Annotated in this window: 91 protein-coding genes and 2 pseudogenes (1 of these 93 cut by a window edge); 58 read left to right on the forward strand and 35 right to left on the reverse strand. The window is 55.1% G+C overall.

Features of this window, described 5'->3' with window-relative positions; all coding sequences use genetic code 11:
• Positions 1 to 587 precede the first annotated feature (587 nt).
• The 11 genes from AC3DKS_RS01475 (at position 588) to AC3DKS_RS01525 (ending at position 12,012) form a co-directional block, all read left to right on the forward strand.
• On the forward strand, positions 588 to 2,030 hold the full coding sequence (locus AC3DKS_RS01475; protein WP_272607206.1) for an MBOAT family O-acyltransferase: 1,443 nt from the start codon (positions 588 to 590) through the stop codon (positions 2,028 to 2,030).
• Positions 2,031 to 2,035: 5 nt separating this feature from the next.
• Entirely contained in the window at positions 2,036 to 2,998 is a 963-nt protein-coding gene (locus tag AC3DKS_RS01480; protein ID WP_272607207.1) for a hypothetical protein, read from the forward strand.
• Entirely contained in the window at positions 2,995 to 4,029 is a 1,035-nt protein-coding gene (locus AC3DKS_RS01485; protein ID WP_474731476.1) for a GNAT family N-acetyltransferase, read from the forward strand. Before AC3DKS_RS01480 ends, AC3DKS_RS01485 begins: the two co-directional genes overlap by 4 nt.
• Before the next feature lie 10 nt (positions 4,030 to 4,039).
• On the forward strand, positions 4,040 to 4,999 hold the full coding sequence (locus tag AC3DKS_RS01490; protein WP_272607209.1) for a GNAT family N-acetyltransferase: 960 nt from the start codon (positions 4,040 to 4,042) through the stop codon (positions 4,997 to 4,999).
• Positions 4,992 to 6,191, forward strand: coding sequence for a GNAT family N-acetyltransferase (locus AC3DKS_RS01495; protein ID WP_272607210.1), 1,200 nt, complete (start codon positions 4,992 to 4,994; stop codon positions 6,189 to 6,191). The genes AC3DKS_RS01490 and AC3DKS_RS01495 overlap by 8 nt, the downstream gene beginning before the upstream one ends.
• Before the next feature lie 12 nt (positions 6,192 to 6,203).
• Positions 6,204 to 7,364, forward strand: coding sequence for a GNAT family N-acetyltransferase (locus AC3DKS_RS01500; protein WP_272607211.1), 1,161 nt, complete (start codon positions 6,204 to 6,206; stop codon positions 7,362 to 7,364).
• 15 nt (positions 7,365 to 7,379) lie between these two features.
• The gene (locus tag AC3DKS_RS01505; RefSeq protein WP_272607212.1) at positions 7,380 to 8,585 is read left to right on the forward strand and encodes a GNAT family N-acetyltransferase; all 1,206 of its coding nucleotides are present in this window, start codon (positions 7,380 to 7,382) and stop codon (positions 8,583 to 8,585) included.
• 5 nt (positions 8,586 to 8,590) lie between these two features.
• Positions 8,591 to 9,751 (forward strand): GNAT family N-acetyltransferase, encoded by a 1,161-nt coding sequence (locus AC3DKS_RS01510; protein ID WP_272607213.1) that lies wholly within the window; start codon positions 8,591 to 8,593, stop codon positions 9,749 to 9,751.
• A 109-nt stretch (positions 9,752 to 9,860) separates the two neighbouring features.
• On the forward strand, positions 9,861 to 10,322 hold the full coding sequence (locus AC3DKS_RS01515) for a CBS domain-containing protein (protein ID WP_015754791.1): 462 nt from the start codon (positions 9,861 to 9,863) through the stop codon (positions 10,320 to 10,322).
• A 338-nt stretch (positions 10,323 to 10,660) separates the two neighbouring features.
• Positions 10,661 to 10,852: a cold-shock protein gene (locus AC3DKS_RS01520; RefSeq protein ID WP_015754793.1), complete on the forward strand. Its 192-nt coding sequence runs from the start codon at positions 10,661 to 10,663 to the stop codon at positions 10,850 to 10,852.
• 221 nt (positions 10,853 to 11,073) lie between these two features.
• Positions 11,074 to 12,012 carry a DUF4382 domain-containing protein gene (locus tag AC3DKS_RS01525; RefSeq protein ID WP_015754794.1) on the forward strand — a complete coding sequence of 313 codons (939 nt, stop codon included), beginning with the start codon at positions 11,074 to 11,076 and terminating at the stop codon, positions 12,010 to 12,012.
• A gap of 108 nt (positions 12,013 to 12,120) precedes the next feature.
• On the opposite strand, the gene AC3DKS_RS01530 is transcribed toward AC3DKS_RS01525, so the two are convergent.
• The 4 genes from AC3DKS_RS01530 to AC3DKS_RS01545 form a co-directional block, all read right to left on the reverse strand.
• Positions 12,121 to 12,561: a hypothetical protein gene (locus tag AC3DKS_RS01530; RefSeq protein ID WP_272607214.1), complete on the reverse strand. Its 441-nt coding sequence runs from the start codon at positions 12,559 to 12,561 to the stop codon at positions 12,121 to 12,123.
• A gap of 74 nt (positions 12,562 to 12,635) precedes the next feature.
• Positions 12,636 to 13,058: a response regulator gene (locus tag AC3DKS_RS01535; protein WP_272607215.1), complete on the reverse strand. Its 423-nt coding sequence runs from the start codon at positions 13,056 to 13,058 to the stop codon at positions 12,636 to 12,638.
• Positions 13,048 to 13,476, reverse strand: a complete 429-nt coding sequence (locus AC3DKS_RS01540; protein WP_272607216.1) for a DUF7793 family protein — start codon at positions 13,474 to 13,476, stop codon at positions 13,048 to 13,050. Before AC3DKS_RS01540 ends, AC3DKS_RS01535 begins: the two co-directional genes overlap by 11 nt.
• A gap of 235 nt (positions 13,477 to 13,711) precedes the next feature.
• Complete coding sequence (locus AC3DKS_RS01545; RefSeq protein ID WP_272607217.1) at positions 13,712 to 16,120, reverse strand: sigma 54-interacting transcriptional regulator; 2,409 nt, start codon at positions 16,118 to 16,120, stop codon at positions 13,712 to 13,714.
• Positions 16,121 to 16,454: 334 nt separating this feature from the next.
• Here AC3DKS_RS01545 and AC3DKS_RS01550 point away from each other — a divergent pair, with 334 nt between their 5' ends.
• Positions 16,455 to 17,957, forward strand: coding sequence for an acyl-CoA dehydrogenase family protein (locus tag AC3DKS_RS01550; protein ID WP_430930917.1), 1,503 nt, complete (start codon positions 16,455 to 16,457; stop codon positions 17,955 to 17,957).
• On the opposite strand, the gene AC3DKS_RS01555 is transcribed toward AC3DKS_RS01550, so the two are convergent.
• Complete coding sequence (locus AC3DKS_RS01555; protein WP_272607219.1) at positions 17,947 to 18,894, reverse strand: helix-turn-helix transcriptional regulator; 948 nt, start codon at positions 18,892 to 18,894, stop codon at positions 17,947 to 17,949. The genes AC3DKS_RS01550 and AC3DKS_RS01555 overlap by 11 nt on opposite strands.
• Before the next feature lie 138 nt (positions 18,895 to 19,032).
• Between AC3DKS_RS01555 and AC3DKS_RS01560 the strand changes: the two genes are divergently transcribed.
• Entirely contained in the window at positions 19,033 to 19,710 is a 678-nt protein-coding gene (locus tag AC3DKS_RS01560) for a hypothetical protein (RefSeq protein ID WP_015754802.1), read from the forward strand.
• A gap of 49 nt (positions 19,711 to 19,759) precedes the next feature.
• Here the strand turns inward: AC3DKS_RS01560 and AC3DKS_RS01565 are convergent, their stop codons facing one another.
• The 4 genes from AC3DKS_RS01565 to AC3DKS_RS01580 form a co-directional block, all read right to left on the reverse strand.
• Positions 19,760 to 21,883, reverse strand: a complete 2,124-nt coding sequence (locus AC3DKS_RS01565; protein ID WP_474731467.1) for a M28 family peptidase — start codon at positions 21,881 to 21,883, stop codon at positions 19,760 to 19,762.
• A 245-nt stretch (positions 21,884 to 22,128) separates the two neighbouring features.
• Complete coding sequence (locus tag AC3DKS_RS01570; RefSeq protein WP_272607221.1) at positions 22,129 to 22,650, reverse strand: hypothetical protein; 522 nt, start codon at positions 22,648 to 22,650, stop codon at positions 22,129 to 22,131.
• A 12-nt stretch (positions 22,651 to 22,662) separates the two neighbouring features.
• Positions 22,663 to 23,229 (reverse strand): porin family protein, encoded by a 567-nt coding sequence (locus tag AC3DKS_RS01575; protein ID WP_272607222.1) that lies wholly within the window; start codon positions 23,227 to 23,229, stop codon positions 22,663 to 22,665.
• A gap of 126 nt (positions 23,230 to 23,355) precedes the next feature.
• Complete coding sequence (locus AC3DKS_RS01580; RefSeq protein WP_272607223.1) at positions 23,356 to 26,181, reverse strand: tetratricopeptide repeat protein; 2,826 nt, start codon at positions 26,179 to 26,181, stop codon at positions 23,356 to 23,358.
• A gap of 469 nt (positions 26,182 to 26,650) precedes the next feature.
• On the opposite strand from AC3DKS_RS01580, the gene AC3DKS_RS01585 reads away from it, so the two are divergent.
• The 3 genes from AC3DKS_RS01585 (at position 26,651) to AC3DKS_RS01595 (ending at position 31,109) form a co-directional block, all read left to right on the forward strand.
• The gene (locus AC3DKS_RS01585; RefSeq protein WP_272607224.1) at positions 26,651 to 27,928 is read left to right on the forward strand and encodes a TolB family protein; all 1,278 of its coding nucleotides are present in this window, start codon (positions 26,651 to 26,653) and stop codon (positions 27,926 to 27,928) included.
• A 97-nt stretch (positions 27,929 to 28,025) separates the two neighbouring features.
• Positions 28,026 to 29,699, forward strand: coding sequence for a PorP/SprF family type IX secretion system membrane protein (locus AC3DKS_RS01590; protein WP_272607225.1), 1,674 nt, complete (start codon positions 28,026 to 28,028; stop codon positions 29,697 to 29,699).
• A 780-nt stretch (positions 29,700 to 30,479) separates the two neighbouring features.
• Complete coding sequence (locus AC3DKS_RS01595; protein WP_272607226.1) at positions 30,480 to 31,109, forward strand: response regulator transcription factor; 630 nt, start codon at positions 30,480 to 30,482, stop codon at positions 31,107 to 31,109.
• A 141-nt stretch (positions 31,110 to 31,250) separates the two neighbouring features.
• Here the strand turns inward: AC3DKS_RS01595 and AC3DKS_RS01600 are convergent, their stop codons facing one another.
• Complete coding sequence (locus tag AC3DKS_RS01600; protein ID WP_015754812.1) at positions 31,251 to 32,009, reverse strand: hypothetical protein; 759 nt, start codon at positions 32,007 to 32,009, stop codon at positions 31,251 to 31,253.
• A gap of 272 nt (positions 32,010 to 32,281) precedes the next feature.
• Here AC3DKS_RS01600 and AC3DKS_RS01605 point away from each other — a divergent pair, with 272 nt between their 5' ends.
• The 3 genes from AC3DKS_RS01605 to AC3DKS_RS01615 are packed head-to-tail and all read left to right on the forward strand — an operon-like array spanning position 32,282 to position 34,885.
• Complete coding sequence (locus AC3DKS_RS01605) at positions 32,282 to 33,037, forward strand: sulfite exporter TauE/SafE family protein (protein ID WP_272607227.1); 756 nt, start codon at positions 32,282 to 32,284, stop codon at positions 33,035 to 33,037.
• A complete protein-coding gene (locus tag AC3DKS_RS01610; RefSeq protein ID WP_272607228.1) occupies positions 33,037 to 33,684 on the forward strand; it encodes an NAD(P)H-dependent oxidoreductase in 648 nt (215 codons plus the stop codon). Before AC3DKS_RS01605 ends, AC3DKS_RS01610 begins: the two co-directional genes overlap by 1 nt.
• A 4-nt stretch (positions 33,685 to 33,688) precedes the next feature.
• On the forward strand, positions 33,689 to 34,885 hold the full coding sequence (locus AC3DKS_RS01615; protein ID WP_272607229.1) for a DegT/DnrJ/EryC1/StrS family aminotransferase: 1,197 nt from the start codon (positions 33,689 to 33,691) through the stop codon (positions 34,883 to 34,885).
• 51 nt (positions 34,886 to 34,936) lie between these two features.
• Here AC3DKS_RS01615 and ribB read toward each other — a convergent pair whose 3' ends face one another.
• The 7 genes from ribB to AC3DKS_RS01650 all read right to left on the reverse strand — a co-directional run bounded on the left by ribB (position 34,937) and on the right by AC3DKS_RS01650 (position 44,110).
• On the reverse strand, positions 34,937 to 36,067 hold the full coding sequence (gene ribB, locus AC3DKS_RS01620; RefSeq protein WP_015754817.1) for a 3,4-dihydroxy-2-butanone-4-phosphate synthase: 1,131 nt from the start codon (positions 36,065 to 36,067) through the stop codon (positions 34,937 to 34,939).
• 2 nt (positions 36,068 to 36,069) lie between these two features.
• Complete coding sequence (locus AC3DKS_RS01625; protein ID WP_272607230.1) at positions 36,070 to 37,749, reverse strand: LptF/LptG family permease; 1,680 nt, start codon at positions 37,747 to 37,749, stop codon at positions 36,070 to 36,072.
• Positions 37,750 to 37,753: 4 nt separating this feature from the next.
• Positions 37,754 to 38,401 carry an outer membrane lipoprotein periplasmic chaperone LolA1 gene (lolA1, locus tag AC3DKS_RS01630; RefSeq protein ID WP_015754819.1) on the reverse strand — a complete coding sequence of 216 codons (648 nt, stop codon included), beginning with the start codon at positions 38,399 to 38,401 and terminating at the stop codon, positions 37,754 to 37,756.
• Between the two features lie 5 nt (positions 38,402 to 38,406).
• A complete protein-coding gene (locus AC3DKS_RS01635) occupies positions 38,407 to 40,800 on the reverse strand; it encodes a DNA translocase FtsK (protein WP_272607231.1) in 2,394 nt (797 codons plus the stop codon).
• A 66-nt stretch (positions 40,801 to 40,866) separates the two neighbouring features.
• A complete protein-coding gene (locus AC3DKS_RS01640) occupies positions 40,867 to 41,232 on the reverse strand; it encodes a diacylglycerol kinase (RefSeq protein WP_272607232.1) in 366 nt (121 codons plus the stop codon).
• 8 nt (positions 41,233 to 41,240) lie between these two features.
• Positions 41,241 to 42,734 carry a Na+/H+ antiporter NhaC gene (gene nhaC / locus AC3DKS_RS01645; protein ID WP_015754822.1) on the reverse strand — a complete coding sequence of 498 codons (1,494 nt, stop codon included), beginning with the start codon at positions 42,732 to 42,734 and terminating at the stop codon, positions 41,241 to 41,243.
• Between the two features lie 152 nt (positions 42,735 to 42,886).
• Complete coding sequence (locus tag AC3DKS_RS01650) at positions 42,887 to 44,110, reverse strand: aminotransferase class I/II-fold pyridoxal phosphate-dependent enzyme (RefSeq protein ID WP_272607233.1); 1,224 nt, start codon at positions 44,108 to 44,110, stop codon at positions 42,887 to 42,889.
• Positions 44,111 to 44,261: 151 nt separating this feature from the next.
• On the opposite strand from AC3DKS_RS01650, the gene AC3DKS_RS01655 reads away from it, so the two are divergent.
• Together AC3DKS_RS01655 and lpdA are read left to right on the forward strand one after the other, a co-directional pair.
• Positions 44,262 to 44,720, forward strand: coding sequence for an Lrp/AsnC family transcriptional regulator (locus AC3DKS_RS01655; RefSeq protein WP_015754824.1), 459 nt, complete (start codon positions 44,262 to 44,264; stop codon positions 44,718 to 44,720).
• 81 nt (positions 44,721 to 44,801) lie between these two features.
• Complete coding sequence (gene lpdA, locus AC3DKS_RS01660; RefSeq protein WP_015754825.1) at positions 44,802 to 46,202, forward strand: dihydrolipoyl dehydrogenase; 1,401 nt, start codon at positions 44,802 to 44,804, stop codon at positions 46,200 to 46,202.
• Positions 46,203 to 46,249: 47 nt separating this feature from the next.
• On the opposite strand, the gene AC3DKS_RS01665 is transcribed toward lpdA, so the two are convergent.
• Complete coding sequence (locus AC3DKS_RS01665; RefSeq protein WP_015754826.1) at positions 46,250 to 47,437, reverse strand: acyltransferase family protein; 1,188 nt, start codon at positions 47,435 to 47,437, stop codon at positions 46,250 to 46,252.
• 122 nt (positions 47,438 to 47,559) lie between these two features.
• Here AC3DKS_RS01665 and AC3DKS_RS01670 point away from each other — a divergent pair, with 122 nt between their 5' ends.
• The 11 genes from AC3DKS_RS01670 (at position 47,560) to AC3DKS_RS01720 (ending at position 65,289) form a co-directional block, all read left to right on the forward strand.
• The gene (locus AC3DKS_RS01670) at positions 47,560 to 48,093 is read left to right on the forward strand and encodes an NADPH-dependent FMN reductase (protein ID WP_272607234.1); all 534 of its coding nucleotides are present in this window, start codon (positions 47,560 to 47,562) and stop codon (positions 48,091 to 48,093) included.
• A 4-nt stretch (positions 48,094 to 48,097) separates the two neighbouring features.
• Positions 48,098 to 49,393: an anthranilate synthase component I family protein gene (locus AC3DKS_RS01675; protein ID WP_272607235.1), complete on the forward strand. Its 1,296-nt coding sequence runs from the start codon at positions 48,098 to 48,100 to the stop codon at positions 49,391 to 49,393.
• A gap of 22 nt (positions 49,394 to 49,415) precedes the next feature.
• The gene (locus AC3DKS_RS01680; RefSeq protein WP_272607236.1) at positions 49,416 to 50,261 is read left to right on the forward strand and encodes an alpha/beta hydrolase; all 846 of its coding nucleotides are present in this window, start codon (positions 49,416 to 49,418) and stop codon (positions 50,259 to 50,261) included.
• A 23-nt stretch (positions 50,262 to 50,284) separates the two neighbouring features.
• The gene (gene tilS / locus AC3DKS_RS01685; RefSeq protein WP_272607237.1) at positions 50,285 to 51,604 is read left to right on the forward strand and encodes a tRNA lysidine(34) synthetase TilS; all 1,320 of its coding nucleotides are present in this window, start codon (positions 50,285 to 50,287) and stop codon (positions 51,602 to 51,604) included.
• The gene (locus AC3DKS_RS01690) at positions 51,583 to 53,586 is read left to right on the forward strand and encodes a protein-disulfide reductase DsbD family protein (protein WP_272607238.1); all 2,004 of its coding nucleotides are present in this window, start codon (positions 51,583 to 51,585) and stop codon (positions 53,584 to 53,586) included. The genes tilS and AC3DKS_RS01690 overlap by 22 nt, the downstream gene beginning before the upstream one ends.
• A 75-nt stretch (positions 53,587 to 53,661) precedes the next feature.
• Positions 53,662 to 56,073: a penicillin acylase family protein gene (locus AC3DKS_RS01695; protein WP_015754832.1), complete on the forward strand. Its 2,412-nt coding sequence runs from the start codon at positions 53,662 to 53,664 to the stop codon at positions 56,071 to 56,073.
• 72 nt (positions 56,074 to 56,145) lie between these two features.
• Entirely contained in the window at positions 56,146 to 58,968 is a 2,823-nt protein-coding gene (locus tag AC3DKS_RS01700) for a TonB-dependent receptor (RefSeq protein WP_272607239.1), read from the forward strand.
• Positions 58,969 to 59,027: 59 nt separating this feature from the next.
• Positions 59,028 to 60,410, forward strand: a complete 1,383-nt coding sequence (locus AC3DKS_RS01705) for a DUF4249 domain-containing protein (RefSeq protein ID WP_187289165.1) — start codon at positions 59,028 to 59,030, stop codon at positions 60,408 to 60,410.
• A 76-nt stretch (positions 60,411 to 60,486) separates the two neighbouring features.
• Positions 60,487 to 62,241, forward strand: coding sequence for a hypothetical protein (locus tag AC3DKS_RS01710; protein WP_015754835.1), 1,755 nt, complete (start codon positions 60,487 to 60,489; stop codon positions 62,239 to 62,241).
• 80 nt (positions 62,242 to 62,321) lie between these two features.
• Positions 62,322 to 63,860, forward strand: coding sequence for a YifB family Mg chelatase-like AAA ATPase (locus tag AC3DKS_RS01715; RefSeq protein ID WP_272607240.1), 1,539 nt, complete (start codon positions 62,322 to 62,324; stop codon positions 63,858 to 63,860).
• Positions 63,861 to 63,993: 133 nt separating this feature from the next.
• Entirely contained in the window at positions 63,994 to 65,289 is a 1,296-nt protein-coding gene (locus AC3DKS_RS01720; protein ID WP_272607241.1) for a serine hydrolase domain-containing protein, read from the forward strand.
• A gap of 235 nt (positions 65,290 to 65,524) precedes the next feature.
• On the opposite strand, the gene AC3DKS_RS01725 is transcribed toward AC3DKS_RS01720, so the two are convergent.
• The 3 genes from AC3DKS_RS01725 to AC3DKS_RS01735 form a co-directional block, all read right to left on the reverse strand.
• Positions 65,525 to 66,646, reverse strand: a complete 1,122-nt coding sequence (locus AC3DKS_RS01725) for a pyridoxal phosphate-dependent aminotransferase (RefSeq protein ID WP_272607243.1) — start codon at positions 66,644 to 66,646, stop codon at positions 65,525 to 65,527.
• A 262-nt stretch (positions 66,647 to 66,908) separates the two neighbouring features.
• Positions 66,909 to 67,205: a hypothetical protein gene (locus AC3DKS_RS01730; RefSeq protein ID WP_272607244.1), complete on the reverse strand. Its 297-nt coding sequence runs from the start codon at positions 67,203 to 67,205 to the stop codon at positions 66,909 to 66,911.
• A gap of 17 nt (positions 67,206 to 67,222) precedes the next feature.
• Positions 67,223 to 67,666, reverse strand: coding sequence for a hypothetical protein (locus AC3DKS_RS01735; RefSeq protein ID WP_015754840.1), 444 nt, complete (start codon positions 67,664 to 67,666; stop codon positions 67,223 to 67,225).
• A 210-nt stretch (positions 67,667 to 67,876) separates the two neighbouring features.
• On the opposite strand from AC3DKS_RS01735, the gene AC3DKS_RS01740 reads away from it, so the two are divergent.
• From AC3DKS_RS01740 to AC3DKS_RS01785, 10 genes are all read left to right on the forward strand, one after another.
• Positions 67,877 to 69,067: an Nramp family divalent metal transporter gene (locus AC3DKS_RS01740; protein ID WP_272607245.1), complete on the forward strand. Its 1,191-nt coding sequence runs from the start codon at positions 67,877 to 67,879 to the stop codon at positions 69,065 to 69,067.
• 2 nt (positions 69,068 to 69,069) lie between these two features.
• A complete protein-coding gene (gene pxpA / locus AC3DKS_RS01745; protein WP_272607246.1) occupies positions 69,070 to 69,813 on the forward strand; it encodes a 5-oxoprolinase subunit PxpA in 744 nt (247 codons plus the stop codon).
• On the forward strand, positions 69,810 to 70,550 hold the full coding sequence (pxpB, locus tag AC3DKS_RS01750) for a 5-oxoprolinase subunit PxpB (protein ID WP_272607247.1): 741 nt from the start codon (positions 69,810 to 69,812) through the stop codon (positions 70,548 to 70,550). Before pxpA ends, pxpB begins: the two co-directional genes overlap by 4 nt.
• Entirely contained in the window at positions 70,537 to 71,382 is an 846-nt protein-coding gene (locus AC3DKS_RS01755) for a 5-oxoprolinase subunit C family protein (protein WP_015754844.1), read from the forward strand. Before pxpB ends, AC3DKS_RS01755 begins: the two co-directional genes overlap by 14 nt.
• Before the next feature lie 234 nt (positions 71,383 to 71,616).
• Positions 71,617 to 73,293, forward strand: coding sequence for a dihydroxy-acid dehydratase (ilvD, locus tag AC3DKS_RS01760; protein ID WP_272607248.1), 1,677 nt, complete (start codon positions 71,617 to 71,619; stop codon positions 73,291 to 73,293).
• A gap of 22 nt (positions 73,294 to 73,315) precedes the next feature.
• Positions 73,316 to 75,049 carry a biosynthetic-type acetolactate synthase large subunit gene (gene ilvB, locus AC3DKS_RS01765; protein ID WP_015754846.1) on the forward strand — a complete coding sequence of 578 codons (1,734 nt, stop codon included), beginning with the start codon at positions 73,316 to 73,318 and terminating at the stop codon, positions 75,047 to 75,049.
• Between the two features lie 12 nt (positions 75,050 to 75,061).
• Positions 75,062 to 75,589: an acetolactate synthase small subunit gene (gene ilvN / locus AC3DKS_RS01770; protein ID WP_015754847.1), complete on the forward strand. Its 528-nt coding sequence runs from the start codon at positions 75,062 to 75,064 to the stop codon at positions 75,587 to 75,589.
• Between the two features lie 32 nt (positions 75,590 to 75,621).
• On the forward strand, positions 75,622 to 77,097 hold the full coding sequence (ilvC, locus tag AC3DKS_RS01775; protein ID WP_015754848.1) for a ketol-acid reductoisomerase: 1,476 nt from the start codon (positions 75,622 to 75,624) through the stop codon (positions 77,095 to 77,097).
• 13 nt (positions 77,098 to 77,110) lie between these two features.
• Positions 77,111 to 78,697 carry an NADP-dependent glyceraldehyde-3-phosphate dehydrogenase gene (locus tag AC3DKS_RS01780; RefSeq protein ID WP_272607249.1) on the forward strand — a complete coding sequence of 529 codons (1,587 nt, stop codon included), beginning with the start codon at positions 77,111 to 77,113 and terminating at the stop codon, positions 78,695 to 78,697.
• 44 nt (positions 78,698 to 78,741) lie between these two features.
• Positions 78,742 to 79,875, forward strand: coding sequence for an MFS transporter (locus AC3DKS_RS01785; protein WP_015754850.1), 1,134 nt, complete (start codon positions 78,742 to 78,744; stop codon positions 79,873 to 79,875).
• A 58-nt stretch (positions 79,876 to 79,933) separates the two neighbouring features.
• Here AC3DKS_RS01785 and AC3DKS_RS01790 read toward each other — a convergent pair whose 3' ends face one another.
• The 3 genes from AC3DKS_RS01790 to leuC form a co-directional block, all read right to left on the reverse strand.
• Positions 79,934 to 81,451, reverse strand: a complete 1,518-nt coding sequence (locus AC3DKS_RS01790) for an alpha-isopropylmalate synthase regulatory domain-containing protein (protein WP_015754851.1) — start codon at positions 81,449 to 81,451, stop codon at positions 79,934 to 79,936.
• A 29-nt stretch (positions 81,452 to 81,480) separates the two neighbouring features.
• Positions 81,481 to 82,077: a 3-isopropylmalate dehydratase small subunit gene (gene leuD, locus AC3DKS_RS01795; protein WP_015754852.1), complete on the reverse strand. Its 597-nt coding sequence runs from the start codon at positions 82,075 to 82,077 to the stop codon at positions 81,481 to 81,483.
• 68 nt (positions 82,078 to 82,145) lie between these two features.
• Positions 82,146 to 83,555, reverse strand: a complete 1,410-nt coding sequence (gene leuC / locus AC3DKS_RS01800; RefSeq protein ID WP_272607250.1) for a 3-isopropylmalate dehydratase large subunit — start codon at positions 83,553 to 83,555, stop codon at positions 82,146 to 82,148.
• A gap of 285 nt (positions 83,556 to 83,840) precedes the next feature.
• On the opposite strand from leuC, the gene AC3DKS_RS01805 reads away from it, so the two are divergent.
• Positions 83,841 to 84,974: a DUF2911 domain-containing protein gene (locus AC3DKS_RS01805; protein ID WP_272607251.1), complete on the forward strand. Its 1,134-nt coding sequence runs from the start codon at positions 83,841 to 83,843 to the stop codon at positions 84,972 to 84,974.
• 82 nt (positions 84,975 to 85,056) lie between these two features.
• On the opposite strand, the gene recG is transcribed toward AC3DKS_RS01805, so the two are convergent.
• Complete coding sequence (gene recG / locus AC3DKS_RS01810; protein WP_015754855.1) at positions 85,057 to 87,162, reverse strand: ATP-dependent DNA helicase RecG; 2,106 nt, start codon at positions 87,160 to 87,162, stop codon at positions 85,057 to 85,059.
• Between the two features lie 81 nt (positions 87,163 to 87,243).
• On the opposite strand from recG, the gene AC3DKS_RS01815 reads away from it, so the two are divergent.
• Complete coding sequence (locus tag AC3DKS_RS01815; protein ID WP_272607252.1) at positions 87,244 to 89,400, forward strand: M1 family metallopeptidase; 2,157 nt, start codon at positions 87,244 to 87,246, stop codon at positions 89,398 to 89,400.
• Positions 89,397 to 90,302 (forward strand): patatin-like phospholipase family protein, encoded by a 906-nt coding sequence (locus AC3DKS_RS01820; RefSeq protein ID WP_272607253.1) that lies wholly within the window; start codon positions 89,397 to 89,399, stop codon positions 90,300 to 90,302. The genes AC3DKS_RS01815 and AC3DKS_RS01820 overlap by 4 nt, the downstream gene beginning before the upstream one ends.
• Positions 90,303 to 90,331: 29 nt before the next feature.
• Here the strand turns inward: AC3DKS_RS01820 and AC3DKS_RS01825 are convergent, their stop codons facing one another.
• From AC3DKS_RS01825 to AC3DKS_RS01835, 3 genes are all read right to left on the reverse strand, one after another.
• Positions 90,332 to 90,850 carry a DUF7935 family protein gene (locus AC3DKS_RS01825; RefSeq protein ID WP_015754858.1) on the reverse strand — a complete coding sequence of 173 codons (519 nt, stop codon included), beginning with the start codon at positions 90,848 to 90,850 and terminating at the stop codon, positions 90,332 to 90,334.
• 69 nt (positions 90,851 to 90,919) lie between these two features.
• Positions 90,920 to 91,711, reverse strand: coding sequence for a coiled-coil domain-containing protein (locus AC3DKS_RS01830; protein WP_272607255.1), 792 nt, complete (start codon positions 91,709 to 91,711; stop codon positions 90,920 to 90,922).
• Between the two features lie 55 nt (positions 91,712 to 91,766).
• Positions 91,767 to 93,047: an amidohydrolase gene (locus AC3DKS_RS01835; RefSeq protein ID WP_272607257.1), complete on the reverse strand. Its 1,281-nt coding sequence runs from the start codon at positions 93,045 to 93,047 to the stop codon at positions 91,767 to 91,769.
• 162 nt (positions 93,048 to 93,209) lie between these two features.
• Here AC3DKS_RS01835 and AC3DKS_RS01840 point away from each other — a divergent pair, with 162 nt between their 5' ends.
• The 3 genes from AC3DKS_RS01840 (at position 93,210) to AC3DKS_RS01850 (ending at position 97,288) form a co-directional block, all read left to right on the forward strand.
• Positions 93,210 to 95,561 carry an ATP-dependent helicase gene (locus AC3DKS_RS01840; protein WP_238528066.1) on the forward strand — a complete coding sequence of 784 codons (2,352 nt, stop codon included), beginning with the start codon at positions 93,210 to 93,212 and terminating at the stop codon, positions 95,559 to 95,561.
• A gap of 120 nt (positions 95,562 to 95,681) precedes the next feature.
• Positions 95,682 to 96,596, forward strand: coding sequence for a glycoside hydrolase family 16 protein (locus AC3DKS_RS01845; RefSeq protein ID WP_272607259.1), 915 nt, complete (start codon positions 95,682 to 95,684; stop codon positions 96,594 to 96,596).
• Positions 96,597 to 96,664: 68 nt separating this feature from the next.
• A complete protein-coding gene (locus AC3DKS_RS01850; protein ID WP_015754863.1) occupies positions 96,665 to 97,288 on the forward strand; it encodes an L-threonylcarbamoyladenylate synthase in 624 nt (207 codons plus the stop codon).
• Positions 97,289 to 97,369: 81 nt separating this feature from the next.
• Here the strand turns inward: AC3DKS_RS01850 and AC3DKS_RS01855 are convergent, their stop codons facing one another.
• From AC3DKS_RS01855 to AC3DKS_RS01865, 3 genes are all read right to left on the reverse strand, one after another.
• The gene (locus AC3DKS_RS01855) at positions 97,370 to 98,233 is read right to left on the reverse strand and encodes an OmpA family protein (protein WP_015754864.1); all 864 of its coding nucleotides are present in this window, start codon (positions 98,231 to 98,233) and stop codon (positions 97,370 to 97,372) included.
• A gap of 95 nt (positions 98,234 to 98,328) precedes the next feature.
• On the reverse strand, positions 98,329 to 99,333 hold the full coding sequence (locus AC3DKS_RS01860; RefSeq protein ID WP_015754865.1) for a glycosyltransferase family 2 protein: 1,005 nt from the start codon (positions 99,331 to 99,333) through the stop codon (positions 98,329 to 98,331).
• 76 nt (positions 99,334 to 99,409) lie between these two features.
• A complete protein-coding gene (locus AC3DKS_RS01865; RefSeq protein ID WP_041327769.1) occupies positions 99,410 to 99,868 on the reverse strand; it encodes a type I restriction enzyme HsdR N-terminal domain-containing protein in 459 nt (152 codons plus the stop codon).
• Positions 99,869 to 99,894: 26 nt separating this feature from the next.
• Between AC3DKS_RS01865 and holA the strand changes: the two genes are divergently transcribed.
• On the forward strand, positions 99,895 to 100,899 hold the full coding sequence (gene holA, locus AC3DKS_RS01870; protein ID WP_015754867.1) for a DNA polymerase III subunit delta: 1,005 nt from the start codon (positions 99,895 to 99,897) through the stop codon (positions 100,897 to 100,899).
• On the opposite strand, the gene AC3DKS_RS01875 is transcribed toward holA, so the two are convergent.
• Together AC3DKS_RS01875 and AC3DKS_RS01880 are read right to left on the reverse strand one after the other, a co-directional pair.
• Complete coding sequence (locus AC3DKS_RS01875) at positions 100,900 to 101,280, reverse strand: DoxX family protein (protein ID WP_015754868.1); 381 nt, start codon at positions 101,278 to 101,280, stop codon at positions 100,900 to 100,902.
• Between the two features lie 35 nt (positions 101,281 to 101,315).
• Positions 101,316 to 103,571: an aminotransferase class III-fold pyridoxal phosphate-dependent enzyme gene (locus AC3DKS_RS01880; protein WP_272607260.1), complete on the reverse strand. Its 2,256-nt coding sequence runs from the start codon at positions 103,569 to 103,571 to the stop codon at positions 101,316 to 101,318.
• Positions 103,572 to 103,721: 150 nt separating this feature from the next.
• Between AC3DKS_RS01880 and AC3DKS_RS01885 the strand changes: the two genes are divergently transcribed.
• The 9 genes and pseudogenes from AC3DKS_RS01885 (at position 103,722) to AC3DKS_RS01925 (ending at position 110,578) form a co-directional block, all read left to right on the forward strand.
• Positions 103,722 to 106,499 (forward strand): M16 family metallopeptidase, encoded by a 2,778-nt coding sequence (locus tag AC3DKS_RS01885; RefSeq protein WP_272607261.1) that lies wholly within the window; start codon positions 103,722 to 103,724, stop codon positions 106,497 to 106,499.
• A gap of 163 nt (positions 106,500 to 106,662) precedes the next feature.
• Positions 106,663 to 106,752, forward strand: a pseudogene (locus AC3DKS_RS01890) (hypothetical protein); the annotation flags it as partial.
• Between the two features lie 33 nt (positions 106,753 to 106,785).
• Entirely contained in the window at positions 106,786 to 107,472 is a 687-nt protein-coding gene (locus tag AC3DKS_RS01895) for a hypothetical protein (RefSeq protein ID WP_430930918.1), read from the forward strand.
• A 2-nt stretch (positions 107,473 to 107,474) separates the two neighbouring features.
• Complete coding sequence (locus AC3DKS_RS01900) at positions 107,475 to 107,903, forward strand: hypothetical protein (RefSeq protein ID WP_272607262.1); 429 nt, start codon at positions 107,475 to 107,477, stop codon at positions 107,901 to 107,903.
• Positions 107,904 to 108,064: 161 nt separating this feature from the next.
• Positions 108,065 to 108,331: pseudogene (locus AC3DKS_RS01905) on the forward strand (RHS repeat-associated core domain-containing protein); the annotation flags it as partial.
• 81 nt (positions 108,332 to 108,412) lie between these two features.
• Complete coding sequence (locus AC3DKS_RS01910; RefSeq protein ID WP_272607263.1) at positions 108,413 to 109,021, forward strand: hypothetical protein; 609 nt, start codon at positions 108,413 to 108,415, stop codon at positions 109,019 to 109,021.
• A 2-nt stretch (positions 109,022 to 109,023) separates the two neighbouring features.
• Entirely contained in the window at positions 109,024 to 109,509 is a 486-nt protein-coding gene (locus tag AC3DKS_RS01915; protein ID WP_474731429.1) for a hypothetical protein, read from the forward strand.
• A gap of 557 nt (positions 109,510 to 110,066) precedes the next feature.
• Positions 110,067 to 110,291 carry a hypothetical protein gene (locus AC3DKS_RS01920; RefSeq protein WP_272607265.1) on the forward strand — a complete coding sequence of 75 codons (225 nt, stop codon included), beginning with the start codon at positions 110,067 to 110,069 and terminating at the stop codon, positions 110,289 to 110,291.
• Entirely contained in the window at positions 110,276 to 110,578 is a 303-nt protein-coding gene (locus AC3DKS_RS01925) for a type II toxin-antitoxin system RelE/ParE family toxin (protein WP_272607266.1), read from the forward strand. The genes AC3DKS_RS01920 and AC3DKS_RS01925 overlap by 16 nt, the downstream gene beginning before the upstream one ends.
• A gap of 607 nt (positions 110,579 to 111,185) precedes the next feature.
• Here AC3DKS_RS01925 and AC3DKS_RS01930 read toward each other — a convergent pair.
• The gene (locus AC3DKS_RS01930; RefSeq protein WP_272607267.1) at positions 111,186 to 113,597 is read right to left on the reverse strand and encodes an alpha-ketoacid dehydrogenase subunit alpha/beta; all 2,412 of its coding nucleotides are present in this window, start codon (positions 113,595 to 113,597) and stop codon (positions 111,186 to 111,188) included.
• 157 nt (positions 113,598 to 113,754) lie between these two features.
• A protein-coding gene (locus AC3DKS_RS01935; protein ID WP_272607268.1) for a gluzincin family metallopeptidase crosses the window boundary here: on the reverse strand, positions 113,755 to 115,343 show its 3' portion. 1,258 nt of this gene lie beyond the right edge of the window; only the last 1,589 of its 2,847 coding nucleotides appear in the window; its start codon lies off the right edge, out of view; it ends in the stop codon at positions 113,755 to 113,757.

Here is a 115,343-nt window from a genome sequence, read left to right on the forward strand (position 1 = left end):
TGCCGCCGCATCGCCTGGCCCCTCATTCCAAAGCCAAATCGTTGGCTTTGTCAATCGGTCCGGATCACGAGCGCAGCGAGTAATCCCTTCTCAGATGATTGAAACCCCACTTTTGTAAGGGGTTGGGAATGAAAAACCAGACTATGCGAACGCATAGTGGGTTTTTGGTATTGCAGGTCCTTTGCCGCCGCATCGCCTGGCCCCTCATTCCAAAGCCAAATCGTTGGCTTTGTCAATTGGTCCGGATCACGAGCGCAGCGAGTAATCCCGGCTAGGAAATCACCCATCCCGCCATTCCAACCGCATCGCCCGGCCCCGGTACACTCCGGTTTGTTTAAGCATTTCCAGCCGCTATTCCATCAAAACGATCCCTCAGCACCTCTTGGAGTTATTTGTATACAAGCGTCGACCAGCTGCATATATCATCGGCTATCAGGGCGCTGGAGGCCGAAACTTCAACAGCGTATTCCCGTTTCACGAGCCCGCTGACAGAAAATTCACCAATTATTTTGACCATTGAACAAAATAATAAGGCATTCCTGCGCGATACTAATATGTTTACCATTGATTTTTGACCAAAACGGGCCATGCTTTTCAACTCTTTTGAGTTTTTGCTTTTCCTGCCGGTAATGGTGGCCGGGTATTACCTGATCCCCTTTGCCTACCGCTGGCTTTGGCTTTTGCTGGGGAGTTATTTCTTCTACATGGCCCATGAGCCCTGGCTGGTCATCCTTTTGCTGATTTCCACGGTGGTGGACTATTTCTGCGCCCTGCAAATCGCCAGGACGGGCTCCTGGCGAAAGAAGATGTACCTGGTAATCAGTATACTGGTCAATGCGGGAATGCTGATCGCATTCAAATATTTGTCCTTTATCACGGAGAATATCCGGGAGATCCTGCATTTTTCCGGGGCGGGCTCCCCGGTTGAAGCCGAAACCGTCTCATATAGCATCGGGCAAATCCTCCTGCCTGTCGGGATCTCGTTCTACACGTTCCAGACCATGAGCTATACCATCGATGTGTATCGGGGCGCGACCAACCCCGAGAAGCACCTGGGTAAATTTGCCCTTTATGTGGCCTTCTTCCCGCAGTTGGTGGCCGGGCCAATCGAAAGAGCCTCCCGGCTGCTCCCGCAATTAAAAAAGCGCATCGGTCTGAATCTGGAGAACCTGAGGCAGGGCCTGGTGATGATGGCCTGGGGATTTTTCCTGAAAGTAGTGATCGCCGACCGGTTGGGAATCTATGTGGATGAAGCGTATTCGGATCCTGAAAACCACCACGGCCTTCCGCTTTTGGTGGCGGCATTTTTCTTTGGCTTCCAGATTTACTACGATTTTGCCGGTTACACCTCCATCGCCATCGGCGCGGCCAAAACCATGGGCATCGATCTGATGCAGAATTTCAACCGGCCATTCTTTTCCACGTCCTCCGCCCAATTCTGGAGGCGGTGGCATATTTCCTTTATGCGCTGGATGATGGATTACCTCTACCGGCCACTGGTCAAGAACCTGGGGTGGCCCCGTATTGCCGCCGTTCTCCTGGTCTTTTTCTTCAACGGCCTGTGGCACGGCGCCAGCTGGTCATTTGTGATGTGGAGTATGCTGAACGCGCTCTTCCTGGTGGTGGAATTAGGTACGGCCCGGTGGCGGACCCGGCTGTTCCGGTCCCTGGGATTGCCTCGCAAGGCCATCTCTGCTGCCGGCTACGTTGCCGTGATGGGCTATATGATGCTCACCCTGGTCTTTTTCCGGGCCCCTTCCCTGGAAGAAGCATTTATCTATTTCGGGCAAATGCTCCGGGTAACCAACTGGCATGTGAATATCCTGGGGAATTACTTTGAGTTCTTTTTGAGCTTTACGCTGATCCTCTTTGCGCAGACGGTGCATTTCTTTAAGGGAAACAGCCGGATCTACGAATTGATTGAGAACAAGCCGGTGTATCGGAGGTGGGGCATCTACCTGGGCTATATTCTGGTCATTACGCTCTTTGCGATTAACAGGCAGAATTCCTTTATCTATTTTCAATTCTAGGCAGCATGATCCGATTTCTTGGTAAGTTATTGCTATTCAGTTTTGTGTTGTCTGCAACATACCTGCTACTGGTCCATAAATTGTCGCAGGGTTATGTGGATATGTATTACCCCAAATTTACTCAACCGGGCGGAAGCCTGGTCCTCGGACTGTCCCGCGCAGACCAGGGCATCGACCCCTCCCTCCTCCGGGAGGAGCTCAGGCCGGCTGACTTTGCAGCCCCTTTTGTAAACTTCGCGTCCAACCAATCCTATTACGGGGAGGTCTACCTGAAGGCCATTCGGAAGAAGGTGCCCGCCAATGTGAAAAACGGGCTGTATATCCTGTCCGTGACGCCGGGATCATTTACCGCTCCCAAAAAGGCGGGAGATCGGGAGCTGGTCAAAATGGATGAGCACACCATCATGGGCAAGACCGGGAACTTCACAACCCAACCCAATTACGACTACATTATGAACTGCTACGGGCAGGCGCTCTACAACTCCCTGCACACGCTCACAGCCTGGGAAAACCTGACAACCCATGAAGACGGGTGGAATGAAGTCCGCATGCAAAGCGGGGAGCAGGAGATCACAAAAAAGGATATCGCTTTCTGGAAAGCCCAGAACCTCAGTTTTTACAACCGGAAAATCCGGACGGAAGCCGTCCGGGATCACAGAAAGGAATATCTGGAGAAAACCATCGAATACCTCAAAGGCCATGGGACTGTGCTCCTGGTGCGGCTACCGGCCGATCCGGATATCATCGAACTGGAAAACCAGACGTGGAACGGATTTGACGGGCACATGGATCGTATTGCCGGGCTGCATGGCATTCCCTATCTGAATTATTCGAAGGGTTTTGACGGGATGGAAACCTATGACGGCTCCCACCTGGCTTCTGAAAGCGCCAGGGAATTCACCCGGATGCTGGCCGCCGATATCCGGGAAATTGTGACAGATCAACAACTGGCAACAAAGACACCTTGAAATTTATTCCAAACATGTCGGTGAACACCAATCCGTTTTTGACGTCTACATACACCCATGTCTGGCTTTCCCATTTTCACAAGGGGGAGCAGGTATTTGATTTTGGGTTTATCAGGGGCCTGAAATTCGTCAAAAAGCCCGGGAAGCCCTTGTATGTCAATTGTTGCGGCCGGGATAGTAAAGCCATGGCATACCGGTTGGAAAACCACGGCGTGCAGCAACCCCGCCGGAAGGTGTTCCTGATTTACGATGTCCCTTCCAATTGGCCGTCACCAGAGGCCTCCGGCAAACTGCGTTTGAAAAAATCGAGGCAGTACCCGGGCTTCCTATGCAACCTGGAAAAATACGAAAGCCTGGACCAGTACATGGCCGCGCATCTGAGCGGGAAAACGCGGAATAAGTTCCGGAGATACCGCAGGAAACTCGAAGCGGATTTCGATATTTCCTACCAAACGCATACCGGGCCCATGGATCGGGCGGATTTTGATTTGCTTTTTGACCGCTTCCACGCGCTGCTCCGGAAGCGATTCGAGCAGAAACAAACGGTAAACAATAATCTTTTTGAACACGAATGGCGCTTTTACAAGGATGCCGCCTTTGCGATGCTGAACGACAACCATGCGGCCCTGTCGGTGGTTTATGACAAGGACCAACCCATTGCGTTTTCACTCTTGTTACTGAAGGGCCCCCACGCCTATGATACGCTTCGGACTTTTGACATTGCCTATGCCAGCTACCGGTTGGGGACGGTCAGCATAATGGCCCTACTGGAATGGTGTTTCAGGAACGGGATAGCTAAGCTGGATTTCGCCAAGGGATATTTTTCGTACAAAGCGCAATGGGCCAATGAGGCCTACCATTACGATTACCATATCCTGTACGATCCGCATTCGCTGTATTGCCGGTTGTGGGCGGGATATCTGAGTGCGTACTATTCCCTGAAGCAATGGCTCAGGGACCGGCGGGTGAATGAAAAGTTCCACCGGGTTGCGTTTGGAATGAAAAAAATAATTGCATTCGCATCTCCGTAATAATCCAAAAATGACCGGGACTGCAAGCACATATGGCGAATTAGGTAAGGCAAAGTTGGTTTTTGACCTCTATTTGCGCAGGTGTGTGGTTCCCCTATTCAACCCTTGCGTACGCAATACGCTGCTGGATGCGCAATGGCATTTCACCGCCAAACCGGATTCCGTGGCAGCAGACAGGGTAGTGGTAGTCAAAGACATTCCGGACTACCTGGCGTTGGAGGCAAATCCGGCCTGGGAGAAATTCAAACACCTCGAAGTTCGGCAATATGGCGGAATGCTCATTGCCCTAAACAGGTACAGGGACCTGGAAGATTACCTGAACAACCAACTCAGCAAACGGAACCGCAAGAATCTTCGGGCCAAGCTAAACAAGCTGAATCGGGATTACCCCATTTCCTTTGCCACGTATCACGGTGCCATCCCCCGGGAGGTACACAGACGGTTATTCAATGCATTCCGCCAGCTCCTGGCCCAGCGGTTTCAGCAGAAGGGAATGGCCAACCGGGATCTTGAACGATGGAGTTTTATCGAGGACACCAGCCTTCGGATGATCCGTTCCGGAGATGCTTCGCTCTTTGTGATTTTTTCAGCCAACCAGCCGATTGCCCTGACGCTTAACTTTCATGTCGGGTCGATGATCTATAGCCATATGCAGACCTACGACATTGCCTATTCCTCCTATAACCTGGGGGATATAGCCATGTTCAAGCAACTGGAGTGGTGTTATAACAACCAAATTGCAGCCTATGACTTCCTGATAGGGGAGTCTTATTATAAATCCAAATGGGCCGATTTCCCCTACCGATACGCCTATCGAATTTATTACCGGAAAGGAGATTGGTTCGGAATGGGAAAAGCGCGTCTGTTACAGCTCTTTTACCAGGTGAAACAGTTTCTGAGGGATCGCGGGATTGCCGGAAAAATAATTTCGAGAGACCGTTGGCGGTATAAAAGACAGCGCAATGATTAGAATTGATTTTATAGACGATTTCCTGGAGCATCGGGAGGCTTTGCCCTACATCGTGGGGTTGGAAAATGCGTTTACGGAATTGAAGGAGGAATTGCGGTGGGAGAAGAACCCGGGAAGCCGGGCAGGGGGCTATTTGCTTTCCGACCTGCCCGGATATTTCAGGCTTGAAACCCCTTCGGATATCCGGGTTGTGTCTATCGATTCCTATAAGGGGTCCTATATCCGGTTGTCCGATTATCGCGACTTTGACGAATATTACCGCCGCAAAGTCAGCAGCAAACGCCGCGCAACCCTCAAGAGCCACGAAAGGCGCCTGAGGCATTGTCTGCAGGTCCGGCATGAGATATTCTTCGGCTCCATTTCCAAGGCGGACTACGACGCGCTATTTGCCGCATTCCGGGAAATGCTGGAAAGGCGGTTCGACCAGAAGCAGGCGTACAATTCGGATCTCAGAAACTGGGAGCGGTACAGGGAATCCTTTTACCCGCTGATCCTGAAGAAGCAGGCGTGTATCTCGGTCCTATGGCACGAAGACCAGCCGATTAGCTTCAGTGTGAACCTGGTCCATTCCCAGGTGATTTACGGCTACCTGAAGTCCTTCGACACCGATTACTCCAGGTTTTCATTGGGATTCCTTGAGTTTAACCTGCTGCTGAAATGGGCATTTGATAACGGGATTAAGCTCTTCGATCTCCTCAAAGGGCAGTATGAATATAAAAACAAGCTCACCGACGGGGTATATTATTTCAAGCGAACCGTGATCTTTCCCAAAAAATCACTCCCCGGTGTATTGCGGGCCTGGTTTACCGCGATGCAGATTAAAACGGTTTATGCTGCTGTCCGGTTCCTCAAGCGTTTTGGCGTCCATGTTGTGGTCCATAAATTTATATCCTATAAGGAGAAAATCCTCAGCAGAAGCACCTCTAACCGGCACCGGGAGTCCTATGTCATCCGGCCTGTTGAACAGGATCGGAAACCCGCTGATCTCCTTCCGGCGGATCTCCTTCCGGCCGATCACCTTCCGGTGGAATCGTTGCATACAGACCACCGGTTCCTGCGCAAGCCTGTACTCGAATTCCTGTTCCGGAATAAGGAAAAATTTCGGGAGGTCACCATTAGCAGGATGAATGACGAGGGGCGTAACTTCCTGATAAAGGGAGAGAAAGCCTCCGCGATTATCACCTTTAATTAAATCCCAGGCCCGATGGAAAGAGAAATATTCCTGAAAGATTTCCTGGAACAAAAAGACCCCTGGTTTGCCACCCGGCCTGCCGACCGATCCCTCCTCAGGTTCGACGGGGCGCGTTTTAAAAGCAGGGGGGAAACCCTGCTCATCAGGGATATTCCCGGGTATTTCGAAATTGACCGGACAAGCCTTCCCGGGAAGGTCGCGCTTGCAACCGTCACCACCCACCAGGGGTTCTACGTAGATTTAGCCCGCTACGGCGATTCCGAAACGTATTTTCAGGAGGCGATCGGGTCCAGGAGCCGCTCCAACCTGAGAAGATACAGGAACCGGCTGGAAACCTGTTTTGACATTGCATACCGGGATTACTTCGGCGCTATTGAATTGGACGAGTACAACCGGCTTTTTGAGGTGTTGGAGGGGTTGCTGGTCCGGAGGTTCCGGGAGAAGGGGGAGGAGAACTATGAGTTGCAGCATCTGGGTCATTTCCAGGCCGTGCTGCGCGATATGATCCTCGATAAAAAGGCCCATCTGTTTGTGATCTATCACGGCCATAAGCCCATCAGTATCCGCATCAATATGTTCAGGGACAAGATGGCGTATTACATAATCAGCGGATACGACATCGACTATTCAAAATTTCACCTGGGTTTCATAGACATGGCCATGAGCATACAGTGGATGTTCGCGAATGGTTTTGACAGGTACGACCTGCTGAAAGGGTACGGATACTATAAGAAGAAATGGACCCGGGACAGCTATTTTTGCCGGGATTGCTATATCTATGATCGCTCCAGACCTGTCGCCTGGGGCGTAACCCGCATGTCCGTACTTAAGTCCCGCATCCGGTACGGGCTGTACCGCTGGCTGAAGAACCGCCCGGCCGGGAAGCTTGTGAAATCGCTTCGCAAGACAATTGCGGGGCCCCGAAATGCCGGAGGGGCCGCTTCCAGGGTAATCGAAGGGGGTCCGGCTGAAATCCAACCTGAGAAACTGGGCCGGGAAATCGATATTGAGAACCAGCCGGAATACCGGGTCTTGAGACAGCCGGTTTATCGCTTCTTGTTTTACTCCCGGGAAGCCTACAGAGATCTCCGGGTATACGCGCATAAAGAGCGGGACGATCTGTTTTTTATCCGGGGCAGAAATAAGAGCCAGACCCTAGTCGTTCAACACTAACCGACCCAGGCAACCATGGAAGTGTATAAATTCTTTTTGGATATCCTGTTCCGGGCCGATAGCCGGCAACGCTACTTTGACAGCGTGCTGAATACTTTTACCGGGGAAACCGTCTACGAGGAAGCCGCGAACCCGGAAGAGGCGCCGATGAGACAAGGCGCCACCTTTGTGGACGTGCCCGATTACCTTTCCCCTCGCTATACGGGGGGCGATAATTCCCTGCGAATCCTCAAAGTGCCCTTGTATGAAGGGTATCTGGTGGATCTCACCAGGTATGGGGATGTGGAGGACTACCTGAGGAACCACGTAGGGAAGGCGCGATACTCTCAACTCCGACGGTATAAAAAGCGACTGGATCTCTGTATTTCGCCCAGATACGTGGCCTATTACGGCGAAATGGACGAGCGGGAATACCGGTTTGTCTTTGAATGCCTCAGGGAGTTTACCGAAAAGCGGTTCCGGCAGAAGGAAGAGATCAACTACGAGCTTCCCTTCCTGGCGTATTACGAAGAAGTCATGTATCGGATGATCCTTGAAAAAAAGGCGCTGTTGTTTGTTATCTACGACGGCAAGAAACCGATCAATATCACCCTGAATTTTATTTTTGGCGACCTGATGCTGCACTGGAATAGCTGTTTTGACATCGACTACGGAGTATTCAACGTGGGCCATATCAATACCATGGAACATTTCCGCTGGTGTTTCAAAAACAATATTTGCGTATTCGATATGGGGCGCGGCAATTTCTGGCATAAGCAGCGGCTGATCAACCACACCTACCGCTACCAACAGCACATTGTCTGCAAGCGGACCTTCCTGTCGGTTTCCAGGGCTGTTCTTTATGCGGCCCGGCCCTATTTGAGGTATTACCTGATTCGCGGGCTGAAAAAGGTCAACGCTCAGAAACTGTACGGTTACTATGCAAAATACCGGTTCAGGAGCCGACAGCGGGACGGCCATTCCCCAGCAGTTTCCGAAAGTACAGAATATACATGGAGCGATGCAGCCGGGGCGGTGCCTCCGACGGAATGCCTTCGGGCCGTCTGCCCGGGGGAGGAGGGGTATGCCCGGCTCCGGGGTCCCTTCAACCAGTTCCTGCATCGGGAGAAAATTTCACAAACCGGGGTGCAGGTATTTGAGCAAGCAGGTTCCGAAGACAGTTTTATTATCCGTACCCCCGATAAAACCCTGCAATTATCCTTCAATCAAAAAATCGCTTAGGGATTATGGTCAGAACGCCAATCGGTTTGTTGCTAACGCTTTTCCGCGAATGCCGGATCCCGGATAAATTTTCCCATGTGGGGAAATTCGGGGAGGTGCCCATCGATGCCCAAAGCGAACTGGACCAACTCCCATGCCCGCCCGGGCAGGTGTGCTCCTTCAGGCTGGCGCCGGGCTACATGCAATTCCACCTGAAGGACCCCGGGGATACCCTGGTACGCATCCCGCAGCAAAACTGGGGCTATTCGATAGACCTGGAAGGCTGCGCCACGGCAGACGATTACCTGCAAAAACAATTCAAATCCAAATATCGAAGTATTATCCGGCGGTATGTAAAACGTTTGGATGCCTGTTTTAAGACGGAGTACGTAACCCATGGGGAAGACCTCGCCCCCGACCACTACGAGTCTCTTATGGAGGAGTTGAAAACCATGATAGACCGGAGGTTTGGCCAGCGGAAAGAATCGCACAAGGAAGAGAAAAACTGGAAGGACATCCTGGCGAATTCCCACGATTTAATCCGACGGAACAAGGCCTCCCTGTTTGTTATTTATGTGGACGGGGAACCGATTGAAATTTCGCTGAATTACCACTTCAACGGGATCCTGTTCAGTTGTATTTCCTCCTACGATATCGACTATTCCAAATTCGGCCTGGGCCATGTGGAAATCTACAAACAACTGGAATGGTGCCTCGCCAACGGGTTCCGCGTTTTTGAAATGGGTGTTGGCGGCATGGACTACAAAAGGCGGTGGAGCAATAACATCTACCAGTTTGAGCACCTGGTAATCTTCAAAAACGGCTGGCCCCAAAATGCAAAATCCCGTTTGGAGGTTGCGCGCATCCGGATCAGGGAATACCTGAAGTCGAAAAAGGTCAATGAAATCCCCCACCGACTGAAGAGCCGGTTTGCCACTTGGGGCCGGGGAGGGGATGCCGATAAAGGCCCCGACATCCGGGATGCAGACCCGGCCGGATGGGATGGGGATTGGCACCCGGTAGACTGGATTTCAGGCGAGCACGCGTACCTCCGGAGCCACGTCTTTGATTTCCTGTATTCCAGCGAGGAGCAGAAAAAGGATGTTGAGGTGTACGAATCGCGGGTGCATCCGGGACACTATGCAATCAGGGGGGCGAAAAAAGCCAGGGAACTCCGGTTTTCCTGATTCCGCTGAGTGAAATCTGTACGTGAAACACCGATCGCCCGAAAACACAATCGTGTTTAGTATCCTGAAATTCAGTATCTTTAATAGGGATTGGTAAAAAGCAGGAATTATGGGAATCAAGAGTTTTACAGGCCGGAGGGAAAAGCAACCCGAAGAAAAAGTGCCGCTGCGGGTGCGGGATTATATGACCCGCAACCTGATTACCTTCCACCCGGACCAGCACGTGGAAGAAGTCATCGATTTGTTGATCCGCCATAAAATATCCGGCGGCCCCGTGGTGAATGAAGACCGGGAACTCGTCGGGATCCTGTCGGAAGGCGACTGCATCAAGCACATCAGCGACAGTCGCTATTACAACATGCCCCCGGAACAGAACCGCGTTTCCAATTGCATGGTCCGGGATGTGGAGACTATTGACGGCAACCTGAATATTTTTGATGCCGCCAAAAAGTTTTTGGAGGCCAAAAGACGCCGTTTCCCGATTGTGGAAAATGGCAAGCTGGCGGGGCAGATATCCCAGAAGGACATCCTGAAGGCCACCGTGGCGCTGCGTTCGCAACGATGGAAGTAAGCCCGGGTGCCTTGCCCCGCACGGAAGAAGCAGGCCGGGAAAAATCAATTTTTCCACCCCGATGTTAAACCGACGATTATTCTTCGTACCTTCGCCCCATAATTATCAGGCATCTGCCTTAGCCTTTCTCTGACCCGGAATAGATTTTAATCCACTTCTCTCAGTTTACGTCTCTCAGCTGCCCCTTTTAATAATTATCGTGTAGTACGCGCCAAATGGAAACTCCATAGGAGTGCCTTCGGAAGCGGCCTGCACAACGAACATGAATACGATTACCGGGTATGCCATCAAAAACAACGGCCTGCCCATTACTTGAATAACAATTAACAATTACTACAATGCAAAAAGGAACAGTTAAGTTTTTTAACGAATCAAAAGGTTACGGCTTTATCACAGGAGTGGAAGGCAAAGATGTCTTTGTACACGCTTCAGGCCTCGAGGAGGAAATCCGCGAGAATGACGAAGTGTACTTCGAGGTTGAGCAGGGCCAGAAAGGCCCCAGCGCCGTTAACGTGCGCATCGCCGACTAACCGGAATATATTTACCGGACACCATACTACAGGGCCCCATCGGGGCCCTGTTTTTATTTCCGGCTTTTTGGAATACCCGTATGGCTGGATTTGGGCAGGAATGGTGCATTTCATCGAAAAAACGGTTATTCGGGTAGGGTATACCAGAGGTATCTTGTTATTTCAAGGCACAAATAGGTTCAGCAGGGGTCTCACCCGCTGACAACCAGAACCCTGAAATCATGAACATGCGATTTTTTACCCTGGCTGCGATCTTTCTGGCCGCCCTGACTTTTTCTTTTTGTACCGATAGCGACGACCCCGGTCTAAATGCCGATTCGGGTCGGCTCACCGTTCGCCTTACGGACGCCCCTTTTCCCTATGAACTGGTCGATGAAGCCAATGTGACCATTTTCAAAGTGGATGCGCGCCTGGCCGAAACGGATGAACCCGGTGATTCCCAAACCGGGGAGGCCGGTGAATCCCCGGCAGAGGAAATGGCAGGCCCCCCTTATATCACCCTTATGGAGGAAGAAGTCCAGGTCAATTTGCTGACCCTGGTCAACGGGGTTACCCGGGAACTCGCTGCTCTTGATGTTCCTGCGGGAACGTATGACCTGATTCGTGTTTACGTTAAGGGGGTCAATGTTGTCCTGACGGACGGGACGCAATACGACCTGAAAGTACCCAGCGGGGCTGAAACGGGAATCAAAGTATTTATCAGACCGGGCCTGGTGGTAACCGGCGGGCTGTCGTCCGACCTGTTGCTGGATTTTGACGTCAGCCGTTCTTTTATTGCCAAAGGAAATCCGGAAACACCAGCTGGGATCAATGGCTTTAATTTCAAGCCGGTTGTCAAAGCGAGCAATATGTCCGTTGCGGGGACCCTTACCGGGAAAGTCGGCACCCTGGAGGATGACGTTGTTGTGGGGTTGGAAGGGGCTCAATTGTCAATTTTTGCGGCGGATACGCTGAACACCACCGCTTTTTCCGACCCCGATGGACACTATGCGGTCATGGGCCTGGAAGCGGGTACCTATTCCGTGGTGGCCGAACTGGGGGGATATCTCGCCAGCGATACCGTGGAAGTACAAATAGACGCCGCAAATGTTAGCCGTCAGGATTTTGTGCTGGAACCTGAGACCGCCGAAGAGGAGACCACTACGGACGGGGGGAGTTGACTCCGCCGGCCACTCGAACTAAATTAAGGGGGCAGCGCACTGTTTTTATACCCGGACCGTAGGCGCCTTAACGCGCATGATGTTCCTGGTGAGAATGCCCGGCAGTGATTATTTGGCAGGGGTAGACGGCGTCGAAATCCGAGCTCCATCCACCCATTCCCCGTAAGTGACAGGCCTCAGGTATTCGATCAGCGCGACGATCATCTGATCTTCCCCGATATTTTGCAGGTCGTTGACCATTGCGGCACTCTCAATGGACCGGGTTACGGTTTCTCCCCGTTCAAAAATCAACAGGTCGATAGCCCCTTTGCAGGATCGCGTAATTGCCGTACCTCCTGTAAGGCAAACCAGCGTGAATTTATGCTGCAATACGCGGAAGGGGATCCGTTCATAGGGCTCCATGCCAAAGACCTTCAATCGCATGTGCGAGTCCTCGTGAAGGATGCAATCCTGACCTTCCACAAGTTGATTCAGCGAGTGGAGTTCATTCAGGTGGTCCGGGTTCCATCGGTCATAATATCCCTCCCGGTTTAATTCAATGCGCTTCATAAAAGTATTCTCAGTTTATTGTTAAGGTTCGGGGGAACAAGATCAACTATTTGTTTTTATATCGTTTGCTTTGGTCAATGGGGACCCGAGGATAAATCCTGCAGGATTTCCCTGATCCGCTCCACGGTGATCGGTTTTTGGATAAAACCCGCGCAATTCTCGGGGACATGATGACCCATCCGGTCGGAATACATGGCATGGGTCAAATAGGCTCTCTTTTTTTTATACAGCCCGCCTTTCAGACCATAGAGGGAGTTCAGGAATTCTGGTCCGCTCATTTGCGGCATGTTGATTTCCACCAATATCAGGTCCGGAACAAACCGGTATTCCGGGGAATCCGGTAGCACCTGTGTTTTTAAAAATTCGAAGGCCTTTTCCGTATCGAGGAATGTAAGGATCTCCGCCTGCCGGAACTCGCTATCCAGATTCCTCTGGGCGATATACAGGTCGATTTCGTTGTGGTCTACCAACAGGATTTGCATGGGGTCATCTTTCATTTGTACGGGATTTTTGGCTTGCGGCGGCTACCAGCGAATCGCAGAATCGTTTGGCGTCCGGCATGTTTGTACAGATGGCCGAGGGTGTTTTCCGGTGGATAAGACGCACGTATGACTGAACGAGCAGGCGGATGGACAGGGATTGCACCACATAGGCTTCCCCAAGTATCAGCGGAATGCGCTGGCACCTTGCAGAGAGTATCTTAGCCGTATCTGCCGACAACGTCCCCCGGGCTTGCCTGAGGTCAACGACCAACGGCATGGGTACCCCCCGGCATAGATCGTGGATGACCCGCAGGAATTGCTGATAGTTGCGGGCGGTGCATTGTGCGATCTTGCTAATGTCGTCAAACCGACAGTAAAGTACGCCTTCATGCGCCCAGAACGATACCTGGTTTGCGATAGTGGTTTTTTCCATTTAAAAGCTGCTGGCCCGGATTCGGGTTGCCGGCAATTGTTTGGGGGAAGCAGAATGCCGGTCCGTGCTGCCAAAGTCAGGACCAAGTAGTGTGCCAAAAAGAATTTGGAAACGTATAGTGAGTTTATAGACAAGGGGTTAGACCCTGGATAAAAACGGAAGGATCCGACAGGGAAGTGACGGTATTCCGTTACCGAAGAATCGTAAACAGGGAAAATCACGGCATACCGCGATACTACCCGGGTCTTTCTATACCCAGTTTTTGCATTCGGTCCCGCAGCGTACTCGGTCTCATGTCCAGGAGCTCTGCCGCCCCTCCCTGGCCGGTTATTTTCCAGTCGCACATATCGAGTACGTGCAGGATGTGGTTCCGCTGGACAGTTGTCAGGGACAGATTATTGTTGCGCAGGGGCATTTTTGATTTCTGGCTTTGCGATTCAAAGCCCGGGATAACCAACGTTTCTCCCTGGGATACAATGGTGGCCCGTTCCAGGAGGTTTTCGAGCTCCCGGATATTTCCCGGCCATTCGTATTGTTTGAGTTGAGACATCGCTTCCTCTGTAACAAAGGAAATATTCTTCCCGTACTTCCGGTTGAATTTATCCATAAAGTGCTCCACGAGTATCGGGATGTCTTCCTTGCGTTCCCGCAAGGGCGGCACCTCGATCGGGAAGACATTGATGCGGAAATACAGGTCCTCCCGGAAATCCCCCTTTTCCACTTCCTCCTTCAGGTACCGGTTGGTCGCAGCGATGATACGGACGTCCAGTTTCCGCACTTCCGTACCCCCGACCACCTCAATCTCTCCTTCCTGCAAAAACCGGAGGAGTTTTGGCTGCATCTCCAGGGGCAATTCACCGATTTCGTCTAAAAACAGGGTGCCTCCGTCTGCCAGCTCAAATTTCCCGACCTTATTGCTGACGGCCCCCGTAAAGGCCCCTTTTTTATGGCCGAATAATTCGCTTTCCAGCAATTCCCCGGGGATGGCTGCACAGTTTACCTTGATCATCGGTTTCCCGCTTCGCGGACTGATATTGTGGATGGCCCTGGCCAGCAATTCCTTGCCGGTGCCCGACTCCCCCTGGAGCAGGACTGTGGCATTAGTGGCGGCCACCTGTTCCACCTCTGTTAGCACCTGGCTGATGGCCTGGCTGCTATATACCATTTCCTGGTAGTTGAATGCCAGGTCCAGTTCATTCCGCAGGTACATATTTTCCTGTTCCAGCCTTTTCCTCAGCGCGTCCAGTTCCTTATTGGCTTTGGATAATTCCAGGTTGGCTTGCCTGATTTGTTCCTCGGCCTTTTTCCGTTCATTGCTTTCCACCATCAGCGACACAACATTGGCCATGGAGGAGGCAAATTCCAGATCCTCTGCTGTCCAGCTCCTGATCCCCGGCCCGACGTGCTCAAAACACAGGATGCCATAGGGCTGGTGCGCGCTGTAAACAAAAACGTCCATGAGGGATTTGATCCCGTTGGGCTTCAGGTAGCCCGGCCCGAAATCCGCAGTGGCCGGATCCTCCTGGGCATTGGGTACCAGGACGCTTTTCTGCTGCTCCAGCAGTTTGAAATAGTTTGGGCAATCCGCACGGGTAAGCCGGTCGCCCCGACGGTGTTGGCCCTCATTTTCGATATATAATGCCTCGCAGAGAATCTCGTTTCCGGAATTGGTGAACTTCCAGATACTGACGCGTTCCAGTTCCAGGGTCTGAGCCGCAAGCTTGGTTATCCGCCGGAAGGTTTCCTGCAGGTCATCCTGTGCCATCCCGGCCAATTTCAGGATGGCATCTTTTTTTATTTCCGACCTTCGGGCGCGATCTTCCAGGGCCTGTTCCGCCCGTTTGCGTTCTGTGATATCCCGGATAATGCCAATGAGGAAATGATTGCCGGCCTCATCGGTAAATCGCGATTTCTTGGTCGAGATAATCCGCGTATCCCCACCCCGGACCGTGAGTGTTTCCTCATTTACATTCTCAACCCCGGAATTCAGGACCTCCCTGTCTATTTTCAAAAAACTCTCGCGTTCCTCCGGACTGACGTCTTCGGCCAGTGTTTTTCCGATAATTTCCGATTTCTTGAGCCCGAAAGCTGCACAGAATGCATCATTGACAAGCAAAAGATGGCTTTCCTGGTCCTTCATAAAGATCGGGTCCCCGATATTGTCCAGAATTCGTTCCAGGTACTGCCTGCGGTAATGCAGGGTGGTAAAAAATCCAAAATGATTGTCTTTAAGGGGCGGCTCCGCACTCTTGAGTGTCAGGTCCTGCATAAGCCCGAGATGTGAAATCACTTTGCCTTCTGAATTTCGGATGGCAGAGGTGGAAATGGCCACCGAGAAGCGCTCCCCGTCCTTCCGGGTATGTATAGTGGCAAATTCCCCTTTGAAATCTTCGCCAAGGTTCTTTTTTAAGCCATCCCCGAATTCTTCATGGTATTCCGGGGGCCAGAACGGGTAGGGGATTCCAGATTCGAGCAGCTCCTTTTCTTCAAAACCCGTAATCCGGCAGAATGCTTTGTTGACCAGGACGATCCTCCCCGAGGTGTCCAGTACAATCAGGCCATCCACCAGGGATTCCAGAAAAGCCTCGGTGAACCCCAGGAGGTTTAACAATTCATTTCTCAGCGTGTCTTCGGGTATTTCCACAATCCAAAAAGTTGTCCGGGGACAACGTCTATTAAGAATTTATTTCAGTAATGCTTCCGGTCAATTACAATGATTGAAAACTCAATTTGATTACTGTTCTGGATATAGTGGATGTTTGGATACTGAAAATATACACAAATATTTAATATTCCTATGGGAGAAGTATTAAATAGCGGCCAGGATAACCCGATAGCGCATGAAAACCTCCGGGATAATTCTTCCGACAGCGGAAAAATGGAGATATTTGTAAAAACCCAGTCGGAAAACAGATATACCATAAACAACCGATCGTTATTCCTGGATTTTGTAAGTTAACCAGGGTCTTTTATGTATTATGATTATGCGAGAGAATTTCAATGACTTTATCACCCGGTTCAGTGAAGGCCTGAGCAATTTGTTCCACGACGACAACAATATCGACGCCCTCAGTCTGGAACGCGGATTGCCGGATGCCGTGTGGGATGACATTATGGGGATGCAGCCACTTTCGGTGGCCATACCGGAGGAATTCGGCGGGCGGGGACTGCACGTTTCCGAATGTCTGGGGGTATTGGCGGCTGCCTCCTATGAATCCCTGCCGCTGTCCCTCACATTCGGGATCAATATCGCCCTGTTCATGGAGCCCCTCGCCAAGTATGGCCACGAGGAGATCCAGAAAGGTATTTTTGATCGCTTCTTAAACGATAAAGCGATGGGCGGGTTGATGATCACGGAACCGGATTACGGCAGCGACGCCCTGAATATGCAAACGCAGTATACCGAGACCGAAAACGGCTATCGCATCAAGGGTAAGAAGCACTGGCAGGGCCTCACCGGGATGGCCGATTACTGGATCGTTGCTGCCCGGAAAGCAAACCCTTCCGGCGACTTAGCCCGGGACATCGATTTTTTTGTCACAGCGGAGAATATGCCCGGACAGCAGATCCAGGTGGAGAAGTACTTCAACAACCTGGGGTTGTACATGATTCCCTACGGCCTGAATACCCTGGACCTGGAAGTACCGGACAATCAAAGGCTCCAGGCGCCGCGCACCGGGATCAAGATGATGCTGGATATCCTGCACAGGAGCCGGCTGCAGTTCCCCGGAATGGCCATGGGCTTTATTCGGAGGATGCTGGACGAAGCATTGCAGCACACAGACCAGCGGATGGTTGCGGGTAAAAAACTCGCCGAGATGGACTCCGTGAGGTATCAGTTGTCTCGGATCCAGGCGGCTTACTCATTGTGTTCGGGCATGTGTGCCCGGAGTTCCGGGATGAGCGGTATCGATCAGGAACTCGCCACCCGGGGCATGGAGGCCAATGTGATGAAGGCCCTGGTGACCGACCTGATGCAGGAGTCCGCCCAGATTTGCGTACAGCTCAACGGGTCCGCCGGTTATAAACTCGACCATGTTGCCGGCCGGGGGATAGTCGACAGCCGGCCTTTCCAGATATTCGAAGGTTCCAATGAAATGCTTTACACCCAGATCGCCGAAGGGATGATCAAGGCCATGAAGAAGAGCAAGGACCTGCACCTGAAGCGGCACCTGGCCGGGGAGCCCCTCACCAGCCGCGTAGCCGACCAGTTTGGCGATTTATTCGATTTTCAAATAGGGGAGAACCTGCCGCAGCGCCAATTGGTGTCCCTGGGCCGGGTGATGGCCCGTGTAGCCTCCCTGCAATACGTGGAGGTGATGACGGAGGCTGGTTTCCGCTCCGACCTGTATGCGAATACCCGGAAGCACATGGAAGCGGACGTCCGCCAATTGCTCACGCGGCTGCGGACTTTGAACGACGCGGAACCGGTTGAAGGGTATCGGGAGTCTTCAGACTGGATGCAGTTTATTATCCATTGAGCAACTGTACGAGTTTTAACCGGCTGTTGATCCCTACTTTTGAGTAAATCCGGTGGGTGTGGTCCTTGACGGTTTGCAGGCTGATAAACAGCTCATCAGCAATCTGCCGGTTGGTCTTCCCTTCGCAAATCTTTTCAATAACATCCTGTTCCCTGGGGGTAATCCCATATGTTTCAATCAGGTGTTGCAGTTTCCCTTTGTGGGTGGTCTCCGGGAATACGGGCTGGAAAAGGCGGTCGGACACCCGGTAACTATACAAAAAGGGCAGGGCCGCTGAGAGGAAGTACACCAACAGGCCCGGGGCTGCCAGGAAGGATTCCCGGGTAATCAGTCCCAGCCCGACAATCCGCAGGATCAGGGCCAGGGCAACCCCCCAGGCAAAACGCATAGCATATCGGTTGGGTCGGCCGCCTGATTTTTTTCGCCTTAAAAGCAGGGCGCCAACCACAAAGGCCGTGCTAATAAAGTCCGGCCAAAGGGCAGCCCCTGCCAGAACGAGGGGCCACGCCGGGTCGGAGACATCTCCTGAAACTGCATTCAAATAGCCGAATATCCATACTACGGGCAGCATCAACCCGGCCATTGCGACCACCCCGATAGTGTGGCCGGGTACTTTTCGGGAACCGGCCAGGGCAAAACCCAGCGTACTGTACAGCAACCAGCCGACCCCGGCAAACGGCAGGGCCAGGAGCGGCAGCCAGCGGGCCGTATTGTTGACCGTTTCCGGCTGCATCCCGCCAAAAAGCATCAATTCCCTGAGGCCAAAAGGCCCCCAGAGCGCATAGAAGGCGTAGGCATAAAAGAAAACCAGGTAGTAGAAATACTTTTTGTGGAATTGTGAATCGTACGTTACGACGGTTTGACGGCCCATCCAGATGCAGCCCAGGGCAATGGCGGAGCAGAGGAGGAAAGCGAGGATGAACAGGATTCGGATCAAGGCTGGGCTTTATCGACCTAAAAGTATATAAAAAGCCCGGCGTACCAGGCCCTACTTCGGTAGTGTTTTAAGAATCACTACCAAAGTTGGATGTTTCAAACAGGCTGGTGGCCTATATTCGCTTCAAATCAGATATCCATGCAAACTTCCGGCTCCTTACCCCAACCCGGCCTCACCAGCAGTTATGCGTTTGGCTGGCAACAAATGCTTAAATCCTTTCTCTTTCTATTCCTCCTGGTCATATTCCTCATGTTTGCGGAATCCCCGGCTTCTGTGGCCAGGGATTCGGATTGGGATGAGTCTTTGCTTTCCCCCTTGTTGCATTTACTGGCCTTGATTTATACCCTGCTGGTCCTGCCAGTTTTCAGTTATGGGGGAGACCTGCTGTTTGTGCGGGCGGTCCGGGAAGAACCCCTGGAGATCCAGGCAGTGGTGCAGGGATTCCGGGAAAACTACCTGCATATTGTACTGGCCCATCTGCTTACCTCTGCACTGATCATCCTGGGGTTCCTGTTCCTGATCATCCCGGGCATCATTTTGGCCTGCCGGCTGGTCTTTGTTTCCTACCTGGTTATGGATAAGGGCCTGGAGCCCATCGCGGCGATTGAAAAAAGCTGGGAAATGACCCGCGGCCAGGGTTTCCGGATATTCGGCATGGGCCTGCTTGCCATTCCGATATTTATTTTAGGGCTGCTGTGCCTGGTGGTGGGGGCATTCGTTTCGGTGATGTGGATCAAGGCAGCCTTTGCCTCCCTGTACGTGGCCACAGACCGGCAACAACAAGCCGCCGAGGATCCCTATATTGTCCGGGAATGAGCGATTTCTCTTTTAGGGAGGAGCATTCTGCACCCCCATGGAATGGGTGTTACAGCCCCTGTGCCAGCGCCCGCATCTTATTCGCCAGCGAACGGATGGCATCGGCATACCGGGTGTCCCACTCTTCCAGGCGATTGGTAGATTTCTCGGTAATTTCATACTCGAGTCCCGGAAGGATCCAGGAAGCATACCCGCTGAACGGATCAGTGGAAGCATAAAGGGATTTATACCAGGAGCCAAAATACATCCCCTTGTCATCTATAAAGCTCTTTTCAAGGGCAATGAGTTCCCGGTTGATTCGCTGGGCCCGGGCTTTGGATAGCTCCTCTTTCATAAGTAATGCCTCTATTTCCCGGGAGAGTTCCAGGGCACTCTGCTCCAGTTCCGGAACGACCTGGTTGACCTGTTCAAACCCTTTGAAATCCCCGTCGTACGCCTTGATTTTTTCCACGGCACGGGCAAAATGGCCTTTCAGGTCCGTGGCATATTGCGTGAGTGCATAGGGGATCAAATCGGCATTTGCCATCCGGAGCGCCATCAGGCCGGCCCATTGTCCGATGGTCCCACCCATTTGAAACTCAGGGTCAACAAAGGTCTTGTAGTAGTGAAAATCATCGTAGTTTGTATGATACAATGTAGGGCCTCCAGCTCCGCCGCTCAGGGATGGTACGCCCACATGCATATAAAACCCAACATGATCCGAACCGCCTCCGAGATTGCCGATGGAGGGCGCGTCCTGTCCGTTCCTCCACTGGTCGTACAGGGAGTTCCCCGAGTAGGGGTAATCCACTTTTTTTGCGGTTTCCGTCAACAACTTTTTGAGGGTCGGGGAGGCAGAGGCGCCGATATTTTTGCCGGAAACACCCCCGTCAAAATTCATGTAGGCAACGGCTTTTGCATTGAGTTCCCCCTTCATTTGCTCCACCCATTCAGCAGATCCGATGATGCCGTGTTCCTCTGCATCCCAATGGCCGATCAGGATAGACCTCCGGGGTTTTACTCCGCGTTCTGCCAGGGCCCCGAGGGCTTCGCTCATCGTCAACAGCATGGCTGTGCCGCTATTCGGGTCTGTTGCCCCGAAAGCCCAGGCATCCAAATGGCACCCCAGGATAATCCATTCATCCGGGTAGACGGCTCCTTCAAACCTGCCCACTACATTCGCCACCCGGACCATATCCCGTTTCTGATCAACGTGCATCCTGAGGGTGAGCTCACCACCACCTGTGAGCCGGTAGGTAAATGGCAGCCCTCCCTGCCACGCCGCCGGGACCACATCGCCCTGCATCCTGCCCAGGATTTCCTTTGCAGAACCATAGGGGAGGGGCAATACGGGTATACCGGGCAGTGCCGTACTGGCCGGGTCCAGCCGATCTACCTTTTGTTTGCCGTCAAGCGGCAGGGCAGGTTCAAAAGGCGTCAGGGGGTCGCCGGTGTAATTCAAAGTCAGGACAGAGCCCCTCTGGATGCCACTTTCATTGTAATAAGCCCCTTCCGGGTAAACCAGCCCGCGGGTGTAACCGCTATCGGCCGGATCCGTGTAAATAATCAGGCCCACAGCCCCGTATTGTTCGGCAAACTTGGCCTTGTAGCCCCTGAAATTCCCGCCGTACCGCGCAATGACTATTTTCCCTTCCACCGTTATCCCTGAATTTTCCAGGTATTCGAAGTCTTGAAGTGTTCCGTAATTGGCATAGACAACTTCTGCCGTTACGTCCCCGCTGCCCGAATAGGCATTCCAACCTTTCCCCAATGTAGGGTCGGTAGAGAAGGGGTCTTCCGGAAGGATGTATTCCTGTTGGTTGAGCGGCAGGCGGATAGGCGTAACCAGTTCCACCCCGGAGCTGCCACCATCCCCGGACATATAGATATCATAGGGATACCGGTCTACTTCCATACCTGCCTCCTGCATGACGGAAGCGATGTAATCCGCTACCTCCCGGTTTGCCTGGGTACCCGCCACGTGGGGTTTCCGGGTCAATTGTTCGAGGTGCTTCCTGAACTTTTGAAAATCCACGGCCTCCAGATATTCCGATTCCACGGATTGCTGGTTGATTGCCGATTCCGGGGTATATCCGGTTTGGTACTGGGCTGTGGTTGCGGGATGGGTAAGGGTTGCAAGGAGGATGCAAATGGTTGTTTTAATCCAGGTCTGCGGATGGAAGGCGGGATGCATGAAGTGATATAAATTAATTATTAATGATTCGTACCGTAGCCGGGGCTCCGGGATTTTTCCCGGCTGAAGATAGGCCAATGCCGACAATGGAGAAAGCGGGGCGTCAAAAAAATACACACCCCGGCAGGATATACCCCAAGGGATAACGAATAGGAGCAGCCTCCCAATAACAGGCCCCGGCAGAACCGGGGCCTTCCATCCGATTTGCGAATTGCAGAACCGGAACACCTAACCGTTTGCCAGGTCTAAATCCCGGTTGCCACGAATTCCCCGGTTATCAGGAGATCCCCCGCGGAACCGGAAGCATCGATGTTGATGGACCCCCGGATTACGGATCCACTGATAGAGGATATCGTGAAGGTGCCGTCATCGGACTGGGAACCCAGTTGATCCTCCTGGATGTTCCGCGAATAATTGACGAACGCATGGAAAAATGAGAACAGGTCCGTCCCAACCTTGTAGGTTCCCGTGGTTACTTCTTCTTCCATGGTGATACCGAGCGTCAGGGTTTCTTTTCCTTCCGTATCCTGCGCCACCACTACAATGGTATTGAGGACGGTGTCTTCCCCTTCTCCGTTTTTGACATCCGTAAAATTGGAATTAAAGTGAATAGAGGAGCCGGTGAATGTGGCCTTTCCGGATTGATCCACAATGGTAAAATTAAAATAGGGATCGCTGGACTCTGGGGCTGTATCGCTGGAATCCGAGGAACAGCCCATCAGTACGAGCAGGCAGCAAAAAGCTGCGAATATCGAATATGTTTTCATGATTGCCGTTATTTAAAAAAAGTATCCAACAGATAACATGACCACGGAGTTGGTCACCTTGATGTCACCTTCCGTGCTGTTGATATCTCCACCGAAGTAGTAACGAGCCCCGAAATTCAAACCGCCGTCCAGTTTGTATCCCAACCCGAGGTTCAACCCGATATCCGTCGATTTCACAATATCTTTGAAATCCTCTGTCTCTCCGTTGTCTTCCACTTCGGCTTTGAGCAGAATGCCCAGTTGCGGCCCGGCTTCCAGGCTCAGGCCATCGGCCACAAAGTATTTCAGGATCACCGGGATCACCAGGTAATCCACGCGCCAGATCTCATCGGTGTCATCCTCGTCTATGGCCCCCTGGCCGGAATAGAGCAGTTCCGGTTGGATGGCGAGTTGGTCCGTCAGCGGGATTTCGGCCACGCCCCCCAGGTGAAAGGATGTGCGGCTTTTACCCCCGTTTTCAAAATCGCCCCCCAGACTTGCCAGGTTTAACCCGGCCTTTACCCCGAAGGCAATGTCCTGGGCCTGCAGAGCAGGCATTCCCAGGAATAGTACAATCAATACATACAGTGTTCGTTTCATAATGCTGATTTTTAAGTGTTCCGATAATAGTTTCCGGGGGATTTTGGGTCAGTTCCAAAACTAGCAGTCCGGGTGTGACCCTGCTAACACAGGGGTTCCGAATACTGACAAATAAGTGCTTCGTGATTAATCGCAGAAGGTGGAAGGAGAGGCCCCGTGGCGTTCCCGAAAGCACTTGGAAAAATAGGACAGGTTGTTAAAGCCCACCTGATAGGCCACTTGCGTAACTGTGTCTGCGTCCTGGCGGAGCAGCTGGGCAGCGCGGTCCAGGCGGAAGTTCCGCAACAGGGTCCCGGGTGCCGTGTTGGTCAGGGCCCGGACTTTCCGGTGCAATTGGGTCTTACTCATCCCGAGGGAGCGCTGCATCTGTGGCAACCCGAACTCGGGGTCTGCATGCTCCGCTTCCAGCAATGCGTGCAGGCGCTCCAGGAATTGCTGGTCCAGGGAGGTGGCCGTAACCTCTTCGGGTACCACGGCATGTGCCTGTTGCTGATAGTGGTCGCGCAATCGCTGGCGCTGGCGTATGAGGTTGGCAACCCGAACGCGGAGTTCGCGCGTATCAAAGGGTTTGGTCAGGTAATCATCCGCACCGGTTTCGAGCCCTTCGAGTTTATTTTCCATGCCCGCGCGGGCCGTTAGCATAACCACGGGGATATGGCTGGTTTCGATACGGGTCTTCAATTTCTCAGTCATTTCCACGCCGTCCATACGGGGCATCATCAGGTCGGTGATAACCAGGTCCGGATTCCTGGATATGGCCAGTTTCAAACCTTCTTCCCCGTCCCGGGCCGTAAGGGTGCGATAGGCGTCAATCAAGCCGTCGCAGATAAACTGCCGCATGTCCGGGTTGTCTTCTACCAGCAATACAAGCGGCAGGTTCCTTCGGTCCGGGGAACGGAATGCAAATGCCTTTGGGGGTTCGGCTTCCTGCAGCGTGTTTTGCGGGTCCTGCATTTCCCCATGTCCGCGGGTTCGGATGGCCCGCAGGGGTAGCTGAACCGTAAACCGGGCTCCTTCTCCTTCCTCACTTTCCACAGTGATCGTTCCGTCCATCAGTTCCACCAGGTCGCGGGATAGGGCCAGGCCGATGCCGGAACCTTCCCGGTCCCTGGTCATGCCGCCCTGGGCCTGGTAGAACCGGTCGAATATATAGGGCAGGTCGCCGGAGGGAATCCCCCGGCCACTGTCCGCCACCTGCATGGTGAGCAATTCGTCTTTATATGTGGCTTCAAATGCCACTGTCCCGCCGTCCTCGCAGAATTTAAAGGCATTGCTGAGGAGGTTGTAAACAACCTGTTCAATTTTATCCCGGTCGAACGATGCCCACAGGCTATCGGTGGGGATGCGGACGGAATAATCCATGCGGCGTTGGGCCGCGTGAGAGTTAAAGGCTGAGGCTGCCGCCCGCAGGCATTTGAATACGTCCCCTTCGGTAGGCTTTAACCGGAGTTCCCCCTGGTCAATACGGGAGAGGTCCAGCAATTGGTTCACCAGGCCGAGTACGCGCTGCGTATTGCGGCGGATCATCCGAACCTCTTCACGGCTCAGGGTTTCCCCGGGGTTCTGTTCGAGTTTTTCAATCGGGCCTTTGATCAGGGTGAGCGGGGTGCGGAATTCATGCGAAATATTGGCAAAAAAACCGGATTTCAACCGGTCGAGCTCCTGCAATTCCAGGTTGGAGCGCTGCTTGAGCCGATACTGGTTGTAGATCAGGCCTGCCAGCAGGAGCACCAGCAAGGACAGCCCGATAATCCCATTGCGTTCATTGACCCGTTTGTTGAGTTGTAATTGCTGCAGGCTCTTCTCCGACGCAAGCAGCGCAATCTCCTGATTTTTTCTTTCGCTCTGATACCGCGCCTCTATCTCGTTGGTGGCCTTCAGGATATTCTCGTCATACAGGCTGTCGGTAACGCGGCCCCAATTTTCTGCGCTTTCAAATGCCCGCTGGTAGTCCCCCAGGGCGCCGTAAGCCAGGTACAGGCGCCGGTAGATCTTGCTGAGCAACTCCAGGTCCGTTACCGGCGGCTCACGGTCCAGCAGCCGCTGGCAAAGATCGATGCTGCGCCTGTATTCCCCGAGGCCATAGGCTGTGACGGACAGGCTGTAGCCCACCGTGTTCACGAGCCGTTCGTTACCCACCTCCCGGGCCAGGGAATCCGCGCGCTGTAATACCTCCCGTGCCCGTGCGTATTCGGACAATTCATTGAAGGCAATCCCCAGGTTGTTCAATACGCGGCCCGCACCGAGGAGGTCGCCGGTAGCCTCTTTGATGGGAAGGGCTTCCCGGTTCAGGGCAATGGCTTTCTCGTTTTGGCCAAGCTCCGTGTAAACGGCTGCGAGGTTCGTCAGGCAGGCCGATATCCCCGGCTGTATATCGAGCTGCCGCACCCGTTCAAGGGCCTCTTCGTAATTTTCAATAGCCTTATCGTATTGCTTTTGATCTGCATAGAGGCCCGCCAGGTAGTTGTACGCCTGGGCCTGGGTGTTTATATCACCGGCCTTTCCGGCCAGGTCGATGGCCTGGCCAAAGTAATCCACGGCGGCAGCCGGATCGTTTTGCAAGCGCTTGAGCCACCCCAGTTCGCTGTAGCAGTTGGCGATCATTTTTTGGTTGCCCGCCAGGCGGTAGTCGGCCAATGCGCTGACAAGCAGCGAATCCGCTTCCCGGTAATTGCCCAGCCCGGAGAGTGTAAAACTCTTGATGCGTTTGGAAGCTGCCAGTTTCTCGGTAAGACCGAGTTTCCGAGCCAGGGTTTCTGTCCGGTTGGCGTAATCCAGTGACTTGTTGAGGTCCGACCGGAAATAGGCCCAACTCAGGTCGAGCAATACCTGGACCCGGACGCTGTCTTCCGGGAGCCCCGGCAGGACCTGCAGCAGGCTATCCCGGTTGTATTGCCCGGCGCCGGCCGCATGCAGTGCCAGGAAGAACAGCCAAAGTAAATGTCTCAGCATTCCCAATGAATCAAAATTTAGGCTACCCGTAAGCAGGTTTTATGGGGGAATGTCGGGGATGGGGCCATCCCGGACTAACAATCCGGGACCACAATGTGGTACCCGGGTTCCATTTTCTGTATCCTGCGGAGCATCTTGAACACAGGTGCCTGAAAATGAGTTGAATATTTAGCAATTTAGCCAAAAACGAGTCAGTCAGGTGAAATTTCGAGGAGAAAAATCTCGATAAACGGCACTATTATCCGACCAAATCCAGGCGGATTTCACTGTTTGGTAGCAAGCTCCCCGGATACCGATTCATTGATCGTGAGAATGTGGTCGTTACCCGAAACTGTGAAAAAATGATAGGGCATCTTATGAATTTTAACAAAATCCGCAGCGGTTTTGCCAAAAACCTGTGAAAAATTCATAAGGGATTCCTGCCTGCTCTTTTGACATTTGACTCACCGAACCCCAAAATCTGTGTGTTATGAAAAGAATATTCACCCTTAAAAACCTCCTCGGAACCCTGTGCCTGCTCACAACCCTCAGCATGAGTGCCCAGAGCGACAGAATTGCTGATGCCCGGCATACGGCCAGCAAGGAAGCCGACAAGCGCGTCGATGATTATCTGAAGCTGGTGAAGCTCGGGTATTCCGAACGGGAGATATACGAAGACCTCGGAAATGTAAACTTCCTGACGGAAAACTACGAGTCAGCGGCCTTCTGGTACCAGAAACTGGTAGACCTGGCCGGAATCCGCGCCATACCCGAAAGTTATCAGGAGCGCTATAAATACGCCATGCACAAGGCTGGCATTATCCAATATTCGGAAGTAGTAGCCCAGCGCGACTGGGTCTCCCGGATCAAAGACGACTATCAGATCGAGCGGAGCTCGCATGCCGCGCAGCTCACCCGATCTCTGGCGGAGAATTATAAAATGCCCGAATTCGGCCGTAACGATGCCTATCCGAATACCGAGAGCCTGGATGCCCTACGGGCTCTGTCGGAAGCGGATCTCGTTCAGATGCAATCCGAGCGGGCGGCTGTGCAAAATGCATACCTGCCGCCGGTATCGGTAACGGCCGACGGGCGTACCGCCTATTTCAGCAAAGCGGTGTTTGTAAAGCCCCTTTACGGGATTTTCTCCAAAAAACAATTGGTACATAAGATCTTCCGTGCCGAAAACATCAACGGCCAATGGGGGAATGTACGGGAAGTAGCCGTGGCCCCGAAGTACGCTTCGGCCATGCACCCGGCCGTATCCGCCGATGGATCCCGTCTGTATTTCGCCTCGGATATGCCCGGTACCTTCGGGAAATTCGATATCTACGTAGCCGATATCGGCAGGGATGGAAGCACGGGTGCCCCCCGGAACATGGGTGAAAAGATCAATACGCGGAAGAATGATTTATACCCCAGCCTGGCTGGAGGCGATATCCTCTTCTTTGCCTCTGACGGCCACGACGGATACGGCGGGCTGGACCTGTACGCCGCACGTGTGGCTCGCCGCAGTGTGGGGCTTGCCATCAATATCGGCAGCCCGTTCAACAGTATGGAGGATGAGTTTGCCCTGAACCTGCAAACCGAAGACGGCATTGCCTATGTCATGTCGAACCGGGGAGCCGCCCGGGATGACATCCAGCAACTGGTATTCTCCTATTTTGACGCGGAGAACAACCACGTGGCCGAAAACCGGTACAGTTTTAAGGAAATATTGGCTACGGAGCCCTCCCAGTCTTATGCAAACACCATGTTTGAGGATTGATTGCCCGGAACTTTGACTGACCCGCCTGCCGCCGGGATGCAACCGGCGGCGGACCACCCCAGGGAACACCCCCATCAACCCCGAAAAATACAACCCGATGAAAGTCTGTAACCATTTCGACATCAAAACGGCCGCTGTGCTGCTGTTTTCCCTGCTCTGCTTCGGGCAGTCCGTCCGAAGCCAGCAGACCGGAGAACCCGAGGGCGATTTCAAAGTAAAGAGCCCGTTCCACAACCAGTTGTTTTTCAACAGGTTCCTGATCAATCCCACATTTTCGCTGGTCAGGGAGAATAAATCCTACCTGAACATCCTGCACAGGAACCAGTATGCCACCTACGAGGATAATATCCAGAATTATTACCTGGGATTCAGCAACAAGCTCAATGAGCGGACGGCCCTGGGGATTGGCGTATACGGTCAGTGGGAAGGCGTGGTCCAGGAATTCGGCTTCAATGCCAATTACGCCACCGCCGTCCGCCTGGGCGATAAAAGTAAATTGACGTTTGGCACCAACATCACTTATGTGAGCCAGGGGCTCGCCCGGAATCGGATCGTTACCCCGGAAACCGACCCCACCCTGGAGGAAAGCACCAAGGAGAGCAAGATTTCCGTCCAGCCCGGGGTGGCCCTGTCCGTAGGCCGCTTCGATGTGGCCCTGTACGGCAAGGACCTGATCCGGTACAACCAGACCACCAACGAGTTGCTCACCGGGTTTGAAGCCCGCAACCTCCACGGGGCCCTGCAGTATACCCAACCGCTCGGCGGGGCGTCCGGCCTTTTTGAGAACGGGCGGCTGATGCCGCTGGTCCAGGTTGGAATGGACGCCGAAGACCGCATTGCCTATATCGGCTCCCTGCTGCTGGACCTGCCGAATTACGGTTGGGTGCAGACTACCTACGACGCCACCTACGGCCTGTCCATGGGGCTCGGCTTCAACCTGAATCAAAAGTTGTCCCTGGGCTACCTGATGGAGAAGGATTTGTCGGATACGGGCTCCAACCTCGGGTGGAACCACGAGCTGTCTCTGGCCTATACCTTTAAGGACGACGAGGACAACGGGGAGATCTTTGTCGATGCCGGTACAATGAGCAAGGACAAACAAATCGATGCGATTGTGCGGAATTATGAGGACCAGTTGCTGGAGTTGCGCGCGGCCCGTGATGCGGATGCAGTGGTCAGCGAACAATCCCTGGCCTGGGAGAACCGCATGATCCTGGACGAACTCATGATGCGCCAGGATTCCATCGAAGAAGCGCGAACTGCCCTTTTTGAACAGAAATTCGAGAGCCTGGTACGGACCATCCGCAATGAGATCCGCAACCAGGACCAAACACCCGAGCGGGTGGTGCCGCCTGCCGGGCGCAGGAATATCACCACTGCGGTAGCGGCTGCCGAGACCCGGAAGCCTGCCGCCCCGGAACCCTATAAGCCCGTGGCAAAGCGGGATTTCAAAGAATTACCAATACGAGCTAAAAATCGGTCGGATATCGTTGGGGTATCTTCTGGTTATTATCTGATTGCCAATGTTTACAAGAACAAGAAGTATTTAAACGCTTTCGTAAAGTCATTGAAAGAGAAAGGTTTGGATGCGCGGCAATTCTATAACACGGAGAACGGGTTGTATTATGTATATCTGGCCGATTTTTCATCTAAGGGGGAAGCCGACATGGCCCACCACACAGACCTGAGCGGGAAGTACCAGGACGAGAAGTGGATCATGGAGGTGTACAATCCGGTTGCTACCGCAGAGGTGAGCTTCCAGGAGGAATAACCCCTTCAAAATTGAGTCCGGATCGGAAAAAAGCGGCTGGCCATCTCCGGGGACAGGGTTTGCGCCCCAGAAAATAAACCCTCCCGGTAGCCCACCAGCGGTCCAGCCGTGGTCCGGTCCATCCAACGGACCCGATAGAAGTAAGGCCTGCTTTCCAATTGCGGATAGCGGGCTTTATTTATTGCGGAACCAAACCCTTTTATTGCGGAGCCAACCCCTTTCTGTCACCTGGTTCCACAGACCGCCCGGTCTGTTTTTTGGCAAATTTTCGACGAACTGCACCACCGGCGTGCACTTGATCGAAAATTCCTGCAAATGCTCGGTGAATTAATTGAATATCCGTACTTTTCGAATAGATACAACACAACCAGTTTACAACCCAAATCCCCAGAATCATGACGTACTTTTACCCCCGAAAGCACGGCACCCAGGATTCAATCCACACTGCCGGTTCCCGGGCAGGCCATCGGCCCCGGGAATTTTCCGAAACGCAGCACCCGCTACCAGAACCCATGCGAACAGCCGGCCCCAACGGCTGAGTCTTCGCCGGAAACGCAAGGCGCCAGCGTAACAGGATTCACCTGAAACCATTTATTGAAGGAGCTCAGGAGCAGGCCGGAAACGGACTGCGCCAGGGATAGTTTATCTCAAAAACTCCCCGCGAATCTGCCGCGCGGTTTCCTTGTGGCCCGTACCTCCGGGTAAAGGGCCTGGGATTCCCAGCCCAAACCGGAAGCGTTATTCAAACCCCAAACCCAATACAACCCAAATCTTACGCTTATGAAAACTACTACTTTAAAGGTCATGGTCATCGACAGCGATATCCGCTTTCTGGAAGCCTATCCTTATTATTTCAACACCTACCGCGATTACGACCTCGCGGGGATCTATTCCTCTGTGGCAGAAGCCCTGGAGGACTATCCGAGAATCCAACCGGACATCGTCCTTTCTGAGGTACACCTGCCAGAGGGATGCGGTGTGGCCGGGATTGCCGAATTTCGCAAACGGGATGCCGATGCCAAGGTCATCATGGTGAGCGATGAAACGGATTTCGAGACCATCAAGAAGTCCTTCAAACTGGGCGCGGTCGGGTACCTGACCAAACCGGTGAGCAAGAAACGACTGGAGCAGGCCCTGGATTCGATCAAATACGAAGGGGCTGCTCTCAGCCACGATATTGCCAAACAGGTGATCTCCATGTTTCGCCGGAAGCATTATGCCAATTTTTCGGAACGCGAAAACGAAATCATCGAATGCCTCGGGCAGGGGATGACCTATAAATCCATGGCCGAAAAACTGTTCGTGACCACCAGCACGATCAATTTCCATATCCAGAATATATACCTGAAACTGGATGTGAATTCCAAGTCTGAGGCCTTGCAGAAAATCAGGCAGCTCGAATGCGCCTGAAACGATAGTTGCTTTGTGGGATTAGCTGCTAGTTCATCAGCGCGGCGGGCCGTAGCCATAGCGGCCCGTTTCCTGGTGGCAAAAATGGAAAAGTGCTCCGGGAGGAGCACTTTTTTATTTCAGAATATGGTCGGAAACCGGCTATTGCCGATCGGCTGCAGCCACATCCGCGCCCAGGCCGCTCAGGTCCTCCCGGTACATCCATAACTCGGTGGTTTCACTGACTGAGGCGGTTTGCCAGTCTTCCAGGAATTTCGGAAAACTCCCGGAACCGTGGACTTCTTCAAACCAGGCGGGAAATTCGTCCCCTTCGCCCATAAAGGTCATTTTATCGAAGAAATCCACCCAGGCAAAATCCATCCCGTCCGAGGTGGCCATCGTATTGAAATAGATTCCGTAGGGGACATCCGCCATTTTTTGGGCGTATACCTCCCGTACCTGATCGACAACGCGCATGAACGTTTCATTTTGGAACCGGGCCATGTCTGCGATAAATACATTCAGGTACTTCAGCTTAAAGTCCTCGCTGAAATTCGATTTGTCCGGATAGAACCGCCAGGTATGGGTGACCGTGCCGGTTGTATGGGCCAGTACGGCATTGTTCCAGTGGTCAAAATGGTCGCCGCCCATTTCCATCTCATCCATGGTGGCCCAGGTGTGGGGCCCCATAGTCCAGACATAGTTATCCGAGTTTACTCCGTTCATTACCCAGTAAACCCGGGCCCCGGCAGCCCCGTCCTGGTGGTATTTCTGGTTATGTTCCTTCAATCCGGCCTCCAATTCGGCGATCTCGGCCATGTTGGGGGTAAGCATAATGTTCGTAAACATGGGGTACCCCATGGATTCCTGGGCGCATAATGCAAAAGGCGCCAGCAACAAAATGAGCATTAAATTTTTCATCGGTTACAATTAATTGGTTGATAGACACGGAACATTCCATGCCGATTGTGTGATGTTGGCGGGGGAGGGTGTCGCCCGGGACGGGGGCGTAAAGGTTCAGACAATCCCGGAAAAACCGGATTGTATCGGAAGAGATTCCCGCTACGGGTTTGCGGGAGCAGGTTGAGGGATCTCTTTTTTGTTTAGTATGCCCGTAACCAACCTAAGATACTAAAAATCAACCAGAAAATTGAGGTAATTAAAGAACTAAAATATCCCTTATTTTTGCCCCAATGGATACCTGGTACCACTACTTGTTACTGGTCGTTGTGGGATTCGCCGTTGGTTTTATCAATACGGTAGCCGGCGGGGCCTCCCTGATCTCCCTCCCCGTGCTTATCTGGCTGGGGCTGCCCCCGGCGGTGGCCAACGGTACCAACCGTGTGGCCATTGTCCTGCAGACCGCCATGGCTACGGCCGGATTTCGCAGTAAAGGGGTGAGCACCTTCCCGTTCAACGGCTACCTGGGTCTCGCCGCGGTGGCCGGTTCGCTGATCGGTGCGTACCTGGCCGTGGATATTTCGGGTGAATTGTTCAACCGGATCCTGGCTATTATCATGGTCGTGGTCGTACTGGTAATCACTTTTAAGCCCGGGGTGCAGATCGATACGCTCCAGGAACGCCTGACCGGCCGGTATCTGTGGGCCGGCTGCCTGGCATTTTTTTTTATCGGCATTTACGGGGGCTTTATCAATGCAGGAGTCGGGTTTATTATCATTCTATTCCTGCACTACTTCCACCGGATGGACCTGGTCCGCACCAATGCGACCAAGGTGGCCGTGGTCTGTATCTATACGATTGCGGCCCTGATTGTGTTTATCGTCAACGACAAGGTCATCTGGAAGGTGGGGCTGGTACTGGCCATCGGGAACATGCTCGGAGCCTGGTTCTCGAGCCGGATTTCCGTGGGTCGGGGCGACGGGTATATCAAGGGCTTTCTGATTGCGATGATCCTGGTGATGGCAGTTAAACTCTGGTTTTTTACATAATGGCTATGGAACGGCATCTCGACGCATTGAACTGGCGCTACGCGGTGAAGAAATTCGATCCGGAGCGGTCACTGACAGCCGAACAGGTGGATGGCCTTAAGCGGGCGTTCAACCTGACGGCCACTTCCTACGGGTTACAACCCATCCAACTCGTAGTTCTCCGGCACAAAACCCTGCAGGAGGAGTTGGTGGCACATTCCTATGGGCAACGACAGGTAGCGGATGCCTCGCATTTACTCATTTTTTGCATCGAAAAAGCCGTGGATAGCGCGTATATCGAGGCCTATTTTAACCGGGTTCGGGAAGTCCGGGGTACCTCAGGGGAAATCCTCGACCCGTATCGCCGGGAGTTACAGCAGCGTTTCCGTGGGAAACCGTCGGAGGAGGTGCGCATCTGGGCCACCCACCAGGCGTATCTGGCCATGGGCAACCTGCTGACTTACTGCGCTTTTGAGCGTATCGATTCCTGCCCGATGGAAGGTTTTGACCCGGAGGCCTACGATCGGGTCCTCGGCCTGGAAGACCGTGGGCTCACAGCTGTCCTGGCCATGCCGGTGGGGTATCGTTCCCCTGAGGATATTTTTTCCGGTTTCAAAAAAGTCCGGCGGAAACTCGAGCGCTCCGTCTATACAATCGAAGAAAAGTAAAGCTATGCCCGGTTTTGAATTATTTGGAGAGAAGGAAAAGCAATCCGTTCAGGACGTTCTGGACAGCGGCGTTCTGATGCGATATGGTTTTGAGCCGATGCGCAACGGCCACTGGAAGGCACGGGAACTGGAATCCGCCCTCGCCGGACGCATGGAAACCCCGCATGCGCACCTGGTGAGCAGCGGCACGGCGGCCTTAACGGTAGCCCTTGCAAGCGCCGGGGTGGGGGCGGGGGACGAAGTGATCCTGCCGGTGTTCACCTTTGTGGCCAGTTTTGAGGCGGTGTTGTCCTTAGGGGCGGTACCAGTGCTCTGCGACGTCGATGATACGCTGACCCTGGACCCCGGGGCGGTTTCCGGGCTGATCACGGAAAAGACCCGGGCCATCATGCCGGTGCATATGTGCGGGTCCATGGCAGACCTGGAAGCGCTCCAGGCCCTGGCCGGGAAGCACGGCCTGCTACTGGTGGAGGACGCCTGCCAGGCAATCGGCGGCTCCTATAAAGGCAAGCCGCTGGGGAGTATCGGGGAGGCGGGTTGTTTCTCGTTTGATTTCGTAAAGACCATAACCTGCGGGGAGGGCGGGGCCGTCATTACGCACTCCCCGGATATATACGAAAAAGCCCAGGCCTACAGCGACCACGGGCACGACCATGTCGGCAGGGACCGGGGGGCGGAAGGCCATCCCCATTTGGGGTACAATTACAGGATCTCCGAATTGCACGCTGCTGTCGGCCTGGCACAACTCGCCCGCCTGGACGACTTTATCGGCATTCAGAAACGTCACTACGAGGTGCTGGAGGGGGCCGTCAGGGAAATTCCAGGGGTTGTTTTACGCCGCGTCCCCGGGGGCGGGGTCCAGAATTATTCCTTTTTGAATTTTTTCCTGCCGGACGCCGACAGCGCCCGTCGTGCGCAACGGGAGCTATCCGAAGCCGGGGTGGACGGGGTCTTTTACTGGTACGACAACAATTGGCACTACCACCGTCGTTGGGAGCACCTGAAAGGGTTGAAATCCCTCGGGGCCCTGCCGGCAGAGACTGCCCGGCGGACCCGGGAAGCCAACGACCGGGACTTTCCCGATTCCGATGCCTGGATGGGCCGTTGCCTGTCGGTACTGATCAAATTATCGTGGTCGGAGGAAGAAACCCGCAGGCGTGCCGCAGCGCTGTCTACGGTCATTGGGGAGATTTGTGCTTAGCGCAACCGAAGCTGCCGTCAAGACAGTAGTAACCAGCGCCGCAGAAATCGATCAATAAGGCACGTAATCCACTATTTCCAACCCGTAGCCGACGATCCCGACGCGCTTGGCCTGGGAGCTGTTGGTCATCAGCCGGATTTTCTGGATCCGCAGGTCGTGGAGTATCTGTGCGCCAATCCCAAAATCCTTGGTGTCCATTTCGATTCCCGGGGCTTTGAGGATGCCTTTCGCCTGGTTTTCCTCCAGACCCCTGATCCGCGAGAGCAGGTTCAGGGATTCGCTGGGCTGGTTGATAAAAACTATGGCTCCCGTACCTTCATCGTTCAGTGCCCGGAACATATCGTCCAGTTTTTTGTCTGCATCGTTGGTCAGCGTCCCCAGGATGTCGTTGTTCACCAGGGTGGAATTGATCCGGGTAAGCACCGGGTCGCCGTCCTTCCAGGCACCTTTGGTGAGGGCCAGGTGTATCTGGTCGTTGGTGGTTTGACGGTAGGCGTGGAGCCGGTATTCCCCGAACCGGGTTTTGACGTCAAAAGAGGCCTCTTTGCGGATCAGGCTGTCGTGCTTCATCCGGTACGCGACCAAATCTTCGATAGAAACGAGCTTCAGGTTGAATTTGCGCGCCACCCGGGCCAGTTCGGGCAACCGGGCCATGGTGCCGTCCTCGTTGAGCACCTCCACGAGGATTCCCGCCGGTTGGAATCCCGCCAGCCGGGCAAAATCGACGGCGGCCTCTGTATGGCCCACGCGCCGCAATACTCCCCCGTTTTTGGCGCGGAGCGGGAATATGTGGCCGGGACGGCCGAGTTCCTCCGGCCGGATGTCCGGGTTCACCAGGGCCTGGATCGTTTTGGCGCGGTCGTGGACGGAGATGCCCGTCGTACAGCCATACCCGATCAGGTCTACCGATACGGTAAATTGCGTGTGGTGCAGCACCGTGTTGTTTTCCACCATCATTTTCAGGTCGAGCGCATCGCATCGCTCCTCGGTAAGCGGGGCGCAGATCAGGCCCCTGCCGTGGGTGGCCATAAAGTTGATCATCTCCGGGGTTACCTTTTCGGCCGCCGCGATAAAGTCGCCTTCATTCTCCCGGTTTTCATCGTCCACCACAATGATGACCTTGCCCTGCCGGATATCTTCAATGGCGGACTCGATGGAATCCAGCTGTATTTTTTTTCCCATAGTCAGTTTTTGGTAGTCCCCGCTTTCTTTTTTCGGGAAAAACGATCCCTGATAAAATCTATAAAATGCCCGAAGCTCATCAGACCCCGGTCGGCCGTGGCGCGCCGCGTCAGCCAAACCCCGAGGGGCAGCATAATCATCGTCGGCAGCCAGGCGCCGAGCACCGGTGGAATATTGCCCTCCTTGGCGTAATTATTTGAAAATACGCCGAAAAAGTAATAGGCCAGGAACAGGACGATGGCCACCACCATCGGCAGGCCCAACCCGCCCTTTCTGATAATGGCGCCCAGGGGAGCGCCAACAAAGAAAAGGATGATGCAGGACAGTGCCAGTGCAAATTTGTTGTGCAGGCTCAGGATATGCCGGTTATAGCGCTTGTAACTCAATTCCAATTCCTCGCGCTTGCCTTTAACAGAATTCAGGATATTCCGCACGGAATTGCGGCTGGCGTCCAGGATCCGGCTTTTCTCAAATGTCAGAAAAGCGCTCAATGGTTCGTCCCTGGGTATTTCCCGGTATTCGGAAGCCGCCAGGACCGTATCGGGCACCTGGACGGCAGCGCCCACCTGTTCCCGGATCTTTGCCGCCAGGCTGTCTGCCCTGCGGTTTTGGGCGGTATCTGCCTTATTTCCGGTTGCCTCGTCCGTGTCCAACTCGGAATCCGGTTCCGGGTTGCGGTCTGCAACTGCAGTATCCGAAAGGGTCGAATCCCTGGGGATGGAATCCGTACTGCGGACCATGGACGAGTCGCTGCCGCCGGCCGCAACGGAATCCGCAGGGCTCAGGGTCATCACCCCCATACGCGATCGGGTACTGCGCGAAAAAGCAGCCGCCACCCGGAAATTGTGCTCCCGGATCGAATCGATATCCGTCCGAAGCCGGGAGACGTTTTTCATCCGGTCCGTTTCCACGTTCCGGTCTGCTTCCAGGTCCTCCATGTTATCCGGCAGGGCAATATTCATGATGTAGGTGTCGAAATCGGCCTTGGCAAAGGGATGGGTACGCTGGTTGCTGCCGGAGGCCTGCGTCATTTCGTGATAATAGTGGCCGTCCCGCAATACGAGCTGGATAATATCCGAGCCTTCGCCACTGATCAGCTCGCCGGTGGCCGCCTTGATCACCGTGGTATTCCGCTGCAGGTTTGATTTTTCGTGGATAACCACATTTTCAAGGAAGCGGTCGTTCTCCCCGTATTTGCGATCAACCTTGATGTTCTTGCCCTCAAAATCGCTGAACACCCCCTCGGTGATGACAGCGGCCGGTTTCAGGGTGGCGATATTCCGGCGCAGGTTGTAGATTTTCTGTTCGGAGATCGGGATCACCGTATTGGCAAAATAAAACGTGACAAACCCCAAGAGGGATACAAATACGATCAGCGGCAGCATGGATCGCTGCAGGGAAATGCCGGACGCCTTCATGGCGGCAAACTCGTAATTCTCGGCAAAGGCCCCGAAGGTCAGGATGGAGGAGAGCAGGACGGTAAGCGGGAGTACCTTCTCGGTCAGGTTCGGCATCAGGTAAAAGAGGAACTTCCCGATAATGATAATGTCCAACCCCTTCCCGGCCAGATCGTCGATAAAGAGCCAGATCGTCTGGAAAATGAAGATGAACATCAGGATCACGAACGAACTGAAAAAATTCGTGAGGAACCTTTTCAGGATATATTGATCGAGAATGCGCAAGCTGCTAGTTTCTTATGATATAGTACCCGTCGTCGGTAAACTTCTGCTCATCAAAGGTAAACAAGGATTTTGACAGGGGTTGATCTGTTTTAAAAGAATTAACAGTAATGGTGGTCTTAGTGCCGTTGCTGCCGGTTTCAATCAACCGGTAAATATGCTTGGTCTCCACGTCGATACCCAGCAGGATACTCCTGATATCCGAATCCGAATCGATGGGCGTCAGCTTCACGTACTGGATTTTCCGGCCCTGGACGTTTTGCAGTACGTCCCAGGCGTAATTGTGGCCTTCCCGGTAGAAGGTGAGCATCCGGGACGGGCTCACGGTACCCGGGTCGTCGCTTTTGTCCTCGATGGTGACTTCTTCATTCTCCGGGACCACCGTGTAGACTTTGTCCCCGTCGTAGAGTTGCTGGGCGCCCATATAGTTGAGGACGTATTTTTCGCCCTGCAGCGTGAGGTCGCCCCGGGTCTCCTGACGGACGTTGGCTTCCGTGTTGTTCAGTTCAAATTTGAAGTCCACAAAAATATTGTCGTAGCCCCGGACCTTGTCATACACCTCGTCCAGCAAGGCCTTGGCTTTTTCAGGTTGCTGGGCGGTTGCCGAAGAAACGGCCAACAAGGCCAGGATTACTATGAGAATTCTCGGTTTCATGTGTTTCAATTTGTTTCGTTGTTCAATAACTGGTCCAGGGCGGCTATATCCGGTACGAGTACCTGCCGTGCCTTGCTGCCTTCAAATGGGCCTACGATCCCCGCAGCTTCCAGCTGGTCGATAATCCGGCCTGCCCGGTTGTATCCCAGCTTTAATTTCCGCTGGATCAGGGAGGCCGAGCCCTGTTGGGCCGTTACGATGACCTCGGCGGCATCCCGGAACATATCGTCCCGCTCCTCAATACTGTAATCAAGCCCCGTGCCAGAATCCTCGCCCACGTATTCCGGCAGCAGGTGGGCATCCGGGTAGGCCCGTTGGGAACCGATGTATTCGGTGATTTTGGCTACCTCCGGGGTGTCTACAAAGGCGCATTGCAGGCGGATTGTGTCGTTCCCCTGGGTAAAGAGCATGTCGCCACGCCCGATGAGCTGGTCCGCCCCCTGGGTGTCCAGGATAGTCCGCGAGTCGATCTTGGAGGTCACCCGGAAGGCAATCCGCGCCGGGAAATTCGCCTTGATCAGCCCGGTAATCACGTTGACCGACGGCCGCTGGGTAGCGATGATCAGGTGGATGCCGATGGCCCGGGCCAGTTGCGCCAGCCGGGCGATGGGGGTTTCCACCTCCTTGCCAGCAGACATGATCAGGTCGGCAAACTCGTCGATCACCAATACAATATAGGGGAGGTAGCGGTGGCCTTCGTTCGGGTTGAGCTTGCGCGCCTTGAACTTCTTGTTGTACTCCGCAATATTCCGCACCAGGGCCGCCTTCAGCAATTCGTACCGGTTGTCCATCTCAATACAGAGGGAGTTCAGCGTATGGATCACTTTCGTGTTGTCCGTAATGATGGCTTCCTCGGTATCCGGCAGTTTGGCCAGGAAATGGCGTTCGATCTTGTTGTACAGCGTCAGCTCTACTTTTTTCGGGTCTACCAGTACAAACTTCACTTCGGCCGGGTGCCGTTTGTAGAGCAGGGAGGTCAGGATGGCGTTCAGGCCGACGGATTTCCCCTGCCCGGTGGCGCCGGCCATCAGGAGGTGGGGCATCTTGGCCAGGTCTACCACAAAGGTCTCGTTGCTGATGCTCTTGCCCAGGGCGATGGGCAGTTGCATCTCGGCATTCTGGAATTTCTTGGAGGCGATCACCGACCGCATGGAGACCGTGGTCGGTTTCTTGTTGGGCACCTCGATCCCGATGGTCCCCTTGCCGGGTATGGGGGCGATAATCCGAATCCCCAGGGCCGCCAGGGACAGGGCGATGTCATCTTCCAGGTTTTTGATTCGGGAAATACGGATACCGGCTTCCGGCACGATTTCGTAGAGGGTCACCGTGGGTCCGATGGTCGCTTTAATCTGGGCGATCCCGATCTTGTAATTCCGCAGCGTATCTACAATCTTGTTCTTGTTCTCCTCCAGTTCCTCCTGGTTGATGGTAATACCCCCCGAAGCCCCATGCGTGTCCAGCAGGTCCAGGTGGGGGAATTTGTATTTGGAGAGTTCCAGGGTGGGGTCGAATTCCCCGAAATCCGAGACGAGCTGGCTGGAGCGCAGGTCCGTTTCGTCGGTTTCCTCCTCCTGTTCGGCCACCTCTATTTCGAGTTCCTGCCCGGGATCCTCATCCGCAGGCTGGGAATCGCCGGATAGGCTGGGAATGTCCTTTTTGTGCGTATAGGGGTCTGGTTTGACGGGTTCCGGTTCGGCTTCCTGTGACCCTTCCCCGTCGGCCGTTAAATCCATGGCGGCAGCCGTTGCCTCCGTTGCGTCGGGCTGGGAAGCCCCGGTTTCCGATGCCTTCCGGTTGCCGGACAGGGACATGCCGGGCACGTTCAATCGGGAAAATGCCTGTCCAACGGCCTGCGGGTCAAAGCCAAAGAGCCGTACCAGGATAACCACCAGGCCAAACAACAGCAGCAGCATGACCCCGATTTTGCCCGTGTAGTCCTGGAGGAAATCGTTCATCTCAAAGCCAATCTGGCCTCCGAGCAGGGGTTGCTGCGCGCCCAGGAAGCCGAGGCTGACAGATACCCAAATCAGCAACACAAGCCCCCAGATCCACTTGGTGAGCAGCCCGCGCAAGTCGATCCCGAGAAACATGTACAGGCCGGTCAGGCACAGCAGGACCGGGAAGACCAGGGAAGCCAGCCCAAATCCCTTGAACATAAAGAAATGGCTGACGGCCGCCCCGAACTTGTTGAGCAGGTTCCGGGCCTCTTTGTTGCGGTCTGCGAATTCGGTGAGCAGGCTCTGGTCGTCCTGCCAGTTAAAGTAAAACGAGATAAAACTGAAGAAAAGGGCGATGCTGAGGAGTACCAGCAAGCTGCCCAGGATGACCTTGTTTTGCCGGGAAAGGCGCAGGGAGCGCTTTTTTTTGGCCGACTTGGTTTTGCGTTTCTTTCTTGCCATGCAGTCCGTAGGAATATCAGCGGCTAAAATACAAATTTACGGGTGAAGGAACAGCCGAATGCCGGCTTAAAAGAGTTTGGGCAGGTAGATTATCAGGCCCACGATAGAGGCGAGGATGGAGGTAATCATCACGGCTCCGGCCGACATATCCTTGAGCCTGCCAATCCGCTCATCGTATTCGGGCTGGACGTAATCCGATAGTTTTTCAATGGCGGTATTCACTCCTTCCACACCCATTACCAAGCCGATGGCCAGCAATTGGAACATCCATTCGGTAGCCGATATGGAAAAATAAAAGCCGGCCGCGGTAACGACCAGGGCGATGACCGCCTGGATCTGGATGCTCCCTTCTGTGCGCACCAGCAACCAGGCCCCGCGCATGGCAATTCCCACACTTTTGATCCGGTTTCGGGTGAATGATTCTTCGGGCATCGGGTCGCTTATTTGGTGGTGCTGATCTGTTCCCTGAGTTGGGCGATCTTGATCCCGAAAGCTGCGAAGAACAGCGTGGTGAAGGGGCTGAGCCAATTGAATATGGCAAAAAACATGTAGTCTGCCACAGAGACGCCCAGGGTGGCGCTGTGATACGCCCCACAGGTATTCCACGGGATCAGTACAGAGGTGACGGTACCCGAATCCTCCAGGGTCCGGCTCAGGTTCTCAGGGGCCAGGCCCCGGTCTTCGTAGGCCTTGGCAAACATTTTACCCGGAACGACGATGGCCAGGTACTGGTCCGATGCCGTGATATTCAGTGCCAGGCAGCTCCCCACCGTACTGGCAAACAGGCTGAACGTGGACTTGGCCATGCCGAGCAATGCCCCGGTAATCCGGGAGAGGGCGCCGATGGCATCCATGATGCCCCCGAATACCATGGCGCAGACAATCAGCCAGATGGTCCCGAGCATGCCCTCCATGCCTTTTGCGTAAAACAACTCAGACAGGGCGGCGTTGTCGGTTGGGACGGAGGTTGTGACCGTAATGGCGTTGAGTACGCCCTTATAGCCCGATTCAAAAGTGAGTTCGGCCGCCCCGGTAATACCCGCCACGACACCGGGCTGGAAAATCAGGGCGAACACCCCGCCCAGCAGCGTTCCGGCCAACAGGGCCACCAGGGGGGGCGTTTTGCGGACGATCATAAAAATCACGGCTGCCGGCACCAAAAACAACCAGCCGGATATATCGAAGGTCGCCTCGATAGAGCGAAGGATCCCACCCGTATCGGCATCCCCGCTTGTATCCAGGGTAAATCCGAGGATGATAAAAACAGCGAGCGTAATCAAAATGGTAGGGGTGGTGGTCAGGGACATATACCGGATATGCGAAAAGAGGTCGCCCCCGGCCATGGCGGGTGCCAGGTTGGTCGTATCGCTCAGGGGGGACATCTTGTCCCCGAAATACGCCCCGGAAAGCACGGCCCCGGCGGTCATCCCCAGGGAAATCCCCAGGGCATCCCCGATGCCGATCAACGCAATTCCCACTGTGGCGGAGGTGGTCCAGCTACTGCCGGTGGCCACCGAGATGATGGCGCTGATCACCACGCAGGCCGCCAAAAATATCGTCGGGTTCAGGACCTGCAACCCGTAATATATCATAGCCGGGATGATGCCGCTGATGAGCCAGGTGCCGGCCAGTGCCCCCACCATGAGCAGAATCAGCAGGGCCCCGGTAGTGGATTTGATGTTTTCGGCCACTTCGGCCAGCATGGATTTGAAGGAAACCTTGTTAAAGAAGCCCACAATCGCGGCCACTGCACCCCCCATCAGGAGGATAAACTGGTTGGAGCCTCCAATGGCCTCATCCCCGAAGACGTAAACATTGTATGCCAGCATCCCGATCAGGGCAAATACCGGGATCAGCGCTTCCCATATCCCGAGTTCCCGGTTGTCTACTATGTGTTCGTCCTGTCGGTACTTACCGGATTTTGGTTTGGCCATAAAGTGTGTTAGCTAGACGGTAATATTACGACTTTGCCGGGGCTTCTGCAAGGCCGGGCAAGCGCACATCCGGTTCCCGGTTGCGAGGCTTACTACTGCCCGCGGATGGGTTTCAGGCCCGTTCCCGCACCCCGCAGGCTCTTCGGGTTGAATTATCCCGCCGGCTGCGATTCGGAGGTAACCCCCAGTTGCTGCATACACCGCAGCATGCGCTCGCAGGTGCGTTCGATATTGTTGTCCAGGCCGATGGAGAATCGGATCAGGCCGGAACCCAACCCCATTTCTTGCTGTTCTTCCTCCGGGATTTCCGAAGAAGTAGAAGACCCCGGGGCGCTGAAAAGCGTTTTGTAGAACCCGAGGCTTACGGCCAGGTACCCCAGGTTTTCCCGCTGCATCATCTCCATGAGTGCATCCGCTTTTTCGGCCGATCCCGCATCCACGGTCAGGATGCCGCCAAATCCGAAATCGGGGTTCATCTGGCGCTGCATCAACTGGTGCCCCGGATGGGATTCCAGGCCCGGGTAGACCACCCGGAGCCCGGCTTCCCGGAATTTGCCGGCCAAATAGGCGGCATTGCTGCTGTGTTGCCGAATGCGCAGGTGAAGCGTCCGTAGGTTTTTCAAGATGGACGCGGCCCGCAGGCTGTCCAGGGTGCTGCCCAGGAGCATCCCGGCCCCGTCATTCACATCTTTGAGGGCCAGGCAGAAATCCGAATCGGCGCAAACGGCCCCGGCCACCGCGTCGCTGCTCCCGTTGATGAATTTGGTCAGGCTGTGCACCACGATATGGGCGCCCAGGCGGGCCGGGGAGATGGAGAGGGGGGAGAAGGTGTTATCCACCACCAGGCGGATGCCTCTGTCATTGGCCAGCTTTGCCAGCGTGGGGATATCTGCAACCTCCAGCAGAGGGTTGCTCACGGATTCGCAGTAAATCATGCGGGTTTTGTCGGTGATTGCTGCGGCTACTGCTTCCGGGTCCGTGATGTCCACAAAACTCACTGCAATATCAAAGCGTTTCAGGAAATTCTTCAGGAAGGCATAGGTGCCCCCGTAGATGGTCCGGCTGCTGACCAGGTGGTCGCCGCTGCTGCAGAGCTGCAGGATGACTGCCGTGATCGCCCCCATGCCGCTGGCCGTGACGTTGGCGCTTTCGGTCCCCTCGAGGGCGGCCAGGGCTTCGCCCAGGTAAAGGTTGGAGGGGGAGCTGTGCCTGCTGTAGAGGTAACAGCCCTCCGTATTGCCCTCAAAGGTGTCAAACATGGTTTTGGCAGACAGGAAGGTATAGGTGGAGGAATCGGAAATGGAGGGGTTCACCCCGCCGAACTCCCCGAAGTATTGCAGGTCCTGGATGGCGTCGGAGGCGTTGTATGGCTTCATTTTGGTGTAATTTTCTGTGAAGGTACCCATACAAAAAGATTATATCAATGTATGATCAATTATTTAGATAAACATACTGTGATATAGCAATATCATAGATATAATTATGTATTTTGATCAAAATAAGACGTTATTATAGAAAAATATACGGATGGAATTCGACCCGACAGACCGCAAACTGCTCCGGCTCCTGCAGGAGAACAGTAAACAGACCACCAAGGCCTTGGCCCTGCAACTCGACCTTTCGCCAACAGCCGTTTACGAACGGGTCAGGCGCCTGGAGAAGCAAGGGGTGATCGACCGGTATGTAGCCCTGCTCAACCCGGGCAGGGCCGGCCGGAAACTCAAGGTGTTCTGCCATATCAAACTCAGCCAGCACATCAAACCCCGCGTTTTGCAGTTTGAGGAAGAAGTCCTGGCCTTGCGGGAGGTGGTGAGTTGTTACCACATCGGCGGGGAATACGATTATATCCTGGAGATTTACGTTGCGGATATGGAGGCCTACCGGGAGTTCATGGTAGGGAAACTCACTGCCATTAACCACATTGGGAGCACCCAGAGTTCGTTTGTGATCCGGGAGGTTAAACACACCACGGAATTGCCACTCTGAATCATCCCTGCAGACTGCCAAAACATTTGTACTTTTGTTCCTGCTTTTACCAGGATCGATAATCCGTAGAAAACCGCAACTATGAAATCATACGACGTAGCCATAATCGGCTCGGGACCCGGCGGGTATGTGGCCGCCATCCGTTGTGCCCAACTGGGCATGAAAACCGCCCTGATTGAAAAATACGACACCCTGGGGGGTACCTGCCTGAATGTCGGGTGTATCCCTTCCAAGGCCCTGCTGGACTCCAGCCATCACTACCACGATGCCATAACGCATTTTGAGAAGCACGGGATCGATATCCCCGGTGACGTAAAGGTGAACCTGAAACAGATGATTGCCCGGAAGCAATCGGTTGTGGAAGAGAACACCAAGGGGATCGAATTCCTGATGGACAAGAACAAGGTAGACGTCTACCACGGCCTGGGAAGTTTTAAGGACGCTACGCATATCGAAATTGCCGGGAAGGAGAAAACGGAAATCGAAGCCAAACACAGCATAATCGCCACCGGGTCCAAGCCTGCCAGCCTGCCCTTCATTGAGTTGGACAAGGAGCGCATCATTACCTCCACCGAGGCGCTGAAACTCCAGGAAGTCCCCAAGCACCTGATTATTATCGGCGGGGGCGTAATCGGTCTGGAACTCGGGCAGGTCTACAACCGGTTGGGCGCACAGGTGAGCGTTGTGGAATATATGGACCGCATCATCCCCGGGATGGACGGCGCCCTTTCGCGCGAGCTTACCAAAGTACTCAAAAAGCAAAAGGTGAAGTTTTACCTGTCGCACAAAGTAACCGGCGTATCCCGGAAAGGTGAGAAAATCACGGTGGAGGCCGAGGACAAGAAAGGGAAGTCGGTGAGCCTGGAAGGCGATTACTGCCTGGTTTCCGTAGGCCGCAAACCCTATACGGACGGGCTGAACGCCGAGGCGGCGGGGGTTAAACTCAACGACCGCGGCCAGGTGGAGGTAGACGAACACCTCCGTACCTCTGCCGGGAACATCTATGCTATCGGAGACGTGGTGCGCGGCGCAATGCTTGCCCACAAGGCCGAAGAGGAAGGGGTGATGGTCGCCGAGATCCTGGCGGGTCAAAAACCGCATATCGATTACAACCTGATCCCGGGCGTGGTGTATACCTGGCCCGAAGTAGCGGCAGTCGGGAAAACCGAGGAGGAGCTCAAGGAAGCCGGGGTCGCTTATAAAAGCGGGCAATTTCCCATGCGGGCCCTCGGGCGGTCCCGCGCCAGCATGGATACGGACGGGTTTGTAAAAATACTGGCGGATAAGGAAACGGATGAAGTCCTGGGAGTCCATATGATCGGGGCCCGGGTTGCCGACCTGATCGCGGAAGCCGTAGTGGCCATGGAATACCGGGCTTCTGCAGAGGATATCGCGCGGATGAGCCATGCCCACCCAACCTATGCGGAAGCGGTCAAGGAAGCTGCTTTGGCAGCCACGGACAATCGTCCCCTGCACAGCTAGGGGTTCCCTGAATCAAAATGCGGGTGCGGGAAGTAGTGGAAACTGCCTCAGGAACGGCTTTCGGCAAGCCCCAGCAGGCGCATGAGTTTGTCGGCTCCCCGGCGGGCCCACCGGTAGAGGATCCACGCGTATTTTTCCAATCCCTGCCGGGTAATCCGGGCGGTGGATTTAAGCAGGTCGCGGACCCGTTCCTGGTGGGAGTCGTATGTCAGGGCCGCCCAGGTGCAAACCAGCATAAAAGCAAGCGCCCCGGGGATTACTTCCCAGGGGGTTAGGCTGTGGTGCAGGAACCGGTAGAGGCCCAGGCCGGTAAAACTGCCGTAGAGTATGATAAAGTGGATGACGTAGATGCTCAGTGTATTCTGCCCGATGCGCAAAAACACCTCCTTTTTCAACAGGCCCCGCAGGAGCATAAACACGGCAAAAACCAGCAGGACATCCCCGAGCCGGATAAACAAATAGTTGTTGGCAACTACCATTTCCGGCAATTCCCATCCGGTTTGCCGGGCCACCCAGCTGAAAAACGCCGAGGAATACCCAACCAGGGCAACACCGGCCAGGACACTCAGCAAGATGCTTTTTACATACAGGTGCCGGGTATTGGCATACCTCCGAAAGGCGGTGGCCAGAAAGGCCCCGAACGCGGTGTAACCCACCCAGGGAACGATTGTGAACACGGAACCGTTGGCTTTGGTCAGATAGTTCGCAATGGCGGCAGGCCACCCCTCATAAGTCCACGTCTTGTATACCGGTTCAAAAAGGAAGAGCCCCACGGTGACCATCAGGAGCAAAACGGGGAAGGCCCCGGGACGGAATTTCCGGGTAAGCTGATAGATGCCGATGATTAGCAGGAGGGCCACCCCGATGCAGTGCAGCACGTCCACCAGGTAAAAAGACGGGTAAATCTGACCCTGGAGCAACCCAAAGAGGTTGGTGCGCAGGAGGTATCCGATGGCCACCAGTTGCAACCCGCGTCGAATCCCTTTGCGGATCCGAGGATTATCCGGCTGATTCCTGGGGGTTCGGAGCAGCAGGTAGGTAAAGATGAAACCGGAAACGGTGAAGAAAACCGGGGCTGTGATCCCCCTGAAATACAACCAGGTGGCATAGGCCGGATTGGAAGGGTCCCGGAAGAGCGGGTCCAGCAATCCGTCGATGAAATGCCCCTGCAGCATCATCAGGATTGCCCAGGCGCGCATCGCGTCAATAAAGTACAACCGGCTCGGTTTTCCCATATTCGGAATTTATCTATATACTTAATTGCCCACCCGTTTGGATGTTTTCGGCACCAAAATTAGCTAAAATACTCGCACTTAATGGGTAATTGGGGTATTTTCGTCCTCAAACTTGAAGCGATATGGCAAATATCCTGGCAACTGCCGGCAGTAATTCCTCAACATCCATCAATTTTGAGCTGGTGCGCTATACGGTTTCCCTGATCGAAGGGCATCAGGTGGAAACCCGCGACCTTTCCAAAGAAGACTTTCCGATGTACAGCAAAGACCTGGAGGACGCCCATGGGATCCCGCCGGGGATTGAAGGACTCCACAAACGGTTAAGGGAAGCCGACGGCCTGGTCCTTTCCGTTAACGAACACAACGGAAACCCCTCTGCGTTTACCAAAAACCTGCTGGACTGGCTTTCCCGCAAGGACCGGAAGTTCCTCGAGGGACTCCCTATTTTGTTGCTTTCCGCATCCGGGGGCAAGCGCGGGGCGCAATCGTCCCGGGAGGTCGTCGCTAAAATGATCACCCGGTTTGGGGCGGAAGTGGCAGCCCAGTGGTCCCTGCCTTCCTATTACGACAACTTTGACCCGGAGAAAGGCATCACCGATCCGGAACTCCTCGAGGATCACGGACGGGCATTGGATTCCTTTTTGGCGAAACTCTGACAGCATGCGGTCCGAAAGGCGCTTCCCCCTGGACGATGCCGACAGCTTCAAATCCGGGCTGCTAAACTGGGCTGCTACCCTGGGAGATTTTTGCTGGCTGGACAGTAACGGCCACACGGACCCTCTGGGCCGGTTTGACGGATTAATGGGCATTGGAAAGGCTGCGGAGTTGCAATCGTCCGCCCGGGGTGCTTTCGAGGCACTGCGGGCCTTCCGGGAGCAGACCGGCGACTGGGTTTTGGGCTACCTGGGATACGACCTGAAGAATGACCTGGAGGAATTGGAATCCGGAAACCCGGACCGGATGAAGTTTCCGGATCTGTTTGTCTTCCAGCCCGAAAAAATTATCGAGATCCGTGGGGGGCAGGCTGTTTTCCGCTATTTGCCCCGGGCGGTTGGCGAGATCGAAAGCGACCGGAAGGCCATTGCCGATGCACCCCGGGAGCTGGCAGATGCCCCGAATCGCCGGTTGCGGACGCGTATGGGGATTTTTAAGGAAGCCTATTTCCGGGCCGCCGCAAAACTGCTGGCCGCTATCCATCGGGGGGATTTTTACGAAGTGACCTTCTGCCAGGAATTCTTTGTGGAAGAGGCGCATTTGGATGTCGCGGCCACTTACCGGAGGCTCAATGCCATTTCCCAGGCCCCGTTTGCCGCCTGGATGCAATTCGGATCCCGCAGTATTCTCAGTGCCTCCCCGGAGCGCTATTTGTGCAAGCGCGGAGCCACCGTTTGGTCCCAGCCCATGAAGGGGACTGCCCGCAGGGACCCCTCACCGGAAACCGACCGGCAACTGGCGCTTAACCTGCAGGCAGACCCGAAGGAGCGAGCCGAAAACATCATGATCGCCGACCTGGTTCGAAACGACCTGTCCCGCAGCGCCCTCAGGGGAAGCGTCCGGGTAGACGGTTTGTGCGAACTGAGGACCTATGAGCAGGTCCACCAACTCATTTCGACGATTCGGGCCAAAGTGCCCGGGGAGATCGACCCGGTACAATTGCTGCAGGATACCTTTCCCATGGGGAGCATGACCGGGGCCCCGAAAATCTCGGCCATGCAACACATCGAAAGCCGGGAGTCCTTTAAAAGGGGGGCTTACAGCGGGGCACTGGGTTATATGACCCCGGATGGGGACTTTGATTTCAATGTCCTGATCCGGAGCCTGTTTTACGATGCAAGCCGCGGCGTGGCCAGTTTCCCGGTAGGTGGCGCCCTGACGGCTGCCGCCACCCCGGAGGCCGAATATGAAGAATGCCTGCTCAAGGCCCGCGCGATGCGGCAAGTCCTTGAAGGCGATTGAAGAACCCCTAAAAACCGCAGAAATGCCGGAATTCAAAAAGATTGGCTATGTCGAGGAATGGGCAGGTGTCCGAACACGCGTTTACCAGTACGAGATTGTGGAACCCCGCGGGTGCGTGGTCCTGGTCCACGGCTTTGGCGAGTATGCCGGGCGGTATGAATCCGGTGTGGTGCCCAACCTGTTGCAAGCCGGCTGGGCGGTCCTGACTTTCGATTTGGTGGGCCATGGGCACTCCGGGGGAAAACGCGGGCACTGCCAGGGGTACGGGCAATTGATCGGGCAGGTGTCGGCAGCATACGAGAAGGCGGGTCAATTGTACCCCGGCCAACCCCGGGTGCTCTACGGCCACAGTTTAGGGGGGAACCTGGTACTCAACGCTGTCCTGCGGGGTGCGGTGTCTCCGTCAGGCGTAGTGGCCAGCAGCCCGTACCTGCGCCTGGCATTCCAGCCCCCTGCCTGGAAGCTGGCTGTTGGGAAAATCCTGCTGCGGCTCGCTCCCAGCGTAACCTTGCCGGCAGGCCTGGACCCTTCGGGGATCTCCTCCCAGCCGGAAGAAGTAGCCGCCTACAAGGAAGATCCGTTGATACACGACCGCGTGAGCCCCAACTATTCCCTGCCGGTAATTGCAGCCGGGGAGTGGGTGCTGGAACACGCGTCCGATTGGAATATTCCCCTGCTGATAGCACATGGGGGCGACGACCCGATTATTGATCCGGAAGGCAGCCGGATTCTGAACCGACGCGTGCCGGGCAGCAAATTACTCGTACTGAACGGCAATCGGCACGAGCTGCACCACGATCGGGGTAGGACGGCGTTTTTCCAAGCAGTTTCCGATTGGTTGGAGGCCCTGGCTGTTCCGCCCCAATGATATTTATCCGCTAACTTTGCAACATGCTGGAGGCCTTTAAATCCCATTTATCCGCTGCGTTCCCCGAACTGATGAGTTCCTCGTTCCTGCTGGCTTGCAGCGGGGGCCTGGACAGCATGGTGCTTGCACACCTCTGCAAGGATGCCGGCCTGGAGTTTGAACTGGCCCATTGCAATTTCAACCTTCGGGGTGAGGCCAGCGAAAGCGACCAGGAATTCGTCAGGGAAACCGCTGATAAACTAAGGATAAAAACACATATAAAAAGCTTTGATACAATTGGTTATGCAAATCAAAATAAAGTGTCAATTCAAATGGCAGCCCGCGCATTGCGCTACGAGTGGTTCGATCAGTTGACGGCTTCGGAAAACCACCTGCGATATATTGTCACAGCCCACCATGCCGACGACGCCCTGGAAACATTCCTGATCAACCTGGGACGGGGGAGCGGCCTGGAGGGCCTCTGCGGAATCCCGGCGCGCACAGCCAACATCCGAAGGCCGTTGCTGGCCTTTTCCCGGGAAGACCTGGAGGCCTATGCGGAAACTGCCCGGATAGCCTGGAGGGAAGATGCTTCCAATTCGGAAACCCGCTACCTGAGGAACCGCTTGCGCCACGAAGTGATCCCGGCTCTGAAAGCCGCTTCCGGGGGGTTCCTGGATCAATTTGGGAATAGCGTCCGGCACCTGGATGGTTCCCGGGCCCTGATAGAGCGGTACATGGACGGCGTTTTTCGCGAAGTAAGTCGGGAAAGCGATGGGGTCCTTGTTTTTTATATCCCGGCACTCCGTGCCTTGCGCCCCCGGGAAGCCCATCTGCACGAACTATTCCGGGACTACGGATTTACGGATTGGAAGGCCCTCGGCCGCCTGCTGGAATCCGAAACCGGCAGGGAGGTCCAAAGCCCGACCCACCGGCTACTGAAGCACCGGGACGAGCTGCTATTGAAACACAGGGAGCCGTTGGACAGGGGCCCCTGGTCGTTCGACCCGCACAACCCGGCAGCGGGCCTACCCATCGACCTGACGGTTGAGGAAGTAGCGCAAATGCACCGGGCGGGCAAAGAAGTACTATACGTCGATAAAGAAACGTTAAAGAAAGAGCTCACCCTTCGCAAATGGCAAAAAGGGGACTATTTTTACCCTATCGGACTGAACGGGCGGAAGCGCGTCTCCAAATTTTTAAAAGATGCCGGGCTGAGCCGATTTGACAAGGAAACTGCCTGGATACTTTGCAGCGGCAAAGACATTGTCTGGGTGGTAGGCCACCGGGCAGACGACCGGTTCAAGGTGACGGAGTCCACCCGAAAAATCCTCAAGATTACATGGCAAAAAAAATCATTCTGAATAGCATTGCCTTTTTGCTGGCCCTGACAACCTGGTCACAGCTTCCCGTTTCAGGGGGGGTCGAGGATCCGGTGTCCTGGTCCCATTCGGTGGAGCAGGTCACGGACAGTACGTATGTCCTCCATTTCCGGGCAGATATCGAAACAGACTGGCACTTGTATTCCCAACACACGGCCGAAGGCGGTGCGCTCCCTATTGAATTCGAATTTGAGGGGGTCGGAAACACCTATGAATTGGTGGGCCCGGTTACTGAAAGTGAAACGCATACGGCATACAATGAAATTTTTGAGGTAGTCGAGACCTTCTTTAAGGAAAGCGCCCATTTCACCCAGGAAATTGTCGTCTCGGATGCGGATTTGTCCGCTGTTCGGGTCAACGCATACTACCAGGTGTGCAAAGAGGTTTGCATTCCGGGGGAGCACCAGTTCGTGTTTTCCCTGGACGGTTCGCAAACCCAAGTGGAGACCGGGGCAGGGGGGCCTTCCCATCCGGAACTTTCCGGCTCCCTGAAGCTGGACCTGAAAAACGTGGCAACCCTGCAGGCTTCGGGCTCCCAGGGGGCGGCAGGAGGGGAGAACCCGCTCTGGGCCCTTTTTGGCCTGGGGTTCCTCGGCGGTCTGATCGCACTGCTGACCCCTTGCGTTTTCCCAATGATCCCGCTCACGGTTTCCTTTTTCACCAAGCAATCCGCCAACCGGTCCCGGGGGGTTGCCAATGCGGTCTTCTACGGAAGTTGCATCGTGCTCATCTATTTTTTGCTCAGCCTGCCTTTCCACCTCTTTGATTCTGTGGATTCGCAGATATTGAACTCGATTGCCACGAATATCTGGCTGAACCTCGTTTTCTTCCTGGTTTTCGTCGTGTTTGCATTTTCCTTTTTCGGGTATTACGAACTGACACTCCCGGCTTCCTGGGCCAACCGGGCCGATGCGGCTTCCGGGCGGATCGGAGGGGCTGTTGGCATATTCCTCATGGCGCTTACCCTGGCCATTGTGTCCTTTTCCTGTACGGGCCCCATCCTGGGGGGGCTGCTGGGGAGCACTGCCCTGGCGGAAGGGGACGTTGCGACCAACCTGACCCTGGGGATGCTGGGCTTTGGCCTGGCATTGGCGCTGCCGTTTGCCCTGTTCGCCCTGTTTCCCTCCTGGCTGAGCCGATTGCCGCAATCCGGCGGCTGGATGGAAACCGTTAAGGTGGTCCTGGGCTTCCTGGAACTCGGATTGGCCTTAAAGTTCCTGTCCAATGCAGACCTCGTGGGCCATTGGGGCATCCTGAAGCGGGAGGTCTTCCTGGCCCTCTGGATTCTATTGGCCATTGGCCTTGGAGGCTACCTCCTCGGTTGGTTCCGGTTTGGTAAATCCCGACCCCGCACGCGGGTGGGCCTGGGGCGCGGGCTGGGGGCCTTCCTGTCATTGGTATTCGCCGCTTATCTGGGCTACGGGCTTGTGAGTGGGTCGCCCCTGAAACTGCTCAGCGGGTTTCCTCCCCCGGATTTCTATACCCTGAAGGAATCCCCGACAGATTGCCCCCTGGGGCTCGACTGCTACAAGGAATTCGACGCCGGGCTGGAACAGGCACGGCAGACAGGCAAGCCGATCCTGCTGGATTTTACGGGATGGGCTTGTGTCAATTGCCGTAAAATGGAGGAACAGGTATGGAGCAACCCGGAGGTATTCCGCCTGCTGGACGAGGAGTATATCCTGATATCCCTCTACGTGGACGACCGGGAGGAATTGCCTGAATCCGAGCAGTTCGTCTTTCGTTTTGACAGTGGGAGAACCAAGCGGATCCGTACCGTTGGCGATCGGTGGAGCGCCTTCCAAACGGCTAATTTCGGGGCGGTATCCCAACCCTATTACGTGCAGTTGTCGCCGGATTTACACATCCTCAACCCGGCGATCCAGAATACGGATACCCGGACCTACAGGGATTGGTTGGTTTCAGGCCTTCGGGCGCAGGAACAAGTGGCCGGAGCCCCCTGATCGCGGTTTACCGATTCTTTTTCAAATTTCAAGGGATTCCGATTATCTTTAATCGGAACAACTGATCCTATCCCATTGAAAATCCTCCGAAAATTTCTCAAATTCCTCCTTGCCCTCCTGGTGGTATTACTGGTGGCAGGCTTTTTCTTTGTCCAGCACCTGAAGCCGGAGTATTCCGGTACGGAGAAACTGCCCGGCCTGGCCGACTCGGTACGGGTGGATTACGATGTCTTTGGCATTCCGCATATTTTTGCCAATTCCGAAGCCGATGCGCTGCGGGCACTGGGTTATGTCCACGCCCAGGACCGCCTCTGGCAGATGGAACTCCTACGGCGCGTGGGGAGGGGCGGGTTATCGGAAGTGTTCGGTTCCCGCACCCTTGAAACCGACCGGTTTTTCTTGGCCCTCGGAATCGACGAATCGAGTCGGGAGACCGTGGCCAGCCTGAATCCGGGAAGTCCGGCCGCAGAACTCACCCGCGCCTATCTGGAAGGCGTAAATGCTTTTATAGCAAATGGACCGACTCCCCTTGAATACTACCTGACCGGGCTCGAGAAAACGCCTTTTACGATGGTGGATGTATACAACACCATCGGGTATATGGCATTTAGCTTTGCCATGGCCCACAAAACAGACCCCTTCCTGACCGGGATAGGGGAAAAGCTGGGCGGGGAGTACCTCCGGGAAATACTCGAAGCCCCCGGCACTCCCACCACCCGTATCCCGGTATACGACTCCCGGGATACCTTAAACAGGGATACAGCCAATACGCTGGCCTTGTCGGTAGGGGGAGATATCCGCCGAATCCTGGAACCCCTGCCTATGCCCATGCTGGAGGGCAGTAATTCCTGGGTAATCTCGGGCCAGCGCTCCAAGAGCGGTAAGGTGTTGTTTGCCAACGACCCGCACATGGGATTTTCGCAACCCTCCGTTTGGTATGAAGCCCATATTTCCCTGTCGGATTATGAAAAATACGGGTACCACATGGCCGGATTGCCGTTCCCGCTCCTGGGCCACAACCGGGAGGTCGCCTACGGGATGACCATGTTTGAGAATGACGATATCGATTTTTACCGGGAAACCACCGACCCGGCCGACAGCATGCAATATATGCGCAATGATGGCTGGCACCGGTTTCAGCGAATACATAAATCCATTGCGGTTAAGGATGGGGATTCGGTTGCCTTTTCCTATCTGCGATCTAACCTGGGGCCCGTAATGAACGGGGTGATCGACGCCCTGGGGGAGCAACCCCCGGTGTCCATGTCGTGGACCTACACCCAGGGGGAAAACCGTTTGCTGGAAGCCCTGTACGGTATGAGCCACGCCTCGGACATAGCGGGTTTTGAGCAGGCCGTAGGCCTTATTCACGCCCCGGGGCTGAATGTCATGTACGGGGATGCCCGCGGGAATATCGCCTGGTGGGCAGCCGCCCGCCTTTACCGGTTGCCGGATTCGGTCCAAACAAAGGCCCTTCTGGACGGGCAGTCTGCTGGCCCCGGATTCAGCAGCCCGGTGGAATTCCGGGATAATCCGAAGGCCATCAACCCGCCCCGGGGCTATGTCTATTCGGCAAACAACCAACCCGACAGCACAGGTGTGGGAGTCATTCCGGGCTATTACCTGCCGGAGAACCGGGCCAAGCGTATTGAGGCCTTGCTGGAGGCCCGAACCGACTGGGATGCAGCGGGCGTTGCGGACATGCTCCTGGATGTCACCTCCCCGGTAGATGCGGCCGTCATCGCCGACCTGTCCCGCCATCTGGATATTACCACCCTCAACGACAGCCAGACCGAATGCGTGGATGCCCTGAACAACTGGGATGCCAACTACGGTGTTGAAAAACAGGAAGCCTTGCTGTACCACCGGTGGGTGTACCACTTCCTGCGGGAAACGTTTGCCGACGAATTGGGAAAGGACGGGTTTGAATCGCTGTTGCAGACCCACCTGGTCAAGAAACTGATCGCCCGGATGGCATCTCGTGAAAATTCGGTTTGGTGGGACGATGTCCGGACGGAGGACATTACCGAGACAAAAACGGAGATCATTAGCCGTTCGTTCCGGATGGCCATGGCATCGGTAGAAGCGGATTTTGGCGCGGATTCTGAAAATTGGCGATGGGGCTCCGTCCACCAGCTGGAAATCCGGCACGCGATGGGAAGCGTCCCTGCCCTGGGGTGGCTGCTCAATGTGGGGCCCCGCAGGGTCCCCGGTTCCCGGGAGGTTATCAACAATCTGGCTTTTGTCTATGACTCCACCGGCGTCTATCCGGTTACTTCGGGGCCTTCCACCCGTCGGGTAATCGATTTTTCGGATCCGGCAGGGAGTAGGAGCATCCTGCCCACCGGGCAATCCGGAAACCCGTTCAGCCCGCACTATAAGGACCAGGCCACGCGTTTCGCCTCCGGGGAATACCGCCCCATGTTATTGGATACGGAGGCTATCCGGGAAGCCTCGGAAAACACGCTCAGACTGATTCCCGAATAACCGGGGGCGAACATTTTACAGGGCTATCGTTTTATCCGCTATATTTAGGTTTGGATAGCTAGTTATTTTTTCATGTCGGAAACCTTCCGTAGTGGGATCCCTTCTCAGGTTTACAGCCGCTTATTCCTGATTCTGGCAATTTGCATCCTGGCATCGGCCCCCGTCCGGGCGCAGCAGCCTCCGGATACGCTCCGCATGGACTTCGCCTTTACCGGGATGAAACCCGTCGATGCCCTGAAAGAGCTCTCCAGGCAACAGCAGCTTACCATCTTCTATGTAGCCGATTGGCTGCCGGATTCCCCCCTGAGCCGTTCCTACCGGGATGCCACGATGGGGGACATCCTCGACGACCTCCTGACGGGTACCGAACTCAATTATTTCCGGTACGACTCCCACACGATTGCCCTGACCCGCAATAGCCGGATTTACGACGAGTTGCCGGAGGGTTTTTTCGGAACGCCAATCGAACGCAGGCCGGAAAACGACGAACCCTCAAGGCCTCCGGCACCCCTGCCGATTTTTGTAAGCGAGGAAACCCAGCCGGAGGAAAGGCAGGTGGAAACCGTCCGTATCGGGAGGCAAACCCCCGGGCAGGCAGCGGATTTGTATACGCTCGAAGGATATGTCCGGGAACGGGAGTCCAGGATGCCGGTTGCGGATGTCGCCATCCTGATTACCAACCGGGGCCTGGGCACGGCTACCGATGCCAATGGGTATTACCGCCTGGAACTGCCCCCCGGTCTCCAGGAATTGCGGACGCGTTTTATCGGGATGGAACCGGTCCGCAGGCAGGTAATCCTATACAATAGCGGTCAGCTGGACCTGCTGGTGGAAGAAGCGGTGGAACAGCTCGACGAAGTGGTAGTGCAGGCCGACGCGGACCGGAACGTGGAGGCCGTAACGGCGGGAACAGACCGGATCGATTCCGAGGAGAGTAAGGATATTCCCCTGGTGCTGGGCGAACGCAACCTGCTCGAGGTTGCCGCTTCCCTGCCGGGGATTTCAAAAGCCGGGGAAGGCGCTACGGGGTTGAACGTCCGCGGCGGCCGTACCGATCAGAATCAGTTCCTGCTGAACCACGCACTGGTGTATAACCCCACGCATTTTTTCGGGATTTTCCAGGCACTCAACCCGTTTGTAACTGAGAGCGTGGATATTTACAAAGGGTCCATCCCAGTGGAATTCGGGGGCCGGCTCAGCGCCGTGTTCGATATCCGTACGGTAGACGGGGACACCCTGGACCTTCGGGGCGAGGGGTCAGTAGGCCCGGTTACGGCCAACCTGGCCTTTGAAATCCCCGTAAACAAGGGGCGCTCTTCCCTGGTCCTGGGCGGGCGGGCCGCCTATTCCGACTGGATCCTCCGATCTGTGGGGGAAGAGCGGCTGAGCGGCACAGAGGCTTCTTTCTATGATTTTATCGCCACCTACACAGACCGGATCAATTCCCGCAACCAATTGAAGGCCACGGCCTATTACAGCAAGGACCGCTTCAGCATTACGCGCGATTCCCTGGTGGGTTACAGCAACCGGGCTGCATCCGTTGCGTGGAACCATACCTTTGACGAGCGGAACCTGGCTACGTTTACGCTGGCCAACAGCCGCTACGCCTTCGACATCGGATTCGACGGGGAAGCCAACACGGATTTCGACCTGGGGTATTCGGTGGAGGAGACCGAACTCCGGGCGTGGAACCGATTCCGGATGAACAAGTGCCACCAACTCACCTACGGCCTGGCGGCCAAATACTATCGGGTCAACCCCGGGATCCGAACTCCGGCGGGGCCGGATTCCGACGTGGAACCCACGCAAATCCCCAGGGAGCAGGCATTGGAAGGGGGGCTTTTCCTCTCGGACCGGTTTACCGTAAGCGACCGCCTGGAACTGGAGGCCGGCGTGCGGTATTCCTTTTTCGGCGCATTGGGCCCGTCCCGGCAGCGGGAGTATCCCGAGGGCCAGCCCCGGGACCCGGGTACGGCCACAGACACGCTGTCCTTCGGGAGCGGGGATTTCGTCAAAACCTATGGGGGGCCGGAAATCCGCGCTTCGGCCCGTTACCTGCTGGCTCCCGAGCTCTCCCTGCGCGCGGGGTACAGCAACATGTACCAATACATCCATACGTTGACCAACACCACGACTGTTTCCCCCATCGATACCTGGAAACTCAGTGACTACAACATCCGCCCCCAGAAATCCCGGCAGGTGAGCCTCGGGATCTTTAAAAACATCAATGAAGCCGAGATCGAGGTAAGCCTGGAGGGTTATTACAAATGGTCGGAAGATGTACTGGACTTTAAAACCGGCGCCCGCCTGCTCCTGAATGAAGAAGTGGAAACCGAAGTGATTCAGGGGGAAGGGCAGGCCTATGGCCTGGAATTCCTCATACGCAGAAACCGGGGCAGGCTCAACGGCTGGCTGGGGTATACCTACAGCCGGACCCGGGTGCGCTTCGACAGCCCGTACCCTTCGGAGCAGATCAATGACGGGGAGTTTTTCCCGGCGAATTTCGACCGGCCCCACGACCTCAGCCTGGTGGCGAATTACCGTTTTACCCGCCGCTACAGCCTGTCGATGAACTTCTCCTACCAAACGGGCCGGCCGGTGACGTACCCGGTGGGTCAGTATTATTTCAACAACTCCGAATACGTGCTCTACAGCGACAGGAACAAATTCCGGATCCCGGACTATATCCGCCTGGACCTGGGCATCAATATTGAGGGGAACCACCGGAAGGAAAAGCTCGCCCACAGTTTCTGGACTATTTCCGTTTACAATGTTCTTGGGCGCAGCAACCCCTACTCGGTGTATTTTGTCTCGGATGGCGGGGAGGTCAAAGCCTTGCAGAGTTCCATATTTGCCATACCGATCCCGTCCATCACCTATAATTTCAAGTTTTGAAGCGATACAGCAACATATCCCACTCCGAATGGGGGCACAGCCTGAAAACCCGGTCCCCGTTGCCGAAGCTCCTTAGGGCGACTGCCCGGGTGCCGAAGCTCCTGAGGGCGGCTGTCTGGTTGCCGGTACTTCTGTTGTTGCCCCAACTGGGTTGCGTGGAAGAAGTGGATATAGAAACAGATGATGCGAGTATTCAGCAGGCGCGCAATGCGCTCGTGGTAGAGGCAACCCTCACGGATGAGCAACGCACCCAGGAGGTATTGCTTTCGCGCGCAGCCGATTTTGAAAACGACAGCATCGTGGAATTTGACGAAGAGGACCCCAGCACGTACATCATCCCCGACCTGGATCCGGCCAACCGCCCCATTTTATATGAAACCGGGGCCACCGTGACTGTGACGGATGATTCCGGCACGGTGTATCCATTTGTGGAAGGCGACCCCGGGAGGTATTTCTCCCAGGCACCCTTTGCCGCCCAGCCCGGGCGCAGCTATCAATTGCGGATTACGCTCCGGGGCGGCCAGCGGATCGTCTCAGAATTGGAAACCCTGGCCGGAACAGCCACCCTGGACGACCTGCGGGCGGAACGCGCCAGCGACCCGTTGCAGGGTGAGGGCATCCGCTTTCTGGTGGACGGTACGTCCATCGGTGGTTCGGATGCTTTTTTCCGGTACACCTTCGAGGAAACCTTCCGGGTGGTAGCCCCGCTCTGGAGCCCGCAGGAATTTGTGCTCAGCGATTACGACCCCTGTGCCGATCCGGTGGAGTACACCTTGGAAATCGTCAACCGGACGGAGGAAAACCAGGTCTGTTACCGCACCGAAGCCTCCAGCGCGATCGTACAGGCCTCTACCGCGGGCCTCGCCGGGGGGCGGTTGCGGAATTTTCCGGTGCATTTCCTCTCCCGGGATACCTATAAAATTGCCGAACGCTACAGTATCCGGGTACGCCAGCTGGTTGAAAACCGGGAGGCCTATTCGTACTATGACCGCCTGCGGAACTTCTCCCAGGAAGGGAATGTATTTGCCCAGGTTCAGCCTGGGTTCCTGCAGGGCAACCTGCAACCCGAAGGAGCGGCCCCCCTGTTGGTGATTGGGTATTTCTCGGTGGCTTCGGTGAGCGAAGAACGGATTTTCCTGAATTATGAAGATTATTTCCCGGGGGAGCCCGAACCGCCGTTTCTCGTACCCTGTTCGCTCTTATCCTCCCCGGAGGCCCATCCCACCTATTGCCCGGCGGAACCGGTCCTGGGTGGATCGGGAGGTGGCTGCCCGCTTTCCGTAATAGAGTTGCTGGACCTGGGGGGCCTGATCAGCTATTACTCGGACAACAATGAAACCGTGGTGACTTCCTGCGCCGGTCCCCATGTTTACGTGCCCCGGGTTTGCGGGGACTGCACGGTGTTGGGGAGCAACCAGGCCCCGGATTTTTGGATTGAATGAGCTGAAGCCTATGGAATTGAAAAGACATATCATTGCTGTTCTTCTTCTTCTTCTGGGAACCTTGTTTATACCTGCTGTGTCCACCGCGCAGGTGGTGATCCGGGACCAGGCCGAAAATGAGGTGCTGCGGTCTGCCCCCCTGGAGACGCTCTACGCCCATACAAGCGCAACGCTCCTCTTTCCGGGCGAATACCTCTATTTCAGCCTGTACTGCATCGACTTGCAGACCTACCGGCTGAGCGCGGCCAGCGCGCTGGCCTATGTACAGCTGACCGGGGAGGACGGCGGTGTCTACCTGCGAAAAAAAATCCGCCTCAGGGGTGGCCGTGGGCAAGGGGAATTATTTATCGGCACGGAAATCCCCTCCGGGGCCTATAAATTGGTGGCTTATACCAACTGGATGCGGAACGGGGGGCGGCAACAGGTATTTATGGCGGATGTCACTGTGATCAACCCCTATCGGCAGGATCAGTCGGCCCTGCTCGGTGACGTTCCCGGCCCGGAAGGGGTACAGGGGGAAGATCCGGCGACTGCGCTCCCCGGACCCGATTCAGCCCCGCCGGACCGGCCGGGCACGCGCGTAGGGGCTGATGGCCTCGAACTGGAAACGGACACTGCGGTGTACGGCCCCCGCGAATGGGTAACACTCAGGCTGAGAAATTACCGGGGTGCCCGGGGATACGGTCATTACTCTGTCAGCATAGGGAAGGTCCCGGATCTGCCAGCCCTCCCGGCACTCACCGCTGAGGCCTATTCGGAAAGGTATCCGGATATGTTTCGGAGGATACCCCAGGGGGTGGGGGACACGGTGGCTCTCCCCGAGCAACGGGGGGAATTGATTGGCGGGCAGTTGTTTGGAAGCCGGGGTGAAGAACCGATAGCGGACGCCTGGTTGGCACTGTCATTCCCCGGGGACAATTTCCAGCTTAAAATGGCCCAAACGGACCCCTTGGGCAGGTTTTTCGCCTACCTGGTGACTCCTTTTTCCGGATCAAAGTGGATTGCGCAGGTCCTGGATTCCACCCAGGGAAGTTATACGATCCGCGCATTTTCAGCCTGGGAAAACTTCGAGCCCGAGAATTTCAGGTCCATAGCGATCGATTCGAGCATGTACGGGGCGGTCCGACAAAGGAGCATCCACAACCAAATCGCCAACAGCTACAATGAAATTACACCGGATACCGTAGTGGCCCCGGGGGAGGAAGACCCCTATTTCGGGGAAATTCCAACCGTATACAACCTGGATGAATTCACGCGTTTCCCCTCGCTCCGGGAGACCCTGGTAGAGATTGTCCAGCACGTCTGGATACGCCGGGAAGCTGACGGGAGCCGGACTTTTTGGGTGCGGGCTCCCCTGGACCCGGCGGGGAGCGAGTACACGGAGGATCCGCCCCTGGTTACCGTCGATGGCGTCCTGGTGGCAGACCACGATGTACTCCTGGACTTCGATGCCCGGCGCATCCGCCGCATTCGCGTATTGCGTGAAAAAAAGCGGCTCGAAAACCGCACATATCAGGGCATGGTGGCTATTGAGACCATCGGGGGAGATTTTGCAGACTACTGGTCATCGCCTTCCGGCCAGGTATTTCCCTATAATCCCCCGGCTCCCGTGAAGCGCTATTTCCGCCAGGGGGAAGGGCCGTCACACCATCCGGACTACCGCTACCAGTTGCTTTGGGAACCCCGGGTGGAACTGGAAACCCAGATGTTGGAATACCGCTTCCGCACCTCGGACGTACCGGGCACTTACCAAATCCGACTGGAAGGGTTTACTACATATGGCAAGCCGGTAACCCTTGTCGGTTACCTGCAAGTATCCGAAAGGGAATAATCCGCAACTGAGTAATAAAACATGAAGAAGCGGGCTGCAGGCCCTTTTCAGAACGGGCCTTTAGATTTGTCCGAAAACGGATGCTAGCAAAGGTTTACGGATGCGCCGTACTGGGTATTGATGCCCTGCCTGTCACCATAGAAGTCAATATTAACCCGGGCATCGGTTACCACCTTGTAGGCCTGCCCGACAGTGCCATCCGGGAGAGCAATTACCGGATTGCCGCAGCCCTGGGGAACCACGGTTTTCGCATCCCCGGTAAGAAAATCACCATCAACATGGCGCCGGCCGACCTCCGCAAGGAGGGATCGGCATACGACCTGCCACTTGCCATGGGAATCCTTGTAGCCTCCGGTCAGCTCCGGAAGGACGGACTGGATCGGTGCATGCTGATGGGCGAGCTTTCACTGGACGGGGAATTGCAACCTTTAAAAGGGGCGCTATCTATGGCCCTGCAGGCGAAGGAAGCGGGCTTTCGACACCTGATTGTACCGGCCGGAAACGCTCTTGAGGCAGCTGTTGTGGAAGGACTTTACGTGTTGGGGGCCCGGACCCTCTCGGATGTCATTGAACATTTTCGCGGCAGAAAACTCCTGGAACGGGTAGCGGGGAAAGACTTCCTGCCGGGGCAAATACAGGATGCAAAATTCCCGGATTTCAGGGAGATAAAGGGGCAGGAAACGGTAAAGCGCTGTATGGAAATTGCAGCGGCAGGCGGGCACAATGTGGTACTGATCGGCCCGCCGGGTTCCGGGAAAACGATGCTGGCCCGTCGCCTTCCCGGCATCCTGCCTCCCATGACCCGTGACGAGGCGCTGGAAACGACCAAAATACACAGCGTATCTGCTGTACAGCCTGCCGGCGGCCTTATCGCGGAACGCCCGTTCCGCAACCCGCATCATACCATTTCGGATGTGGCGCTCGTGGGAGGCGGGGCCTATCCGCAACCCGGCGAAATTTCCCTGGCCCATAATGGGGTACTTTTCCTGGATGAGCTACCTGAATTCAGGAGGCAGGTGCTCGAGGTCCTGCGGCAACCCCTGGAAGACCGGAACATCACCATCTCCCGTTCCCGATTCCGCATCACCTATCCGTGTAGTTTTATGCTGGTGGCGAGCATGAACCCTACTCCCGGCGGGCATTTTCCCGAGGACACGGGGGGTCACAGCGTACAGGAATCGGAAATGCGAAAATACCTGGGGCGCATATCCGGGCCGTTGTTGGATCGCATCGACCTGCACATGGAGGTGCGGCCGGTCCCGTTCCGCCAATTGTCCGATTCCCGGTGCGGGGAGAGCAGTGCAGTTATCCGCAACCGGGTGGTACGCGCCCGGGAGGTACAGGGACATCGGCTGTCCGGCACCGGGGCCTATTGCAACGCGCAAATGGACGTCCGGATGATCCGCGAACATTGCCGTTTAAAGCCCGGTCCCGGGAAGCTCCTCGCCCGGGCCATGGAACGGCTGCACCTCTCCGCCAGGGCCTACGACCGGATTTTGAAGGTAGCCCGGACCATTGCGGATTTGCAGGGGAGGCGAACCATAGGGGAATCGGAAATTGCAGAAGCCATCCAATACCGCAGCCTGGATCGTTTCGGCAGCCCGGGAAGCGAATGGTAGCCGGCCTTGATTCTGAAGAAAAGGGAAAATCCGGGATTCGGGCCGGATAAAATGTAATAATCCCCGGTTGAATGGGTTATTAACTAAGAAGAAATAATTATTTTCATCCCGAATCCCAAAGACGAATCTTCCTATGTGGCGTATCAAAATTGCGGTATTCATCACCTCCCTGATCCTGATACTCGGGGTATCCCTGGGCACTTCGGGCCCGGTAGAAGGTCGGAAAACCGGAAAGGCCGGGGAGGAATCTGCAGCCCGCCGGGAGGGATACAAGCCAAGGGAGGGATACAACCAAATGGAGGCTGTCCGATTCCGGAAAAGCCGGAAGGAAATCGCGGAGGCTGTTCGCCGTTATTTCCAGGAAGCCCTGGCCTCCGGGGATATCGTTGGGGCCGGGGTAAGTATTGTGCTGGGCGATAGCGTCCTTCTCAGCGACGGATACGGCCTCAGGAACAGCAACCACCCGGATCCGGTGGATGCGCGAACCGTCTTCAGGCTGGGTTCGCTGTCCAAGGGGTTTGCGGGCATCCTGGCCGCGAATCTAGCCGACCAACAATTGCTGTCTCCCGAAGATCCGGTAATCCGTTATATTCCGGAATTTCGATTCGGGGACGCGGGGCATACCCGGGGCGTTAACCTGGGCCACCTGCTGACCCACACTTCCGGGGCCCCTTACCACAGTTATACCAACCTGGTGGAAGCCGGTCTGGACCTGACGGAAATCGCCGGGCGCTTTGACGAGGTTTCGCCCATCGGGAAGCCCGGTTCGGTATACAGTTATCAGAATGCGCTTTTTGCCCTTTCCGGGGAGATCATGGAACGGGTTACCGGGCAGCCCCTCGGCCGGCTGCTGGAAGAACGATTTTTCAAGCCGCTCGAGATGTGTGCCACTGGCACGGACCACGAATCCCTGTTGAAAGCGGTAAATATAGCCCTTCCCCATACGAAGCGCCGGAAAGGCTGGCGCCCCCGGAAGCTGACGGACAATTACTACAACGCCATTGCGGCTGGCGGAATCAATGCCAGTGCCCTGGACATGGCCCAATGGATGCACCTGTTGTTGGGTCGTTATCCGGAAATCCTCAGTGAGGGCGCGCGGCAAATCGCATTCAATCCCCGCGTTGAAATACCAGGGCGCAGTAAATACTACCAGCGTTGGCCCGGTCATATGTCTTCCCACTACGGATTTGGCTGGCGCATTCACAAATTCAGGGAAAAGGGTTCGGGGCAGTTGCAGACGATGGTGCACCACGGAGGCAGCGTCAACGGGTTTCGCAACGAAATTGCCCTCTACCCGGAGTCGGAGCTGGGAATATGCGTCCTTTTAAACAGCCATTCCAGACTGGCGTCCCATGTGATCCCGGACCTCTACGAAATCGTGCGGGATATTCACTACCGTGCAGATGCTCACCTCGCTTTGAATAACTGAAAACATAAAAAACAACAACCAACCGATCCGGGGCCGAATGACGCCTTCTGACGTTTGCCGGCATTCCTGGTTCAGATGGCTGTTGCGATCCGTGAACGGGTTGTTTCGGGGGCGGTTACCTATGTATTTTTAACAGGGTATCCGGGGCCAAAATAAATGAAAAGGAGGAAATTTCCTACAATATTCGATGAACGGCAAACCGTACTTCTCAGGTTTCATTCCAGAATAAAGAAAATCAGCCCATTACCTTTTTCAGGGCATTGCCAAAAGCAGCTACTTCCTCCATCCGGCCCGTACTGATGCGCGCCCAATCGTAGAGCGGGGGGAAGGGCCGACCGATCAGCACCCCCTCGGACTCCATCCGGGACTGGAGCGTCCGAATATCCATGCCGCTTTTGAAAAACACAAAGTTTGTATGGGATTTTACAGCCGGCAAACCCAGGTCCTCCAGGGTGGCGTAGATGCTTTTTTTAGCCATTTCGTTCTGCTTCAGACTTTCCTTATAGAAATCGTCATCGCCCAGTGCCGCCTCGGCGGCAATCAGTGCCGGAGTGCCGGTATGGGCCATCAGCGCCTCGCGCAGCCGGCTGGCAATATCGGGCCGGGCCACCAGGTAGCCGATGCGAAAGCCGGCAAGCCCGTACACTTTGGAAAAAGTACGGGAAACGATCACGTTCCTGCCTTCACGCACGAGTTCTACCATGGAGGGATAGTCGGGTTCTGTAATATAGTCAAAGTAGGCCTCGTCGCTGAAAACTACCGCCCTGCTATCCACTGAAGTACAAAAATCGCGCAATGTATTCCCATCCAGGATGGTCCCGGACGGGTTGTTGGGGTTGCATAGGAAAATCAACCGGGTTTTGGAGGTTACGCGCCGCTCCATGGCGTCCAGGTCGTGTACCAGCTTGTCGTCCAGGGGTACCCGGTGTACGTAGGCCCCGAAGAGTTCCGCATACCGAAGCAGGGCCTGGAAAGTAGGGTCTGCCGCGATTATTTCCCCATTGTTCAGTCCGTAGACCAGTCCGGCGGCCTTCAGGCCTTCTGTGGATCCCCCCGTCAGGACCACACAGGATTCCGGGACTTCTTCCCGGGCGGCAATGGCAGACACCAGCGGCCCCATGTAGGAATACGGGTAGCGACAGCCCAGGTCCATCCGCTCGCTGAGGGCACGACGAACGCGCTCCGAGGGGCCGAGCGGATTTTCGTTGGAACTCAGGCGGATCGGGCCCCTGGCTGAGATTGCCGGATTTTCCGTGCGGCTTGCGCCATGAACCAGTTGCGGGGCGCCCCCCAGGAGCGCGAACCCCCCGCCCAGGGCCACCGTCCGGAGCCAGTTTCTTCTGTCAGTTGTTGTCATAATTTAAAATTGTGGAATAACCAGGTTGATATTTCCTCCTTAAGATACGAAATATTGGGGGCAGCCACAGCGATTTCGACTTGGATGCAGCTGGGTTTTCGCGCTGGCAGCCGCAGCGATTTCGATTTGGATGCAGCTACAAATTAATGCGGGGGGGGCGGGGGAAAGTACATGCCGCTGTTTACCCAGCGGGCATAAAAAAACCCGGGGATTCCTGAAATAAGGAACTCCCGGGAGTATGGCGCGGATTAAAAATTACGCGTTAGAGCCTGAATATGGTATTGCTGAAGAGGATGGCGACCATCAGGACCACCATGGCCAGGTTCACCGTGATAGCGATTACTTTCTTTTCGGTCAGGGGCTCATGCATGCCTTTAACGATGTAAAACGTCCCCATAATCCCCAGGCACCCGGAAAGGACAATCGGGAACCCGAACAGATAGCGGGAGACAGCCGGATGGATATTGATCATGATGGCCAGGGCTGCAAAAGTCAGCAGGATCAGGATCAGTTTGCTCATCCGGTAAGAGCGTTCTGTAAATTTGATTTTGGCATCCATAAGCATTGTTTTAAAGGTTAAACAACTTTGATGTTGCTTCTCAATCCTTCGATTATGCCCTCGATATTCACCAGGGTTTCCTGCAGGTATTTATGCACCAGGAAATCCGGGATGCGAATCGTTGTAAATCCGTTTTTGAAGGAATGCATGGTTTCTTCCAGGTCGTTCATGGCCTGGTCGTGGGTCATCGCCCCGTGACCCGTGTCGATTTCTATATTGAGCTTCACCCGGGATACGGCCAGGTGGACGGTTTTCTTTCCGTCCCACCAGGCGAGCATCGCCCGGATACCCATCTTTTTGAGGCCGTAATACAATTGTATGGCTTCGACGGGTACTTCGTGTGTCCGCATGAGTTTCACCATCCGGTTCCTGTGTGCGGGGCACAGTTCCAGGTTTAACAACTCCAGGGCCTCGCGGTGATCCAGGTAGCTGAGTTCTTTTTGACATTCCAGGCAAGTCATATGCACAGGTTAGATTAGTAAGTTTCGGGATAGTAATAACCGGACCCGGGCCTGTTTATTATATCGATTCGACGTATGACACCCCACTTTTAGACGAACGGCAACTTTTCCGATGAAATGCACCATTTCCGACAGGGGGCCGTGGCGGGTTCCGGGCTTTCCTCCTTCAGGGAATCCCGTATATTTACCCGGATACCAATATGCACGTATATGTTTAAAAAGACCGGCCCGGGAATGCTTATTGCCGCGGCCTTTATCGGCCCGGGAACCGTTACCACCTGCCTGAGGGCAGGGGTGGAGATGGGGTATGCACTTTTGTGGGCGCTGCTGTTGTCCGTGGTTGCCACCATTGTCCTGCAGGAAATGGCCGGAAGGCTTGGGCTGGTCACGAGGCGCGGGTTGCCGTCCCTTATACGGAAACGGGTAACCCTTTCCTGGCTCCGGATCCTGATGGTGGGACTGATACTCGTTGCCATCGTAGCGGGGAACGCAGCCTATGAAGCGGGGAATATAGCGGGCGGCGTCCTGGGCCTGGAGGCGCTCCTGGGTTCCGGTGCCTTTGGCGTCTATCCCTGGCTATGCGGTTCCCTGGCATTTATCCTCCTCTGGCTGGGGTCCTACAAAGCGCTGGAACGCGTTTTCACAGGGCTGGTACTACTTATGAGCCTCTCCTTTTTGATAACGGCATTCCTGGTGCAACCCGATATCCCGGCACTGTTCCGCGGGCTGGTGGCGCCCAACCTGGACGGGGATTCCATATTTACGGTCCTGGCGCTGATCGGCACCACGGTGGTACCCTACAACCTGTTCCTCTATACGGCCCTTGTAACGGAAAAATGGGAAAACTCGGGGGCTGTCCAAAGCATGCGGCGGGATATATTCTGGTCGGTGGCCATTGGCGGCGTGGTATCCATGTCTATTGTAGTGACTGCGGCCGGATCCGGGATGGGGGTTGTGGCGGACGTCCTTGACCTGGCCGCGGCCCTGGAACCCATTTATGGAAAGGCTGCCCGGTTCGGGTTGGGGGTAGGGCTATTTGCAGCCGGGATTAGTTCGGCCATCACGGCCCCGTTGGCGGCGGCCTATGTTTCCCGCCAAACCTTTGACTGGCCTGCGGACAGGAAGGATTGGCGATTCCGGTCCGTATGGGTTGGGGTACTGATCATCGGGGTGTTATCCCTGTCGCTGGAATATCGCCCCCTGGAAATTATCTATGTAGCCCAGATTGCCAATGCCATTGTACTGCCGGTTATTGCAGCCTTCCTCTGGTGGATGATCCGCAGTCGCCAACTCATGGGGGACCAGCGGAATACCGTAGCCAGGGACCTCGTGGCCCTGGTGATAATCGGCATAGTTACCCTGCTGGCGGCCAAAACCATTTATTCCATTTTAATCGAATGACCATGCCAAATTTCGAGATCGATTTAAACTGCGACGTAGGAGAGGGGGTGGGGAACGAGCAGGAGTTGTTTCCCCATATCAGCTCCTGCAATATCGCCTGCGGGGGACATGCCGGCAACCGGGAATCCATGAAAGAAATTGTCACCCTGGCCGGAAAAGCAGGGGTTCGGGCCGGCGCCCACCCTTCGTATCCCGACCGGGAGAACTTTGGGAGGAAACACATGCAACTTACAGCCCGGGAACTGGAAGAATCGCTCCTGGAACAACTACAGCTGCTGGATGAGGTGGCGGCGGCCGCCGGCGTGCCTTTGCATCATATCAAGGCACATGGAGCCCTCTATAACGACCTGGCGGCAAACCCGGCACTGGCCCGGGAGTACCTCCGGATCCTCACCCCGTACCGGGAGAGCCGGGTATTGTTCGTACCTGCAGGTTCCGACCTGATGCGCCGCGCATTATCCCTGGGCTACCGGGTCTGGGGCGAAGCGTTCGCGGACCGGGCGTACAACGCCGACGGAAGTTTGGTTGCCCGATCCGAGCCGGGAGCCGTTCTGACCGAACCCCCCCGGGTATTCCGGCAGGTTCGGGACCTGGTTTTGCGCGGCCGGGCCACCACTCCGGAGGGCCGGGAGATTAAGCTGTCACCGGATACCATTTGCATCCACGGGGATACGCCCGGCGCATTGGAAATATTAATGTATCTTTCTCTCGAATTACCCAAAGAATCAATCCGACTGCTATCGTGAAACCCCCACCTTTCCGGATCAAGGCATACGGCCCGGAAGCTGTCCTGCTCGAGTGGCCGGAGGCTGTTAGTGAGGATATCCTTACAGACGTCCTCGGGTTTGCAGATTACCTCCGGGAACACTGCCTGAAGGAGGCCGCTTGGGAATTGGTTCCGATTTACCACAGCCTGTTGCTTTTCAAAGGATCCAAAATAGACCTGGAACCTTTCAGCAGGTCTTTAAAGAAATGGTTTGAACAGTATCCCGGGCCCTCCCAAAGGACCGTGCAGGATTGGGTGCTGCCCGTGTGCTACGACCCGGAATTTGGCCCGGATCTCGAAGATGTGGCGGAACGACTTGAAATTGACACAGAAGAAGTTATCCGACGCCATTGTGCGCAGGCGTACCGGGTGTACGGAATAGGCTTCCTTCCCGGATTCCTGTACCTGGGCGGTGTGCCGGCCAACCTGGAGGTGCCCAGGAAGGAGAACCCCAGGCTCAAGGTAGCCAGGGGGTCGGTGGGGCTGGCCTCCCAGCAAACGGGGATCTACCCCCAGGAGTCACCGGGCGGCTGGAACCTGATCGGGCGTTGTCCGATCCCACTTTTCGACCCGACCCGCCAACCCCCATGCTTTATCGCCCAGGGAGATACCGTGCGTTTCCGGCCGGTTAGCGAGGCGGAGTTCAACCTCCACCGAATCGAAGCAGAGGTGGGGGTTTATGATTTTAAAAAGAAATACGGGCATGCTAAAGGTTAAAAAGGCGGGATTTTACACTTCCGTCCAGGATCGCGGCCGATTCGGATACCGCCACCAGGGCGTACCGGTATCCGGAGCCTGTGACCTCATCGCTGCAGGCAGGGCGAATTCTCTCCTGGAAAACGACCCGGATGCCGCCTTGCTGGAAATCACCATGCAAGGCCCCGAATTGGTGTTTAATGAACCCACCTATATTGCGCTTAGCGGGGCCGATATGGAAGTGACTCTCGACGGGGAAGTACTGGCCATGGAACAGGTCCACCGGGTAGGGGGGGGCAGTGAACTCCGTTGCAGCCGTACGCGAAACGGATTCCGGACGTACCTGGGAATCAAAGGGGGGCTGCTGACCGAATCGGTCCTCGGCAGCCGGTCGTATTATCCGCCGGTAACCAGGCACCGGAAATTGTCTGCCCTGATGGAACTGCCCTATGAGCCTACGGAGGCATTCGAACCAAAACTCCTGAAACTGAGCCCTTCTGAATTCTGGAAGGAGGAAAAACTGGAGGCGTTTCCGGGGCCGGAATACGACCTGCTCAGCCAGAAACAACGGGAAATGCTATTTTCCACGCGTTTTACCCTGGGCAAGGAACACGACCGGATGGCCTGCCAACTGCAGGAACACCTTCCCGGACATTTGATCCGGATGATTACTTCAGCCACCCTGCCCGGGACCGTCCAACTGACCCCTGCAGGCCGCCTGATCATCCTGCTTCGAGACGGGCAAACCACCGGAGGGTATCCCCGGGTCCTGCAACTCGCATCCCGGTCCGTTTCCGTCCTGGCCCAGAAACATTCGGCAGACCGCGTGCGTTTTGTAAGCGCCGGGAATTAGGCCACCCCCCCTGGTCTACCCGCTGCAGACAATGGCCTGGGACGCTGGAATACCTCCCCGAGGGCAGCGTTGAATATGGTAATTTTTGCATGCTAACTCCCTGAAAAACAGTAATTTTTAACATTTAGGCTCAAAATGAGCCTGTAGCTCCGCGCCTGCTTGCCTTCCCCGGAGTTGTCAAAGCCATATCTTTGATTTTGGCAAAAAAACGACCCGGACAAAACCAGCGGAAGAATGAACCTGAACAAATACAGTAAAAACGTCACACAGGACCCCACCCAACCGGCAGCGCAGGCCATGCTTTATGCCATTGGCCTGACCGAGGAGGACCTTGAAAAACCCCTGATCGGGATTGCCAGCACCGGGTATGAAGGCAACCCGTGCAACATGCACCTGAACGATCTGGCGCTGCACGTGAAGGAAGGCGTGAACCGCTCCGATCTGGTAGGGCTGATTTTCAATACGATCGGGGTGAGTGACGGGATATCCATGGGAACCTACGGGATGCGTTATTCCCTCCCTTCCCGGGATATTATTGCCGATTCCATGGAGACCGTGGTCCAGGCGATGAACTACGACGGCCTGGTAACTGTAGTGGGCTGTGACAAGAACATGCCCGGGGCACTGATGGCGATGATCCGCCTGAACCGCCCCTCCGTAATGGTTTACGGGGGAACCATTGCATCCGGTTGCCTGAACAACCGGAAACTCGATGTGGTATCGGCTTTTGAGGCCTGGGGCCAGAAAGTGGCCGGGAATATGCAGGAGGAGGAATACAAACAAGTAATCCAGAACGCCTGCCCGGGAGCTGGTGCCTGTGGCGGGATGTATACGGCCAACACGATGGCATCGGCTATCGAAGCCCTGGGGATGGCCCTGCCTTACAACTCTTCGAACCCAGCCACCGGTTCGGAAAAGCAGGAAGATTGCACCCGCGCCGGCCAGGCGGTGCGCACCTTGCTCGAAAAAGATATCAAGCCGCTCGACATTATTACAAAAAAGTCCCTGGAGAATGCCATCCGCCTCGTAGTGGTGATGGGGGGGTCCACGAATGCCGTCCTGCACTTCCTGGCCATTGCCAAGGCAGCGCGCGTACCGTTTACCCTGGACGATTTCCAGCGGATCAGTGACGAAACGCCCTTTTTGGCAGACCTGAAGCCCAGCGGCAAATACCTGATGGAAGATGTCCACCGGGTGGGCGGCGTGCCTGCCGTCCTTAAATTCCTGCTCGCTGAAGGCATGCTCCACGGGGATTGCCTGACAGTTACGGGAAAAACCCTTGCCGAGAACCTGGAGGATGTCCCGGATCTGGAAGCCGGTCAGGAGGTTATCCGGCCCCTTTCCGACCCGATCAAGAAAACCGGGCACCTGCGTATCCTGTACGGGAACCTCGCACCCACAGGTTCGGTTGCCAAAATCACCGGGAAGGAGGGACTCCGGTTCCAGGGACCCGCCCGCGTATTTGAGGACGAATTTGAAGCAAACCGGGGCATAGGCGAAGGCAAAGTTTCCCGGGGGGATGTGGTAGTCATCCGGTACGAAGGTCCCCAGGGTGGGCCTGGTATGCCCGAAATGCTCAAGCCCACCAGTGCCATCATGGGGGCCGGCCTGGGCAAGGATGTGGCCCTGATCACCGATGGCCGCTTTTCGGGTGGTACCCACGGATTTGTAGTGGGGCATGTAACACCCGAAGCACAGGCCGGAGGCCCGATTGCCCTGCTCCGGGACGGGGACATCATCACCATCGACGCCGAAGCCAATACGCTTTCGGTAGACCTGAGCGACGAGGAGCTCAACCGGCGGCGGGCAGCCTGGAAGGCCCCTGAACTAAAGGTGAAGCGGGGCAGCCTGTACAAATATGCCAAAACGGTTTCATCGGCCTCTGAAGGCTGTGTTACCGATGAAATTTGATAAACTTAATCCTGATGCAGGTATGGAACCAGTAAAGGAAATGCAAAAGAAACAAGACGAAAAGAAGGCCATGCGCATCAGCGGTGCGGAGGCCATCATCCATTGCCTGCTCGAAGAGGGTGCCGACCTGATTTACGGCTACCCGGGCGGGGCAATAATGCCGGTTTACGACGAATTGTATAAATTCCAGGACCGGCTCCACCATGTCCTCACACGCCACGAACAGGGGGCAATACACGCTGCCCAGGGATTTGCCCGGGTAAGCGGGAAAGTGGGAGTTGCCATGGCTACGTCGGGACCCGGGGCCACGAACCTGGTAACCGGGTTGGCGGATGCGCAGATCGACTCCACGCCGCTGGTTTGTATAACCGGGCAGGTTCCGCGCCATCTGCTGGGTTCGGATGCCTTTCAGGAAACGGACATCATCGGCATTTCCACCCCGGTTACCAAATGGAATTACCAGGTCACCCGGGCCGAAGAAATCCCCGAAATTATAGCCAAGGCGTTTTATATTGCCCGAAGCGGCCGGCCGGGGCCCGTATTGGTGGATATTACCAAGAACGCCCAGTTCGACAGCCTGGACTTCAGCTATACACCCTGTAAAGGGGTTCGCAGCTACAACCCGGTGCCCAAGGCAGACCCGGAAGCCTTGCAGCGGGCTGCAGACCTAATCAACAAAGCCAAACGCCCATATATCGTCTTTGGACAGGGGGTTATCCTGGGTTCTGCTGAAGCGGAATTACAGGAATTTGTCGAAAAGACGGGCATCCCTGCCGCCTGGACCATCCTGGGGCTATCCGCAATGGATTCCGACCACCCGCTGAATGTGGGCATGGTGGGCATGCACGGGAATTACGGCCCGAACGTCCTGACGAACGAATGCGACGTACTGGTGGCCATCGGCATGCGATTTGACGACCGGGTTACGGGAAGCCTGGACACCTACGCGAAACAGGCCAAGGTCATCCACCTGGAGATCGACCCGGCGGAGGTGGGGAAAAATGTGAAAGCGGACGTGGCGGTCCTGGGGGATGCCCGGGAATCGCTCCGGCAGCTCCTGCCCCTGGTGGAAAAAAGGAAGCACGACCAGTGGCTCTCGGAATTCCACGCCCGAGACAAAGAGGAATTCGAGGCGGTGATCAAAAACGACCTGCACCCGACCAAGGAAGGCCTGACGATGGGGGAGGTGATTGCCCGTATCAATGAAGAGTCCGGCCACAAGGCCGTGATCGTCACGGATGTGGGGCAGCACCAGATGGTCGCCTGCCGATACGCAAAGTTCCGGCAAAGTAAAAGCAGCATTACCTCAGGCGGCCTCGGCACCATGGGGTTTGCGCTCCCCGCGGCCATCGGCGCCAAAATGGGGGCCATGGACCGCGAAGTGGTGGCCGTCATCGGGGATGGGGGATACCAGATGACCATCCAGGAACTCGGGACCATTTTCCAGACAAAGGCGCCTGTGAAGATTGTGGTCCTGAACAACGATTTCCTCGGGATGGTTCGCCAGTGGCAGGAATTGTTTTTTGACAGGCGCTATGCCTCCACCGTAATGACCAACCCGGATTTTGTCAAAATAGCGGAGGGCTACCACATCCGTTCCCGCCGGGTGGAGAACCGGGCGGAACTGGCGGAAGCCGTAGCCGAAATGATGGCGAGCGAGGAAGCCTATTTCCTCGAGGTCCGCGTGGAGAAAGAAGATAACGTCTTCCCGATGATCCCATCGGGGGCATCGGTTTCCGATATCCGGTTAAAATAAGCAATGAACACTATGGACAATCAATGGTTCACCATCTCGGTTTATTCCGAGAACCACGTAGGCCTGTTGAACAGGATCTCGGGGATATTTTTAAAAAGGCACATTAACATAGAAAGCCTCAATGTTTCCAAATCAGAAATAGAAGGCATTTCAAAATTTACTATTGTCGTTCACACGACGGAGAACTGGACGCGGCATATCGTGGCCCAGATCGAGAAGCAGATTGAAGTGATCAAGGCATTCTACCACACGGATGAGGAAACCATCTACCAGGAATCCGCCCTCTTTAAAATCGCTTCCCACCTGTTGTTCGATGAACGGCAGATCCAGAATATCATCAAAGACAGCCACGCCCAGATCGTCACCGTGAGCCGGGACTATTTTGTACTGGCCAAAACGGGCAGGCGAAGTGAAATCGACCAGATGCACGACGACCTGGAGCCGTTCGGCATTATGCAATTTGTGCGGTCCGGCAGGATTACCGTTACCAAGGCCGAAATGCCGATTACCGCCTTGCTGGCAAATTTCCAACAATCCTAAACAGAATTTAATATCTACCAGAACACACCATTATGACGAATTATTTCAATACGCTTTCACTCAGGGAACAACTGCAACAATTGGGTAAATGCCGTTTTATGGATCCTTCGGAATTTTCTGAAGGGGTGGCAGCGCTGAAGGGCGCAAAAATCGTCATCGTCGGCTGCGGGGCACAGGGCCTCAACCAGGGCCTGAACATGCGGGATTCCGGCCTGGATATATCCTACGCGCTCCGGGAGGCGGCGATTCAAGAAAAACGGACGTCTTTCCAGAATGCCACCGAAAACGGTTTTCCCGTAGGGACCTACGAGGAATTGATTCCCACGGCCGACCTGGTGATCAACCTGACCCCGGACAAACAGCATACCAATGTGATCAACTCGGTAATGCCCCATATGAAAAAAGGCGCTACGCTCTCCTATTCGCACGGGTTTAATATTGTGGAAGAAGGGATGCAGATCCGGGAAGACCTCACCGTGATCATGGTTGCCCCAAAAAGCCCGGGCTCGGAAGTCCGGGAGGAATACAAGCGGGGCTTCGGGGTGCCGACGCTCATTGCCGTCCACCCGGAAAACGACCCGGAAGGCAAAGGGCTGGCCCAGGCCAAGGCCTATGCGGCTGCTACCGGGGGCCACAAAGCCGGCGTGCTGGAATCCTCCTTCGTCGCAGAGGTGAAATCCGACCTCATGGGGGAACAGACCATCCTCTGCGGGCTCCTGCAGACGGGCAGCATCCTGTGTTTTGACAAGATGGTGGAAGGCGGGGTGGACCCGGGATACGCTTCCAAACTGATCCAGTACGGGTGGGAAACCATAACGGAAGGCCTGAAATACGGGGGGATTACCAATATGATGGACCGGCTTTCCAATCCGGCCAAGATCCGCGCATTTGAACTTTCCGAGGAGCTCAAGGAGATTATGCGCCCGCTGTTCCGCAAGCACATGGACGATATTATGAGCGGCCATTTTTCAAAGACGATGATGGAAGACTGGGCGAATGACGACAAAAACCTGCTCACCTGGCGAGCCGCCACCGGGGAGACGAATTTTGAGAAAACCCCCGCGGGTTCCGACAAGATCAGCGAACAGGAATACTACGACAAAGGGGTGCTGATGGTAGCCATGGTCCGGGCAGGCGTGGAACTCGCCTACGAATCGATGACGGAATCCGGCATCATCGGGGAATCCGCCTACTACGAATCCCTGCACGAAACCCCCCTGATCGCCAATACGATTGCCCGGAAGAAACTCTTTGAAATGAATCGCGTCATTTCCGATACGGCGGAATACGGATGCTACCTGTTCGACCATGCCTGCAAACCCCTGTTGAAGGACTTTATGGCAAAAATTGACACGGATGTTATCGGGAACTCCTTTGGGGAAGGACAGGACAACGGGGTGGACAATGCGAAACTGATTGCCGTCAACAAGGCGCTTCGCACCCATCCGGTAGAAATTGTCGGGGCGCGGCTCCGGGCCTCGATGACCGCAATGAAACCCATCGTTTAAGCCTTTTAACCAGATGACAACCCTACCGATTCCAGAAGCATACAAGTTGGAGGAGCCCATTGCGCAGCGCACGTACCTGGTGGGCGGCGAACTCCTGAATTGGGATGGCCCGGTTACCGAAGTGTATTCCACCATTTCAGGGCCAGGCCAGTACAAGCCGACCCATTTGGGGAGTATCCCGGACATGGGCGAAAAGGAGGCACTGGAGGCCCTGGATGCGGCCATGGGCGCCTATGCGCGCGGCCAGGGGGCCTGGCCCACGATGAAAGTCCGCGACCGGATCGAATGCATGGAGAAATTTGTCCGGCAGATGGAAGGCAAGCGGGAACGCATCGTGCAGCTCCTTATGTGGGAGATCGGGAAGTCCCTGCCGGATTCCGAAAAGGAGTTCGACCGGACGGTGGAATACATCTATGACACCATTGAGGAATACCGGGAACTCGACAGGAATTCCGCCAAGTTCGACAAGCACCAGGGGGTCTATGCACATATCCGCAGGGGCCCCCTGGGGGTGGTCCTGTGCCTGGGGCCCTATAATTACCCGCTGAATGAAACATTCGCCTTGCTGATCCCTGCGATCATTATGGGGAACACGACCATTTTCAAGCCCGCCAAGCACGGGGTACTCCTGATTACGCCCCTTTTGGAGGCATTCCAGAACAGCTTCCCCCGGGGGGTGGTAAACATCCTCTTTGGGCGGGGACGGGCAGTGGCCGCCCCGATCATGCAAACCGGGAAGGTAGACGTACTGGCCCTTATCGGCAACAGCAAATCCGCCAATGCGCTGCAGGAACAGCACCCCAAGAGCAACCGGCTCCGGCTGGTCCTGGGGCTGGAAGCCAAGAACCCGGCCATCGTGCTGCCGGACGCCGACCTGGACCTGAGTATCCAGGAGTGCCTGGCCGGAACGCTCTCTTTTAACGGGCAGCGGTGTACCGCCCTCAAAGTGGTGTACGTTCATGAAGACATCCGGGAGGAATTCCTCGAGCGGTTCGCATCGGCGGTGGACGCATTGCCCTTTGGAAACCCCTGGGACCCGGGCGTAAAACTGACCCCGTTGCCGGAACCCGGGAAACCGGATTATATCCGGGAACTCATTGACGATGCCCTGGAAAAGGGAGCCCGGATCCTGAATGAAAAGGGAGGGGAACAAACGGACAACTACATCTGGCCCGCGGTGCTCTACCCGGTTACCCGGGATATGCGGGTGTATCGGGAGGAACAATTCGGGCCCGTTATCCCGGTCCTTTCTTTCCGGGAAATCGAGGAACCCCTGGACGATATGGCCGAAAGCAATTACGGGCAACAGGTGAGCCTCTTTGGCAAGGACGTGTATACGCTGGCGCCCCTGATCGATACGCTAGCCAACCTGGTTTGCCGGGTCAATTTGAACAGTTCCTGCCAGCGGGGCCCGGACGTATACCCGTTTACGGGCCGGAAGGATTCCGCCCAGTCCACGCTCAGCGTCCACGACGCCCTGCGTTCCTTTTCCATCCGGACGTTTGTCGCCTTCAAGGATAACCCGATCAACGTGGAAACCGTGGAACAATTGCTGGACACCAAGGCCTCGAACTTCATCAGCACGGATTATATCTTATAGCCATAGCCGCCGGGAAACATACCAAGGCCTATATTGCCCTCGCCATGGGGGCATTTGGCATTGCGTTGACGGAATTCGTCATCATGGGGATACTCCCCGAAGTGGCCCGTTCCCTGGAGGTGACCATCCCGGAGGCCGGACACTTTATTTCCGCCTATGCCCTGGGTGTGGTCCTGGGCGCCCCGTTGCTGACGGGCCTGATAGCGCGCTGGCCTTCGCGGAAGTCCCTGGTGGTCCTGATGCTCTGGTTCACCGTTTTCAATACGCTTTCCGCATTTGCCGAGGGCTATTGGTCCATGATGGTGGTCCGGTTCCTGTCGGGTTTGCCGCACGGTGCATTCTTTGGGATCGGAGCAGTGATTGCCGCCCGTCTCGCGCCGGAAGGGAAAGGGGCCCAGGCCATTGCCAAGATGTTCGCGGGGTTTACCATCGCCAACGTTGTGGGGGTCCCGCTGGGGACGTTTATCGGGAATTCCTTCCACTGGAGCTTTTCCTTCTTATTGGTTGGGGTAGTGGGGGTGCTGACCGTGGTGAGCCTCTACAACTGGATGCCTTCCCTGTCGGTTCCCCGGGAAAAAGATGAACTGCCCGTGTCGCCCATGAAGAACGGGAAGCTTTGGGCCTTGCTGGCCCTGACCGCCATCGGTACCGGCGGGTTCTTTGCCTGGTATAGCTATATCGCCCCCTTGCTGTTGGACGTCTCGGGACATTCCGAGACCACGGTAAGCTATGCAATGGTCCTGGCCGGGACCGGCATGGTGGCGGGTAATTTTATCGGGGCGCGGATGGAGGAACGGCTCGGGGCCCTCCGGGCGATTTTTGCAGGGTTATCCGGAATGTCCCTGATGCTCGTATTGAATTCCTTCCTGGCACCTTTTCCCGTCTGGGTGCTGATCATGTGCTTTGTAGTCGGGCTGGTAACCTTTACGCTGGCGGCCCCTATCCAGATAGCGATTATCCAGGCCTCCTACGGGTCGGAGATGCTCGCTTCGGCCATGAACCAAAGCGCCTTTAACATCGCCAACGCTATCGGGGCCTACCTGGCCGGATTGCCCATCGCTTTCGGTTATGGCGTGATTGCCGCAGGGCAGGTGGGGGCAGGACTCGCCGCCCTGGGGGCATTGATTGCGCTGGGGATCTACACGTATACGCGCTGGAGGCACCGGCGCGGGAGGTAACTGATTAAACAAGTTAAACAAGGGATTCTTATCAGGGCAGAACTGTCTTTGCCCGGAATCAGCCGATATTCAGCATTTTTTCAGTAGCCTTGATGGCCGAGACCGTCTGGTCGGAATCCAGCCCTCGGGTCGTGAACTCCCGGTCGTCCTGCCGCCAGGTAATGACCGTTTCGCAGAGGGCGTCCGAATTGGATCCCGGCGGTATCCGCACCGCGTAATCCACCAGGGTCGGCAACGGCCTTTTCAGGGAGCGATAGACTTTCCGCAGGGCATTCATAAAGGCGTCGAACTGGCCGTCCCCCTGGGCGTGGGCCTCGTAGTTTTCCCCCTCGATTTCCAGGGAGACCGTCGTTGAAGGCTGCAGGCCCTTGGCATGGGTGAGCACATAGGAACGGATAAAAACACGCTGTTGGTGCGACCCGCTGCCCAATACATCCGAGATGATGTACGGGAGGTCTTCACGGGTCACCTTTTCCTTCTTGTCGCCGAGTTCAATGATTCGGGCAGTTACCTTACGGAGTTCTTCGTCGTTCAGCGTCAGGCCGAGCTCCTGCAGGTTCTTCTGGATATTTGCCTTGCCGGAGGTCTTCCCCAGGGCGTATTTGCGCTTCCTCCCGAAACGTTCCGGCATCAGGTCGTTGAAGTACAGGTTCTTTTTGTTGTCCCCGTCCGCGTGTATGCCCGCGGTCTGGGTGAAGACGTTGTCCCCGACGATGGGCTTGTTGGCAGGGATGCCAATTCCGGTAAAGGCCGAGACGAGCTTGCTCACCTTGAACAGGGAGGTTTCGCTCACCCCAATGGCAACCTCGGGCATGAAGTCGTTCAGGACGGCCACCACGCTCGCAAGCGGCGCGTTCCCGGCGCGTTCGCCCATGCCGTTGACCGTCAGGTGCAACCCGTGGACCCCGGCGCTGACGGCTTCCATAACGTTAGCCACGCTCAGGTCGTAATCGTTGTGTCCGTGGAAGTCGATGTGCCCGTCCGGGTACCTGCCGATGATGTCTTCCAGGAATTCCCGCGTTTCCCCAGGCGTGAGTACCCCCAGGGTATCCGGAAGCATGATCCGGTCGATGGGCTGGGTATCCAGAAAATCGAGGAACTCATACACGTATTCCGGGGAGTTCCGCATGCCGTTGCTCCAGTCCTCCAGGTAAATATTGGTGCGGACCCCCTGTTCCCCGGCTTTCGCAATGACTTCGCGAATGTCCGAAAAATGCTTTTCCGGGGTTTTCTTCAGTTGGTATTTCAGGTGGTTCAGGGAGCCCTTGGTCAGCAGGTTCTGTACCTGGGCGCCTGCCTGTTCCATCCAGTTCAGGGAGGCACCGCCATCGACAAAGGTGAGTACTTCCACCCGGGGCAACAATCCCTTTTCGGCGGCCCAGGCGGTAATTTGCCGGACGGAATCGAATTCCCCCTCGGAAACCCGGGCAGAAGCTACCTCGATGCGATCTACCCGGAGTTCCTCCAGCAGGAGTTTGGCCAGCGTCAGTTTTTCCGATGCGGTAAAGGATACCCCTGAGGTTTGTTCCCCGTCTCGCAGGGTGGTATCCATGATCTCGATACGTCGTTTTTCCATGGGCGGGTGCCGGAAGGTTTTCCGGAGACTTAAAGCGGGGTATCCCCCGCGAAGGATTTGATTTCCTCTTTCATGTTGAGGAGGTAGTCGATGTCGTCAAAGCCGTTGAGCATGTTCTCCTTCTTGTAGCCATTGATTTCGAAGGACTCGCTGTCGCCGGTAGGCAGCAGCGTGATGGTTTGTTCCTGCAGGTTTACCTCCAGTTCGGCCTTGGGGTCCTTCTCGATGGCTTCGAATATCCGCTGCAGGAACTCGGCACTTACCTGTACCGGGAGCACCCCCACATTCAGGCAGTTGTTCCGGAATATATCTGCAAAAAAGCTGGAAACCACGCAGCGGAATCCATAGTCGTATACGGCCCAGGCGGCGTGTTCCCGGGAGGAGCCCGAACCAAAGTTCTTCCCTCCAACCAGGATTTTCCCGCTATAGATGGGGTTGTTCAATACAAAATGTTCCTTGGGCGTATTGTCCGGGTGGTACCGCCAGTCGCGGAACAGGTTATCGCCAAAACCCTTCCGTTCGGTCGCCTTGAGAAAGCGCGCCGGGATAATCTGGTCGGTATCCACATTTTCTATGGGCAGCGGGACTGCGGTACTTCTCAGGATGGTGAATTTATCGTATGCCATTTGAATGCTGTTTAATACGGGTATGCGCCTTTTGAATACCCAATGGGTTTTTAAAATTCCTTTCAGTATCAGGCCAGTTCCGGTTCCAGGAGTTCCCTGGGGTCGGTTACCTTTCCGGTTATCGCGGCTGCGGCGGCTACCAGCGGGCTGGCCAGCAGGGTGCGGGCCCCGGGCCCCTGCCTTCCTTCAAAGTTTCTGTTGGAGGTGCTCACGGCGTATTTTCCCGCGGGAATCTTGTCGTCGTTCATCGCCAGGCAGGCAGAACATCCGGGTTCGCGCAATTCAAAACCCGCAGCCTGGAGGATGTCCAGGATCCCTTCCTCCCGAATAGCCGCTTCCACCTTGTGGGAGCCGGGTACGAGCCAGGCCGTGACATTATCTGCCTTCTTCCTGCCCCTGACGATCTTCGAGAAAGCCCGGAAATCTTCTATTCGTCCGTTGGTACAGCTGCCGAGGAATACAAAGTCAACCGGCTTGCCGATCATCGCTTCGCCTTCGGCAAAGTCCATATACTCCAGGGATTTGCGATAGGTGGCTACCCCGCCTTCCATGGACTCCGCCGTGGGAATGGTACGGGATATGCCGACACCCATCCCCGGGTTTGTCCCGTAGGTAATCATCGGTTCGATATCGGAGGCGTAAAAATTGATTTCCTTGTCGAAAACCGCGTCCGAGTCGGAATGCAGCGTTTTCCAGTAGGCCATGGCGGTATCCCAGTCGGCGCCGGAAGGCGCGTATTCCCGGCCGCGGATGTACTCAAATGTTTTTTCATCCGGAGCAATCATCCCTCCGCGGGCGCCCATTTCGATGCTCAGGTTGCAAACGGTCATCCTGCCTTCCATGCTCATATTGCGGAAAACCTCACCGGAATATTCCACAAAGTACCCGGTGGCACCGGAGGTGGTTAGCCTGGAGATGATGTAGAGTGCCACGTCCTTGGGGGTGACGGCCTCGCTCAGGTTCCCGTCGATGTTGATCCGCATACGCTTGGGTTTGGGCTGCATGATGCACTGGGTGGCCAGGACCATCTCTACTTCCGAAGTTCCGATGCCAAAGGCAATGGCCCCGAATGCGCCGTGGGTGGAAGTATGGGAGTCACCGCACACGATGGTGGCCCCGGGTACGGTAATCCCGTTCTCGGGCCCGATTACGTGCACGATGCCGTTCTTCTCATGGCCAAGCCCCCAATAGGGGATGCCGTGTTCAGCGGCATTTTTTTCCAGGGCCTCGAGTTGTTTGGCCGAAAGCGGATCCTTAACCGGCAGGTGCTGGTTCCGGGTAGGGGTATTGTGGTCGGCGGTAGCAAAGGTCCGGTTGGGGTAGAGCACCGGGATACCCCGGTTTTTCAACCCCAGGAATGCCACCGGGCTGGTCACTTCGTGGACCAGGTGGCGGTCGATGAAAAGGACATCCGGCCCGTTGTCTATTTTGCGGACCACGTGGGAGTCCCATACTTTGTCGAATAGTGTCTTGCTCATAGTGCTTAAGGCTCGATAAGTTTCATAAAAAGCGCTTACGAAGATACTAATCGGGACCCCGCTGTGAAAATGCACCCCCTGTAAATTACGATGCCCAAAACGGGCGGGATGTTAATATGCGCTGCGATTTTACTACCTTAAGAGGGCAAACCCCCGTCGGGACTTCCCGTTGCACGGTTTTTTTAACAGGGGCGCGCTGCGGTTTAAGATATTGATAACTTGCGCCGCTTCCAACGCGGGTTAACTTATAAACATCTCATTGCGAACCGTCTAAACATATGTGAAATGGAACAAATTTACTCCTTGCAACGGCAGGTAGCCTCCCGTTTGCAAAAAATGGTTTTTCCCCTCCTCCTGGGGTTGATGGCCTATCCGATACAGGCCCAGCTGGACCTGCCAAGGGGCAGCCAGATGGCCCGGGTTACCCAGCGGGTCGGGATCAGCGACATCACGATCGAATATTCCCGACCGGCAGTAAATGGCCGGGAAATTTGGGGCGCCCTGGTACCCTACGGCATGAACAACCTGGGTTTCGGTTCAGCCGCCGAATCGCCCTGGAGGGCCGGCGCCAATGAAAACACCACCTTCAGCCTCACCCACGATGCCCTGGTGGAAGGGGAACCCTTGCCTGCCGGCACCTACGGCCTTCATATGGTCATCCACCCGGACAACCGGGCCACGGTTATTTTCTCGAACAATAGCGGGGCGTGGGGAAGCTATTTCTACGACCCTTCTGAAGATGCCCTCCGCGTGGAGGTCGGTACTACTGAAATCCCCCATACGGAATGGCTGGAATACGGATTTACCGATTTATCCGCCAACGGAGCCACTGCAAGCCTGCACTGGGAGAAAAAGGAAATCCCCTTCAAGGTATCCTTCGACACCCCCGCCCTGACCATGGCATTTATCCGGCAGAAGCTGCAGAACCAGGAAGGCTTTACGCGTCAGTCATGGGAGCAGGCGGCCAATTATGCGCTCAACAACGGCGGCGATTTGGATGAAGCGCTCGGCTGGATCAACGCGGCCATTTCCGGCCAATTCTTCAGCCAGAAAGACTTCAACAACCTGAGTATCAAAGCACAGATCCTCGATGCCCAGGGCAAAACGGAAGCGTCCGAGGCCGCCATAGACGAAGCCATGCAACTCGGGACGGTATTCCAGGTACACGGCTACGGCCGGCAATTGATTGCCCGCGGTCAACCCGAACAGGCCCTGAGAGTGTTTCAGAAGAACGCCAAAAACCATAAAAACACATGGCCGGTAGACTATGGACTGGCACGTGGCTACAGCGCATTGGGGGATTATCAGAAAGCGCTGAGGCACCTGAAGATTGCCCGGGAACGCGCCCCGGACGAACTGAACCAGAATGCCATTGAGGCGAATATCGCCAAACTGGAGGCCGGGGAAGACATTAATTAAGGTGGGCACATCGGATAAGGTACTGGCGCGCAGTATGGACAGGTCAAACTAACGGGGCCCGGGCCGGCGAAGGGGTGCGTAGCTAGCTGATATAGTCCCAACGGTTCTGGAAAACCTCCATTTGCTGTAGCCTGGTGCGGACCACCCGGTTTTCCGCCTGTTCCAGGCCGGGGTCTGCAAGCAGCAGCTGACGGGCGAATTCACGTGCGGACTGCAGGAGTTCCCGGTCCCTCACCAGGTCGGCGATCCGCAGGCTCAACACCCCGCTTTGCTGGGTTCCCAGCAGGTTGCCCGGGCCTCGCAATTTCAGGTCGGTTTCGGCAATTTCAAAGCCGTCATTCGTACGGGCCATGGTTTGCAGGCGCGTGCGCGCTTCTTCCGATAATTTCTCCCCGCACATCAGGATGCAATAACTCTGGTCCGCCCCGCGGCCCACCCGCCCGCGGAGTTGATGCAACTGGGAGAGCCCAAACCGCTCCGCACTTTCGATGACCATCACGCTGGCGTTCGGGACGTTCACCCCGACCTCGATCACCGTTGTGGCTACCATGATCTGCGTCTTGCCTTCTGCAAAACGCTGCATTTCGTATTCCTTTGCCTCCGGTTTCATCTGCCCGTGGACAATGGATACCTGGAAGTCCGGCTGGGGGAATTCCCGGCTGATACTTTCAAACCCGTCCATCAAATCCTTGTAATCCATTGCTTCGGATTCCTGGATCAGCGGGTAGACGATGTATGCCTGGCGGCCTTTGCGAATCTCGTCTTTGAGGAATCCGAAAACGCGGAGCCGGTCCCTGTCGCCCCTCAGGACGGTACGCACGGGCTTTCGCCCGGGCGGCAGCTCGTCGATGAGGCTGATGTCCAGGTCCCCGTAAAGGCTCATGGCCAGGGTTCGGGGGATCGGGGTGGCCGTCATCACCAGGATATGCGGGGGGCGCTTGTTCTTTTTCCACAGTTTGGCGCGTTGTGCCACCCCGAAGCGGTGTTGCTCGTCGATAATGGCCAGGCCGAGGTTATTAAACTTTACCCGGGGCTCCAGGACCGCATGGGTCCCGATCAATATGGGTAAACTGCCGTCCGACAGCCCGGCCAGCAGCGGTTTGCGATCCTTTTCCTTTACGGATCCCGTCAGCAGACCGACCGGCAGGCCCAGGGGCTCCAGCAATTCGCTGACCGCGTTGAAATGTTGCTGGGCGAGGATCTCGGTAGGGGCTACCAGGCAGGCCTGATACCCGTTGTCAAGCGCCAGGAGGATGGTCAGTACGGCCACAATGGTTTTCCCGGAGCCAACGTCACCCTGGAGCAACCGGTTCATCTGGGCATTGCTTCCGAGGTCTGCCCGGATCTCCCGGATAACCCGTTTCTGGGCCCCGGTCAGGTCAAAGGGCAGGTGGTCCTTGTAGAATGCGGTAAAACGTTCGCCCACCTGTTCAAAGAGGTACCCCCGTATCCGTTTTTTCCGCTCGTGTTTTTTGGAGAGCAGGGCCAGCTGAATATAGAAGAGCTCCTCGAATTTCAGGCGGGCCTGGGCCCGGGCCAAAAGTGCATTGGAATCCGGAAAATGTATCTGCACCAGCGACCGGGGTTTCGGGAGTAATTGCAAGGCCTCCAAAATGCGGTCCGGCAGCGTTTCCGGCAGAACCTCCCGCACCTGTGCCAGGACCGCTGCCACCCACTGGGTAAGCAGCCGGTTGGAAATGCCCTGCCGGGTGAGTTTCTCGGTAGACGGGTAGACGGGTTGCATCCTGATCCGCTTTTGCTGCTGGTGGGCCGAGAGGAGTTCCAGGTCCGGGTGCGGCATGGAGAATGCCCCGTTGTACCAATTGACGCGCCCGAAAATGACATAGGGTTCCCCGAGCTTCAAACGTTCCCTGAACCATTTCTGGCTCCGGAACCAGACCAGTTCCATTTCCCCGGTATCGTCCCGGAAGGTTGCCACCAGCCGCTTGCCCCGCTTTTGCTCCACAGTCTTCAGGTGCACGATTTTACCGATTAACTGGACTTCGGCGCTGCTTCGCTCCAATTCGCGGATTTTGTAATACCGGGATTTATCGATGTAGCGGTTCGGGAAGAAATACAGCAAGTCCCGGAACGTCTTCAGCCCCAGCTCAGACTCCAGCAGCCGGGCCCTCCCGGGCCCGACTCCCTTCAGGTACGCGAGCGGGGTATTCCTGGGATCGGGTTGCATCGGACTAAATTAAGGGTTCCCCCATATTCCTGCAACCGTCCAAATGCCTAAATTTGGGAAACAAACCCTGGCAATCCACCCATGCGAACCCGATGCTTGCCCCTGATGCTGATGTGTTTCCTGGCCATGGCCAGAGGCCAGCAACCCGGGGTAGATTTTATTGCCGGCACCATATCCATCCTCCCGGAGGCCTCCGACCATTCCATCCGGGGAACCGTACACTATACATTCCATTTCGCCGGGAAGGCAGACAGTATCTATCTGGATGCCCACAATATGGAAATCCACCGTCTGACGGTGGACGGCCAACCCGCCACCTTTACCGCAAACGGCAAAGAACTCGCATTGGTTGCCCCCCGGGACCCGGGCCAGCATGAATTGCGAATCGAATACCTGGCCCGCCCAAGACAAACGGTTTATTTCATCGGCCCGGAAGGCGACGGGGGGGATAGCCAGATATGGACACAGGGCCAGGGAAAATACAGCAGCCACTGGGTTCCCAGTTTTGACGATATGCGTGAGAAAGTAGTCTTTGACCTGGAGGTTACCGCTGCACGCGGCCGGGAAGTTATTGCCAACGGGGTGCTAGAGGAGAAACGCAATCAGGGAGACAGGGTAACCTGGGTGTACGATATGGAGCAACCGATGAGCAGTTACCTGCTGGCTTTTGCCATTGGCCGGTACGACAGCATTGGGATGCAGTCGGCCTCCGGGGTCCCCATTGCCCTGTATTATCCGGCAGGGCGCCGTGCGGATGCCCGCCGGACATACCGGCATACCGATCGGGTCTTCAATTTCCTGGAGCGAGAAATCGGGGTGCCCTATCCCTGGCAGAATTACAAACAGGTGCCGGTGCGCGACTTTATGTACGCAGGCATGGAAAATACGGGGACCACATTTTTTGCCGACTCCTACCTGGTGGACTCCATTGGGGTGAACGACCGGAATTACCTGAACGTCAACGCACACGAACTCGCGCACCAGTGGTTTGGCAACCTGGTGACCGAAACGGACGGGGGCCAGCACTGGCTGCACGAGGGGTTTGCCACATACTACGCCTACCTGGCGGAAGGCCATATCCTGGGGGAGCGGGAAATGTACTGGGCGCTTTACCGTTCCGCCAATGCGCTGAAGCAACTCAGCCGGGACGGCAGCGGGGAGTCGCTTCTTGACCCGGGATCGGGCAGTTTGACGTTCTACGAGAAAGGGGCCTGGGCGCTCCTGGCCCTGAGGAATCTGGTGGGGGACACAGCTTTTCGGGAAGGGGTCCGATCCTACCTGCATACCTATGCATTCGGCAATGCAACCGTCGATGGATTCCTGGAGGTGATGGAGCGCGCAGCCGGAACTTCCCTGGATGGTTTTCGCCAACAATGGCTTGAAGGCAAAGATTTCCCTTACGAAGCGGCCATTTCCCACCTCAGGGAACGGGATGCTTCACTGGCCCGGTACCTGGACCTGATATCCGGGGAAGCGGGAAGCGGGGAGGGGAAAGTTGCAGGGGCCGGGGACGACCATGCGGCAGCCGAACGTGACAATGCAGTTCAGGATGTTGCCGCCCCGGGCCAGGAGGTGCTGCTAAATGCCTGGGAAGCCTTTGATGCGGCCCCATACCGGGCGGCCCTGGCCACCCGGTACGGGGCTTTGTTTGGCCCCGAATTGCTGGAAAAGTCCCGGGCAGATTCCCGGCCCGAGGTGCAAAAAGCCCTGCTCAGCATTCCGTTGCCAAACGATCCGGGGGTGCAGGCCTGGCTTGAGGGCCTCCTGGATGCACCCAGTTACGAAATCCGGGAAGCAGTCCTCTACAGGTTGTGGTCCGGGTTTCCCGACAGGCGGGCCGAATACCTGGACCGGACGGCAGACAATCCGCTTATCCAGGCCCCGAACCTGAAACAATTGTGGTGGTTGCTGGCCCTGCTCACCGAGGGGTATGCCGATCCGGAAACCGGCAGGGCGTACCTGGGGAATCTCCGGGGAACAACGGGTCCCGATTTTGACCGGGAGGTTCGCGAAAACGGTTTTCGGCTCCTCCATCAGGCCGACGCCCTGGGGGAGGAAAACCTCAAAGACCTGTTGGGCGCCACGGAACACCACAGTTGGCAGTTTCGCAAATTTGCCCGGCGGCTGCTGGACAAATTAATCGCAGCCCGGCCGGAGCGCGGCCTCTGGCAATCTCTGGCGCAGGGGCTTTCCAGGGAACGGTTCAAATATGTCTACAATAAAATTGAGGAATTATGAGAGCATTGGTGATATCCGGGGGAGGCAGCAAAGGGGCCTTTGCCGGAGGGGTTGCCCAATTCCTGATGGAACAGCGGGGATACGACTACGATTTACTGTTGGGGACCTCTACGGGCAGCCTGTTGATCAGCCACCTGGCCCTCCAGAAAATTGAGAAGATCCGCAAGGTATACACCAGCGTGAATCAGCAGAGCATCTTCAGTAACCTGCCGTTTACCATCAGCCACAAATACGGGGTAGACAGCATCGGGATCAACCACTGGAATGTTCTGAGGAATTTTATGCGGGGCAGCAAAACCTTCGGGGAGAGCCACAACCTGTTGAAACTCATTCGGAAAACGATTACCAAAGAGGAGTTTCAAACCCTGAAAATGGGCCCCAAGGACCTCGTGGTGACCGTCTCGAACCTGTCGCTCAACCAGGTGGAATACAAGTCCATCAACGACTTTGACTACGACGAATTCTGCGAATGGATCTGGATATCCTGCAATTATATCCCGTTTATGAGCCTGGTCCGCAAAAACGGGTGCGAATATGCCGATGGCGGGCTGGGGTCCATGGTACCCATTGAAGAAGCTATCCGACGCGGTGCCACCGAAGTGGATGCGATTGTCCTGCACACGGAGGTGACCCACCTGAACCGGATGCCGTCGCGCAACGCGTTCTCCCTGATGACCAATATGTTCGCCTTTATGCTCGACCGGATTGAACAGCAGAATATCAAAATCGGGAAATTCGTTGCGAGCAACCAGAACGCGCTCATCAACTTCTACTATACCCCGACCATCCTGACGACCAATTCGCTGATTTTTGACAAGGAGCAAATGACGCAATGGTGGGAACGCGGGTTTCAGTATGCCGCTTCAAAGAGCGAGCAGGCCAGCGAACTGGAACCGGAATAGCAGGGGCAATATTCGGGCAATTGCGGGGCCTACCAGAGTTCCCCGATCTCTTTCTTGACAAAAGCCAGAGCCGTAGCGGAAGGGGAGGCCTTGTCCATCGTGTCGTTGAGGATGTCCTCCCGAAGCTTTTCGGCCGTATCCGACGTGCTCATCCCGGCTTTCCGGATGGCCTGAATGGTAGCGTTCTTGGCCGCCTTGATCACATTCCAGCACTCATCCGTCATGTAGATTTGCTGGGAGAGGTTGTGGTCGAATTCGTTTTCGATGTTGCGGATCAGCAGGTTTTCATACTCCGATTTGTCGGCGGATTTCGGAGCTACCCGCACCACGAGGCTCGGGATGGAAATCCGCTCCAGGAAAAGGGCCATCCGCTCGTAGGCCTGCAACCGGATGGGCAGGGCCTCCTTCTGGTTTTCTTTGTGGAGCAGGTATCGCCTGCGGCCTTCCTCGTTCCGGGTGTGCAGCCTGAAAAAGTAAAAGGCCACCACTCCGGTTACCACGGCGGGCAAAAGGAAGGCAAAAAGTTGTAGAATATCGTCTCCGGTCATCGTGTTGGTTTTGGTTTGGTTTCTTGTGGGAAAACGGCTGAAATCCCCAAAAAGTATCCCATTGCGGGTCTAATTCTTGGTTTGCGATTTAACCTGCTGATAAAATTCCCTGTAACCCGGATGGATCAGGATGTCCACCCCTTCGCTGAAATTCCCGTCCCGGCCCCTGGCGCTCAACCGGCCGGCCGGGATGTCGTAGTCATCCCTCAGCGCATTCATCACGGAAACTCCCTGCCGGGCGGCCAGGGCGAGGTCGCCGATCATCGACAGGCCTTCTACCGTTACGTCCAGGTGTGGGTGCGACTTCAGCAATTCGGAAATACCCTGTAGCCAGGGGCCGGCTTCTTCGGTGATTTCAGTTCCGGTATCGCTTCCAAACACTTGTTCCAGGCTGCCGGAGATTACCAGGCCGCCTCCGGAAACCTTGAGTTTCGCATCGGGCCCCAGGGTGGCCTTTGCATCCGACAACAGGGCGATGATGGAGGAATCGTTCCGGCTGATGGTCTCGGTCATCGCCCGCAATTCCTGCTCCTTGTTTTGCAGGGAACCCAGGGCCTGGTTCAGGGCCGAGGTATTCTTGTTGGAAACCTCGGCGAAACTCCCCAGGTTTTCTAGCAATGTGGCGTTGGCCTCCTTGAGTTCGCCCACTTGTTTTTCGTAGGAATCTGCGCGTGCCAGGCTGGCTTTTTCACGTGCCTGGGCCTCCGCCAGCTCGCGCCGAACCTGCATCAGTTCGGACTCCAGCGTATCGATCTGCGCCTGCAATTCACTCCGTCGCTGGCCCATGGCGCTACAGGCAACCAGCATAGCCATAACCAACAAGAGCGGGAAATATTTTGGGGTTCGGGTACTATTCTCCATACTACAACATTCGGGTTTTCTGCAAATATACGTTTCCTGCGGATCGTTCCGGGGCTTAATTCCCGGCACCCAGATAATCGAGGGTCAGTTCGGTCATCGCCCGGACGCCCAGGAGCATCCCGGAGTCGTCTATTTTGAAATCCGGGGTGTGGTGGGGGAAGGACTCCGTATTTCCCGGGGTCATCCCGCCCAGGAAGAAGAAGAACCCGGGGACCTCCCGCTGGAAATACGAGAAATCCTCTGCCCCGGTTACCGCCTTGGAGTTTTTCACGTTTTCCGCCCCGGCAACCCGCTGGAGGGTGGGAAGCATTTGCTCTACCAGGGCCGGGTCGTTGTGGGTAATGTCCGTTGCATCCCGGATGGTCAGGGTCGCTTCGCCCTGGTAGGCCTTGGCGATACCGGTGATCATTTCCTCCATACGCCGGTTGATCTGGTCCTTCATATCGTAGTCAAGCGTGCGGATGGTCCCGATCATTTCGGCGCTCTCGGGGATGATGTTAAAACGCACCCCGCTCTTGATCTTGCCCACGGTGATTACGGCCGCCTCGTTGGTCAGGTTTGCCTCCCGGGAAATAATGGTCTGCAGGCCGTCGATGATCTTGGCGCTGATCAGGATCGGGTCTACCCCGGACCAGGGCTGGGAGCCGTGCGACTGTTTCCCTTTTACCCGGATGGTAAATTCCTGGGCAGCGGCCATTACGCCGCCGGATTTATAGCGAATGGTTCCTACAGGAGTCTGGGAATTGATGTGCAGGCCAAAGATGGCATCCACGTCCGGGTTTTTCAGGACCCCTTCTTTTACCATGAGCAGGGCGCCGCCTTCTTCCCCGGGGGGTGGGCCTTCCTCTGCCGGCTGGAAAATAAATTTCACGGTTCCGTTGATTTTGTCCCTGTGCCCGGAGAGGATTTCCGCAACCCCCATGAGGATGGCCGTATGCGTATCATGCCCGCAGGCGTGCATCACGCCCACTTCTTCGCCCAGGAATTCCGCGGTCACCTCGGATTTGAACGGCAGGTCGTTCCGCTCCCGTACGGGCAGGGCGTCGATATCGGCGCGCAGGGCCACTACTTTGCCTGGCCGGTCTCCCTTGAGGACGCCGACAACCCCCGTGTGGGCCACGCCGGTTTGCACTTCGATTCCGAGTGATTTCAGGTGGGCTGCAATCTTTTCAGCCGTCTTGAACTCCCGGTTCGACAATTCGGGGAATTGGTGGATATCGTGGCGCCAGTCGATTACTTTGGCTTCGATGGCCTGGTATTCGGATTCAAGGTTGGCGTGCTGGGCAAATCCTGCGGTTGCGGCAAGCAGCAGAAAGCATCGGATCAGTTGTTTCATAGGGTCATTTTATTATCGTTTGCAAGAATTAGTGGATGGTACCGGATGGGCTCGGCGCTGCGGCCCGCCGGGTTGAAAGGGCCTAAAGATATTCAAATTGGAAAAAACGACCCCGGATTGTTTATAATTCCCGTTGGAACCGTTTTGAGGTTGCGGTGAATTATGGCTAAATTCACCCCCTCTAAGTTGCTGCCCGGCATGTTTCTCGATGAACTCAATGATGCACAGAAGGCACCCGTCCTCCACAAGGACGGGCCCTTGATGGTAATAGCCGGAGCCGGCTCGGGGAAGACCCGCGTGCTGACCTACCGAATTGCCCACCTGATGAACCAGGGCGTGGACGCCTTCAACATCCTGTCCCTGACCTTTACAAACAAAGCGGCCCGGGAGATGAAGAAGCGGATTGCAGACATCGTGGGTTCCGGGGAAGCCAAAAACCTGTGGATGGGCACCTTTCATTCCGTCTTTGCCCGGCTGCTGCGCTACGACGGCGACAAATTGGGTTACCCGAGCAATTTCACCATCTACGACACCCAGGATTCCCAGCGGCTGATCGCCTCGATCATCAAGGAGATGGGCCTGGACAAGGATGTGTACAAGTACAAGCAAATCCAGCAGCGCATTTCCTCCTATAAAAACAGCCTCATTACCGTAAAGGCCTATTTCCAGAACCCGGAACTCATGGAGGCGGACGCGATGGCCAAACGGCCCAGGCTGGGGGAAATCTACCGGCATTACGTGGACCGTTGCTTTAAGGCAGGGGCCATGGACTTTGACGACCTGCTCCTGCGGACCAACGAACTGCTGAACCGTTTCCCTGAAGTGCTGCACAAATACCAGGAGCGTTTCCGCTACATCCTGGTGGATGAGTACCAGGACACGAACCATTCCCAGTACCTGATCGTTCGGGCGCTTGCAGACCGGTTCCAGAATATCTGCGTGGTTGGGGACGATGCCCAGAGTATCTATTCCTTCCGTGGCGCCAATATCACGAACATCCTGAATTTTCAGCGGGATTACGACGACGTGGCGGTGTATCGCCTGGAACAAAACTACCGTTCCACAAAGAATATTGTCGGGGCGGCCAACAGCGTGATCGCCCGGAATAAAAACCAGCTCGAAAAAGTAGTGTGGACTTCCAATGAGGAAGGGCCTCGCATTAAGTTGCACCGCAGTCCCACCGATGCCGAAGAGGGGCGTTTTGTGGCGTCGTCCATCTTTGAGGAGAAAATGCGGCACCAAATGCCCAACGGACATTTTGCCGTCCTCTACCGGACCAACTCCCAGTCCCGGGCCATCGAGGACGCGCTCCGGAAACGCGATATTCCCTACCGGATCTACGGGGGGCTGTCCTTTTACCAACGAAAGGAAATCAAGGACGTACTGGCCTACCTGCGCCTCATTGTGAACCCCGGGGACGAAGAGGCCCTGAAGCGGGTTGTCAATTTCCCCACGCGGGGCATCGGGCAAACCACCATGGATAAGTTAACCGTGGCGGCCAACGCATCCGGCCGCACCATTTTTGAACACATCGAAAACCTGGAGAGCGAGCCGCTTGGGCTGAACCGGGGGACCCGGGGGAAGCTGTCGGATTTCGCAACGATGATCCGGAGTTTCCAGGTACTCAACCAAAGCGCCGATGCCTTTACGCTTGCCGAACACGTGGCCAAAAAATCCGGGTTGCTGTTGGAGTTCAAAAAGGACGGGACGCCGGAAGGGATAGCCCGCATGGAGAATATCGAAGAGCTCCTCAACGGGATCAAGGACTTTGTGGAAGGGCAGAAGGAAGTGGCCGATGCCAAAGGCGACCTGTCGGAATTTCTGGAGGACGTTGCCCTGGCCACGGACATGGACAAGGATACGGGCGATGAGGACCGCGTGGCCCTGATGACCATCCACCTGGCCAAGGGGCTGGAATTCCCCTACGTGTATATTGTGGGGATGGAGGAAGACCTCTTCCCCTCGGCCATGAGCATGAATACGCGGAGCGAACTCGAAGAGGAGCGACGGCTGTTCTACGTGGCGCTGACCCGGGCAGAAAAACAGGCCTACCTTACCTATACCCAGAACCGCTACCGATGGGGGAAACTCATCGATGCGGAACCCAGCCGGTTTATCGAGGAAATCGAGGAGTCTTATATCGAAAACTTAACTCCGGTAGACAACTACCGCTACCGCCCCCTGATCGATTCGGATATTTTCGGGGACGTGGATAAAAGCCGGCTGCGGCAGAAGAAACCGGTTGCGGGAACCCCTCCGTCCCGGACCGGGCCCAAACCCGAACAGCTCCGGAGGCTCCGGAAACTGAAACCGGATATTGCCTCTCCCAAAGGTTCGGACACGGTCATCGCCGACCTGCAGGAGGGAACCCGCGTGGACCATTCGCGCTTTGGGGCGGGCACCGTATTGAAAGTGGAAGGCGCGGGCAACGACAAGAAGGCCGAAATCCGTTTTGAACGGGGGGATGTCAAAAAGCTGCTGCTCCGTTTTGCCAAACTCCGGGTACTCGATTAAAGCGGGGCCGGCCGTTGGTTCTTACCGGCCAATTGTCGTACCTTATCCCGTGGATAGTGGATTTACGACCGCAGCCTTCCGGTGCAAGCCGGTATAGTATTCACCAAAAGATTTGAGATAATGAACCTGAACCTGAATTGTTTCGCCAGCATCGCACTCCTGGCCTCCCTGTGGATGCTCCCGGGCTGCCAGTCCTCCGGGAATGCGCAGGAACCTGAAGTAAACCAGCCTGCCGACGATACGCCGGATACCGCATCGCTGCCCGATGTGGATGCGCCGGATTACTGGGATGACGCCGAACTGGTCTGGAGCGATGAATTTGACGGGGATGCCCTGGACACCGAAAAATGGCGTTTTGAAACCGGCGCCCATGGCTGGGGAAACAACGAATGGCAGAACTACGTGGAAGACGGGGTTACAGAAGTCAGTGAGGGGACGCTGAAAATCACGGCCCGCAAGGTCGGTTCCGGGGGCAATGCAGGGGACTACGAATCGGCCCGGCTGAACAGCCGGCAGGATTTCACCTATGGCCGGCTGGAGATCCGGGCGCGTATCCCGGAGCACAAAGGCAACGGCATCTGGCCGGCCCTCTGGATGCTCGGATCGAATATCGGGACGGTGGGATGGCCGCATTGCGGCGAGATCGATATTATGGAATACGTGAGCTTTGAGCCCGACCAGATGCATTTTTCCATCCACAGTTCGGCCAATAACCATATGAATGGCACACAGATCACCTCAGGCCCGGTTCCCCTGGAAACGGTGGAGGAGGAATTCCATGTCTACGGGGTGCTCTGGACATCCAAATACCTGAAGTTTTACCTGGACGACCCGGCCAATGTGGAGCTGATCTTTCGGCGACCCATCCCGACAACTGCCGAAAACTGGCCATTCAGCCAGCCGTTTTATTTCCTGATGAACATTGCCGTCGGGGGCAACTGGGGCGGGCTCCAAGGGGTGGATGACAGCATCTTCCCGGCTACCATGGAGGTGGATTATGTGCGGGTTTACCAGGTGCCGCGAAGCGACGGCTGAGTATCCTCGGGAAAAGTGTCCCACATCTTCGAAATGCGAGTAATTTTCTAATTGGAATAGTTGGAGTTATGGCAGAATTCATCAAACTCTACGAGGAGAACCCGAACCCGAAAGCCGTCAGGCAGGTGGTGGAGGCTTTCCGGGACGGGGGGCTGGTTATCTACCCCACCGATACGGTTTACGGCCTGGGCTGTGATATTACCAACAGCCGGGCCCTGGAACGTCTGGCGCGTATCAAGGGGGTAAAATTGCACAAGGCAAACTGGTCGTTTATCTGCGAGGACCTGAGCAATCTCTCCGACTATGTCCGGCAGATCGACACCCAAACCTTTAAGATCCTCAAACGGGCCCTCCCGGGCCCCTATACGTTTATCCTCCCGGGCAATAATAACCTGCCCAGGGATTTCAAGAAAAAGAAAACGGTCGGGATCCGGGTTCCCGATAACCGCATTGCCCATGCCCTGGTTGCCGGGTTGGGGCGGCCCATCGTATCCACCTCGATCCGGGACGAGGACGACGTGCTGGAGTACACCACGGACCCGGAACTGATATACGAGAAATGGGAAAACCTGGTGGATGTGGTAGTTGACGGGGGATACGGGGGGAATGTCGCCTCTACGGTCATCGATCTGTCCGGCCCCGAACCCGAAATAGTCCGGGAGGGAAAAGGCGACCTGAGTATATTGTATTAGGCAGGCTTTTCGATGAGATAAGGACAAATAAAAAACCCGCAGCAAACGCTGCGGGTTTTTACTTGTTGAAGTTCCCGGGGATTAGTTGTTAATCGCCGGATCTTCCATACCTTCTTCGATCATCGAGTAGAACTGGTCGAGTTTCGGCAGAACTACAATACGCGTACGACGGTTTTTCGCCCGGTTGGCTGCGGTATCGTTGCTCGCCAGGGGTACGTAGTAGCTGCGTCCGGCCGCTGTCATGCGGGCGGGGTCTACGCCGAAATCGTTCTGCAGGATACGCACCACGGAGGTAGCCCGCTTGGCGCTCAGGTCCCAGTTGTCCAGAAGGACACCGCTGCGATACGGCACGTTGTCCGTATGGCCTTCCACCATAAATTCGAAATCCGGTTTGTTGTTCACCACCTGCGCAACTTTGCCCAGTACATTTTTGGCAGCGTTGGTCACGTTGTAGCTTCCGCTGCTGAAGAGCAGTTTGTCGGAGATGGAAACAAATACCACGCCTTTTTCAACACTGATCTCGATGTCCTCGTCGTCCAGGTTGCCCAGTACGCCCTTGAGGCTCTGAACCAGGGCCAGGTTAACGGAATCCCGACGGGTTACCGCGTCTTGCAGCTTCCGGATCGTCAGGTCTTTTTCCTTGAGGCTTTCCAGGGATTTTTCCAGGTTTTCCGCGCCTTTGGCGGTCAGCGTGGTCAGGTTACCCATGTTGTTGATGAGTTCCTGGTTGTTGGCCTTGAGGAAGGCGTTTTGCTCTTCGAGTGTCTGCAGGCGGGCATCGTTGGTAGCCTTTTCCTCCAGGCAGGTGTTGAGTTTTACGGTTGCTGAGTTCAGCAGGTCTTGAGTTTCTTTTTGTTTGGCTTCCAGTTCGGCATACTTTTTCTGAGATACACAGGACGAAAGTGCCAGTGCCAGACCCAGACAGCCAATAATCATTTTTTTCATAATTACTATTTCTGAGTTAATGTTATACAAGTTTGTGAGGTTAAAAAGTCGAAACAAAATTATATAAAAGCAAATGCGGCGTTAGGCCGTATCCGTTAATCTTTTACTAAATTGTTAAAATCCTTTACATGATGTACGTAATAAGACCAGACTATGGATGTTGCGGCGTGGTATTTTTGGACAAACCGGACCTTTTCCCGCTTGCGGATCATCCGCGGAAATTGGCGGTAATAACTGGCATGTGCCCGTAAAACGGACCAGGCGTGCAAACCTTTCCACTGAAAGACAAACCGCAGGGCGGCCACCCCGTCTAGCAGCAGGCGGGCCAGGATAATGGGGAATGCCTTCTTCCGGGGCAGGTTCTTGGTAATGGAGAATAGGGAATTCCGGAAATTCAGGTAGGTTTTCCGGGGGTCCATATTGTTCAGCGTAGAACCTCCCATGTGGTATACCTCGGAACCCCCGCAATAATAGACCCGGTATCCCCGGTTCTGAGCCCTCCAGCACAGGTCCACTTCCTCCTGGTGGGCAAAATAGTCCGGGTCAAATCCGCCCAGGTCCCGGAAAACGCTTTTCCGGATAAACATGCAGGCCCCGGTGGCCCAGAATATTTCCCGCGTATCGTTATACTGCCCCTGGTCTTTCTCCAGGCTCTGGAAAATGCGGCCCCGGCAAAAAGGATACCCGAACAGGTCCAGGAAGCCCCCGGCTGCCCCGGCGTATTCAAAATAATCCGGCCGCATCAGGTCCTTGATCTTGGGTTGGATAATCCCCGCCTCCGGGTTGGAGGCAAAGAGTTCCCGGACAGGATCCAGCCAGCCCGGCGTCACTTCCACGTCGGAATTCAGCAGGCAATAGATATCTTCTTCTACCTCCCCGAGTGCCATGTTGTACCCGGAGGCAAAACCGCCGTTCACCGGATTGCGGATTACGCGGATTTCCGGGTATTCCTCCTCCAGGAAGGCCACGGACGCGTCATTGGAAGCGTTATCAGCCACGTATATGACGGCATCCCCGCTATGGGCCAGCACGGAGGGCAGGAAGCGCTCCAGGAGATTCCGGCCATTCCAGTTCAGGATAATTACGGCTATTGACTGCATTCCGAATTGGCTGCTTGGGTCAGCGGCAGGCCGCTGAAATTCAAAGCTGACAAAGTAACTAAAAAAAACGGTATCCTCAGGTATTCCCGGGGGGCGAGTAAGGGGGGAGCTCCCTGAGGTAAACGTACTGTTGGCTGTCGTAATCCATCCGGCAGAAAATATGCAGCAACCCGTTGGTAACCATCAGGTATCGCGCTTTTGCCCGCATATTGTAGCGGGCAATCTGGTCGAACACCTCCTGGGTAATGGCCACGGAAGGCGCTTTGCACTCCACCAGCAGATCGATTTCCCCCTGCGGGTTGCAGACGGCTATATCCACCCGTTTGCGCAGGCCGCTCACCAGCAATTCCCTTTCCACCAGCATCCGGCCGGCCGGATACCCCTTGTCTTTTACCAGGTAGTGCAGGCAATGCTGGCGGACCCATTCCTCCGGCTGGAGGAGCACGTACTTTTTGCGGACAAAGTCAAAGACCAGGCGCTTATTTTCCCTACTTTTGAAGCGAAGGGGGTACTTGGGAAATTCCAGTTCCACCATGGTGCAAAATTGCATTAAAAATTCAAATGGAGGAAGTTAAAGCCCTGATCGGGGATATCCGCAACGGAAAGCTGGCGCCCGTCTATTTCCTGATGGGAGACGAGCCTTATTACATAGACCGCATCTCGGAATTTATCGGGGAGAATGTACTGACCGAAGAGGAGCGGGGATTCAACCAAACCGTCCTTTACGGGAAGGACACCGGAGTGGACGAAATTGTAGGCCACGCCAAACGCTACCCGATGATGGCCGAATACCAGGTGGTCATTGTGCGCGAAGCGCAGCACCTGAGCCGGACCATCGAACAACTCGCGGAGTACGCTGCCAACCCCCAGCCTTCCACCATCCTGGTGATCTGCTATAAATACAAGACCCTCGACAGGCGAAAGAAACTCATCAAGACCCTTCGCAAGGGAGAATCAGTGGTTTTTGAGAGCAAGAAACTTTACGAGAACCAGGTGGCGGACTGGATCCGCCGCGTTTTGCTCGGGTCGGACTACCGGATTTCGCATAAGGCGTCTGCCCTGCTGGTGGAATACATGGGGACCGACCTGAGCCGGATATCGAACGAACTGGACAAACTGAAACTCGTTTTGCCCAAGGGGGCGGAGATTACCCCGGAGACGGTTGAGGAGCACATCGGGATCAGCAAGGATTTCAACAATTTTGAATTGAAAAAGGCGATTGCAGGCAGGGATATCCCCAAGGCTACCCGGATTATCGCCTACTTTTCTCAAAACCCGAAAGAAAACCCGTTTGTGCTGACCGTAGCCCTGCTGCATACTTTTTTCTCCCAGTTGCTGCAATATCATGGGCTCTCGGACCACAGCCCCAAGAACGTTGCCAGTGCGCTGCGGATTAACCCGTATTTCGTTGGGGAATATAAAACTGCCGCCCGGAACTACCCGATGAAGTCCGTGAGCCGGATTATCGGTGCCTTGCGGGAAATGGACCTGAAGGGCAAAGGGGTGGGGTCTGCATCCATGTCCCACCGGGACCTGTTGCAGGAATTGCTCTATAAGATTGTCTGATTAACGGCGGTCGAGGCTGAACCGGCCCGGGCCCATCAGGAAGATGGCCAGGAAGACGGCAGCATAGAGCAGGGGCAGCTCCTTGCGCCCAAAGGGATCCGCCGCGTGGGCGATGAGCGCTGCAACCAACATGCCGATAACAATCGGGATGGCCGCCCAGCGGGCTTTCAGCCCGATCAGTACCAGGATGGCGCAGACTACCTCAGCGAACGTAATCAGGAAGAGGGAGGGGCCGGCCCCGATCCCGATCGGGTCGCCAAACTGTATTTCCCCTTCTCCGAAAAGCCGGCTGATCTTAGGGATTCCATGGGTCATAAGCATTCCTGCACCTGCCACGCGGAGAACCAGCAGGCCGAGATCACTTTTCAGGGAACTTTTCATAGGTAATTTCAGATTTGTTACTAAAGTATTAATAATTACTTAGAATTATTCTGAATTGCCAGGATCGCTCCCAATTTTTCGATCAACTCATCACAATTCCCGGTGTCGAAGGGCAATGGCGGCTTGATTTTCAACACATTGTCGTGGGGGCCGTCCGTACCCACCAGGACGCGCTTTTCCTTCAGGGCGTTTTTTACCCGGGCCGCCAGGGACGTGGCGGGGTTTCCTTCACCGTCCACCAGCTCAGCCCCTACGAACAGGCCTTCGCCACGGACGTCTGCAAGGGTCGGGTACAATTTACCCAATGAGCGGAGCCCTTCCATCAGGTAGTTGCCGGTTTTGGCAGCATGGGCTTGCAGCCCCTCATGGCGGATGACGTCCAGTACGGCTTTTCCGGCCGCGCAGGAAACCGGGTTGCCCCCGAAGGAGCTGAAAAATTCCGGGCCGTTGGCAAAAGCATCCGCAATTTCCGGCGTACAGACCACGGCTCCCAGCGGATGCCCGTTGCCCATGGGTTTGCCCAGGATAACCAGGTCGGGGACCACCCCGTATTTTTGAAACCCCAAAAAACTGTTGCCCAGCCGGCCGAAGCCCACCTGTACCTCATCGCTGATGCAAAGCCCGCCCCGGGCACGGATGGCCGGGTAGATGGCTTCGAGGTACCCCTTGGGAAGCGGGACCTGCCCCCCGCAACCCATGATGGGTTCCGCGATAAAGGCGGCCGGCGCTTCCGCTTCATCCCGGATTCGGTCCAGGCAGGGCCCGCTGAATTGCCTGCCTGCCGTCCCGTCGTCCGCCCATCCCGACCCGAAGACTTTGGGCATCGGGCAGATGGTGGTCTGGGGGTGTTTGTCCCCCGGGCGGTGCTTGTAGGGGCTGACGGCAATGGCAGCTGCGGTATTCCCGTGGTAGCCGTGTTCCAGTGCCACCACCCGTTGGCGGCCGGTAAAGGCCCGGGCCAGGCGAAGGGCCAGGTCGGTGGCTGCACTGCCGGAATTTACCAGGAATACCCGGGAGAGGGGAGGGGGAAAGTATCCGAGCAGGGTTTCCGCATAATCTAGGAGGCTGTCGTAATGGTACCGGGTATTCGTGTTGAGTTTGCGCAGGGCATCCCGCGTACGCCCCACTACCTCCGGGTGGCAGTGGCCTACCTGGATGATGTTGTTGTAGGCATCCAGATAGGTAGTGCCATCCCCTGCAAACATATACTGGAAAGCGGCCCGCTCCATGACAATTGGCGTGTCATAGCTCAGGCTCAGGGAAGGACTCAGCAACCCGGATCGACGCTTCTGGTAGGCCTCCGCTGTGGGAGATGCTGTTACTTCCAGTCCGGCTGCCCGGCGAAATGCGCGACTGGCCGCCCGCGGACCCAGACGGATCCATTTCCTTAGCAAGCGCTGAGCCGGCTCCTGGCTGATGGTGATGTACCCCGAATCCGGACGGATCTTCGCGGCGTGAGCGGCCTGACAGAGGCTCATACACAGCCGGCCGCCGATAAGATAATACAGCAGGTCGGCCTCAAGTTCTTCCAGAGGGAAGACGCTGCAATAGGATCGGAGAATGGGTTCAGCGGCCTGCAGGGGGGCTTCCGCAGCCATCAGGGCATAGGTAAGCCCCACAGCCAGGTCTGCGGCGAGCCAGGAATGGCAGGCGTCCCCAAAATCGATCAGGCCGGTTACCCGGCCGTCGCGGACCAGGATATTCCAGTCATTCGCATCGTTATGGATCAGGCCGCGCCGGAGGCGGTAGGCCTTTGGGGTTACTTCAGCCTCGTATTGCTGTACCATATAGGCGACCCGGGATTGAAGGTTAATGTCGGCTATCTCCTGGATATACGGCAGGCTGAGGCCCAGGTGTTGCAGGTCCCAGGCGGAAGGTTCGGGTGAGGTGGCAACCGGGCCAAAGGAAGCGGATAAATTGGCCATTTCCCCCAGGAGGCGACCCAGGCTTTCCAGCAGCGGGCCATCCTGTTGCGATTCCGCCATAAACGCACCCTCCAGGTATTCCAGGATGCGATAGGATTTCCCGTCAAACATAAAATGCGTTTCCCCGCTACCCGAGCGCAACTGATTCGGGAAGGCAAACCCGGATCCTTCCCGGAAGTGCTCCATCATGCGGGCTTCCAGGTCCAGGCGGGTTCCCAGGCCGGGCCGTGCCGTGTGTTCCTTCAGCACCCATCGCCCCCGGGCAGATTCAAGCAGGTAGGTGCGATCCTCATAGCCTTCCAGCGGGGTGGCAGAGCGGGGGGTGATTCCGAAACGTCGTTCAATTTCGCGAAACAGGGGCTTCATGGGCAGGGAATGTGGAATAGTTGCCAAAATAGCTAAAAAATACCGGCTGCATTTGCCGTGCTTCTCCTGGGAATTTTATCGCAAGCTGCGGCAGCACCCCGGGGAATCCCTATATTTAAGAGTTCTATTCACAATCAAAAAACGAGAACCATGAAAAAAACGTTACACCTCCTGCTTTTCTGCCTGTTGTCACAGCTGACGGGCGCCCAGGATTTCCAGTTCCGGGCTGCGGATATCGAAATCCCCTATGAGAAGTTTGTCCTGCCCAACGGGCTCACCCTGCTGGTCTATGAAGACCACAAGGCGCCCATAGTAGCCGTCAATGTGTGGTACCATGTGGGGTCCAAGAACGAGAAGCCAGGAAAAAGCGGCTTCGCCCACCTTTTTGAACACCTGATGTTCAACGGGAGCGAGAATTACAACCAGGACTATTTCCGGGCCCTGGAAAGTATCGGGGGGACCGACCTGAATGGCACCACCAGCAACGACCGGACAAATTATTTCCAGAATGTCCCGGTGAGCGCCCTGGACCAGGTCCTCTTTTTGGAGTCGGACCGGATGGGCCACCTTTTGGGGGCCATCGACCAGGAGCGCCTGGATGAACAACGTGGCGTGGTACAGAACGAAAAGCGGCAGGGCGAAAACCAGCCCTACGGCATGCAGTGGGACTACCTCACCAAAGCGATGTTCCCTAAGGGCCACCCCTATTCCTGGACGGTCATCGGGGAGATGGAGGACCTGAATGCCGCCTCCCTGGAGGATGTGCAGGAATGGTTCAAATCTTATTACGGCCCGGCCAATGCGGTGATCGCCATCGCGGGGGACGTGGAGCCGGAGGAAGTCCGCCAGAAGGTGATGCGGTACTTCGGGGATATCCCCTCGGGGCCGACCATCGAGCGCCAGGAGGTGAACATCCCGCTTCACCCGTACGACTCCTACCAGGTTTACCAGGACCGGGTGCCCGAAACCCGGGTGCTCTTTGCCTGGAATACTCCCCCGTTCGGGGACCGGGAAGACATCCACTTCGACCTGATCGCAGCCATTCTATCCAACGGCAAAAACTCCCGGCTGTACAAGCGCCTGGTATATGAGGACCAGATTGCCAGCTCGGTAGCGGCATTTGAATGGTCCAAGGAACTCGCGAGCAATTTTATCGCCCTGGCGAATGTAAAACCCGGGGGAGATCGGGAACAGGTGCAACAGGTGATGTGGGAGGAGATCTCCCGCCTGATGGAAGAAGGCCCTACGCAGGAGGAGCTCGTCCGCGTCAAGGCGGATTATTTTGCCGACTTCATCAAGGGCATGGAGCGGATTGGCGGGTTTGGCGGGGTCTCGGATATCCTGGCTTCCAACCAAACCTATTTCGGGGATGCCTCCTACTACAAGAAAGTCCTGCAGTACGTGGAGGAGGCCACCGTGGCGGATGTGCAGGCGACGGCTAAAAAATGGCTCAGCAAGGGCAAGCATATTTTGGTCTGCGAACCCTTCCCGGATTATGAGGTAGCCGACGCCGGTGCGGACCGCAGCCAACTGCCGCCCCTGGGGCCACCCAAATCCTCCCGGTTCCCTGAATTGCAACGGGCCGAGCTGTCAAACGGCCTGAAAATCGTGCTCGCGCAGCGCAGCGGGGTGCCCACCATTGTGATGAATATGCTGTTCGACGCCGGGTACAAGACGGACTTCCGTTCCAGCCCGGGTACGGCTTCCCTGGCCATGAACCTGATGGACGAGGGGACTGAAAACATGAACTCCCTGGAGATCAGCGAGAAGCTGCAACTCCTGGGGGCCAGTTTATCGACGGGTTCGAACCAGGACATTTCCAACGTGTATATGAATACCCTGAAGCCCACCCTGCAGGGGAGCCTGGAGGTCTTTGCGGATGTATTGCTCAACCCGGCCTTCCCCCAAAAGGAATTCAACCGGCTGCAAACCGAACAGATCAACGATATCAAAAGCGAAAAGTCGCAACCCGTGGCCATGGCGCTCCGGGTGATGAACAAATTCCTGTACGGGGAGGGCCATCCCTACAGCAACCCCTATACGGGGACCGGGTATGAATCTACCGTGGCTGCCCTGACCCGGGAAGATGCCAGGGAATTCTACGACACCTGGATCAAGCCCAACAATGCTACCCTGGTGGTTACCGGGGATGTATCCATGGCAGAACTCCGGCCGATGCTGGAGAAAAGCCTGGGCAAATGGCGACGCGGCCAGGTACCCGAGATCTCCTTTCCGGAGCCCAAAACGGGGACCAAAAATACGCTGTACCTGATGGACCGGCCGGAATCCCAGCAGTCCGTAATAATCGCCGGCAACCTGACGGAGAAGTACGGGGACCTGCCGGAGGTGGCCCTCGGCCAGATGGTGAGCATCCTGGGCGGGGATTTTACCTCGCGCATCAATATGAATTTGCGGGAGGATAAACATTGGTCGTACGGGGCCGGCGGCTTTGTCCTGGGGGCCCGGAACGAACGTCCTTTTATTGTGTATGCACCCGTTCAGACCGACAAGACGGCCGAATCCGTGTCGGAGATCCGGAAGGAGTTGTCCGAATTCGTCAGTACGCGGCCTGCCACGGCGGCGGAACTGGAAAAAGTCAAGACCAACGAAGTGCTTAAACTCCCGGGTCAATGGGAGACCAACGCGGCCGTTGCGGGATCCGTGGCCAATATGGTCCGCTACGATTTACCGGACGACTACTACCAGCACTACGACGCCAACGTGCGCAACCTGAGCCTGGACGACGTGCGTTCGGTAAGCAACACGGTGGTCCGCCCGGCGGATGTCAACTGGTTTATGGTAGGGGACCGGGCCAAGATCGTCGAAAAACTCGACGGCCTGGGCTTTGACCAGATCATCGAGATCGATGCGGACGGGAACCCGAAGACCCCGGCGTTAAAGCAGACGGAAGTGGAGATTAAAAATTGATATTGGCACGTGGTTACCACTAGTCTTTACAGTGTAAAGTTTAGAACTACTACCCCTTCGGGCTGGAGCAAAAAGCCGGTTCTATGAAGGAGTTTCTCCCCTTGGAAACTCAACCGCTCAAAGGTGGAAATTCGGTGGTAAAGAGTTCGATGAGAGCCTTGATCTGGACACCTATGACTTCGGAGCCAGAAACTATGATCCTGCTTTGGGTAGGTGGATGAATTTGGATCCGTTGTCAGAGCAAATGCGTAGGCACTCTCCTTATAACTACGCGTTTAATAATCCTTTGAGATATTCTGACCCTGATGGAATGGCGCCTGTGGATGATATTTACTTGGATAGAAAAGGAAATGAAATACACAGAGTAGAAAACGATGATCCTGATAGAACATTTGTCGTTAAAACTACCCAAAAAACGAAACAAGTATATTCTGGTGGAACTAGAGATGGACATACAAATCCAATATCAAAAGCGGAGGCCAGAAACACCGGAAAGCAAATTAGTCAAGGAAATCTAGATGGGGAACATATGAGCAATATTGTCCAAATTGCGAATTCTGATACCCAACAGCAAATGCTGGATCATGTAAATCAAGATGATAATTCTGGCAAGGTCATTTCAGCTGAAAATCTTTCCGAAATGAATTCCAATAACTTTAGGGAATTTAGTGGGAACCTCGACTCAAATGGAAACGTGGTGGACAAGAATGTGGGGCCGACAGTCCTCCCTACCAAGGATGTTGAACAAATTGAGGCAGGTGGGTCTTTTGATTTTCATTCACATGCCAGCGGGCAATATCGGGACTCTGATGGACTAATAAGAACACCAACTCAAGCTCCATCAAGTAACGATATACGAGGGGCCAAGGGTACGGAATATGGTTTTGGAATGAAGTCAAGAAAGGTATATATCTACAATCGATCTGGGGTAATCGCTATAATCCCATTCAAAAACTTTGGTAAAAAGGACTAATCATGAGAAATCTATTTGGCATAGTATTATTATTTTTCATTCAATCTATTGTATCTCAAGAACAAAATACTGAACAGTTATACAAAGAAGCAATAGATGCTCACTCAGCATTTGAGCGTGAGGATAATGATACATCAATGATGTATATATATTTTGTTGATGAACGTTTTAGTGATGTCAATTTGGCAAATGAAAAGATTGAGCTAAAAACCTTATCGAAACAGGAGTTAAATTCGATTTCTAAGCGGGGAATCGATTATATTGAAGTTTATCCCTTTTACTTGTCAGGTAACAAAATCATAGTGGAAATTATTTCATTATTTAGAAAACGAAGAAAAATTACCTCCTATGGAAAAAGCACTTATTCTTTCTCTTATGACTGTAAGGATGGAAAATATATCCTAACAGACATGAAGCAATCGATGCTTTGAGTTATAAACCGCCTATCGAGGCGGTTTTTTTTACCAATATCCTAAACACCCTTTATTTCGATGGTCGTTTTAATAACCTGGTTTAATTCGATAACATACGTTCTTTTAGATGAAATCTGTCAAAAAACATAAAAAAGTAAGCCCCGCAAACCCTTGTCACCATTGAAAAAAAGGGTCTAAACTACTACCCCTTCGGGCTGGAACACAAAGGTTATAATGGAAGCGTTAGCCCCAATGGAAACTCCACTGCACAAAAGTGGAAATATCAGGGTCAGGAACTAGAAGAGGACTTAGGGAAAAACACTTATGCTTATCAGTGGAGAGACTATGATCCCGCAATCGGAAGATTCAACAAGATTGATAGGTTTGCTGAGAATTATTACGAGGATACTCCTTATCATTTTACACGAAACAATCCTATTTACTTTAAAGAGATTGCCGGAGATAGTGTTCGTGTTGCGCAGGTCACAGTATACGATAATGCAAACAACTCCAATTATGAACAGCAGTTGGTTACTGATTGGCAGCAGCAAACAGGACTTACTTTAAATGTTGATGCCAGTACTGGCTTAATAAGCTATGCGACTGATGCAAATGGTGATCCAATTGTATCAACAACCACTGATGCTAATGGAAATACGACAGAGAATGGTAGCGCATCAGCACGAGCAGATTTAATCGGATATATCGATGGGAACGGTGTTATTGATATTGGTGTGACACCTAATGATTCTGGCGCTCCTAACGGGGGTAACCAAATATGGTTAGGTGATAGTCAAATTACTAGTTTTATAAATGGAACACCAGCAGAATTAAATGATAGGACTCTTGGAGTGGGAATGACCGCATTTCATGAGTTTGGACACACGGCAGCTGGCGGATCTAATTCTGACCCTACAGCACCAGGAGACACGTCCACAGGTCCAGTAGTAGACAGGGTAAACGTCTATAGGCAGGAATTAGATAATAATCCTTCAAATGCAGGTCTAAGACCATACGGTCAAAGGAGCAGGTATCAAGCTGGTGCTGCTGGTAATAATTCAACAATTAGGTTTAGATACCGAACAACAAATAGAAATGGTAGGCCTGTTAGAAGGTCGACAAATATTACTTTTTAATTATGAATAAGATAATTCTCGTGTGTTGTTTGATTTTGCCGTTAGTAGTGAAGGCTCAAATAGAGCAATACGAAGATGCTGTTGAAATTATTATAAGCACTGATCAGTATACTGCTTACACAGGTAATCCAAAAAAGTACCACGTTTCCGATGAATTGATAGTTTTTTCTAAAATGGGCAAAATGTTCAAGAATCAGCTTGCAGAAAATGACTTCGAGCTATCTGATTATGATATTGTAACAGATGAGAAAAAAGAGAATACAATTGACAAATCGCTTCTTGGGTTAAACAGGAAAAAGTGTGCTAAGCTAAAAATTTACTTTAAGGAGCAGCGAGATGGGATATTTTTTGCTGAACTGATCCGCGAAAACAAACGTAACGTAGAGTATGATAGTAGGACACATTTTGGCACTAGTCATATCTATATGTTTAAAAATAATCAAGGATCTGTCGAATTACTAAGTGTACAAGAAATAAACTATAATTAAATAAAACCGCCCCGAGAGGGCGGTTTTTTATCGAAACCTATAGGCAACAAAAGTGTCTTATCATACACAACGCATATATCTAAAATTTTAACATTTACAGGGCTATTTAAGTTTTTATCAAAAAAGTCCTTGACGTGGTTGTCTATTCTATAGAAGATATTCTAACTTAGTTAAGCGAAGGGGTTATTCCTACCTGCCCGCTACCTCGCCATCAGCTCGCCACTGCGAAAATGGCGAGGATAAGCCAAACAATATGAGTGCTTTAAGGGCAACTCGCCACAAAAGCTAAAAAATGGAAGACCATAAAGAAAAATACCTCACATTTAGACTTGGAACAACTTGTTCTAAAATTTAAAGCCAGCGGATCTTTCATACAAAAGCTGTCGAAGTACTCCAAAAAGTGCCCCCCGTTAACCCCCGTCATTATTGAGAAAAATGGTGTAGACGACTTCCTTTTCAGGCTGGACATAAGTTTAGACCTTTTCCTTCCAATGTGATAATATCATATTCCATGGAACGAAATTTGTACCTTTATCTAAAGAGAAAACCAAAAGACGATGGCTACCCTGGATTTAAGGCAGAGCGTACTGGAATATGTCAAGAAGGCTGATAACAGGTTCCTGAGGCTTGTCAAGGCCATGGCCGATAACTATGACGATGACCGCATAAGTATCGAGCAGTACAACAAGGAACTGGACGAGTCCATTGCCCAAATAGAACGGGGAGAGTTTTATACTCATGAGGAAGTGGGCGAACGCATCAAGAAATGGGCAAAAAAATAATCTGGACGCATCGAGCCGATGCAGACCTGAACCAAGCCTTTCTTGATTTATTGGAACAATCAAAGTCCATGGAGACCACCGTTAGGGTCATTACCGAAATCTACGATTCCACCGCCATCCTCGCGAGCGACCCTGAAATCTACAGACTGGATACCCTCAAAAAGAACAACAGGGGTAATATCAGGGCGTACGAAAAGCACACCTACCGCATATCCTATCTAATCGAGCAGAAAGCGGTTTATATTATCCGGGTACGCTATGCCAGAAAAGAACCTTTGGAATATTGATTCCCCAGGGTAAAAAACCCAGCCAGCTCGCACCCTCGCTTCCCCCTGTCTTTTTTATCCTTCCGATACCCACACTGGGACCAAGGTCCTTTTCCCAAGCTATGTTTACATACCATGATCTTATGTCGCCAAGGATGGCACATAATAACGCTATGTCAAATAGCTGCAATCCCTATTCAAATACCCTGACGCTCAATCGGCGCTCGGCCTAGCGTTCCGTTCACGGACCGGAAGACAAGTTCCGGTCGCGCCCGGAACGTTTGACTTCCCGCTTAGAAGGCAGGCTATCACAGGTCGATCCAAATTGTAGGAAAATTAGTAATAAGCATCCGGTGAAACCGTTATCTTTAATCTAATTACATACGTTCTTTTACATAGAACCCGTTAAAAAGCTCAAAAAAGGAACCCCCGCAAACCCCTGCCATTATAGAAAAAAAGGGCGTAAACGACTACCCCTTCGGGCTGGAGCAAAAAGCCGGTTCTATGAAGGGACAATAAGCGGCAAGGAAAAAAGAAAAACCCGCCGGGCAGGAAGGCTTCGCGGGTTATTTTCTTGCTAATTGCGGGTGCTGTCCGAACGGATTGAACCGAACAAATTGCGGGCGGGCTACATCAGTTCCGGAAAATCATCCGGGGAAGCCTCGTGCATGATGGCGTAGACTTTCTCGAAAACGTCTTCCGTATTCGGCTTGGAAAAATAGTCCCCGTCGCTGGCGTAAGCCGGGCGGTGGGGCTGGGCCGTCAGCGTCTGCGGGGCGGAATCCAGGTAGCGGTAGCCCCCCTGATTTTCGACGATCTCCTGCATCAGGTAGGCCGCGCAGCCCCCGGGTACGTCTTCGTCCACCACCAGGAGCCGGCCTGTCTTTTTGAGGCTCTCCACAACCTGGTGGTCCAGGTCGAATGGCAGGAGTGACTGGGCGTCGATCACCTCGGCGGAAATCCCCACCTCCAGGAGTTCCCGGGCCGCCTGCATTACCACGCGTAACGTGGAGCCATAGGATACCAGGGTGATGTCCGAACCTTCCCGGAGGGTTTCCACCCGGCCGATTGGGGTGCAAATCTCCCCCAGGTTGGTCGGGATGTCTTCTTTGAGGCGGTACCCGTTCAGGCTTTCGATGATCAGAGCGGGTTCGTCGCTCTTCATCAGCGTGTTGTAAAACCCGGCCGCGCGGGTCATGTCGCGGGGAACCAGGATGTACATCCCCCGGAGCAGGTGGATTATCCCGCCCATCTGCGACCCGGAGTGCCAGATGCCTTCCAGGCGGTGGCCCCGCGTCCTTACGATCAGTGGGGCTTTTTGTTTTCCGACGGTCCGGTAGAGCAGGGTGGCCAGGTCGTCGCTGAGCGTTTGCAGGCAGTAGAGCAGGTAGTCCAGGTACTGGATTTCCGCAATGGGACGCAGCCCGCGGAGCGCCAGGCCGATGCCCTGCCCGATGATGGTGGTTTCCCGGATGCCCGTGTCGGCCACGCGCAGCGGCCCGTATTTTTTCTGCAAGCCTTCCAGGCCCTGGTTGACATCGCCGATGGCCCCGCTGTCCTCGCCGAAAATAAGCGCCTCCGGATATTTGCTGAACAAGGCGTCAAAATTATCCCGCAGGATAACCCGCCCGTCTGCCTGTTCCGGATTCTCCGGATACTCGGGTTTTACTTCCGGGATTTCCGTGGCCTTCCCGGGCAATTCGGAATAGAGGTGGGAACTGAAAAGGGGCTGGGTCTCCTCCTTAAACCGTTTGATCCAGGCCAGCAATTGCCGGCGGGCGTCGTGATCCTCCCCGATCAGATAGCGGACGGCCTTGCGCGCCCGGGTAATCAGGTCGCGTTTCAGGGGCTCCTCCACGGCTATCAGGTCGTTCTTGAGCCGCTCGATAAAACGGCGGTTGGGACTGGCGGAGGCAGCCGCTTCCAGCAGCCCCACCAATTCCTTTTTCTGTTCCCGGTGCGGTTGGAGGAATTCCGCCCAGGCGTCTTTCTTGGCGCTTCGCACCTCCTTTTTCACAGCCTTTTCCAGGTCGCTTAATTCCTCTTCCGAAACAATGCGGTTTTCCAGGATCCACTCCCGGAAGCGCGTGTTGCAATCGTGTTTTTTCTCCCATTTCAGCCGCTCGTCGGATTTGTAGCGCTCGTGGGAGCCGGAGGTGGAATGCCCCTGGGGCTGGGTGAGCTCCGTGACGTGAATCAGGACGGGGACATGGTTCTCCCGGGCGATGTCCGCGGCATTTTCATAGGTGTGGATCAGGGCGGTGTAATCCCATCCCTGCACCTTGAAGATTTCATAGCCGGGCGCTGTTTCGGTGCGCTGGAAACCCTTGAGGATTTCCGAAATATCTTCCTTGGTGGTCTGGTACTCGGCGGGTACGGAAATTCCGTAGGCATCGTCCCAGACGCTGACGATCATCGGCACCTGGAGGACCCCGGCGGCATTGATGGTTTCAAAAAAATGGCCTTCGCTGGTGGAGGCGTTCCCGATGGTGCCCCAGGCCACCTCGTTCCCCTGGTTGGAAAACCCGTCGGAAGGGACGGATTCCAGGTTCCTATAAATCTTGGAGGCTTGTGCCAGGCCCAGGAGGCGCGGCATCTGGGCCGCGGTGGGGGAGATGTCCGGGCTGCTGTTTGGCTGGGCCGTCAGGTCTTTCCAGCTCCCGTCCTCATTGAGGCTGTAGGTGCCGAAATGCCCGCCCATTTGCCTGCCGGCGCTCATCGGTTCCAGGGAAATGTCCGTGGTGGCATACAGCCCGTGGAAAAAATCCTTGGGGGTCAACAGGCCCAGGGCCATCATAAAGGTCTGGTCGCGGTAGTAGCCGCTGCGGAAATCCCCGTTGCGGTAGGCGCGCGCCATGGCGAGTTGCGGCAATTCCTTGCCATCCCCGAAGATGCCGAATTTTGCCTTGCCGGTAAGGACTTCCCGCCGCCCGAGTATACTGCATTCGCGGCTCAGTACGGCCGTTCGATAGTCCTGCAGTATTTGCTCTTTGAAATCTTTGTAGGAAATGTCCTTTTCCGGGTCTAGCTCAACTTTCATATCTGGGGACGTATTTCCCGCAAAAATACCAAAGCCGCGGTAAATTTGCAATGTGATCTCTAGTTTTTCATTATAGATTTTTCAACAAATTCTCCCAATAATTAAAATCCGTTGCAGAAGATTCAATAATAATTGGAAAAATTAAGAAATCCTTAATTTAAAACCATTTCCGCGTAAAGAGGCCGGTCAGTGTCCTCGGGCTGATGGTAATGATAAACCGGATGCGCGTATCGTAGTCGGGCTGGGCAATTTCCCACCCGTTGTTTGAGTAGAAGGGGAAGTATAATTCAAAATAATCCGTTACCAGGTTCAGGCGAACCCCGGCGTCGTAGACAAACCGGGCAGAATCCCCCTGGTTGCCCAGAAATCCCATATCCCCGTATACCTCGATCCACCGCCAGAGGTTGAAACTCGCATTTCCCGTCAGCATCCAACTATTTGCAAAAGGCTGCTGCAATTTAGATTTGAACCCGCCTTCGGCGATAATGATCTGCTGGCTGAAAATACCCGTGTCCTCGGACCGACCCAGATAGTTGTAGTCGAAGAGATAGTCCGTGGGCCGGTCCAGGGCAAAGCTGAAAAAATCCGATTCCGTTTTATTTCGCAGGAATACCCCTGCGAAAAAGCGCAGGTTGATCTGCCGGTTGCTCTCCAGGAGTTTGCGGTATTCCATATCGAAGGAGAGCTTGGTGAAATCTGCGGAATGCTGGGCGTCCGCAAACCAGGAAAAGTAGTTGATGATGCCGTTTTCCAGGTGGTTGTAGCGAAGGTTGAGCACGCTGTAGTCCGGGTCGGTTTCCAGGTCGCCCAGGGCCGGGTCAATGGTCCGGAAAACGTTCACGTACCGGAGCAACAGGCTGGACCGCTCATTGGAGATCAGGTCGGCAGGCCGCCAGCCAAAACTGATAGAGGGGGTCAGGGTGGAATACCGGGAATTTACCTGGAAATGCGAGGTAGACCCGGAAATGGCGTAGTTGGTGACATAAAACCCGCTTTTGCCGTGATAGTGCCGGTAGGTAAACCGCCCATAACCCACCAGGGCCTGCTCCTTCATGGCGTAGGTAGGGGCGAAATCGAATACAAAAGGCCGCTGCAAGAGGGTTTTGTTGGTCAGCCGGATGCCCGGGGTAAGCCCGTCGTAAAAATTGTAGTTCGCCACAGGCATATAGAAAACCTGGTTGTAATAGGGGTTCTCGGAATCCTTGAAAAACTGGAATTTCAGTTTTTTGTTCCCGGAGAAAAACCCACCGAGGGATTTCCAGTTATCCCGTTGGTTGAATTCAGGGATATTCTGGTCGTAATTGAGTACGAGCCGTTCCTCCCCGCTTTGGGGAATCTGCACAGTCCGCGTGCCGCTGAACCCGTCGAACCAGTATTTGGAGACTACCGAATCCTCCGCTATCCCGAAGAGCGAAATCGGCACTTCGGTGCCCGTTTTGTTTTTCAGCGTTACCGACAGGGAATCCCCGGTCTGTTCCACCCGGTGGATCTTAAAATCGATCTGCTTGCTCGTGGTGACATACGTGTCAAAAAACCAGTCGATATCGCGCGTGGCGTATTTTTCCACGGACTCCCGGAAGTCCGAGGGGGTTACCCGTTCCAATTTGTGTTCGTTCCAGAAGTCCTTAATGGCTTTTTGTACGGGTTCCTCCCCCATGTAATCGGCCAGATAGGCGAGGCCCAGCCCGGCTTTATAGGTGTTCCCGATCTTTTGGTTGAACTTGATCAGGGAGTCATTCGGGGTGG

The organism is Robiginitalea sp. (assembly GCF_982776155.1).

Coding starts and splice junctions, on each gene's coding strand:
- AC3DKS_RS01475 (WP_272607206.1), top strand. CDS start 588: ATGCTTTTCAACTCTTTTGAGTTTTTGCTTTTCCTGCCGGTAATGGTG.
- AC3DKS_RS01480 (WP_272607207.1), top strand. CDS start 2,036: ATGATCCGATTTCTTGGTAAGTTATTGCTATTCAGTTTTGTGTTGTCT.
- AC3DKS_RS01490 (WP_272607209.1), top strand. CDS start 4,040: ATGACCGGGACTGCAAGCACATATGGCGAATTAGGTAAGGCAAAGTTG.
- AC3DKS_RS01495 (WP_272607210.1), top strand. CDS start 4,992: ATGATTAGAATTGATTTTATAGACGATTTCCTGGAGCATCGGGAGGCT.
- AC3DKS_RS01500 (WP_272607211.1), top strand. CDS start 6,204: ATGGAAAGAGAAATATTCCTGAAAGATTTCCTGGAACAAAAAGACCCC.
- AC3DKS_RS01505 (WP_272607212.1), top strand. CDS start 7,380: ATGGAAGTGTATAAATTCTTTTTGGATATCCTGTTCCGGGCCGATAGC.
- AC3DKS_RS01510 (WP_272607213.1), top strand. CDS start 8,591: ATGGTCAGAACGCCAATCGGTTTGTTGCTAACGCTTTTCCGCGAATGC.
- AC3DKS_RS01515 (WP_015754791.1), top strand. CDS start 9,861: ATGGGAATCAAGAGTTTTACAGGCCGGAGGGAAAAGCAACCCGAAGAA.
- AC3DKS_RS01520 (WP_015754793.1), top strand. CDS start 10,661: ATGCAAAAAGGAACAGTTAAGTTTTTTAACGAATCAAAAGGTTACGGC.
- AC3DKS_RS01525 (WP_015754794.1), top strand. CDS start 11,074: ATGAACATGCGATTTTTTACCCTGGCTGCGATCTTTCTGGCCGCCCTG.
- AC3DKS_RS01530 (WP_272607214.1), bottom strand. CDS start 12,561: ATGAAGCGCATTGAATTAAACCGGGAGGGATATTATGACCGATGGAAC.
- AC3DKS_RS01535 (WP_272607215.1), bottom strand. CDS start 13,058: ATGAAAGATGACCCCATGCAAATCCTGTTGGTAGACCACAACGAAATC.
- AC3DKS_RS01540 (WP_272607216.1), bottom strand. CDS start 13,476: ATGGAAAAAACCACTATCGCAAACCAGGTATCGTTCTGGGCGCATGAA.
- AC3DKS_RS01550 (WP_430930917.1), top strand. CDS start 16,455: ATGATTATGCGAGAGAATTTCAATGACTTTATCACCCGGTTCAGTGAA.
- AC3DKS_RS01560 (WP_015754802.1), top strand. CDS start 19,033: ATGCAAACTTCCGGCTCCTTACCCCAACCCGGCCTCACCAGCAGTTAT.
- AC3DKS_RS01565 (WP_474731467.1), bottom strand. CDS start 21,883: ATGCATCCCGCCTTCCATCCGCAGACCTGGATTAAAACAACCATTTGC.
- AC3DKS_RS01570 (WP_272607221.1), bottom strand. CDS start 22,650: ATGAAAACATATTCGATATTCGCAGCTTTTTGCTGCCTGCTCGTACTG.
- AC3DKS_RS01575 (WP_272607222.1), bottom strand. CDS start 23,229: ATGAAACGAACACTGTATGTATTGATTGTACTATTCCTGGGAATGCCT.
- AC3DKS_RS01580 (WP_272607223.1), bottom strand. CDS start 26,181: ATGCTGAGACATTTACTTTGGCTGTTCTTCCTGGCACTGCATGCGGCC.
- AC3DKS_RS01585 (WP_272607224.1), top strand. CDS start 26,651: ATGAAAAGAATATTCACCCTTAAAAACCTCCTCGGAACCCTGTGCCTG.
- AC3DKS_RS01590 (WP_272607225.1), top strand. CDS start 28,026: ATGAAAGTCTGTAACCATTTCGACATCAAAACGGCCGCTGTGCTGCTG.
- AC3DKS_RS01595 (WP_272607226.1), top strand. CDS start 30,480: ATGAAAACTACTACTTTAAAGGTCATGGTCATCGACAGCGATATCCGC.
- AC3DKS_RS01600 (WP_015754812.1), bottom strand. CDS start 32,009: ATGAAAAATTTAATGCTCATTTTGTTGCTGGCGCCTTTTGCATTATGC.
- AC3DKS_RS01605 (WP_272607227.1), top strand. CDS start 32,282: ATGGATACCTGGTACCACTACTTGTTACTGGTCGTTGTGGGATTCGCC.
- AC3DKS_RS01610 (WP_272607228.1), top strand. CDS start 33,037: ATGGCTATGGAACGGCATCTCGACGCATTGAACTGGCGCTACGCGGTG.
- AC3DKS_RS01615 (WP_272607229.1), top strand. CDS start 33,689: ATGCCCGGTTTTGAATTATTTGGAGAGAAGGAAAAGCAATCCGTTCAG.
- ribB (WP_015754817.1), bottom strand. CDS start 36,067: ATGGGAAAAAAAATACAGCTGGATTCCATCGAGTCCGCCATTGAAGAT.
- lolA1 (WP_015754819.1), bottom strand. CDS start 38,401: ATGAAACCGAGAATTCTCATAGTAATCCTGGCCTTGTTGGCCGTTTCT.
- AC3DKS_RS01635 (WP_272607231.1), bottom strand. CDS start 40,800: ATGGCAAGAAAGAAACGCAAAACCAAGTCGGCCAAAAAAAAGCGCTCC.
- AC3DKS_RS01640 (WP_272607232.1), bottom strand. CDS start 41,232: ATGCCCGAAGAATCATTCACCCGAAACCGGATCAAAAGTGTGGGAATT.
- nhaC (WP_015754822.1), bottom strand. CDS start 42,734: ATGGCCAAACCAAAATCCGGTAAGTACCGACAGGACGAACACATAGTA.
- AC3DKS_RS01650 (WP_272607233.1), bottom strand. CDS start 44,110: ATGAAGCCATACAACGCCTCCGACGCCATCCAGGACCTGCAATACTTC.
- AC3DKS_RS01655 (WP_015754824.1), top strand. CDS start 44,262: ATGGAATTCGACCCGACAGACCGCAAACTGCTCCGGCTCCTGCAGGAG.
- lpdA (WP_015754825.1), top strand. CDS start 44,802: ATGAAATCATACGACGTAGCCATAATCGGCTCGGGACCCGGCGGGTAT.
- AC3DKS_RS01665 (WP_015754826.1), bottom strand. CDS start 47,437: ATGGGAAAACCGAGCCGGTTGTACTTTATTGACGCGATGCGCGCCTGG.
- AC3DKS_RS01670 (WP_272607234.1), top strand. CDS start 47,560: ATGGCAAATATCCTGGCAACTGCCGGCAGTAATTCCTCAACATCCATC.
- AC3DKS_RS01675 (WP_272607235.1), top strand. CDS start 48,098: ATGCGGTCCGAAAGGCGCTTCCCCCTGGACGATGCCGACAGCTTCAAA.
- AC3DKS_RS01680 (WP_272607236.1), top strand. CDS start 49,416: ATGCCGGAATTCAAAAAGATTGGCTATGTCGAGGAATGGGCAGGTGTC.
- tilS (WP_272607237.1), top strand. CDS start 50,285: ATGCTGGAGGCCTTTAAATCCCATTTATCCGCTGCGTTCCCCGAACTG.
- AC3DKS_RS01690 (WP_272607238.1), top strand. CDS start 51,583: ATGGCAAAAAAAATCATTCTGAATAGCATTGCCTTTTTGCTGGCCCTG.
- AC3DKS_RS01700 (WP_272607239.1), top strand. CDS start 56,146: ATGTCGGAAACCTTCCGTAGTGGGATCCCTTCTCAGGTTTACAGCCGC.
- AC3DKS_RS01715 (WP_272607240.1), top strand. CDS start 62,322: ATGCTAGCAAAGGTTTACGGATGCGCCGTACTGGGTATTGATGCCCTG.
- AC3DKS_RS01720 (WP_272607241.1), top strand. CDS start 63,994: ATGTGGCGTATCAAAATTGCGGTATTCATCACCTCCCTGATCCTGATA.
- AC3DKS_RS01725 (WP_272607243.1), bottom strand. CDS start 66,646: ATGACAACAACTGACAGAAGAAACTGGCTCCGGACGGTGGCCCTGGGC.
- AC3DKS_RS01730 (WP_272607244.1), bottom strand. CDS start 67,205: ATGGATGCCAAAATCAAATTTACAGAACGCTCTTACCGGATGAGCAAA.
- AC3DKS_RS01735 (WP_015754840.1), bottom strand. CDS start 67,666: ATGACTTGCCTGGAATGTCAAAAAGAACTCAGCTACCTGGATCACCGC.
- AC3DKS_RS01740 (WP_272607245.1), top strand. CDS start 67,877: ATGTTTAAAAAGACCGGCCCGGGAATGCTTATTGCCGCGGCCTTTATC.
- pxpA (WP_272607246.1), top strand. CDS start 69,070: ATGCCAAATTTCGAGATCGATTTAAACTGCGACGTAGGAGAGGGGGTG.
- AC3DKS_RS01755 (WP_015754844.1), top strand. CDS start 70,537: ATGCTAAAGGTTAAAAAGGCGGGATTTTACACTTCCGTCCAGGATCGC.
- ilvD (WP_272607248.1), top strand. CDS start 71,617: ATGAACCTGAACAAATACAGTAAAAACGTCACACAGGACCCCACCCAA.
- ilvB (WP_015754846.1), top strand. CDS start 73,316: ATGGAACCAGTAAAGGAAATGCAAAAGAAACAAGACGAAAAGAAGGCC.
- ilvN (WP_015754847.1), top strand. CDS start 75,062: ATGGACAATCAATGGTTCACCATCTCGGTTTATTCCGAGAACCACGTA.
- ilvC (WP_015754848.1), top strand. CDS start 75,622: ATGACGAATTATTTCAATACGCTTTCACTCAGGGAACAACTGCAACAA.
- AC3DKS_RS01780 (WP_272607249.1), top strand. CDS start 77,111: ATGACAACCCTACCGATTCCAGAAGCATACAAGTTGGAGGAGCCCATT.
- AC3DKS_RS01785 (WP_015754850.1), top strand. CDS start 78,742: ATGGGGGCATTTGGCATTGCGTTGACGGAATTCGTCATCATGGGGATA.
- AC3DKS_RS01790 (WP_015754851.1), bottom strand. CDS start 81,451: ATGGAAAAACGACGTATCGAGATCATGGATACCACCCTGCGAGACGGG.
- leuD (WP_015754852.1), bottom strand. CDS start 82,077: ATGGCATACGATAAATTCACCATCCTGAGAAGTACCGCAGTCCCGCTG.
- leuC (WP_272607250.1), bottom strand. CDS start 83,555: ATGAGCAAGACACTATTCGACAAAGTATGGGACTCCCACGTGGTCCGC.
- AC3DKS_RS01805 (WP_272607251.1), top strand. CDS start 83,841: ATGGAACAAATTTACTCCTTGCAACGGCAGGTAGCCTCCCGTTTGCAA.
- recG (WP_015754855.1), bottom strand. CDS start 87,162: ATGCAACCCGATCCCAGGAATACCCCGCTCGCGTACCTGAAGGGAGTC.
- AC3DKS_RS01815 (WP_272607252.1), top strand. CDS start 87,244: ATGCGAACCCGATGCTTGCCCCTGATGCTGATGTGTTTCCTGGCCATG.
- AC3DKS_RS01820 (WP_272607253.1), top strand. CDS start 89,397: ATGAGAGCATTGGTGATATCCGGGGGAGGCAGCAAAGGGGCCTTTGCC.
- AC3DKS_RS01825 (WP_015754858.1), bottom strand. CDS start 90,850: ATGACCGGAGACGATATTCTACAACTTTTTGCCTTCCTTTTGCCCGCC.
- AC3DKS_RS01830 (WP_272607255.1), bottom strand. CDS start 91,711: ATGGAGAATAGTACCCGAACCCCAAAATATTTCCCGCTCTTGTTGGTT.
- AC3DKS_RS01835 (WP_272607257.1), bottom strand. CDS start 93,047: ATGAAACAACTGATCCGATGCTTTCTGCTGCTTGCCGCAACCGCAGGA.
- AC3DKS_RS01840 (WP_238528066.1), top strand. CDS start 93,210: ATGGCTAAATTCACCCCCTCTAAGTTGCTGCCCGGCATGTTTCTCGAT.
- AC3DKS_RS01845 (WP_272607259.1), top strand. CDS start 95,682: ATGAACCTGAACCTGAATTGTTTCGCCAGCATCGCACTCCTGGCCTCC.
- AC3DKS_RS01850 (WP_015754863.1), top strand. CDS start 96,665: ATGGCAGAATTCATCAAACTCTACGAGGAGAACCCGAACCCGAAAGCC.
- AC3DKS_RS01855 (WP_015754864.1), bottom strand. CDS start 98,233: ATGAAAAAAATGATTATTGGCTGTCTGGGTCTGGCACTGGCACTTTCG.
- AC3DKS_RS01860 (WP_015754865.1), bottom strand. CDS start 99,333: ATGCAGTCAATAGCCGTAATTATCCTGAACTGGAATGGCCGGAATCTC.
- AC3DKS_RS01865 (WP_041327769.1), bottom strand. CDS start 99,868: ATGGTGGAACTGGAATTTCCCAAGTACCCCCTTCGCTTCAAAAGTAGG.
- holA (WP_015754867.1), top strand. CDS start 99,895: ATGGAGGAAGTTAAAGCCCTGATCGGGGATATCCGCAACGGAAAGCTG.
- AC3DKS_RS01875 (WP_015754868.1), bottom strand. CDS start 101,280: ATGAAAAGTTCCCTGAAAAGTGATCTCGGCCTGCTGGTTCTCCGCGTG.
- AC3DKS_RS01880 (WP_272607260.1), bottom strand. CDS start 103,571: ATGAAGCCCCTGTTTCGCGAAATTGAACGACGTTTCGGAATCACCCCC.
- AC3DKS_RS01885 (WP_272607261.1), top strand. CDS start 103,722: ATGAAAAAAACGTTACACCTCCTGCTTTTCTGCCTGTTGTCACAGCTG.
- AC3DKS_RS01900 (WP_272607262.1), top strand. CDS start 107,475: ATGAGAAATCTATTTGGCATAGTATTATTATTTTTCATTCAATCTATT.
- AC3DKS_RS01915 (WP_474731429.1), top strand. CDS start 109,024: ATGAATAAGATAATTCTCGTGTGTTGTTTGATTTTGCCGTTAGTAGTG.
- AC3DKS_RS01920 (WP_272607265.1), top strand. CDS start 110,067: ATGGCTACCCTGGATTTAAGGCAGAGCGTACTGGAATATGTCAAGAAG.
- AC3DKS_RS01925 (WP_272607266.1), top strand. CDS start 110,276: ATGGGCAAAAAAATAATCTGGACGCATCGAGCCGATGCAGACCTGAAC.
- AC3DKS_RS01930 (WP_272607267.1), bottom strand. CDS start 113,597: ATGAAAGTTGAGCTAGACCCGGAAAAGGACATTTCCTACAAAGATTTC.